Origin of the sequence: Legionella cherrii, from assembly GCF_900635815.1 — a bacterium.
Taxonomy (GTDB): Bacteria; Pseudomonadota; Gammaproteobacteria; order Legionellales; family Legionellaceae; genus Legionella; species Legionella cherrii.
In genome coordinates, this window is the sequence record NZ_LR134173.1 from 2,247,031 (window position 1) to 2,362,373 (window position 115,343).

The window sequence follows — 115,343 nt, forward strand, 5'->3', positions numbered from 1 at the left end:
AGATAATCTTTTGGAATTTGAATCAGGTCTACACCATGTACTTACAACGAATCCAGCTCCCAAAGAAAATAATTTTCAAGAGCAAATCAGCGAGGATGGAAATAGTGTGGAGTTTGTTCCTTCTGTTCCTGTCGATTTACCACCACAAAAAGAGGATGAAACCCAAAATCTGTCCTCATTAAAGAACAAAAAAGCATTAGATACACTGTTAGCTCTGGCCAGAACTTATATAGGTATGGAAGATATAGAATCTGCATTGCATTCTTTAAATGAAGTCATGGAGCACGGAAGTCAATCACAAAAGGCAGAAGCACAAAGTTTAATTGATGAGATCAAAGGGAAATCCTAATTTTGCTGTTTTCTTCCCGGGCGCAGCCTGGCATCCCCATCGGAACATCGTACTACTGCATATAAATCCTTTGCTACTCCTGGGATGACGAGGATTTACGGCTTTTTTTACAAGGCTACGCCACAAAAAAATTTTCCCCGCAACTTACCTGTTTAAAAAATAATCATTTCAAAATATGAATGGACTATAATTAAAGGATGGATGAATGATTTTTATACTTTATGGTGAGGGAATATCATGAGAGCAAAATTGCAGCAGATTGAAAGGTTCAATTTGGAGTTGCTGGACTTGCAAGAGCGGGTTAGAACCTTAAAGGGTAGCTTTTACGAGACATACACGAGAACAGAATTAGAGCCAGAAACATTTAAATTTAAACAGGAAATTGATCCCAATGCCCCTGATGAATTTAATCTTGAGCCGGATACCTGGAAGGAAGTAGAAAAACAGATATTGGTGCCTCGTAATCCGACTATAGGGGAAAAAAATCAACTTGCAGATCTGGCACAACAAATTAAAGTTAAAGAAAGGCAAATCAGTCAATTAAAAGATTCCATACAAGTAGCCAAGGTTATGGAAACTGTTTCAGATGTTATAAGTTATCTCGATCCAAAAACGCATAAAAATGACATTGCCAATTTGAAATACTTACAAGAGCAGCATTTTTCTGATTTGCACGCACTCAAAAGTCATATTTCTGGATTGTCACGAGGTCAATCTAGTGTAACACGAGAACTATATGACGCAATTCAAAGGACAAAAGGATCTGATGTTGATGACCAACTCAGTAAAGTTTCTGAGAAAATAGAGGAAAGAAACAATGTTCATAAAACTGAAAGGTCATTTAACTTTAAGTCATTTAAAGAGCAAATACCGCGTGTAAATATTGATGAGGATTCGAGTAACGAGAATAATGATAATTTTACTTTATAACAACACTAGTGATTCAATCGTATTTCGTTAACTCCGCGAATATTTTTTGAGCTAGAACCTTGGTTGTCATCCCGAGTGCAACTAGGGATCTCCCATAATAGCAACCTGCTACTGAGCGGAAATCCCTCGCTATGCTCGGGATGACGGGTGCTGCGCGAACTCGGCCTACGAAGGCCCCTGATCATTAGCATTCTATTAATCAAGATAGGTTTCGTTTAAAGAATGCATCTGTAAAAGAAGTTTTATCAATAAAAATCCCCATTATTTTTTATTAGCTATTATTTTATAAAGGGTTTTTCTACACCAAAAAGATACGTTGCGGTGACTAAAACTTCGTTTGCTCGATAAGATCCAGGATTTAAGGATTGTTCAGCCCATGTATTAACCCCATTACCCGAGGAAATAGGGCCTAAATCTTGATAAATATAACCTACTGAAAAAATAAGTTGAGGAAAAAATTGCACATCAATACCAGCACCCACGTTATATGCAAATTCACTGGTATTCGAGTCCCTAAATCCAGGACTGACTCTTGGAGTAACATCAGTAAATGCTTCTTCACGATAGTTAGAGACTCTGTTGAATGAACTTCCTATTCCTCCATTAATATACGGTGAAAATGCCCCATATCGAAACAGATTAATTTTTCCTGATGCTAATAAAAGATTTGAAGTAAAATCCAAGTTGTAGGTGTAGTTAGTAAATTCGGGTAAGGAATATTGTGTAATTTCACCTTGGATTTGAGTTTTAAAAAAATACTGCCAGAAGACACTTAATGAGTAAGAAGGAAACCAGAAATTATTATTTTGCCAACGTCGACCGGCTGATGCAGCAATAACTCCTCCATTATCATTAGTGACTGAAAATTGATCATAATCATAAGGAGAAGGAAACTCTGAACCATTATTTACTTTCATGTGAGAATGTAACTCAGGAAATTGGGCTCCTCCTCCAAGAGCTAAAAACCAATTACCTTGAGCATTGAAAATAGATTGTGGTAGTGGATTTTGTATGCTTTCAATATTCTTAGAAAAAGATTGGCTATGACAGACCAATAATAAAGCGGTGATACCTGGATAAACTAAATTCCATTTCATAATGAGTCTCAAAATTTAAATAATCGTTATAGTAAATGCAGCACAATTATTGATAATGATTAATTGCTGCATGAGAAAGTATCATAATTGAATGAAATAAATCAATAAAATGGTTGGAAGTTGATTCGATCGAAACAGGCTATGGATTGATTCGCAAGAACCATAAACAATAACATAATTATTAAAAATCAGAGTTTAGAACAAGAGAAATTACTATAATAATTAATAAACTTGTAAATCAATTATGTTAAGGTATAGACAAAACATATACTGTATTATAAATTGGCCCTTTTATCAGGAATAATCAATGCGTATTGCCTTGGTGCTTGAGTACGATGGTAGCCAGTATCATGGCTGGCAAGCACAAACAGGCTTGCATACAGTGCAACAAGCCGTAGAACATGCTTTATCTAAAGTAGCAGATAGTCCTATTTCTGTTGTTTGTGCAGGTAGGACAGATACTGGTGTACATGCTACTAATCAAGTAATTCACTTCGACTGCGATAAGGTACGTAGCATCCGAGCATGGATTCATGGTGCAAACTCTTTCCTACCTAAAGATATTTGCGTTAAGTGGGGAAAAGAGTTGTCGGAAGAGTTTCATGCAAGATATTCTGCTACTGCAAGAAGATATCGTTATGTCATTTATAATGATGCTATTCGACCTGCTTTATTCCGAAGTAATGTTACTTGGCAATACAGGCAATTAGATCACCGACAGATGCATCAGGCAGCCCAGGTTTTATTGGGAGAGAATGATTTTACTTCATTTCGTTCCGTTGAGTGTCAGTCGAATACACCTATGCGGAATATCCACAAATTACAGGTTAGCCGCATGGGTGATTTAGTAATAATTGATATTACTGCCAATGCTTTTTTACATCATATGGTTCGAAATATTGCTGGTGTATTAATTGCAGTAGGCTCAGGAAAACATCCTGTATCGTGGGTAGATGAGGTATTAAAAGCAAAAGATAGAAGATTAGGCGCTGAAACTGCCCCAGCCTATGGATTGTATTTAGTGCAAGTGACTTATCCTCAGGAATTTTCTATATTACAGAATAATCCAGGGCCTTCTTTTCTTTTGGAGAAATAATTGAATTTGGCACGTGTACGAGTCAAAATGTGTGGAATGACGCGTAGAGAAGATATCGCACATGCTATTAATCTAGGTGTTGATGCTATAGGGTTGATTTTTTATTCAAAGAGCGCTCGTTGTGTTTCTATAGAACAAGCCAAATTATTATTAAAAGATCTTCCTGCATTTGTAGACTCCGTTGCTGTTTTGGTTAATCCCGAGCAAGATTTTGTTCATCAAATACTAGAGGAATTACCCATCCAATTATTGCAGTTTCATGGTGATGAAACCCAGGAGTTTTGCCAACAATTTAAGAAACCTTTTATTAAAGCGATACATTCCGATTCAGCGGAACACATTCATCAGGCGGCTCGAAATTTTGTGTCAGCACGTGCCTTATTGTTGGATACACCTTCTGAGACAGTGAGGGGGGGGACTGGATGTGTTTTTAATTGGAATATTATTCCCCAAGAGCTTGAAAAGCCTTTTATATTGGCTGGTGGATTGGATGAGTTTAATGTACTTGAGGCAATTAAATCATGTCACCCTTATGCAGTAGATCTTTGCAGTGGTATTGAGAGGTCGCAGGGAATTAAAGATCATGGCAAAATGAGTCGATTTATGCAGAAATTATTACAGTAGCCTGGGGCTGCGAAACCTGGAAAATTAGTCCTCTGAACCCGGGTTATGCTGCACCCAAACAACACTTTTGAGAAGTTAATGAAGGTAGATTCATGAATAAAAAAGAGCTTCCTGATGAGCGCGGGCATTTTGGTCCCTATGGTGGTATTTTTGTAGCAGATACTTTGATGTATGCATTAAAGCAATTGGAAGAGGCTTATGAAAAATATCGAAAAGATCCTGATTTTTTAGCTGAGCTTGATGCTGAATTAAAAGATTATGTAGGACGGCCTAACCCCCTTTATCATGCACAACGTTTAAGCAAGGAAATAGGTGGTGCCCAAATTTACTTAAAACGAGAAGATTTGAACCATACTGGGGCACATAAAATTAATAATACGGTAGGGCAAGCGCTACTTGCCAAACGTATGGGAAAAACTCGTGTCATTGCCGAAACAGGTGCAGGTCAACATGGTGTTGCCTCAGCAACAGTAGCTGCTAAATTAGGTTTAGAATGTGTCGTATACATGGGTGCTGAAGATATAAAGCGTCAATCATCTAATGTGTATCGCATGAAATTGTTAGGTGCAGAAGTTGTTCCGGTCACCGCAGGTTCACAAACTTTAAAAGATGCATTAAATGAAGCCATGCGTGATTGGGTCAGTCATATTGATGATACTTTTTATATTATTGGAACGGTTGCTGGGCCACATCCTTACCCGCAAATGGTCCGGGATTTTCAAGCGGTCATTGGCATTGAGGCACGAGCTCAGTTTTTAGAAAAAACAGGACATTTACCCGATGCTTTGGTGGCCTGTGTCGGTGGTGGCTCCAATGCAATCGGTTTATTTTATCCTTTTCTGAATGATTCAACCGTTGCTATCTATGGTGTCGAAGCTGGAGGTAAGGGGTTAGAAAGCGGCCAACACTCTGCCTCATTAATTGCTGGAACTCCGGGCGTTTTACATGGCAATCGGACTTATTTGCTCTGTGATGAGTTCGGTCAAATTAAGGATACTCATTCTGTTTCGGCTGGCCTTGATTATCCTGGTGTAGGTCCAGAACATGCCTATTTAAAAGATACTGGTCGCGTCATTTATGAAGCAATTAATGATGATGAAGCATTGCATGCATTTCGTACCTTAACGCTGGTAGAAGGAATTATCCCAGCTCTGGAATCCAGTCATGCAATTGCTTATGCAATGAAGCTTGCTAAAACCATGTCAACGAAGCAAAGCATTATCGTGAATTTATCTGGTCGAGGTGATAAAGACATGCATACTGTGGCTCAAATTGATGGAATTACCGTATGAATCGAATTGATAAAACTTTGATGCGCCTTAAATCTCAAGGCAAAAAAATGCTTAGTCCTTATATTACAGCTGGAGATCCTTATCCAGAGGCCACGGTTAAACTGATGCATGAATTGGTAAGAGCCGGAACTGATATTATAGAATTGGGTATTCCATTTTCTGACCCCATGGCAGAAGGCCCTGTTATCCAAAGAGCAATGGAGCGTGCACTTGCTCAAGATGTGCATTGCCATACCGTATTGAACATGGTGAAAGAGTTTCGATTACAAGATCAAGAAACACCCGTTGTTCTAATGGGCTATTTAAATCCGATTGAACATTTTGGTTATGAGCTTTTTGCACAACAGGCAGCAGAAGTGGGTGTGGATGGAACCATTCTGGTAGATTTGCCTCCAGAAGAAAGTGAAGATGTAGCAAAAGTCTGGCAAAAATATGGTTTATACAGTATCTTTCTGTGTTCGCCTACGACTTCAGATGAGCGAATGGCATTAATTAATCAATATGCCAAAGGATATTTGTACTATGTTTCTTTAAAGGGTGTTACTGGATCGGATCTGGATGTTTCATCTTTAAAATCGCAATACCAACACCGAAAAACACAAACCACACTTCCTTTAATGGTGGGGTTTGGTATAAAAACACCTGAAATGGCTGCAGAGGTTGCCAGTTTTGCAGATGGTGTTATTGTGGGGGCAGCCCTCATTACGCGAATTCTGGATGCTTACAATACGAATAATGATATATTGCAAGCGGGAGCAGATTTAATTTATTCCATGCGACATGCTATGGATGATTTAAAATGATGGCTTTATGAGAAGGGCTATCATCAATTCGCCATTTTGACCAGGATAGTAGAATGGTCAACAGACCCTAATAACTGTGGTGGAAAATCTAATGACAGAAATAACTGAAAAACGAGCTCATTTTATAAGACAACTGATTACTGATGAACTGGCGAGTGGCAAACATAAGTCTGTAGTGACTCGTTTCCCTCCTGAGCCAAATGGGTATTTGCATGTAGGTCATGCTAAGTCCTATATGCTTGAATTTTGGTTTGGCGCAGGAGTTTAACGGTATTTGTTATTTACGTTTCGATGACACCAACCCCACTAAAGAGGAAGAAGAGTATGTCAATGCGATTATTGAAGACGTGCGCTGGCTAGGTTTTGAATGGTATGCAATGACGCATTCTTCAGACTATTACCATGAACTCTATGATTTTGCAGTATTATTAATTAAAAAAGACTTGGCTTATGTTGATAGCTTAAACATGGATGAAATTCGAGCTTATCGAGGAACTTTGCAAGAGCCCGGACGCGAAAGTCCTTACAGAAATAGACCAATCGAAGAAAGTTTGGATTTATTTACTCGTATGAAAGCAGGGGAGTTTCCTGATGGTACGCATGTATTAAGAGCAAAAATTGATATGCAATCAGGTAACTTAAATATGCGTGATCCTGTAATTTATCGTATTCGACATGCACATCATCAACGTACTGGTGATGAATGGTGTATTTATCCTATGTATGATTATGCTCATCCTATTTCTGATGCGCTAGAAAAAATCACTCACTCTCTATGTACATTGGAGTTTCAAGACCACCGCCCACTTTATGATTGGTGTGTTGATAATTTACCTTTACCTGCAAAGCCGATACAAACTGAGTTTGCTCGCTTAAATTTATCGCACACAGTCACTTCAAAGCGCAAATTACGTACCTTGGTTGAAAAAAAGGCTGTTTCCGGATGGGATGACCCACGTATGCCTACCATAAGAGGGATGCGTAAACGTGGTTATCCAGCTGCCGCAATTCGTCAATTTTGTGAAGTAATAGGGATATCACGTAGCGACTCCGTAATTGATATGTCCATACTGGAGGAATGTGTTCGTGCTGAATTAAACAGAACAGCGAAGCGTGCTTTGTGTGTTATGGATCCTATAAAAGTAGTTATAGAAAATTATCCTGAAGGCAAAGTAGAAATGCTACAGTCTGCATATAATCAGCAGGATCCAGATGCAGGCGTAAGGGAATTACCTTTTTCTCGAGAGGTCTTTATTGAGCGTTCAGACTTTATGGAAGAGCCACCGAAAAAATACTTCCGGCTATCTCCTGGAGCTGAGGTGCGCTTACGTCATGCCTATGTGATTAAATGTCATGAGGTTGTTCATGATGAACAAGGCAATGTCATAGAGTTACGTTGTACCTATGATGAAAAAACCTTAGGAAAAAATCCGGAAGATAGAAAAGTAAAAGGGGTCATTCATTGGGTATCATGTGCACATGCTTATCCTGTAACTGTACTGGAGTATGACCGTCTATTTAACGATCCTAATCCTGGTCGAGAAGAGGATTTCTTCCAATTTTTAAATCATGATTCATTGAACATAAAACAAGCCTATTGCGAGCCTGCTCTAGCTAATCAGCAATTAGGAGAAGTATTTCAGTTTGAGCGTTTGGGATACTATTGTGTTAATGAATCAAAAGAAGGTCGTGTTTGTGCATTTCATCGTGTCGTTGATTTGAAAGATACTTGGGCAAAATAATAGAGTCTGTTGACAAATGAAGAGTGAGTTAAATCACGATTTAGAGCCCTAAAAACCCCGGTCATCCTGAGAAGTAGGAGGGATGTGGTCGCAGCATGTTGCCATGGGATTAGGGCCCAGATCGTAGGATTGCCAACAGATTCTAAATGAAGGGGCTGATATGTTGCATTTATATAATTCTCTAACCAGAACTAAAGAACCATTTGTTTCCATTTCTCCCGGAAAAATTGGCCTCTATGTTTGTGGTATTACCGTATATGATCGTTGTCATATAGGCCATGCCCGCTCAATGGTTTCTTTTGACGTCATTGTTCGATACCTTCGCTCTCAGGGCTATGATGTTAAATACGTACGTAATATTACTGATATTGACGATAAAATAATTGCACGCGCACATGAACGTGCGATTCCAATCGATGAGTTAACCGCTCAGTATATTGCGGCAATGAATGAAGACACACAAGCTCTAAATATTTTGCCTCCGGATGTAGAGCCACGTGCCACAGAACATATCAGTAGCATTATTCAATTAATCGAACGGTTGCTTGAGAAGGGCAGTGCATACCTCAGTGATAATGGCGATGTATGTTATCAAGTTGATTCGTTTGCTGACTACGGTAAATTATCGCATAAAGATCTTGAGGGATTAGTTGCGGGAGCACGAGTAGAAATTGTTAAGGAAAAACGTTCCCCTTTAGATTTCGTTTTATGGAAAAAGGCAAAACAGGGTGAACCAAGTTGGCCCTCACCATGGGGTGAAGGACGTCCAGGTTGGCATATTGAATGTTCTGCTATGGCTATGAGTGAATTAGGTGAGCAATTTGATATTCATGGGGGAGGGTTGGATTTACAATTTCCACATCATGAAAATGAAATCGCACAAAGTGAAGCGGCTACTGAAAAACCGTTTGCAAACTATTGGCTGCATGTAGGGATGCTACAGGTTAATAATGAAAAGATGTCCAAATCATTAGGTAATTTTTTTACGATAGCTGACGTTTTAGCCAAACATCATCCAGAGGTTGTTCGCTATTTCCTTTTAAGTAGCCATTATCGCAGTTCATTAAATTATTCCGAAGAAAATTTAGTCAATGCTAAGAAAGCATTAACGCGCTTATACCAGACGATAAAAGACAGTCACAGCATCGCTGATGGTGAATTAGATAATCATTGGGTCAATGAGTTTAATCAAGCGATGAACGATGATTTTAATACGCCTGTCGCCCTTTCTGTTCTGTTTCAACTTAGCCATGAAGTGAACAAGAGTCGTTCACCTAACTTGGCTATTACATTGAAGCATTTAGCAGGGGTCATGGGGTTGTTACAAGAAGACCCTGCATCTTTTTTACAGTCTGGGTTTGCTGAAGAAGACAAGACTGAAATTGAAGAATTAATTGCTGAGCGGCTTCAGGCTCGTGCTGATCGAAATTGGGGGCGTGCTGATCAAATAAGAGCAGATTTGTTAAGTCGAGGAATTGAGTTGGAAGACGGACCGAACGGGACTACTTGGCGTAGGATGGAATAAGTAGCTTTTTTAAATCATACTTATGATATGTAGCTTGTGTTAGCGCAGCTTAACCCAAGCTACAGTGCTTTTATGGAATACCCTCATCCAATATTAATCTCTTGTCTTTGCTTGCTTGAGCCCTGCTTCTTCTAGTACGTAATAAAAAAATAACAATTAAAAGAAATAATAAAAAAAGGACCATCCAACCCATGAGATAAAAACAATCATCCAATGCCAAAGCAGTGGCTTGTCGTGTCAGATAAGCATTTAATTGAGCAGATGCGTGTTTTCCTTGAAGATGGAATAATTTTGCTCGTTCGAGAAACTGTTGTGTTTCATGGGAAAAAGCAGTCAAACGACTTCCCAAGCGAAGATGAAAAAAAACTTCCCGTCTGTGCCATAAAATTGCAAATAAAGCGACTCCTAATCCACTGCCAAGTAATCTTGAGACGTGGAAGAAACTTATAGTTTCAGCACGCTTTGTCTCAGGAAAGGCGTTTACTGTCATCTGAAAAAGTGGTGATAAAAACAATGCAAGTCCTATACCGGCTAATACTCGGGAAAAAGCTATCCGCCTAAAATCAATTTCAACATTGAAGTTGGTGGTATAGAAGCAGGATATGGCAAAAAAAAGTAAGGCGATCATTAATGGAAAAAATGGGTCATATTGTTTCTTATTGATGAGTACAGGGATCCACCCACAAAATGCCATAGTTCCAATAATTAGTGCAATCCAATCAGGAGTATAATTAACATATAGTTTCAACCATAACGACAATAAGATCACCATGCCAAAATAAAGTGCAAAAAATAAAATGATATAGATCATTGCAAGTGAAAAATAAAAATTCTTAAGCAATTTTAAGTCAATGACGGGATGTTGCGCTGAACAACTCCGTAAAATAAAAAATATAAAGCTGATGAAACCAGCAATAAGTAAAAAAGTGATTAAAGGGGAGCGAAACCAATCTAACTCCTGGCCTGTTGTTAACGCGCTTAAAATAAAAACCATGCTGATGCAATAATAAAAATATCCGAGCGTGTCAAAATATGTTTTTTTTACTGGTTCATGATATTTTCTATAGCCATAACCAACATATACAATAAAAAACAAGCAAATAGGTATATTCGAATAAAAAAGAAATCGCCAATCGTAGATGTAGGCAATCCAGGCACCATATGAAGCACCAAGTACAGGAATTATTGACAGACAAATCAACACCAAGGAAACGATAAAGACATTATCTTTATTCGTTGAAAGTAAAGGAATAAGTGTATAGGTAATAAGAAGAAACATTGGTCCTGAAGCAAATCCTTCTAAAAACCTAAATAAGATAAAAGAAAAAAAATTAGTAGCGGTAGCGCATTCCCATGAGAATAAAACAGTAAGACTAAGACATACCACATAAAGTTGAATGGGGCTTAATCGAGTCACAGCGGGTTTGCCTAACGGCACCCCGAGTAAGTTGCCAATACAAAAAAAACTGACAGTATAAGATGTCATATAGGGACTACCGCCCAGATCACTGACAATATAGAGACCTGCCATGATAGGTAAAGTCAGATTTAGAATTACTGCAGCCAATGATAAGAGTAAGATATAGAGAATCATCGCTCCGTTCCATTTAAGACAACTTGATTGATCGTCAGCGGGGCATTGGCGTATTTCTGAAGATTAGGATCTAAATTACTCTGAATAATATGTGCGATAAGATGCTCATTGCCTATTTCTTCTTTTTGGAAAATATCAGTGACGTAATGAGGTGAACCAGTAGTTGACGTGGGTACCAAAGGTCCATTCTGATTCGATAGATTTGCGGTAACTTCCAGGGAAAGACCAATTCTTAATGGATATTTTTTTAATTCGTCTTGATTTAAAGCAACACGAACAGGCAGTCTTTGTACGATTTTAATCCAATTCCCAGAGAGGTTCTCAGGAGGTAATAGTGAAAAAACATTACCTGCGCCTCCTGGTAAACCAACAATTGTACCGTGGTAAACAACATTCGATCCATAAAGATCAGAAGTAAAAGTAACTTTTTGACCGATACGCATTTTTTTGAGTTGTGTCTCCTTAAAGTTGGCATTGACCCATACTTGATCCAAAGGAATAATGGCCATGAGGGGCTCTTTGGGTGAAATCCACATACCCACTTGAATCGTCCTTTGTGCTACAAGTCCATCTACTGGGGCATAGATTTTACATCGATAGAGTTGAACCCAGGCATTACGTACCTCTTGGGCAGCGGCTTGAACCCAAGGATGTTCGGCAATGGAGGTTCCTTGTACAAAAGCGAGCGCTTTTTGGTAATTGTTTTTAGCTCTTTTTAATGCAGCAGCCGCGGCTTTAAGATCATCTTGAGCGTTTTGATAATCTTCCAAGGAAATCGCTTTCGCGCCAATGACATCATAACGATGTTTGAGGTTTTGCTGGCTTTTTAAGAGTACTGCTTTTCTCACTTCAATTTCTGCAGCTAATACAAATACATCATGAAATGCTTGGCATACATCTCGTACTGTTTTGGCAAGCTTCTTTTTTGCTTTTTCTAGAGCAATCAGAGAATCGGTTTCATTTAATGAAACGAGAAGTTGTCCTTTTTTTACCAGAAAACTATCATCGGTATAAATCCCAGTGACAAATCCTGGTTTTAATGATTTGATGTAAACCTGATTTCCTTGTACGTAAGCATCATTGGTATAGACTTCGATTCTCCATACAAAAAGCCAATACAAAAAAAGGAAAATAAATAGAACGATGACCATGATTGTAAAGTAAAAAGAAGGGGTCTTTTTTTTCATGAGTTTTTCACCAAAGGTATGGTATTTTGATAGTAACCTCCTCCCAAAGCTTTGGTTAATTTGATCGAGGCTAGGTATTGGTTATAAAGTAAAGCCACATCAACAAGTCTTTTTTGAATCACATCTTCTTGTAACAAATAAACATCAAGTACACTATCTAAACCTTTTTTCTGACGCAAATAACTTAACTCATAACGTTGTTTTGCATAGTCAACCACTTGATTTTGTTCCTTTTTTTGTTGATAAATGTCTTCAGCAAATGCGAGTACATCAAGAACTTCTTGAGTACTGTACAGAAGTAAATTATTGTATGCAGCAATTGCTGCATCAAATTGCGCTTTATTTGCTTTGATATTTGCCCGTATGGCGCCTGCAGTGAAAATAGGTAAATCGAGAGCGGGTCTAAGTGCTGCTGTGCCACTTGATATATCCAAAAATTTTCTCCATTTGGTACTTTCAAGGCCAACAAGGCCAATTAGGTTTACATTAGGATAATATTCTGCCATGGCTGCCCCTGTTTTATAGGCTAAGGCTTTGGCTCGCCAAATTTGCGCTATGAGATCCGGTCTGCGGGCTAAGAAATCTAATGGCAATATCGGAGGAATTTTTAGCGTTTTGGGTAATTGGGGAAGCGCTGAGTCAATCAATAGGGGATTATCCGGACTGCGTCCGGCTAAGGTATTAATTAAATGTTTGTTAGCAGCAAGTTCATCATTAATGCTTGATAGTAATTTTCGGGCTTCAAGCAATTGTTCTGAAGTTTCTAATGCAGGTATTTTTGAAGAAAGTCCTTTTTGTACTAGTAATTTTTGTAATGTTGCAATTTTTTGGCGTACATCGATTAACTGCGTGAATAGTTTTTTTCTTATAAGATTGGTTTTATATGCAAAATAAGCTTGAGCGATTGCAGTACTTGTTATTAATTCCACGTCTGCTGCTTCCGCTTCTTGAGCCTTTGCTTCTCCTAGCGCTGCGCGGAAAAGATTTCGGTTTTTTCCCCAAAAATCAAAATCATAATTAAATGAAAGAGAGAGATCTAAAAGTGTCGCATTCAAAGGAAATCTCCGATTGAAAGCGCGATATAATCCGTTTTGACTTATATATTGTCGGTTTTCATCTGCATCAAAAAATATTAAAGGAAATAATAGAGACCGCGTAACCCTTGCTTGCTGCTTAGCTACCGTAACTCGGCTCTTGACCTCTTGAATTGAAGGGTTATTCATTAACGCCTCTGTTATCAAAGCATTTAACTCAGGCGTATTATAAGCCAACCACCATTGCCTATTAGGCCATTTTCCTTTGGAAAAAATCGCTTTTTTTTGCAGGTTATTTTTTATCGAATGTTCCATATTTGGAACGGGTTTTATATTTTTAACTTGGCTTTGTTGTGGTAGCGAGACAGTGCAGGATGCTAATGAGCATAAACTCAAACCAATAAATCCTTTGATCCAAAGCCGCATAAGAAGTCCCTGTTTATTTGGCAGCACATCTTAAATATTTAAAACAGATCCATTAACCTGTTCTTAGTATTGAAGCCATCTATATCTTATATAGTAACCATTAGTTTTTGATTTTCATAGGAGTTTTCTATTGATAAATAGGAAACAAGCTTTTTCAGTTTATGTTATCTATTTTTCCAAAAGTGTATCAACTAACTTTGCGTTGTTACCCGAAGAATTTCGGCAAGGGAAGTGTCTCCGACGAGCACGCGTTTAAATCCATCATCGCGAATACTGGGAGTAGTCGGACGTAGGTAATTTTCCATCGTTTGTAAGTTTTCATTACGATGGATCATTCCCCTTAAGGTCTCATCAACAGGTATCAATTCATAAATCCCAGTTCTGCCTTTATAGCCTAAGTGATTGCAGAAGTCACAGCCCTTAGGTTCAAAAACGTTTGAGGTGTCCGCATCAGGTGCTAGTCCCATAAGTTCTTTTTCATCATCTCTTAATTGATGTGGGGTCTTACATTGGTGACATAATTTTCTGACCAGTCGTTGCGCGATAAGTCCAACAATACTTGAAGAGAGGAGAAAGGACTCAACACCCATATCACGTAAACGAGTTAATGCACCTAGAGCACTGTTTGTATGTAAGGTTGAAAGTACTAAGTGTCCTGTCAGACTTGCCTGAACTGCAATTTCAGCCGTTTCCAAATCACGAATTTCTCCGATCATGACCACATCTGGGTCCTGTCTGAGGATCGCTCTTAAACCTTTAGCAAAGGTCATTTGAACTTTGGTATTAACCTGAGTTTGTCCAATGCCTTCAAGATCATATTCTATGGGATCCTCAATGGTTAGAATATTACGTGAGACTTCATTTAACTCCGTCAACATGGCATATAAGGAAGTAGTCTTTCCTGAACCAGTGGGTCCGGTAACTAAAATAATGCCATGAGGCTCAGCGATCATTCGTCGCATGGCTTTTACGGTTGGTTCAGGCATACCTAACAGAGTCAAATCCAATTGGGCCGCTTGTTTATCCAGAATTCTTAAAACAACACGTTCCCCATGGTTAGAGGGAAGGGTGGAAACCCGAACATCAATATTATGACCACCAATACGTAGTGAAATACGACCATCTTGTGGAATACGTTTTTCCGCGATATCCAGTTTGGCCATAACTTTAACTCTCGAAATCACCAAAGGGGCTATGGCACGTTGAATTTCTAAAACCTCATGTAATACACCGTCAATTCGATTACGTACTAATACGCGATCTTCATAAGTTTCGATATGAATATCAGAGGCCTTTTGTTTTATTGCTTGAGTAAATAATGCATTTAATAAGCGAATTATTGGTGCATCATCTTGATTTTCCAATAAATCTTCACTCACTGGAAGTTGGCTTGCCAGTAACGAAAGATCCATATCATCCTCCATACCTCCGGCAGCCTCTAATATGGATGATTTTGATTGATAGACATGGGCTAAATGTTGCTGAAATGCAGATTCATCGACTTGTTTTAAAGTAAATTCACATTGTAATAATCGTTTTATTTCGGCAAGTGCTTGCAACGGGGTATTTGGTAAATAATAAACAAGGACATGGTTATCACTCATTTCACTGGCAACAACAATCCCATGGTTTTTTGCAAAACTGTATGGGATTTTCAGTGATTTATCTTCATGTTCCATAGTTTATTTCGTTGCTAATAAAGGTGGACGATTAAACGGTTTAGGTAATTCTGCCTTTTTCAAAGCAGGCATTACCGTCGAGTTATTACTTTGTACAAATGCATCTTGTGATCTGAGCCAATCGAGTTCGTATTGACGAACATTATTATATTTTTCACCCGTCATATGCATCGTATCGCGTTCATTACGTAAAATAATGGGTTTTATAAAGACCATAAGTACACGTTTTTCACGAGAATTAACATTACGCCTAAAAATGCGACCCACACCAGGTATATCGCCCAACACAGGTATACGATTATTGTCATTACCAAGACTGTCTTGGGTTAAACCTCCTAGAACAACGATGTCTCCACTATCCACATGAACCGAAGTAACTATGCTACTAATTCTAAATGTTGGAGTAGTTGTATTCGGAGCAACAACAGGCGGATCCAGAGTGTCATTTCCTTGATCGATTTGCATTTGAATGCCTTCGCCACGCGTAATTTGGGGCCTGACATAAAGATGTAATGCAACGTTAACCCGATCAAAGGTGGTAAATGGTACGCCATTATTTGTTGTACCTCCAGCATTGGCAGGCTGAGTGGTGGATGCAATCGAAACCTGTTTACCTACCAAAATTTTAGCTTGTCGATTATCAAGAACAACTACCGAAGGTGTTGATAAAATGTTTGCTTTATTTTCTCTTGCCAAGGCATATATTTGCGCTTGAAAATCATCAAGCCTGGTTTTACTGTTAATTATAGCAAATCCTGGCCTAAAGCTGCCTGGTTTTCCTGTTTGTTGCTGACTACCCCATTCTATTCCTAAGTCATTGACGTCTTCCTGATTTATTTCCGCTACCAACGCCTCGATAAGAATTTGTGCGGGTTTAATATCCAGTTGGTTAATTACTCTTTTCAGAATCCGTATCACAGATGCCGGCGCATTAAGAATAATGGAATTTGTATTGGGCTCAGCAATAATTTGTACCGATGGTTTTGTAGTGCCTTCATTCTGTGATGTTGCTGATGTAGTATTTCCAGTAGCCCCAGGCGATGTTAATGGGGAGGCACCTGGTGGATAAGTAGAACTAGGGCTTTGCGTATTAGAACCACTATTACTTACAAGATTGGAGGCAGGGTTAGTACTGTCTAAAGCAGGTCGAGTGACTGTGCCAATGGTTGTCCCAACATTACCGCTGAAATTTGCCTGAGCAATACCTGCAAGAATTGGCACCAGGTCTTCTGCTCTGAGATAGTTCAGGTAAACGACTTGAGTATTGCTGTTAAGGCCTGCAGAGCTTTCTTTATCTAACTTTAAGATTAACATTCTCAGGCGTATTCTATCCGTTTTGGAGCCACTGATTAATAGTGAATTAGAGCGATCATCAGCAGCTATGGTTAACTGAGTTCGAGCTCCTCCCATGCTGGGTTGGGTTTTTACTAAATCTTTTAAAGTGGCTGCAATGTCCATTGCTAAAGAGTGTTGTAAATGAACCATATCAATACCATTTGCAGACGAGTTATCTACTTGTTTGATGATGTCTGCAAGACTATGAATGTTGTTCGCTCTTCCTGACAGGATGAGCATGTTTGAGGGGGCATATGCAGAGATACTACTCCATTGAGGCATTAACGGACGCAAAACAGGTACTAACTGTTCTGCGGGAACATAATGAACAGGTACAACAGCTACCATCATGTCATCGCCTTGTGGTGGATGTTTCAGTTCGTTCAGAAGATCAGGTGATTGGGTTTTCGCATCAATATTAGGAATAATTTTAATGACTGCACCACTAGGTATGGCGGCATAGCCTGACACTTGTAAAACTGAAAGGAAAACCTGATAAAGTTCATTATTATTCATCGGTGTTGATGACACAATCGATATTTTTCCTTGAACTCGAGGATCTATCACAAAATTTTTCCCAGTAACTCGTGATACCTCAGCGATAACCGCTCGAATATCCGCATTTCTTAAATTCCATATTTGGCCATTCGGAGGTAGTGTTTCTGTTTGCTCATCAGAGCTCTGAGAGGGATTTGTTTGTATCGAAGGAGTTTGATTGTTATTTTGTTGATTTTTTTTGGCACTGAGCTGTTGGGATATTTTATTCTGCAATTCCCTCGCTGTAAGGTAATCGCTAATAGGGCCTATTTGCACAAGATAAAGCTTTTTATCGGATAGGTTCTTAATTTCTACATGTTCACTAACAAGGGCAGACAATTCCTTTTCACGTTGTTTTGCATCTTTTTCTAAATTAAACGCACCTGCTTGCAGGTAAAAAGTAGTATTCCCGTTCTTCGTTGTAGTGGAAATATTAATTTCGTTTGCGTGAGTTAACGCAGAGCAAATAAATATTAAAATTATAATTACTATCGAGCGCATTGAAAAACCGCAAAATCATAAGTGAATAACATAATAACTAAATTTATAAACTTACCATAGCTTTTTTGGCGAGTAACGGAAGGTATTTTGAAGCATTTTTCTATTTTGCTTTAAGATTATCTTAATTGTTAAGAAATTAATGAAATACGGTAAGTTACTCTTTTATTTTCCTCTGGAATAAATAAAGTTGGATTAAATATCTTATTAGTCCCGGATTGTATGACGCTATCCGGGACCTCATTTTTGCTAGGGAGTGTAATGGGTATGAGTGTGCGAATCATGGTGCTGGTGCTGGTGTTGATGATGCTGATGATGATGTTGTTGTGGGTGTTGGTAGGGATGATGTACATGGTGATGAGGGGGGAAGAAACCATTAGGGTGGTTTGCGTGTACGGGATTTGTAACAATTACTGTAGTTTGTGGTGGTTGTGTTGTGGATGGGTGATTGTGTTGGTGTGCGTTTTGCTGATGCCCGTGCGTTCTTGAATTATTCATATTTTTTCATCCTAATTAAATAAAGAATTGAATGACGCCAAAGATGATAATGAACACTTAATTGTACATTTTAAATATCATCATAACGCATTATATGCAGAGAGTTTGGTAAATGTATATGTTTTTAAAACAATTCAAACTATAAATAATATCAAAGCATTAACCTGATTTAAGGGGGCCTTCTACCTCAATTTTGGAGAAGGCTCTATCTTATTCTAGGGAAGGATTAAGGACAATAAATCGTGTCTACCACTTCTACGAGATCAGCATTGCTCTGATCCTTTAAATCAAAATTGCCATGGAGTTCTTCTCCTGATGAACTGATGTAATGTCGTTCAAAAAATCGTGATAAAACTGCGTTTTGTCTCCGAAGTAGGGGAGCTGCAGGTATTTCATCAGAATCTGGTAATTGAACTAACGGATTTTCTGATAAGTCCGCTTCATTTGTTTTTCCTCCGGTAATGAATAGCGTTCTTGTTTTTCTATCGAAAAATTTAGTCATGCGAATCTCCAGGTGAGTGAGTTGGTGATTACATACAACAATTCAGTTGAGCTGATAGGGCAGAGCAAGCTCAGTAGGGTCTGAATACAATTCTACTGTCTCGGACAATCCAGGAATTATAAACAGGCCTTAAACTTTTCTACACGAACGAGACTGTCCCGTCAACAACCTTAAATTGAATAGGTTTTTTTATGTGGCCTGTTGGTGCTAAGAATACAGTATTTCAATTGTACAATACCGCAGCCGATATTTTTTGTCTCCAAAAGTTCCAGTTCGACATCCTCTTTCTGTGGACCAAATAATGATCGACCCGAACCAAGTAAAATAGGAATCAATGTAATAGTTAATTCATCAATAAGATGCTCAGCAATGAATTTTTGAATAGTGACTCCTCCATCAATATAAAGATGTTTCATTCCTTGATTTGCTAAGCGATGAACGAGGGCAGTGGGCGATTCAGACGATGAAGAAACGTAATTTTGTAGATGCTTAGGAATAGTTACTCCCTTACTACTCATGACTACTACAGGGAGTGTTCCATATGGCCATTCATCAAATGATAATACTTGTTCAAAAGAATGCCGGCCCATGATCAATCCATCAACAGTCGCAATAAAGGATTTATAACCACCATCCTCACCTTCGGGTACAAGAGAATTAACTTTCATGAGCCAATCAATAGAGCCATCATGGCGCGAGATAAATCCATCAACACTGGTAGCAATAAATACAGAACATTTCATGGACATAATAAAAATATCCTTGTGATTATTTTTGCAAAATATACAGGAAGATGAATTCAACCTGTTTTAACTGACCAGGAAGAATATTACAAAAACAATACTCAATATAAAGAGTAAAAAATTAATTTTTTGTCGGGTTAATAGTTTTAACAGCGTATAAAGAATTATCCCTCCACCAATTCCATCTGCAATAGATGCAGTAAAGGGAATCATCATAATTGTAACCATACAGGGCGCAGTTTCACTCACATCCTGTAATTTCATATCAGTGAGGTGTTTCATCATACAACACGCTACATAAAGAAGCGCAGGGCCTACAGCAAAATTAGGGATCATTCGCGCTAAAGGGGAGAAAAAGAGCATGAGGATGAAGCCGATTGCTATGACGATTGCTGTGATACCACCACGTCCACCTGCTTCAATACCTGCCGCAGATTCAATATAGGGAGACGTACTTGCTGAACCCAGTAACCCTGCCACAGCAGAAGCGGCTGCATCCACTGTTAAACAGTTACTAAGACGTTTCGCATAATTTTTTTGTTGCTTGAATACAGACGGATTCAATAAACCGATTAATGTGCCTGTGGCATCAAATACAGCAATTAAAAAAAATGTGAATGTGGCTTTTATGGCGAGCACAGTATTGAGGCCAGAAAAATCAAGCTTTAAAAAAGTAGCTTGCATGGAAGGGGGCATGGAGATTAAACCTTGCCAGGTAGATAAACCCATTAACAAACTTAAAGCAGTAATAGTCAGTATTCCGAGGATAATCGCCCCAGGTATTTGAAAAAAATCCAGAATGAGTATCAGAAGAAAGCCCAGGAAAAATAATCCGGTTTGAGGACGATTGATTTCTCCAAGACGCATTAAATTATGATTGTCCGCGATTATTATTTGATTATTTTCTAAAGTAATTAGCGCAATTAACAGACTTATCCCTATTAAGATAGCAATTTGTAAATTGTAGGGAATGGCTTCAATTAAAAGACGTCGAAGACTCGTGAGCGACATTAAAAAAAATAAAACACCAGAAAGAAACACAATCGCCAAGGCTTGTTCCCAAGGTATGCCCATTCCTTGTACTACTGTATAGGAAAAAAAGATATTTAAAGCCATACCAGGGGCAATGCCAATGGGTGTGTTGGCAAATAGGCCGGCAAGAAGACAAGCAAAGGCAGTAATAAGGCATGTGGCCGTAAATACGGCTCCTTGATCCATCCCTGCATCATGAAGGATGCTTGGGTTAATGAACGCAATGTAAACCATTGTTAAAAAAGTGGTTATTCCCGCAAGGACTTCAGTTCTCAGGGTAGTGTCTTTCAGAAAATAGGATTTTAACCGTTCCATAATGTTTTATTCTTCTATTTTAAAATTAAATTTAAAGAATTGGGTGCTCTTTGTTTCTCATTAAACATAGCAAAAATTCAATCTAAAGTATCTAGAATTAATTGTTAATTTATAGGTATGAGGTTAATGAATCAATGTAGAGTATCTATGTGAGTCCAATAATATTAATTGCTGCTCACGCAGGCATCAATTAATAATCTTTGTTTTTGATTCATGCTACCAAGCCACTTTGGAGTTGTTTGGACACATAGAAAGTCGTATTTTTTACCCAGCTTATTTGTTATTTGGCTGTTGGCGTCAATTTTTTTATCATCCTATAGTTTATAAATGTTGTGCCACAAATTTCTTTAGTTTGTCTTGCTTCAGTAATGTAACCACGATGATCAAAAAATGGTTTCGCTGTAATGCTGACATCAGAAAAGAGTTCTCGGATGCCTAAAGCCATTGCTTTATGCTCACGAGCCTCGAGTAAGGCTTTCCCAATTCCTTGATTTTGATAGTCCTTATGCACATACCCACGATTGAGATAACCATTTTCTTCCAGGTCTGAAAATCCAACAATCCTGCCACTTTCTATATTAATTGCGACAAAGGTATAGTTTTTAGCAAGAGATTTTTGCCATTCAATCAAATTGGGATTTTTAGGGGCCCATGCATCGAGTTGTTCTTGGGTATAATCCTTGCAGTTGACATAGTGGACCGTATCATAAAAAAGCTGGTAGATTTCCGCTTCATCGCCGGGTTCAAAAGGTCTAATATAAAATTTTTGATCGGATGCTCTAAAGGCAGGATAAAATTCTAGGGGTTTTGTACCAGTCCAATGTTTTTTAATTTCAAAGAGTATGCTCTCTGCCATTTGTTTTAAATGAGGTAATAAGTTATTCGTGGATGCAACATGAATAAATGCTTGCAAACGTGATAAAACTCTTGGTCTTACCCAATTTTCTTCGGCATTCCATAATGAGTTTTCTGAAGTAGGGCCTGAAGGACCCACTCTGTCTTTTTCTAGAGTGGAATTAAGAAAAGGGAGTGTTTGTTGTAATAACCAAAAACCACAGGCTTCAGTATACGCTTTAGCATAAGCCAAATCATCTGATGCCGCAGGAATAGTTCGTTTGAGTTCTTCTCGATAAATAATCTCGAGATGGGATATGACATCTTCGGGGATCGCTTTAGCACACCAACATGTTGGCATGCTCATTCTAAGATACGTACCATCCAGTAGGGCATTGCGTACAAAGGCCCATTCAAAATCAATCAGTTGCAAATCACCTGTTTCTTCATGGTCGAAAACATTATCGGGACAAATATCCCCATGAGTTAAAACAGTAAAAGGACCTGGTTTAAGTAATGATTCAATCAGTAAGGTAGACTCATTGATGCATTCTGTTGTTAAAGTCAGATTGAGTTTTTTATTTGTTGTACGTAGTTTCTCGAGTAAATCAGTACGAGTGAAATCCAACTCTTCTTGCAGCGTTTCGGCGCTCCCATGAATTTTATTTAAAATAGCCTCGTAGCGTGCTGTTTTAGCAAAACCTGCCGCATGGAAGCTTCCTAATGCTTTCATAAAACGTCTTAATGCAAGAATCGCCCTATCTCTATACGGAAGTGTTAATGTGTCAACTAAACTTATATGCCGCTTTCCTAAATCTTCGATAAGAATAAATCGATGTTCTTTATCACCACCATAAAAATGTGGAACATTATGCATGTTTTGGTGAATTTGATTGGCAAACTCCAGTCCGGCCCAGTCGCGGGCAAAACGCGCATAGGCATCTTGGTCATCCGTCGCTGATTTCTCAGGTAATGATTGTTTGAAAATGATGCTTTTGGGGATGGTGCTCAGGTTGCTGTTCAGCATAATCCGTAACACCATATTTCGACGATCTGGTTCACTTAAAAACTGTAAAGAATCAATTTCAATTTCTGTCATAAAAAAGTGTTGAAGCATTTGGGTGACTTTTTGCAGTATTACTGGATTGATTGTTTGTTGTATACTCATATGTATCGCCCCTTAGCGTAACGTTTTCAGCAGAAGCAGATGATGTTTATCCTCACTATACTCAGTGCGCTTAAATCCCGCTTTTTCATAACAGTGAATCGCTTGGTAATTATTAATCTCAGGGTCAACGACAGCAGCACAAAAAGTATTCGCCAGGTTCTCTGTAAACCTATCTAAGATGTGTCTGCCTAATCCTTTACCGCGATGTTCATTTGATGCAATAAAGAGATCCAAGCCGACCAATTCATTCAGTTTATAGATATCAAATAAGGAATTATTAGGATGCAAAACACCTTCAGGGAAATGATCTTTGAAACAATAATATTGAATAAAGCCTATGGCTTGTTTATCTAAGTTAATTATAAAACTAGGAACATTATCTTGACCCTGAATTCTCGGTAAGTATTTCCTTTTTATTGCTTCAAGTGACCAAATTGTTCCTCGAGCGTACCATTGATTAATGATAGGTTCCTGGAACCAAGAGTAAAGACGGTTGATATCCTGTTCACATAGAGGCTTAAAATGGAGTGATTCGCGAGGATTCATAATATTCTATTTTATAAGTTTATTTCTTAATGACGCGCTTCTTTTGCGACATCGGCACTTCTAGTGTTGTAATTTTAAAGAGATGGGTCAACCATTCGCTTTCTTCCCATAGCTCTGCTGAGATGGCCAAATAGGGCTTTGCACCTGGATAGGGAATGCCTTCATCATAGTTATTGATAAATGCTTTTCCCGCATGAGTCGGTTTAACGAATAATTGATCATCGCAAACTAAAGCAATGACCTTGTTATCGCAGTAAATAGCATATTCACCAAACATCTTTTTCGCATAAACACTTCCGGCTTTTGCGGTTTGATCTATGATAAAGTCAACGGTACTTTGTCTGGAGGCCATTACTCATTCCCATGCTGATCTCGTTTTATAAGTTCTCAATAAAGCCTGAAAATCGGGATTTACTACTATTTTTTTATTTGAAAAATAAAGAAGCTGTTGATTTTAGTTTATTGGTTCTTAACCAACTAAGGGGAAGCAAATTTTACGTAACTATTTGATTTAATGGTGGCTATGGGTGGACTCGAACCACCGACCTCAGCATTATGAGTGCCGCGCTCTAACCGGCTGAGCTACATAGCCACAAGACGCGTGATTTTGTCGTTTTAATGGAAAATTGTCAATACTGTTATTCTATTTTTTTGGATTTTTTTCATATTCTCTCTAAGCTTTTATATTTTCTACCTCTACATTTCATAAATTCACTTAAGTAGAAATAATGCAATTGAATGATTATAAAACAAAAGAATAAGGAATAAATACGTGCTTAGGCCTGTTCGCTGTATCCATAATAGAGACAAGGTCATAAAAAATAGAACAAATAGAATCGGTACATTCTATATCAGCTTATTGGGCAGGAAAGATTATTTGAGGAGCACTTAGGGTGAAGTCCTGGGCTCAGCTGCGCTTCACCCAGGCTACCTTTGAGAAAGTTAGATGATGAGTAAGTACATAGCACCTGGTCCACGTAATACTTGAACCAATAACTCTTGTTTTTTCTGTTGAGCAATTTGTTGCAACGTTTTAACGTCTTTAACAGGAGCTTTGTTTGCAGAGATAATGATGTCTCCGGGTCTTAAACCAGCACGCCATCCTGCACTTGTTTCTGAAGCACCGACAACTTGGACACCAACCACGTTTCCATGAGGAGGGGTTTCTTGCTCAAAGTTTCTTAATGCCAGTCCATAAAGGAACGGATTCTCTGATTGCATTTTTTGTTCATGAGATTTAATGTCAGTGACGACTGCATCCAGAGTGATAGTCTTTCCATCACGCTGAACAACCATTTTAACATTGGAACCGACACGTAATAGACTAATGGTAGTCTTTACCTGAGTTGCCTGTGTGATTTTTGTGTTGTTAATCTGGGTAATTATATCACCTGATTTTAAACCAGCACGTTCAGCAGGGGAGTTTGGATTAACTTGTGATACCAAGGCACCTTGAAAATCTTCTGGATATCCTAATGAATGAGCAAGCTCTGGGGTTAAATGTTGAACAAATATACCCATTAAACCTCGATGAATTGAGCCAAATTTGATTATCTGTTGGGCAACATCTTTGGCCATGTTAATGGGGATCGCAAAACCAATTCCCACATTGCCACCATAAGGAGAAAGAATTGCAGTATTAATCCCAATCAATTCTCCTTTTGTGTTAACTAATGCACCACCAGAATTACCTGGGTTAATTGCCGCGTCAGTTTGAATAAAGTTTTCTACACCTTCAATATTTAAATCACTGCGTTTTAAGGCACTGACAATACCAAATGTTGCAGACTGACTGTTACCAAAACTGTTTAAACCAAAAGGATTACCAATTGCAACAACAAAATCACCCACTTGCAGCTGATCTGAATCACCTATAGGTAAGGATTTTAAATTGGTAGCATTAATTTTCAATATAGCTAAATCAGTTTCGCTATCACTGCCAATCAGTTTTGCTTTTAAACGTCGACCATCTTGCAACGTAATTGTGACAAGTTCTGCATGACGGATTACGTGATCATTCGTAATAATGATCCCGTTTTGCGCATCCACTATGACACCAGAACCTATGCTTTCAAATTTTCGTCCTTTTTCGGCATTGGGTTGCTGACGTTTTTTGTTATTTTGCGCTTCATCATCAGTGCCAGGTGGTGTTGTATTTGCAGGCAGATAGCCCTGTACTGCAACATTTACAATAGCTGGCATGATGTTTTTCAATGCTGGGGCCAAACTGGGCATGGCAGTAGGGGCTGCTTCATTGGCCGCATAAGTGAATGAGGCTGTTATAAGAAGCAGGGTACTTATAATGAACTTGATATGTTTTATCATAATTATTAGTCCTGAGGTTGATCATTAAACCAGATTAAGGTAGCTATTCTACCTGTTTGTGATGCTCTTCGATAGGAATACAACTCATTTTTTAACTCAAAAGTGCATAATTCAGACTGATACACTGCTTTTATGCCCTTTGAAGTCAAAATAATTTCAGCGATTAGAGGTAAATTAGCCAACCATTTTCCATTAACAGGCTTGAATGCTTGTTTACTTAAAGGATAAGTATCGGTAAACGTTTGGTATACTTCTTCACCCACTTCATAACATTTTTGACAAATTGATGGTCCTATCCAGGCGAGTACATCGGATGTCACGCTGTTCATCTTATCAAATGTATTTTCAATAATACCATGAGCTAATCCTTTCCAACCAGCATGAATTGCGGCAATTTCGGTACCTTGTACGTTACAAAGCATTATGGGCAGACAATCGGCGGTAAGAATTGCTAAAGGATGATTCATGGAGCGGGATACAGAGGCATCCGCGTTTCTATTGGGATCTTCTTCAGCAATAACACAAAGCGTACTATGCGTTTGATGTAACCATTGGGGTTCGCCGGGTAAGTGCAACAATTCCATAAGTTGTTGTCTGTTTTGCAACACGTGCTGTTCATTATCACCCACATTCAAACCCATATTATTGCTGTCATAGGGTGCCTGGCTATACCCGAATAGACGAGTTGTGCTTAGGGCAGTGATATTCTTTGGCGCTGGCCAATTTGCTAGGTTATTCTTCATAATGCTCGTCCAATGTGTTAAGAAGAAATTGAAAGTCATCAGGTATTGGAGCTGTAAACGTCAACTCATTTTCTGTTTTTGGATGATACAATGAGAGCGTACGCGCATGCAGTGCCTGTCGTTTAAAATCTTGGAGTACAGTTCGTAACTGTTCTGTTGCATGAGCTGGAAATCGCATTCGACCTCCATACAGCGGATCCCCGACAACAGGGTGATTGATATAGGATAAATGAACTCTAATTTGATGAGTTCGTCCGGTCATTAGCTGGACATCCAGTAAGGTAAAATCCTGATATTGTTTGTTGATTGAATAATGAGTTATTGCTTGTCTGCCTTGTTCTTGCACGGCCATTTTTAATCGATTTCGTGGATGTCGGCCAAACCCTGTATCAATGATACCCCCTGAAATAATATGGCCTTGTACTAAAGTAATATAGTGACGTTGAATCTCACGGGCTTGCATTTGACGAATCAAAGAAGTATGAGCCGGTAATGTTTTTGCTACAATTAACAGACCCGTTGTATCTTTATCTAATCGATGGATGATGCCTGCTCTAGGTAAGTGCTGTAAGGATGGGGCATGATATAACAAGGCATTCACTAAAGTATGATTTTTGTTTCCCGCTCCTGGGTGAACGACCATATTTGCAGATTTGTTGAGTACTAAAATGTCTTCGTCTTCATGAACAATATCTAAAGGAATTTTTTCCGGGGTGGAATGAGTAAAATCCTTATCCATTAAAGTGAAGTTAACATTAATTTCAATCAAATCTCCATCTAAAGTTTTGTCTTTAGGCTTACAGGATCTCTGATTGAGTGTGATTGCACCATTTTTAATCCAACTACTGATTTGTGAGCGCGAGTAATCAGGAAGTAAGTGTGCGAGTACACTGTCAATTCGTTGATTGTGGTACTCGCGAGGAACAGTTAATTGTTTATGAATATGCTCAATCATCAAATTGTTTCAATCTCAACTTCAATGAGACGCCCTCTTAATGAATTAGGTAATGCATCATTAATTTGCACATTGACGAACTGGCCTATTAAATGAGCAGGACCGTCAAAATTAACTACTCGATTGCATTCGGTCCGACCGGAAAGTTGCTGAGCATCTTTTTTAGCATGACCAGTAACTAATATTTTTTGTATACTTCCAACCATGGATTGACTGTAACGAGAAGCATTGAGCAGTAGTCTATTTTGCAATATCTGCAGTCTTTGCTTTTTCACTTCCATCGGCGTGTCATCTGGTAAATTCGCTGCAGGGGTACCCGGTCTTGGGCTATAGATGAAACTAAAAGAAGTATCAAAACCTATTTCATGAACCAAATCCATAGTGTCTTGGAAATCTTTATCTGTTTCTCCTGGGAAACCAACAATAATGTCGGTGGATAAACGAATATCGGGACGTACCTTGCGTAATTTTCTGATTTTAGATTTAAATTCCAAAGCAGTATAACCGCGTTTCATTAATCCTAAAATACGATCAGAACCACTTTGTACTGGTAGATGGAGATGATTAGCCAATTCTGGTACTTCTGCATAAGCATTAATTAAATTATCTGAGAACGCCAAAGGATGTGACGTTGTAAAACGGATTCTCCCTATCCCTTCTATAGCAGCAAGATAATGAATTAAAAGGGCCAAGTCAGCGATATCACCATTCTCCATCATGCCACGGTAATCATTAACATTTTGTCCTAATAAATTGATTTCTCTCACGCCTTGGGTTGCTAATTGATAACATTCAGCCAGCACATCATCAAAAGGACGACTAATTTCAGTACCGCGGGTATAGGGGACAACACAGAAGCTGCAGTATTTACTGCAACCCTCCATAATCGAAACAAATGCAGTTGGACCTTCAGCTCTCGGGGCGGGTAGGTGATCAAATTTTTCTATTTCGGGGAAACTGATATCAACTACTGGCTTTTTCTTTTCCATGCGCTCATTGAGCAATGCTGGAAGTCGGTGTAATGTTTGTGGGCCAAAAACGATATCGACAAAAGGAGCTCTTTTAATGATGTCTTCACCTTCTTGACTCGCAACACAGCCACCTACACCAATCACTACGTGAGGATTTTTGGCTTTATATTCACGCCATTGCCCTAATTGAGAAAAAACTTTCTCCTGTGCCTTTTCACGAATAGAGCATGTGTTGAGTAATATCACATCTGCTTCTTCAACGTGTTCCGTTTTAACCAAGCCATGTGATTGCAGCAAAACTTCTGCCATCTTAGTTGAATCGTATTCATTCATCTGGCAGCCGTTGGTTTTGATGTATAGTTTTTTAGCCATATCAAATCTACTTTAAAAATGTATCTGAGTGTAGCAAAGCAGTCTTGTATATCCTTTTCCTCATACGAGGAGAAGGGGCCCAAAAGGGCGGATGAACGAATAACTAGGATTACCCTCAATCCTAACCCTTTCCCAAAACGGGAGATGGGATTTTAAAATGAATAACAAGACTGCTTTGCTGTACCCAGGTTACTTAATTCCAGGAAGTGTCGTATTATTTCATTAATGTACACTTTGGCAATAAGTTTCTTTAATTTTTGGTAAAATAATTAAGGCAATAAGCATTCCTATGGGAAGAATAGCAAGTCCGGTATGGTACGCTTCCAATGGATATACCCGAACATTCCCATTCAGTTCACCTTTCCACATTCTATCAAGGATAAAACCAATCAGTGGTTGTGCGAGCGCAATACCTATCATATTCATCATGTTCATAAAGCTTAAGCCCGTAGCAACATATTTTTTATTGCATAATTCTTTTGCTACAGTAAATGCAGGTAAAAAACCTGCGGAAAATATACCAAATGCGAACAATAACAGTTCCATATAGATTTCGTTATTAATTGGAGCAAAAATGAAAATCGTAGAACAGATAAGTGCCCCGATGCATCCGATGTACATCGGTGGTTTGCGTAAGCCAATACGATTTGAAAAAATTCCCCATAAGGGGCTAGCAATCGCCCAACCAATAAACACTAAAGAAATATAATTTGCAGCGGTCGTCTTGGTGATCTCCATTTTAGTCATCAGGAAGGGAACACCCCATAAGCCGCAAAAAACTGGGGTTGCCATATACATGAGGCCGCCATAGCAAGCAACTAACCAAAGTTGTTTATTTTTTATTAGCGACAATAAACTGGGTATTAAAGGTTCTTCTTCAATAGGATGATGGTGAGTGATTTCATGATTCTGAGGAGTATCTTTAGCAATGACACTGAGTAGGACCGCAAGAACAAGACCAATGGTGCCCATAATAAGCATGCTTTGACGCCAACCAAAAGCATCAATTAATAATGCTAAAGGTGCTTCACCACCAATGGCTCCTAACATTCCTATGGTAACCATAAGACCTGTAAGCAAGGCAAACCGTTGTGAAGAAAACCAATTCGCAGCGAGTTTCATGGTACCTACGGCTGCAAAGGCTGACCCAAAACCTATCATCAATCGGGCGACACAGGCCATAAAAAAGTTATTGGTCATACCAAAGGCAATGGTACTTACAGCACAAACAATAGTAGCTAGGGTTAATAATCGTTGTGGACCGAAATAGTCCATTAATACACCACCAGGTAATTGCATTGCGGCATAGGAATAGAAATAGACACCCGATAGAATTCCTAATGTTTGGCTGGTAACTGCAAAATCCCTCATTAGTTCATTACTCATAACGCTGGGTGATACTTGTAAAAGACATTCGTAAAAATAAAATAAACAACCTAAGCCCCATACCATCCAAGGCATTATCGATTGAATCCCAAAATTAATTAGTGATTCGGACCGTGTATTGTATTGTTCCATGCTTTTATCACTCTCCAAATTCATTTATATGAAATTGATTTTGTATCTACTACTTCGATCATAAACTAAGAATTGAGTCTGACTTGATACTGAGGGATTCTTCAATTAAAAGAATGCTCAGCTGTAGGCTTACTCTACCTTACTTTTCTGACCATAGCGCACTCTAAAGTTTTACTTTGTGAGTATGCGAAGTATGTATTTTGAATAAAAACTGGGAATAGCTCCGTAGGTTAGATTGTTAAAACCTCGCGTCACTTCTAAATGCAGTTTTTTAAATTACAAAGTCAACCGGCAACGTTAACACACAAATACATAAATTTCACCATGTAAAATATTAACATTTTGTGCATTATTTGTCTACTGTTCGTTTGGATCATCAGGGGGTTCAATTACTACACGAGTACCTTTCATGCCATCACCGGGAAGATCAATAAACTCTTCATTAAGCCAACGTGCATCTTCAATAAACATTCTGACACAACCGTGACTTGCTCTGAAACCTGGTACATCGTAACTTCCATGCAATGCATAGCCTCTGAAAAAATGCATGCAATAGGGCATTAAAGCCCCTCCATCATTACCATCAGCTCTTCTTGGGAATACAGTGGACACGCAGTCTATATCTTGTTTGCGAATAATTCGAAATGAACCTGTGGGGGTACTGCACCCTCCTATGACACCAGGACATTTTCCTATTCCCGAAGAAATTGGCCCCCACCAGAGTAACTCTCCATCTTGATCATAGGCACCCCAAGCTAATTTTTTTTGACTCACATAAATTGCTTTTTCTCCTGTAGATTCAATATATCTTGGAAAAGGAGAAACGTCATATATTGTTAGTCGATCGATGTTTTTGGGTACAGCAATAGTCATTCCTGGACGCAATGAAGTATTCATGCGGTTAATTCGTCGTACCATATCTTGTTCTTCGGCATTGGGAAATAGTTTTTCCCAACTTTCGCCATTTTTAATTTTCATGCAGAAATAATCAGGTGAATTGCATAAAGTCTCACCATACCGCGTATAGGCAAGAGCGAGCTGACTGAATGTTAGTAAAGCGATTGAGACGGTCATTGATATCATATTCTTCATAAATGATCTCAATTAGGGTCATTGTATTCTCTATAGCGGCACTTTAAAAAATAACTTTAAAATGGGAAAGCTTCCATTTGATGCGAATAAATTAAGTAGAAAAAACTTTGGGCAAATGGACTTGGTATTATCCTGGTATTTATAAGGAGGAATATTAAGGATAATCCTAAGTGCAAAAAAGGGAAAAGTTACTTAAGATTTAAACGGCGCTGAGATGTCAGAAAAGCAGGGAGGTAATATAAAAACACAAATCCTCATAAATTCTTGAGCCAGCGAGCTGAAGCATTTTGACCTAACAATTTATATGAGGACCTGTGTTTTTAATTATTTGCTAACCTAGAAAGGGTAGAATCGCAAAGTGTCTCATGATTTCTTCTGCTCTGACTCCATATGTACCTGAAGCACCAGGAACACCTACAGTAGTTAGAGCCCCATTTGCTGTGTCAAAAACTGGAGCTGATGCTGCACCTACACCCCATGCTGTTGCAGAGGCTGTAACAGCAGCACTTGGATTTCCAGTTCCAGTGACAATAAGTGCTAAGTTAGCATAAGCAGTAGTTGGAGGCGTAAAGGTTGTAGCTGTTGCTGTTGTTGCAGGAACTGTTGTTGTGGTTACAGAGTCATAAACTACTGTTGAAACAGTTCCAATTGATGTTTTAAGTGGTGTTACTGCTACAGAGCTAATACCAGTACATGAAGTTGAGCTGTGTGTGTTTGAAGCAGACCATTTGACAGTTACAGTACCATTATAAGCAACGGTTGCAGTTGTTGAGCATGGTCCAGTACTGTCTGATACTACAACAGAAATACTTGAAGCCGTACTTCCAGCGTTGCCTGAAGTGGAGTCCACATTGCCAAGGCCATTAATTATGACGAGTTGTCCACTTGTGACCCCAGCCGCAAAAGCGGAGCTTGTTGCGAATAAGGCAACTGCAAGGGTAGATTTTAAAAATGTATGTTTTAATTGTTCCATTTAAATATTCTTCCTTTGATTAATGATTAAACAACAAAACGTGGAATATACTGCAACCACTCGTGGTAAAGTCTAGCATAAAATTGCAAATCTGTAGTAATTTTCAAAATAAAGTTTTTTCAATTATTTCAGTGAGTTGACAATTAATTGAAATGAAAACAAACACACGTTGATTGAATGTCCAATAATGGCGCTTGTTTGAAAAAAGGGTGAATAGCGCTCGTCATCCTGAGTACAGTGATGGGGTATTTCTCCATCGTAACACCATAGCTACAACACGAATAGTTCCTCGTTGTACTCGGGATGATTCCCAGCGCTTTTTCTGGCTAGATTGATTATCTGTCAAGACGGGCGTGATGAATCCGATTCTGGATGAACAGGGCTAACTTTTTGCCACGCATCATGCAATTGCGCAAGCAATGAATTAGATTGTGCTAACAATTCTTTGTCATTATTAAGATTGGCTTTTAATAACAAAAATTCGATATGTCCATATAATTGGAGTAAGTTATCTGCTATTTCCCCACCTTGATCATGGTTCAAGCTGTTTTTTAAACCTTCAATGATACTTAATGCTTTACTGATATGCTCTCCCTTTTCTTGTATTTCCTTGCGTTCGATATTACCTTGTGCTGTAGCAATATGAGTTCGGGCACCTTGTAACAACAAATTAATTAATTCATGAGGAGAAGCAGCATCAATACGAGTTTGTAGTTCAATTGTTTTATATTGATTTATAACTTGTTGATAAGGTTTTTTCATTAATCATGCTCCAATTTATTTGTTGGTATTTAATTTGGGGAGGTTCGACAAGATTTGAGTCAGCGTATTGCTGGTGTTTTGCATCTGTGAAATTAAGAGATCCACGGCGTTCCATTGTTTATAATATCTTTTTTCAAGAGTAATGCTCCGATCATTAATGCGCTCTTGCATTTCATCTAATTGTTTTGCTTGACTATTTAATCGGTCTATTCTTTCTTCAATTTCCCCATCTTCGTCCACTAAGGACTCCAAATAGCTATCAATCAACGAGGCCAAACCATCACTAATGATAATTTGACCTCTATTTCCAGCTTGTCCTGAGAGGACGTCAATCGATAAGGTACTGTAATCCCCTGTGCCATTTAGGGTAATTCCATCTGTTGAATTAGCTAAAATGCCACCTATAGTCCCTGACATACTCACTCCAGGAGTATATTCACCTAATATAACGTCATATGCTCCTGCAGCGACTTCGGTATCCATGGAATTGATTTTGATGTTTGGATCAGTGGCTGTAATTTTTTTTGCAAATAGATTACCTATTGATTGATAATTGGTATCAATAGCCTTATCCAACATTTCTGGATCGATTTCTAATAAGCCATGCTTATCCGTGGTAATCCCCAAGTCGGCAAGACTTTGGATTGGTCCAATTGCAGTTAATGGGGTGGTGGCCAAGTTATATAGGTTGGTTTTCAACTCTCTAAGTTTACTGTCGCCTTGCAGCACCCCTTTTTTTCTGTTCTCCATATCGAAACCAGTTAAGTTGGTGAGGAATTTCATAAAATCATTATATTTTTTGACGAAATCATTAATTAAACCCTTCGCATGCTCTACATCTTTTTCCAAAGTTAAAGTGATAGTCGTTGCCGGATCAGCTTGTTGTAGATCAAGAGTGACACCTGTTATAGCACCTTCAATTTGGTTGCTGCTCTCATTTAGTAATAATCCATTAATTTTGACTAGGCTATTTTGAGCTGCCATCGTTTGGGTTAAAGGAACATTATTCGTTGTAGGATCATAATTGAGCGCAGTTAAGCTGCCTGTAATTTGCATCGCGTAATTTTCACCTGTTTCTGATGAGGTCAAGGTTAATCTTGAACCCAGACTATCTTGTACAATCGATGCTGTTACACCCGAATTTGTGGCATTAATTGCATCGCAAATTGCAGTAAGACTGTCGTTTCCTGAAGTAATATTAATCGTTACTGGGGAGGCTGCAGTATTTTGTGTGAAGGTTGTATTGTTATTACTGTAAGTTCCGAAGTTAATGGTCATACTGCCACTGCCCACTGAGGTAGTGCTGTTGGTGAAATATCCACTGGCGAGGCTTTGTGCTTGAGCTAATTGTTGGACTTGTATTTGATATAATCCTTCAACTGCCTGCCCTGTACCAGTAATGGATGCTGAGACATATCCAGGTTCATTAATTAAGCAATTCATTTGATTGAATTCGCTAATAAAAGAAAGAGAATTAAGTGTAGATTGAAAGGTTGATATAGCACTTTTTAATTGTCCAAAAGCAGACAACTCGGTATTAACAGAATTTAATTTTTTATCATGTTTTAGTTGTAATGGCATGAGATCCGCTTTTACCAGGCCTTCAACCATTGATTTAATGTCTAAACCTGATCCAATACCTGGAGTTGATAGACCCATAATATTCCCTTATCTGTTGGGTAATTTCCTACGAAATTACTTTATCCATAAATTGCATCAAACATGTTTATCTATAGAACCACTAATTATCCCATCAAGCAAGTGTAGTAAATGCAAATATTCGTCTGAGGGTATTTTGCGAATTATCTTATCCGAGATTTTGTCAGTGACTATAGTTTGCAGAAGACCTGTGGCATGATCTATAGCTTGCTTCGAATCAGTATCCAAATTGAGATCCGATGTGGCACATTTGGTCACGGGCCTAATGTTCTTATCCTTTAGTTTGACTGAATCTGTCTGTAGCAATTTATTATTTGCTGGAGGAATCGATTCCATAGTCATTTTTTAACTCCTTTCCCTTGATTGGTACCATTAATCATTGGGATACAAATAAGCCGAAAGCGGCAAAAGCCGCATTTCGGTTTTTACTTCTTTTTTTACAACTATCCTAACAAGGATAGAACAGATTGTGGCATCGCATTTGCTTGAGCCAACATCGCTGTTCCAGCTTGTTGCAGGATTTGGTTCTTAGTTAAATTAGCCATTTCTGCAGCATAATCAGTATCTTGAATACGGCTACGTGCAGCAGACATATTATCGGATACGTTTTCCAGGTTATTTACTGTTGCATCAAGTCGGTTTTGCAAAGCACCTAATGAAGAACGGTTGTTGGTAATACTGTCCAAAGCTGCACCAATTCTTAATATGGCTTTTTCTGCGCCGGCTTGAGTAGTAATATCGATTATATTCACTCCATTAGTATCCAAACTAATACTTGATAAACCGATATCTGCTGTTGTTCCACCCACAGTAATGGCTTCAGGAGCACTCATAGTGATATTTCCTCGTAAAGTTGAGGCAAATGAACCACCGGTGACGCTTAATCCATTAGTACCTGCAGTGAATCCAGTACCACTTTCTGTGACGGCAATGTTTCTTCCATCTGCTGCAGTTAAAGTCATACTTGTACCATTGAGTGTGGCCACAACACCCGTTTGTTCGCTGGATGCATTGATTGCGTCCAAAAGGGCGTTGTTGCTTAATGCAGTAGATACGTCTTGGTTAATAAATATGTTAACCCCATTAATACTCAGGTTATAAGTATCCCCGGCTGCACCACCGATCGCACCAACAGTTGCGCTACCCGCTGTAGAAGCAGTTACTGTCAGTCCAGAGATGCCTGCTGCGTTCAGCGCCGCTGCTTTAGCAAATGCTGAAGTGCTGTCTTGTCCATTTGCTGCACCAACATAGTTTGCAGAAGAACCAATACTCACTGCTGCACTAGAGCCAAGAGCTATAGTAATATCACTTGCAGCACTGGCGCTTACTGTGCTTCCTGTTTGATAAGCAATATGACCTATATCTGCAGATGCAATACTGTTTATCGAAAATGTGATTGTTTCACCAGAGTTAGCACCAATTTGAAGTGAAGCATTAGTATATGATCCATTCAATATGGTTTGGCCGTTGAATTGGGTGTTGTGAGCGATATCATCCATCTCACTCAAAAGGTTGTTTACTTCGTTTTGTAATGCCTCACGGTTTGCTTGGCTATAGGTTCCGTTTGCAGATTGAAGTGCTAACTCTCTCATGCGTTGTAAGAGGTCAGTTGATTCTTGCATCGCACCTTCAGCTACCTGAGCGAGTGAAATACCGTCATTAGCATTTTTCACTGCTTGATCCATACCGCGGATTTGTGAGGTCATATTTGTTGAAATTGCCAATCCTGCAGCATCATCTTTAGCACTATTAATTTTTAGACCAGATGATAATCTTTGTATCGCAGTAGCCATAGCACTACTGGATTTAGATAAGTTACGCTGCGCAAGTAACGACGGTACGTTGGTATTAATAATTTGAGCCATAATTATAGTCTCCTCAGACCTGAATCCCTGGTTTGGGACGTTTGTTATTTGGTAAATTCCTTTTTACATGCAAATTCACCGTACGCAAAAAGGTTATCGGACACAATGCGAAAAACTTTAGGCTTATACCTGTTTTTTTTCAAAAAAATGGAAAATTTGTTGATTAAAATGAACGAGTTGTATTTTTGTTCAATTCGTTTTTGTTTCTATTATTTAGTTTTTTTGTTGTTCTGTGCGAGATATGAAGAAGTCAGTTTGATAACAGGCCACCCATCACCCATTTTTTTAAGAAAAGAAGCAGGGATACTTGATATGGATTTAAGAATATTTTTTTCTGTGTATAATATTGTGATTCTATAATATTAGGTTCCAATTATGAGTTGGTTTAAAAAATTATTGCCTTCAAGAGTGAGTACAGACTCTTCTCAAAAAAAAGGAGTTCCTGAGGGTTTATGGCTTAAATGTTCAGGTTGCAATGAAGTTCTCTATAGCACTGAATTAGAAAGAAATTTAATGGTCTGCCCATCCTGTAACTTTCATCACAGGATTTCCGCACGTGTCCGAATCCAACAATTTCTCGATGAGGGTGGCCAAGAAGAAATCGCTGCATCATTGGAACCACAAGACCGCTTAAAATTTAGGGATTCAAAAAAATATAAAGATAGAATTTCACAAGCTCAAAAAGCAACTGGTGAGAAAGAAGCTTTGATAATTGTCAAAGGAACCTTGTTGCAGCAGCCTGTAGTTGTTGGTTCTTTTGAATTCAATTTTATGGGGGGCTCCATGGGAGCTACAGTAGGGGAGAAATTTGTTCGTGCAATTCAAGTTGCAACAGCAGAACAAAGACCCTATGTTTGCTTTACTGCAAGCGGTGGCGCACGAATGCAAGAAGGACTTTTTTCTTTGATGCAAATGGCTAAAACTTCAGCAGCTCTAGCAAAATTTGCAGAGCTTGGATTGCCTTTTATTGTGGTTCTGACTGATCCAACAATGGGAGGGGTTTCTGCAAGTTTTGCAAGTCTTGGTGATGTGATCATTGCTGAACCGAATGCACTAATTGGTTTTGCTGGTCCACGGGTTATTGAGCAAACCGTAAGACAGACATTACCTGAAGGGTTTCAGCGAAGTGAGTTCTTGTTAGAACATGGACATATTGACATGATTCTTGAACGGAAAGATATCCGTCCAGTCGTTGCAGAGTTGATATCTAAATTAACGCGCAAAGGCGCAGGTGATTCAGTTGCCAAAGTTACCTCATATTAGACCCCTTATAGCGTTTCAAAAGAAATCTATCGATGAGTGGTTATATGATTTAGAAACTAGAAATACACAAGAGATACAACTCGGTTTAACACGTATTATGGAAGTTGCGCAAAAATTAAGCCTGCAACTTCCAGGTTGTCCAGTCATTACTGTTGCTGGGACTAATGGAAAAGGTTCAACGGTAACATCTCTTGAAACAATTTATCATGTTGCAGGATATAAGGTAGGTGCCTATACCTCACCTCATCTTATTCAATTTAATGAACGTATTCGTGTTAATTTAACTCCCATTTCTGATGATGATTTATGTCAGGCTTTTAGTGTTATTGAAGAAATTCGTGGAGAAACTCTTCTAACTTACTTTGAAATGACCACTTTGGCTGCATTGTGGTATTTCAAAAAAATGGACTTAGATATTGTAATTCTTGAAGTTGGATTGGGAGGGCGCTTGGATGCTACCAATATTGTTGATGCGGAATTGTCTATTATTACTACAATTGATTTTGACCATCAAGATTATTTAGGTACTACGCTTGACGCGATTGGTTATGAGAAGGCAGGGATAATTCGCACTGGTAAACCCTTTATTTATGGGGATATTAGTCCACCTACCTCAATCATTGATGTTGCGATGCAACTTACTGCACCCGCTTATTTTCTTGGACAAGAATTTTCGATTCAAGAACAAGACTCTGTCTGGAGTCTTCATTATAATGAAAAACTTAAACTTGCTTCTGTTTATGGATTGCCTAAACCTTCAATACAATTGAAGTCCGCAGCAGCTGCAATGACTGCTTGTCAGTTGCTAGCACATGATTTGCCGGTGACGCATAGCCATTTTCAAGTTGCAATGCAGCGTATTTTTATTCCTGGACGTTTGCAATTGCATAAGGACACCGTGAGTACATTATTTGATGTGTCTCATAATCCTCAATCGGTAAAATTGCTAGCAGATACTTTATGCACATTAAAAAAAGCAAAAGTACATGCGGTATTCTCAGCTTTAAAAGATAAAGATATTTTGGGTTTGATTCGACCATTAAAGGATTGCGTTGACTGGTGGTATCCTGCACAATTGGATAGCAAACGTGCTGCCAGTGCGGATTTGTTGCTTACATTTTTTAAGGATGCAGAAATTCCTGTGGATATTTGTTATAATGACCCACTTGTAGCCTTTGAAACTGCATTGAAGCAAGCTAAACCTGGTGACTTAATTGTTGTTTATGGGTCATTTTTTACTGTGAGTCATGTTATGGCTAATAGGAGATTCAATGAAATTAGTAATTGATGAGAAGCTAAAGCATCGTTTAGTTGGTGTGGCTGTTGTTTTATCATTAGGAGCAATTTTTCTTCCTGCGATGATGAAAAAGTCGAGCCAACGTCTTGAAAATAATTTTAGTGTCAATGTGCAGTTACCCCCCAAACCAACAACTCCTAATGTCGTAATGACAAATGAAAAGGAGATGTTTAAAACCATAAAAGTAGCTAAGATTGAAACTCCTGATTTGGGGCAAAAAGGCTCCGATCTTGGTAAGGACGATTTTATTCAATCCATTCAAGTGGCTGATAATGCAGCTGTGGATGCTGCTGTTCCTGTTGCTAAAGCAGCGTCAATGCCTAAGGTCGCATCGAACCCTAAAGTTGATGCAATAGCCAAACCAATTGAATTGGCATTGAGTAATGCAGCAAATAACGTAGTTAAAAAGCAAGTCAAAGCCATGCCCACTAAACCGGTTCGGCCTGTTGCACGGGTAGAAGTGAAGCGGAAAAATAAACCGAATGTAGCAAGGGCAAATACAAATACCACACGTTTAAATAAGAAAGATATTTATGCAGTTCAATTGGCTTCGTTTTCACAATTGAATAATGCCCAAGCTTTAGTTAATAAATTACGCAGCAAGGGTTATAAGGCAAATTATATCAAAACTAATGGAAGACAAGGGGCTATTTATAAAGTCTATGCAGGACATTCACCGGTTAAAAGTGATGTGATGAAATTAAAAAATCAATTAGCAAGTGCCATGCAGCTGAATGGCTTTGTGGTTCATACCGGAGTGAGCTAATGCAAGCACAATGGGTTGATATTATTTTAATAATAGTAATTGGCTTATCCACTATAACCGGTTTACTCAGGGGATTTATTAAAGAATTTATTGCCTTAGGGGTATGGGTGCTAGCTATTTGGGCAGGTTATAACTACTCAAACGCACTTAATCCCTATTTACAACCTTATATTCAAGATCCCTCAATTCGTAGCATAGCTGGTTTTGTTATTATTGTTCTTGGTGTTTTAATTACAGGTGGTATCGCTAATGCGATACTTGGCCTCTTTTTAAGGGGTAGTGGCCTGGGGGCTATGGATAAAGTTTTAGGCGGGATGTTTGGTTTTGCTCGCGGGGTTCTTATTCTTTCACTTGTCTTCGCAGTACTCAGTATGACCTCATTGCCTTATCAACAATATGTTCAAACTTCCAGGGTTTATAATCAACTTTTACCTGTTATAAACTGGATTTCTGGATATTTACCAGGACTTATAAATAAAGCGAAACAGACAGTATCGGTAAATGAATCCTTTAAGCTTATTGATATAGTCCCTGAGTCTTAATGTATTCATAGACTGCTTCAGGGAGCTTGTTTTTTACATCAGCTCCCTTTTTTATTCCTTCACGAATCGACGTGGATGAAATTTCATAGTGACCCGCATCAAATAAAAAAACTCTTCCAGCATGAGCGCTTAAAAAGTCATCTTTGTTTTTAACTTCATACTGTTCCAAAAAATTTTTCATCATTACCGGAATGGGTTGGCTGGAAAACTCAGATCGATTGATTACCAACAAGTTAGCTAAAGTAATAATTTTCTCCCATTGATACCAATTGGGTAATGAGATAAAAGCATCATAGCCAATAATTAACGTTATGGATGAGTTAGAATATTCCATCCGGAAGCTTTTCAATGTTTCAACCATATAGGATGGAGTATCTCGTTCTACTTCACGTAAATCGAGACTAAAGTAAGGCATTTTTTTTATTGCCAATTTAATCATTTCTATTCTTTGATTATTATTGGCGAGAGTAGGGGGCTTTATTGTTGGTGTTTTACAAGGAAGAAAAATATAGGAATCAAAATTAAAATACTTTTGGATAATCATGCTAGCTTGTAAATGACCATTGTGTATCGGATCAAATGTACCACCTAAAATAGCTATGCTGTGCATACGTCACCTATTAAATTTCCCAGACAGAGTGATAGAGCAGCATTTTCAAGGGAACTCCATACTAGAGTATTGAGATTTGATTTAATTCGTTCGTCTATGGAATAACAGTAGCGATGAAGTTGCTGTAACATGGTCTTATTGAGTCGATTACAACACGCTTTATAAAGATTAACGCGCTGGGGCCAAATTTTAAGTTGACTGCAAGCACTTTGAGCATCAATTTGTTGTTCCATTAAATAGGACAATTGCATGATTAAGCGTATTTCTTGACTGATGATCCACAGAACTAAAGTGGCTTCGGTCTTATTATTTGCTGCATGACGTAAAATCTGAATCGCTTTATCACTTTGACCTAGCAGACACGCCTCAACGAGTTCAAAAAGATCATGATCGCATTGATTGGACAAATGCTCTAATGCTTGTTGTGCATCTACTTTACTGTTGGGAGCACAAGATAAGGCTATTTTTTCAATAACTTGGGAACAAGCCAGCATATTTCCCTGGGTGTATTGATGAATTAACTCAGGAACCTGAGGATCATAGCTCATCGAGTTTTTCTTTAATTGTACGGCAATCCAACTTTTGATTGCCTCCGAATTCAGTGGGTAGGCTAGTGTAAGAATGGCCTGCTCATGAGAAGATAACCATTGTAATTGCTTCGCAGGTACATTGGGCGCCCTAATAACAATAAAGCAACGTGAATTTACCGAATTAAGGTATTCAGAAAGAATTTTTTTTCCAGTAGTATCTATTGATTTTTTATCATAGAAAATATTTAAGAGTACTGTTTCTGAAAATAAGGAGTAGCTGTTTGCTTCTTCCTTTACAATACTCCAATCGTCCACTGATTGGATCGATATGATTTTTTCATCATAATTATAATTTCTTTTAATTGCTGATTTTATGGTTATTAAAGAATCTTCCAGCAAGTAATTATCCTGCCCAATAATTATGTAGAGCGGTGCAATTTTTTTTTGTACTTGTTGAGCAAGCAATTGTTGTCTGATTTGCATGATAATTTAGCTTAAGCCTGTGTATGTGATATTGGATGAAGAACAGTGTGCGACTCATGGTGAGAGCATAGCCTGAAAACTTTTGCCGTCATCCTGAGAGCATCGAGGGAGCTCCATGCTATAGCAGAGTGTTACGATGGGAGATCCCTCGTTCCACTCGGGATGACGTGAATTTCCGTTCGCTGCATCCAGGCTACAATACCTCCAATATCTCCTGTGGTACTTTTCCCCTCTCCAGACTAACTTTTTTATCTGGGTGGAGGAGGGGGTAAACGACCAAGTCGATAAATAATTTGGGTCACTGCATCTTGCTTCATTTCTCCAATTAAAATACTTTCTTCATCTTTAGAGCCAAGAATTCGGTCATTATTTAATGTAAGTTCTCGAGAAATATTGATTTGGCCAGGAACCTCTACAACCTGACCCGCGCGTGTTTTCAAAGCAAATAATACGGTTAGGGTTAAAGTATATTGCCTAGGATTCGTGCTTGCTCCAACACTGATAATCTGTTGTTGCAGGTTTACTTCATTAATCATCAGCCAATATTGCGCACGAGAAGGATCCGGATTAACTTCAATTTTTGATCCCTCAAGTCGGGACTCGAGTATTGAGATAAATTGCTTGTCATTATTCTCAGAAATAATGGCTACATTGTTAAGCCAACTCGGTGTATTGCTTATGCCTCGTAGATGAAAACCACATGCTGAGAGTAATAAAACGAGTATAAAAGGCAGGGTAGTGCGCAAAGTTGAAAAGGGGCGTATTTGTTGCTTTTGATGTCCCGCAGATTGTTCCTGAAGACGATGCGGGACATTGGAAGAAGAATCAGAATAATGATGCTTCATTAGCTAACAACCAAGTTAATTAATTGTCTATGCGCTACAACAATTGCTTTTTTTACTGTTTTATCAGCAAGAAAATCTTTTGCATGTTGTTTTGCTGCAGCAATTAAAGCCTCTTCTGTCGCATCAACGCTAGCGGTAAATTGAGCTCTTAATTTTCCATTCACCTGAACGACATAATCTACTTCATCAGTTTTTAAAGCACCTTTATCTACTCTAGGCCAATTAGCGTCAATAATTGCTTTTTCAAAGCCTAATTGTTGCCAGATGTGATGTGCAATATGTGGTGTTATAGGAGCCAATAATCGCAACAGAATACTTAGACTGGAATGAATAAAGAATTTATCTTCTTCGGTTTCTATTGAGTAATTGGATATTTCATTAAACAGTTTCATACAACCTGAAACTACTGTATTGAATTGATTTCGATCATAATCATGAGTTGCTTGTGCAAGAATTTGATGCACGACATGACGTGATTTTTTTAACCGGCTTTCTGCTTGTTGCCAGTTCACATGTCCATTGCCACTCAGGATGATATCATTGACTTCAATGAACATATTTTGGTGCTGATAAGCAAAAGCCCAAATTCGTTTTAAGAAACGATGAGCGCCTTCCACAGCAGTATCTGACCATTCCAACGATTGCTCTGGCGGGGCTGCGAACATAACAAATAATCGTGCTGTATCTGCACCATAAGTATCAATCAAATGGTTTGGATCGACGACATTACCTACGGATTTAGACATTTTATGTCCGTCTTTTAAAACCATGCCTTGGGTCAGTAGGGCTTTAAATGGTTCGTCTGAATTGACTAAGCCTTCATCACGCATTAATTTATGAAAAAAGCGGGCATAGAGTAAATGCATCACAGCATGTTCAATACCACCAACATATTGATCTACAGGAGTCCAGTATTTTGCTCGATCATCAAGCATTGCGTTTTCCTGTCCTTTACATGCAAAACGGGCATAATACCAAGATGACTCAACAAAAGTATCAAAGGTATCGGTTTCACGATATGCATCCTGACCACATTTAGGGCAGCTAACATTGACGAATTCTGGGCATTGAGCTAATGGTGAACCGGTTCCCGTAAAAGTTACGTTTTCTGGAAGAACCACGGGAAGTTCTTCATCTGGAACAGGAACAGTACCGCATTGTTCACATAGAATCATGGGAATAGGTGTTCCCCAGTATCTTTGTCTCGATACACCCCAATCGCGTAATCTGTAGTTAATCGTTGCCTTACCTACATCATGTTCTTCAAGGTAACTGGTTATAGTTTCTATTGCTTGAGAAGAAGTTAAGCCATCGAACTGACCTGAATGAATCAGTGTACCTTCTCCTGTATAGGCAGATGCATTGAAATCATGTTTTGCATTATTTGCAGGTTTAATGACTTCCTTAATTGGAAGTTGGTATTTACGTGCAAATTCCCAGTCTCTTTGATCGTGTGCTGGGACTGACATTACTGCTCCCGAGCCGTATTGCATGAGTACAAAATTTGCAACCCATATAGGTAGTTCTTCACCGGTGATGGGATGGATTGCTGTCATGCCTGTAGCCACACCTCGTTTTTCCATGGTAGCAAGTTCTGCTTCAGCCATTTTGGTACCTTGGCAGCTGTCAATGAATTCTTTGACTTCTTTACGGGTACTGGCTGCTTCTTTAGCGATGGGATGATCCGTTGCTATGGCAAGATAGGTTGCACCCATTAAGGTATCAGGCCGTGTTGTGTATATTTTTAACCGTTTAGGATAATTATTGACGTTAAAATGAATTTCAGTCCCTGTGGAACGACCAATCCAATTACGTTGCATTTGTTTGACTTGAGCCGGCCATTCATCCAATGTATCCAGTGAGCTGAGTAGCTCATCAGCATAAGCCGTGATTTTTATAAACCACTGAGAAATTTCTTTTCGTTCAACAAGCGCGCCAGATCGCCAGCCGCGTCCATCAACGACTTGCTCATTTGCCAAAACAGTTTGATCAACCGGATCCCAATTTACTACAGCATTTTTTTTGTAGACTAAACCTTTTTCAAATAATCGAATGAAAAACCATTGTTCCCATCGATAATATTCAGGTGAACAAGTACAAATTTCACGTCTCCAATCATAAGCATTGCCTAGACGTAAAAATTGCTTTTTCATAGACTCTATGTTTTTTCTGGTCCATTCAGCCGGTGGAATTCCGTTTTTGATGGCTGCATTTTCAGCAGGCAAACCAAAAGCATCCCAACCTATTGGCTGAAGTACATTTTTGCCCAAAGCACGCTGATAACGAGCAATAACGTCTCCAATGGTATAGTTGCGAACATGCCCCATGTGCAATGTTCCACTCGGGTAGGGAAACATGGATAAACAATAAAATTTCTCTCTGTTTAAATCTTCTGAAACGTTAAATGATTGTTTTTTATGCCAATACTGTTGAGCTTGTTCCTCAACTTCTTGTGGTATATAGGTATTATCCATAGTCCAGTTTTTTAAGTGACTCTAAATCTGCTAAGGATAACTCCTCTTGTGTCTGCCAGCAATAGATTATTACTCGAATAAGCGACGAAGTTGAATAAAAAGTACAAAAATAATAAATATTGCACAAAATATAAGGGATGGATACTCATGCCATATAATCCACGGAGTCAAACCTTCAGCAGGGAGTATACTGCTTTGAAGGACACCAGGGCTAAATGGAGGAAGACTTTCTATTATATCTCCACCTGAGTCGATGACTGACGATAGACCATCATTATTGACGACTACTTGATATCGTCCTGTAAGCAGAGAAAGCACTTGGGCCATTTGTAGTTGTTGGTAACTGGCTAATGAATGCCCAAACCAACCATTGTCACTAATTGAAACGATCCATTGGGCTTTAGGCATTTGTTCGCGCAACAGCTTGGGATATGCAATCTCATAACAAATGAGGCTAGCTATTGGATGATTTTCAATTTGAATCAGGGATTGTTTTCTTTTTCCTGGTAATAAATTAGGTTCAGGTAAATTAAACCAATGATTGATCCTAACTAAAGGTTTTGGAATGTATTCTCCAAAAGGCACAAGTTGGCGTTTAAGTTTTTTACCTTTAGCTTGCCCAAGCGTAATGATTGCGTTGTAATAATTGGTTTCCCTATCATTTGTAGGTTGTAAAATACCTAACATAAGTGCGCTTTTTGCTTTTAATGCTTTGTTATTCAGCCTGAGTAAATATTTATCCAAATAACTTGCGGGAAGTGGTATGGCAGACTCGGGCAAAATAATTAATTGCTTTCCTAAGAGTTTATTGATGGCCTTTTCATAGTAGTCCAGCAGGTTCCAAAATAAGGTTTCATCCCATTTGTCGCGCATGGATAAATTGGCTTGAACAGCACCAATACTAATAGGCTCTTGTTTTATTTTTGACCATGAAATGTTTTTAAACAGCATTGGACTGATAAGAATCAGTACAATGGCAATTAAATAATGGTAACGCCTCGAAGAGTTTTGTGCCACAGCTAAGGTGAGTAATGCGGAAATAAGGACAGATACTAAACTAAGCCCATAAATTCCTAAAATAGGAGCAACATATTTTATTGGTGTATCAATAAGCGGTGTTCCTACTAACAACCAAGGGAAGCCAGTAAATAAAGTAGCACGGCAATATTCACTCAAACACCATAAGACACAAAATAGTACTAAAGAGAACAACTTCCGATTTTTGAGTTCAAGCACTTTATATAGATAAGCAACTAAAGCAGGGAAGAGCGAAAGATACATAATGAAAATTAATGTAACCAATCCTGCAAGGCAATAATTGAGTTGACCGTAATCATGGATACTGACTATGACCCAAGAAACCCCAAATCCGAAATAACCCATCCCGTAAAAAAATCCTAGAGAAAGGCCTTGTTTTCTGGAGCAATTTTGGAGGCTCGAATAAAGAAATGCCAAACTTAATAGTATCAGCCCTGGTATATGAAAAGGAGCAAAACCAAAGGGGGCTAGCAGACCTGCTATAAATACAAAAAAGTATTTAATAGAGCCAAGACGAATTGAGGAATTTAATGGAATAGTATTGGCTAAAGCAGTTTGCTTCATGAGTTGTAAAAAAAATATAAAAAGATAAGATAATGTAGTCCTCTGCTTAGGTCAAGGATTAGTGGAGTATTTTAGTAACAATTCACATCAGCTCACTCAAAAGCCATGCTTAGCTCATTATTTGTTCAACTTGCAATCAAATCTGGCTTTTTACCAAGATTCATAAATGCGGAAATAATCGCACATTTTATAATCCTGGCTGAATTTGCATCTCCCGCCATCCATGTTATTTTTTCAAAACATAAGTCCCCGGTGCATCACAAAGTGGTCTTATATCTTTTGCAGGATTACCGAAATCAGGCGGCTGCTTTTTGGAGCTTGAGCGATCTGCAACCCATTTTTCCCAAGCTGGCCACCAGGAATCTTTAAAATGTGGCGCTTTTTCCAACCAAACGTCAGGTGATAAATGTTTATCATCTGTCTTATGAGTTAGCATGTGATAGCTTCGTCCAGATTCACCAGGTTTATTAACAATGCCTGTATTGTGTCCTGCGTTAGTCAATACAAAGGTAATATCGCTATCAATAAAGTAATGAATTTTATAAACAGATTTCCAAGGTGCTATGTGGTCTTTTATGGTGCTAACGACAAAAGTTGGTACTCTGATATCGGCGAGATTGATAGTGTCATCAAGAATTTTAAAACGTCCTTCAACTAAATCATTATTTAAAAATAAACTACGCAAGTACTCGCTATGCATCTTGTAGGGCATTCTTGTAGTATCATAATCCCATGCCATTAAGTCACTGACCTCCTGTCTTTTACCCAATAAATAATCATAAACAATACGAGACCAAATAAGATCTATAGACCGTAACATACTGAACGCACCGGCCATTTGAGACCCGTCCAGGTAGCCTTTTTCCCACATAATGTCTTCAATGTAAGTAAGTTGGTTTTCGTCAATAAATAACTGCAGTTCACCTGCATCCTGAAAATCAGTTTGGGCTGCAAACAAAGTCATTGATTTTAATCGATCATCTTCTTTTGCCGCCATTTTTGCTGCAACCATGGTTAATAAGGTTCCTCCAATACAATAACCTACAGTATGGATTTTTTCATTTGGGATAATTTGATTAATTGTATTTAATGCATCCATCACACCATGTATTGCATAATCAGAGAAATCTAAGTCCCGATCTTCAGAAGTTGGATTTTTCCAGGAAATCATAAATACGGTATGTCCTTTATCCACTAAAAATTTAACCATGGAATTGTTAGGTGAAAGATCGAGTATGTAATACTTCATAATCCAGGCAGGGATGATTAAGATGGGTTCCGGATAGACAGTTGATGTTGTTGGCTCATATTGGATAAGCTCAATTAATCGATTTCTATAAATAACTTTTCCGGGGGTTATCGCTAAGTTTTCTCCTACTTTATAGTGTTCGCTACCTGCAGGCGGTAGATTATTTAGATCCCTGGTCACGTCATCAATAAAATTATACCATCCTTTGATAAAATTCATACCTCCTTCATTAAGTGTCGCAGTGATTACTTCAGGATTCATTCCAGGGAAATTAGAGGGAGCACAGACGTCCAAAAATTGACGTGTGACAAAATTAACAATATTTTCGTTATGCTTGGAAACCCCACGAAGATGTGTAGTGGCATCATCCCACCATTCTTCAGTTAACAAAAAAGATTGAGCATATACGTTGAATGGAAATTGAGACCATAACTCATTTTGAAAGCGATGATCTGTATGACGCACTTCGATACACGGTTTGCATTCACCTTGGCTCTGTTGTTGTATGTATAACAATAAATGTCCCAGTTTTTTGAGTGCTTCTTTATTTAAGTCGGCTCGTTTTGCTGGTGAAAAATATAAATAAATTAACCAATCTGCAAAAGACATCAAGAGCGTACCAGGTGATAACCAGTTGCTGAATTGGCTGATTGTTGCATGGAATAGTCTATCGAAACTAAGTCCTTCATAGTCGCCTTTTTCTGATTCAGAGGATGGAGGGGCTTGTAAATTTCCAACTGATTTTGGAGTCTTCTTTTTTGATTTATTCATGACAAGTCCTTTTGCCAAATCTAAAAGTATTTTAAATAAAGTATCTTAAATATAGTTTTTTTCTAACATTATGCATCAAAAATTAAAATAACTCGATTTTAAAAATAGCATTTTGGAGTTTCTTGGGTATCGATTAGAGAATACTATCCAATTCCCAATATTTTGTGTAGGATGATGGCGTTTTATAATGGAGAGGGATTAAATGTATAATGTAATGATTACTGGTGCAGGGAAAATTGGTAGCTTAATCGCTTGTTTATTATCAGACAGTGGTTCTTACCAGGTCCATCTAGTTGATATAGATTTTAATGGATCAGATGTGAAAAGGCTGTTGGAAGCAGTACCCAAAATTAAAACAGTCGCCTTAGATGTTAAAGATCAGCAATCAACTCAAGCTTATATGGAAAAGCATGATATTGTGGCTGTTATCTCAAGTCTTCCCTATTTTTTAAATACCTATGTTGCTGAGGCTGCAAAAGCTGCTAAAGCACATTATTTTGATCTTACGGAAGATACGGCAGTCACAGAAGCAGTAAAAGCGATTGCTCTTGATGCAGAAACTGCCTTCGTGCCTCAATGCGGATTAGCCCCTGGGTTTATCAGCATCGCAGCGAATAGTCTCATGCAGGAGTTTGAAGAGAGTTATCATGTGAAATTACGTGTAGGCGCGCTTCCACAAAATGCAAACAATGCACTTCAATATTCATTAACTTGGTCTACAGATGGAGTGATCAATGAATACGGTAACCCTTGTTACGCAATTAAATATGGAAAAGCGGTAACTTTAGCACCTTTGGAAGGATTAGAAACGATTCAAATTGATGGTTGTGAATATGAAGCGTTTAATACCTCTGGTGGTCTGGGAAGTTTGGCAGAGATGCATGCTGGTAAAGTTCAAACCATGAATTATAAAACAATGCGTTATCCAGGCCATTGTTCAAAGATGCGTTTATTAATGAACGACTTACGATTAAATCAAGATAGACCTACTTTAAAACGTATTTTAGAAAATGCCATTCCCAAAACTTATCAAGATCTTGTGATAGTTTATGTTTCTGTTGAAGGAATGAAACGTGGTGAGTTGACGGAAAAAAATTACGTGAAAAAGATTTATCCTGAGGAAATTTGTGGTTTGGAATGGTCCGCAATTCAAATAAGTACTGCTTCAGGTGTTTGCGCGGTGGTGGACTTGGTGTTGGGGCAATCTAATGAATATAAAGGCTTGGTATTACAAGAAAAATTCCACTTGTCTGCAGTTTTAGAAAATCGCTTTGGCCGCTATTACGCGTAACCTGAAATATCGTTGCACTGTTCCCGGGTTCACCTAGTTGTATCCGGGCTACCATGGAGATAATGAATGGATATATTAAAACGCTTGAAAATTCATGCAGTTAATCCAGGTGCCTATAGTGGCCAGGGTTGGCAAAGTGGAGTTCATGAGCATAAATTAATCTCTTATAATCCAGCAAATGGTGAAAAGCTTGCTGAAATAGCAACCTGCACTATGGATGATTATGAAGAGGTAATGACCCGTGCACAGCATGCGGCACATGAATGGAGAAAAATTCCTGCTCCAAAAAGAGGTGAAATCATACGGCAAATTGGTCAGTCATTGCGCGATCATAAAGATGCTTTAGGTAGTTTGGTTTCTTTAGAAATGGGCAAATCCAAGCAAGAAGGGGATGGTGAAGTTCAGGAAATGATTGACATTGCTGATTTTGCAGTAGGTCAGTCACGAATGCTATATGGGAATACCATGCATTCTGAACGTCCTCAACACAGAATGTATGAACAATGGCATCCGTACGGTATCGTGGGTGTTATATCAGCATTTAACTTCCCAGTCGCAGTTTGGTCATGGAATGCTTTTCTTGCAGCCATCTGTGGTAATGTAACGGTGTGGAAACCTTCAGCAAAGACACCTTTATGTGCTGTAGCTGTTCAGCATATTTGCAATGATGTGTTGACAGCTAATGGATGCCCTGAGATCTTTAGTTTGGTTATTCCGGAAGACCATGATGTAGTAGAGACTTTCGTTAATGATAAGCGGATACCTCTTATTTCATTTACAGGTTCAACGGCAGTAGGAAAGCAAGTTGCCGCAAAAGTTGCTGCCCGATTAGGTAAGACTATTTTAGAGTTAGGTGGCAATAATGCGATAATTCTTGATGAGTCAGCTGATCTTCATTTAGCAATTCCAGCGATTGTTTTTGGAGCAGTGGGTACTGCAGGACAACGATGCACTTCTACACGACGTCTGTTTGTTCATCATTCCAAATATGATTATGTTGTTGAACGGTTACGTTTTGCTTATGAGCAGATAACAATTGGCGATCCTTTAGATAAAATAAATCTTATGGGCCCTCTTATTGATAAACAAGCGGTAGACCAATTCAATAAAGCCATCGCCCGAATCAAAGAAGCAGGTGGGCGAATTATCTTTGGTGGTGAGGCCGTTCATCGACCAGGCTTTTTTGTACAGCCTACATTAGTATGTGATGTAAAAAACCATTGGGATATTGTCCAAGAAGAAACATTTGCCCCCATTTTATATGTTATGCCTTTTCAAACAATTGATGAGGCGATTGCTTTACAAAATCATGTACCACAGGGTTTATCTTCTGCCATGTTTACTCAAAATTTAAAAAATGCAGAGCATTTTTTAAGTGCTTGGGGGAGTGATTGTGGCATAGCCAATATTAACATCGGTACTTCGGGTGCCGAAATTGGCGGTGCTTTTGGTGGAGAAAAAGAAACCGGTGGTGGTCGTGAGTCGGGCTCTGATTCATGGAAAGCCTACATGCGTCGACAAACCAATACGATAAACTGGGGAAATGAACTACCTTTAGCCCAGGGCATTCGTTTTGATTTAGTTTAATAAGTAAGAACTGTGCCCGGGTGAAGCGAGGCGTAACTCGGGTAAGTTGATCTGCCATAAGAACCCGGGTTGCGCCTCGCTTCGCCCAGGCTACATTTTAATTAACGAGGAAGAAAGAAATGCATGGACCTTTTTTTATTAAAAAAGTCGCAGTTCTGGGAGCAGGTGTTATGGGGGCACAGATTGCAGCGCACTGTGTTAACGCAGGAATTGAAACCTTACTTTACGATTTAGCGGCCAAAGAAGGAAACACGAATGCACTGATTGATAAAGCAATAGCTAACTTAGGGAAATTGAAACCTGCTCCGCTTGCAACAGCTCAAACTGCAGCGTTAATGCAAGCACGAAACTACGAACAAAACCTCGCTGATTTATCTTCATGCGATTTAATTATTGAAGCCATAGCTGAACGTTTGGATTGGAAAGAGGATTTATACAAGCGAATTTCTCCATTTTTAGCAGAGCACTCTATTTTAGTGAGTAATACATCCGGTTTGAGTATTGATTCTTTATGTTCTGTTTTACCCCAAATGCATAGAAGAAATTTTTGCGGTGTTCATTTTTTTAATCCTCCGCGTTACATGCATCTTGCCGAGCTTATTCCTGCCAAAACTACTGATAAAGAATTAGTAGATAATCTTGAAACTTGGTTAACTCGTTATTTGGGTAAAGGGGTGGTGCGAGCTAAAGATACTCCGAATTTTATTGGTAATCGTATTGGTGTATTTTCACTCTTAACGACCTTGCATCATGCTTTTGCTATGGATATGGGATTAGATGAAGTGGATGCATTAACAGGTCCTTTGTTGGGAAGACCGAAGTCCGCGACTTTTCGCACCATGGATGTTGTTGGTCTAGATACCATGCAACATGTAATCCATACCATGCAACAACAGTTGCAAGATGACCCATGGCACTCTAGTTTTAAACTTCCAGAATGGCTCACTAATCTTATTAAAGAGGGGCATTTAGGACAAAAAACTGGCCAGGGTATTTATAGGAAAAATGGTAAGGTTATTGAAGTTTATGATATTAAATCGGCGACTTATCGTCCAGCTCAACCTGTGGTAAATGATGAGTTAAAAGCCATCATGATTGAGTCTGATCCTGCTGTACGCATGCAAAAACTTATTACGTCCAATAACAAGCAAGCACAATTCTTGGCAAGCTGTTTCAGAGATTTATTTCATTATTGCGCCTATCATCTTAAGGCCATTGCGGATAATGTTAGAGACGTTGATTTGGCAATACGTTGGGGTTTTGGCTGGGTGCAAGGACCATTTGAAACATGGCAATTAGCTGATTTGACTCGAATGACACAGTATATTGACCAAGCCATAAAAGATAAATCATCTCTTAGTACAGCCGAATTACCCGGATGGCTGTTTGAAATTGATGCCTTCTATACAGAAATAGGGGCTTATTCGCCACAAATGAATGATTATCAGCCTCGAAGCCAATTGCCTGTTTACCAGCGTCAATACTTTCCTGACCGCGTCATTAAGGAAACAGCATGTCCTACACCTGTGATTTATGAAAATGAGGGAGTGCGCTTATGGAATTTACAAGATGATGTCGCTGTAGTGAACTTTAAAAGCAAAGCGAACACAGTAGGGCAGTCAGTTCTTGATGGACTGGAAGCGGCGGTTGAAATTGCAGAGAAACAATGTCGTGGTTTGATTATTTATCAACACGACGCGACTAATTTCTGTTCGGGTGCTGACTTACGTGGTGTCCTAAATTTAATTAAAGACAACAAAATGCATGCTTTGGACGACATGATTGCGCAATTTCAACGTGTGGCTTTGCGTTTGAAATACAGTTCTATCCCAACTGTAGCCGCATTAAGAGGTCGTGCTCTTGGTGGTGGTTGTGAATTAATGATGCATTGTGATGCTGTTGTTGCTGCCTTTGAGGCTTATCCAGGACTCGTTGAATTTGGTGTTGGATTGATACCTGCTGGTGGTGGATGTAAGGAAATGGCAATGCGGGCTGCCCATCGGGCTCCCAAAGGGGATTTAATGACGGTACTTCAAGGTTACTACCAACAAATTGCCACTGCACAAGTTGCAGGCTCAGCAGCTGATGCAATGCAGATGGGGTATTTGCGTAGTACAGACAGCTATGTGATGCATGCTGATGAAGTACTTAACGTTGCTTTGGCCAAGATTAATTTTATGCATGCAGCGAATTATCTGGCCTCCTTTAAAGACACAATTTCAAATCGCTGGAATTGAAGGAAAAGCACGATTACAAGCAGGTTTAGTTAATTGGTTAGAAGGCGGTTTTATTTCTCAGCATGATTACTTTATTGCTACGGAATTGGCAACAGTACTTTGCGGTGGCAATCTCAATCAGAACACTTTTGTTGATGAAAACTGGATGCTTAAATTAGAGCGAGAAGTGTTTATGACTCTTGCTGCATCACCATTAACTCAAGCACGGATTAGTCATTTATTAGAAACTGGCAAGCCGTTACGTAATTAAGGGAGATTTGAAAATGACTAATGTATATATAGTTGACGCATTACGTACTCCTGTTGGTAAAGCACCTCGCGGTGTATTTAAAAATACGTTACCTGATGATTTACTCGCTCATGTGATCAAAAATTTAATGGAGCGTTATCCATCAGTGGATCATCAAGAAATAGGGGATGTTGTCATAGGTTGTGCTATGCCTGAGGCAGAACAAGGTATGAATGTGGCTCGTATCGCTGCCTTACTTGCTGACTTACCCCAATCTGTTCCTGCCATGACAATCAATCGTTTTTGTTCTTCAGGAGTGCAAAGTATTGCTACCGTTGCAGAGACTATACGCAGTGGCGACATACACTTGGCTCTAGCAGGCGGCGTTGAAAGCATGTCTATGGTCCCTTTAGGTGGAAATAAATACACAGCAAACCCTGCTATATTCAACAATGAAGATATCGCGATCGCATATGGGATGGGAATTACTGCAGAAAATGTTGCAAAACGCTGGGAAATTACTCGAGAACAACAAGATGAGTTTGCTGCTGAAAGCCATAAAAAAGCTGTAGCAGCTCAGCAGCGAGGTGATTTTAAAGCGGAAATTAGTCCCGTAGAAATTACTTTAAGACAGGCTGATTTAGCTAACTCGACAACCGTAGTGAAGAAAAAGTGGATCAATGATGATGAAGGGCCACGAGCAGATACGTCCTATGAAGTCATTTCCAAATTAAAACCTGTTTTTGCCGCTAGAGGAACAGTCACGGCAGGAAACAGTTCACAAACCAGTGATGGAGCAGGTATTGCTTTGCTGGCTAGTGAACACGCTGTGCGCCAATATAATTTAAAACCTATTGGACGATTGATGAGTTATGCCGTAGCCGGTGTTCCACCAGATATTATGGGAATTGGCCCAATAAAAGCCATTCCCGTTGCCTTAAAGCGAGCAGGTATTACTTTAGACCAGCTCGATTGGATAGAGCTTAACGAGGCTTTTGCCGCTCAGGCCCTGGCAGTAATTAAAGAACTTGATCTTCCTCGAAACAAGGTAAATCCCTTAGGGGGGGCTATTGCCTTAGGACATCCCTTGGGTGCTACTGGGGCAATCAGAACGGCTACTTTATTGCATGGTCTCAGGAGGATTAAAGGACGATATGGTATGGTAACGATGTGTATTGGAACGGGCATGGGAGCCGCTGCAATATTTGAAGCTTTGTAGAATAAGGCTGACCAGTTACTACTGAAAACTATTATCTAAGCGTAGGTTGGGCCTTGGCCCAACTTATTTTTCAATGATATTTACCTAATTTCAAATTTTATAAAGGAACAGTGTTTTTAAATGTTGGGCGAAAGCCCAACATTTGTTGTAGTCTTTTGAAGGTCCAGCCATAAACCCGACCTATAGAATACAGGTTGTGAAGAAAAGATTTTTAATTAGGAAATCGCTTAGTTTTTATCGCGGAAAATGATGCGGCCTTTAGTTAAGTCATAGGGGGTTAACTCGACTTTAACTTTATCACCAGTCAAAATTCTAATGTAATTTTTACGCATACGACCAGAAATGTGGGCAGTGATAACATGTCCATTTTCTAATTCAACACGAAACATGGTGTTGGGTAGGGTATCTATAACAGTACCAGCCATTTCTATATGATCTTCTTTTGCCATAGGTCTCTCAGTGATGTACCAAATTTATAATGTTTATTATGCATGTATACTGCACTAAAATGAAGAAAATGGCAATCCAAGCATGTCAAAATTTAACTATTATGTCATTCAATAATGACAGTTTTCATAAAAATGATTTATTAAGATAAGTTTGAGCCTAAAATTTTATTGATGTGAGTTAAATGAGGAATCATCTCAGTTATAAATACATCACCAATATAGCCCAAAAAGTGTTTTTTCTTTACTCGCCTCTGCAGGACTCGGTCTAATGAGTCCACTCAAATCAAATTTATACTCTTCTTTTTTTAGCTCGTTGATTAGCAGCTTAATTTGATCTGGGGTCGCATTGTGTTCAAATAGAGTCTCAGCCTTATTGATAAAATTTTGCATGTCTTCATCAAATTTTTTTTTTATCAAGCGCGTATTTTCTTTTTACCTCAAGTGTATCAGTGAAAGCGGGTTCTCTAGGTGGCTTAGGTACTTTTTTTCCAACCCTCACTGGTTAAACCAAATCGGATATTTTTTTACCATCTCATGCTCTTGTGAGTAATATGAAACAGTCATGAATCCTCGAAAATTATCGTCTTCCCTGATTAAAAATACGGATTTAGTTTCTTTTTTCTTGGCATCGTTGTTTTCCAAAATCTTATGTAATTGATCTTCCTTCATTTTTCCAAAAATAACAGGAACCTTTGATACAGTTTTTGATTCCATAGGAAAATACTCCAGGTTGTTTACTACATTTCATTATCATCTCATGGGGTTATAATCAGTTGAAATGAAAATGAATGATTCGCCTTGTATAATGATAGTACAGGATTGTTACTATTTGAAATATTAAGTCAAGGTGATATTCCATGAACCTTGCTTTGTAGGATGTTCTAATGATTGGTGCAGCAGATGAAGAAATTCCTTACGTTCAATAATTTTAGCGCCCAGACTTTGTAGATGATTGGTGGGAATTTGGCAATCAATAAAATCAAAATTCCATTTAGCCATAGTTTTGCATAAATAATAAAAAGCAATTTTTGATGCATCCGTTAGCTTATGGAACATGGATTCACCAAAAAAAACGTGTCCTATGCTTAGCCCATACAGCCCCCCGACCAATTCATTTTCATACCATATTTCAAAAGAATGCGCATAACCCATTGTATGCAACTGGGTATAGGCCTCAATCATTTCTTGAGTAATCCAGGTATTATTGATGCGACCAGAGCAAGTAGCACATGCCATAATGACCTCTCTAAATACAGTATCTACTGTAAAGCTAAAGGGTTTTTTTAGTGATTTTTGCAAACTACGAGATACCTTGAATTCAGTAGGAATTAATATAAGTCTTGGATTTGGGGACCACCAAAGAATAGGTGTTCCTGGTTCGTACCAGGGAAACACTCCTTGTCGATAAGCTTGAAGTATACGTTGAGGAGCTAAATCCCCCCCAATGAATAATAAACCCTGATCATCACTAGTTTCTGGATTTGGAAAGAAGTAGGTTTCATTATAACTCAATACAATCTCCTAGATTTATCTGGGATTTTTTCTCTCATAGGACCTTTTTGTATTCTACAATTATTATAAACAAGAATTGGAGGAAACAATTGGATTATTTGTATAGTTTAGGAAATATTTTAATTCTTCTTAGTCTTAGCTTTAGGAAAGTGCTTATTATTCGCACAATATTTGTGCTATCTGATTTATCTTTTTTACTTTATGGAGCATTGGCCAATGTTCCTCCCGTTGCTTTTTGGGCTATCGCATCATTAATTATTAATTTTGTGCAGATTGGCATCTTGTTAAGAGACATGATACCTAGGGATTTACCTTATGATTTGCAACAAATAAAAGATTTATTTTTTTCAGATATGCAAACGAGTGACTTTATTCGTTTGATCAAAATAAGTTATAGAGGTACTTCAAGTAACAAAAAAATATTAATGAAGGGAAGTCCCGTAGAAAATCTCATGTTGATCACAAAAGGGAAAGTTTATATCGAAGTGGAGAATGGTATTCTTGAGTTAGGTCCTTATCACTTTATTGGTGAGATGAGTTATTTTAGAGATGGAAAAGCGAACACTACAATTCATGCACGAGAACCTGTAGATTATTTATATTGGCGATATTCCGATTTACATCGCTTGCAAGAAAGAAAACCACCTTTATTTATGAAAATGGTTGAGGCTATGGGAAAAGATATTGTGTTGAAAATGCTCAAACAACAAAAAAAACCTGAGTCTTTATAAAAACCATAATCTGGATTTGGCACAGCGGAACTTCCCATCCCGAAAGAGCAGAGACTCCCTTGTAACATGGTGCTACAGCAAGGATCCCTGCGTTGCATTCGGATGACAGCAAAAGATTCCGATAAGGCCTCAGAGGATCTAATTTTTTCCTAAATTCAAATCTAAATATTGTTCTGCATCAAGGGCGGCCATACAACCAAAACCAGCCGAGGTAATCGCTTGTCGATATACATGGTCTGCCACATCGCCACAGGCAAATACACCAGGAATTGAGGTGCTGGTCGCCATTCCTTCCAGTCCTGATTTAATAACAATATAACCATTATTCATGAGAAGCTGGTCTTTAAATAAATCGGTATTAGGTGTATGTCCTATCGCAATGAATACGCCATCGACATTTAATAATTCTTTGGTATCATTTTGTACATTTCGGATTAAAGCGCCAGTTACTTTTTTATCATCACCAATCACTTCATCAAGAGTAGAATTCCAGATTATTTTGATGTTGCCGTTGCGGGTTTTTTCAAAAAGTTTATCCTGGAGAATTTTCTCAGCTCGCAGACTGTCTCGTCGATGCACTAAAGTAACGCTTGATGCAAGGTTTGATAAATAAAGTGCTTCTTCCACAGCAGTATTTCCGCCACCAATAACACAAACTGCTTTATTGCGGTAAAAAAAGCCATCGCAGGTGGCACAGGCCGAAACCCCTCGACCTTGATAAGCTGATTCGGATTCTAATCCCAGATAACGTGCAGAAGCTCCTGTTGCAATGATTAGTGCGTCACAAGTGTAGGTATCGCTATCACCATGAAGAGTAAAAGGTGCTTGTGTTAAATTCGCTTTAACAATATGATCAAAAATAATTTGAGTGTCAAAGCGTTCTGCATGCTTTTGCATACGTTCCATCAGGGCAGGGCCTTGTAATCCCTCTATATCACCGGGCCAATTATCTACATCAGTAGTGGTCGTTAGCTGACCTCCTGGTTGCATTCCAGTAATTAAAACTGGATGAAGATTGGCTCTTGCGGCATAGACTGCAGCAGTATAACCTGCTGGTCCTGAACCGAGTATAATTAAGCGATGATGATTGCTGGAGCTCATTGTCTCTGCCTTCCTTAATATTTTAATATTTTGTGTTAAGATGGCGAATATTATGACAAAAACAAAGATATGAAAATACCTATGGAAAAACAACAGTCAGGAAAAAAATCAAGCGGTTCAAAAAATCATATGCCTAGCTATGTTGTAAAACGGCTTAGCGAGGGTAGTTTTATATTAATTCTAACAAGTGCTCTTTTTGTGCTCTTGTCATTACTCACTTATAAAATCAGTGATCCTGGATTGTCACATGTTTCTCGAGCTGGAACTGTTGTTGCGAATTCGGGTGGGCAAGTAGGTGCTTATATTGCGGATGCACTTTATTTTGTATTCGGATATTTTGCTTATTTGGTACCGATTGCTTTTGTTTATATTTCCTGGGCTCTGTTACACGATTTACGCGCTCTAAATCGTCTAGATAAACGTGTCTTAGTACTTCGTTCCGTTGGCTTAATGCTCATGTTCGCGGGAGGTTGTGGCTTATTAAGCCTTGAGGCAGAAATGAATCAATTGGATTCCATTCATGGTGCAGGGGGATTTATAGGTCAAGCTGTTGGTGGTGGTTGGTACCAAATGCTCAATTTGCATGGAGCAAGTTTAGTTCTACTCGCTATGCTTTTGGTAGGAACTACCTGGTTGACAGGCTTGTCTTGGATAAAAGCAGTGGAGTTGATTGGTTTTTATACTTTATTCGTTATGAATTATATTTCTAAAACAACACACAAGGCACTATCTGTTATTAAATCACGAGTTGAACAATCCAAATCAAACGTGATCCCTAAAGCACCCAAGATACCTCGTGAAAAGCCTGCTCCTAAATTATTTAAGCCCAAAGCAGAAAAAGAGGATCGTGCCGTTGCTCCTCCGCCTGTATTAATTACTCAGGAAGTTAAGCCTGAAATTGTCAAACCCGTCAAAGAAGTAAAAGAAATCCGTATTCCCAAAGTAAGCACCTCAGGTGATTTACCGTCTTTAAGTTTGCTGGATAAAGGCCAACCTGGTAAACCTATGGGTGGATATACTCACCAAGAACTGGAGAATTTATCGCGGGAGGTTGAGCAGCACTTACTCGATTTTGGTATTCAAGCGGGTGTAGTGGCGGTGCATCCGGGGCCAGTCGTAACTCGTTTTGAATTGCAATTAGCTGCAGGTGTCAAAGTGAGCAAACTGACTGCTTTGGCTAAAGATCTTGCGCGCTCTTTATCCGTAGTTTCAGTTCGTGTTGTTGAAGTCATTCCAGGTAAAACGGTAGTGGGTTTGGAGTTACCGAATCATTCACGAGAGACTGTGCGACTATCGGATGTTTTATTGGCGGATGTATACCAGCAGGCCCATTCGCCAATTACTTTGGCTTTAGGCGTGGATATTGCAGGCCACCCTGTAGTTGTTGATTTAGCTAAAATGCCTCATTTGTTGGTCGCCGGGACCACAGGATCTGGTAAGTCAGTTGGTATTAATGCCATGATTTTAAGTATCTTATTTAAGGCAACTCCAGACCAGGTGCGTCTGATTATGGTTGATCCTAAAATGTTGGAGTTATCAGTTTATGATGGCATACCCCATTTATTAACTCCTGTTGTTACCGATATGAAAGAGGCCGCTAGTGCTTTGCGCTGGTGTGTTGAAGAAATGGAGCGTCGTTATCGGTTGATGGCTGCTTTGGGTGTAAGAAATTTGGCTGGTTTTAATACTAAAATCGCAGAAGGCATTGCTAATGGTCAACCTATCGCTAATCCTTTATGGAAACCTGTTGATTCAATGGATGAAACAGCGCCAGAATTAGAACCTTTACCTCATATTGTCGTCGTAATTGATGAGCTTGCTGATATGATGATGGTCGTGGGCAAGAAAGTGGAGCAGTTAATTGCTCGTATTGCTCAAAAAGCTCGCGCTGCCGGAATCCATATGATTCTTGCGACTCAAAGACCTTCTGTAGATGTTTTAACCGGGTTAATTAAATCAAATATTCCAACTCGAATGTCATTCCAAGTTTCATCAAAAATTGATTCTCGTACTATATTAGATCAACAGGGTGCTGAACAATTACTAGGACATGGGGATATGCTCTATTTAGCACCCGGAAGTGGGGCGCCTTTACGAGTTCATGGTGCTTTTGTTGATGATAAAGAAGTACATCGCATTGCGGATGATTGGCGTGCTCGTGGGGAGCCTGACTATATTGATGATATTTTGAAATTAACAGGTGATGGTAATGAGGGCGGTTCTGATGAGGACGGCCAATCTGCCGAGGATGATGATCCTCTTTATGATCAAGCGGTAGAATTCGTTATCCAAACACGGAAGGCCAGTATTTCTGCAGTACAGCGACGACTAAAAATAGGCTATAACCGGGCAGCTCGTATGGTTGAAGAAATGGAGCGAACAGGAATTGTTGGGCCATTAGATGGTGGTTATCGAGATGTCTTAGTATCATCCGTGACGGAGGATTAATTATGAAAAAAATATTAACCGTATTACTTTTAAGTATTTCAACTGCGGTATTTAGTGAAACGCCTGATGTATTGCTGCAGACTAAATTAAATGGAATTCGCTCAATGACTGCCGTGTTTAAACAAGCAGTGAAAGCAAAACAGCGAGTAGTCTCTCGTTCATCAGGAACAATGGCATTACAAAGGCCCGGTCGATTTCGTTGGCAAACGGTGCAACCTATGGCGCAATTAATGGTTGCTGATGGTCAGAAAATTTGGGTATATGATAAAGATTTGGAGCAAGTAACGGTCAAAACGCAACGAAAAGGTTTAGGGGGTACTGCTGCTTTATTCTTAAGTGGTTATGATAATACGGTTACTCGAGATTTTAATGTGACTCAAAGTAATGTGGGCAACGACTTGGTTTTTGATCTAAAATCAAAATCACCTAAAGCTAATTTTCAACGAATCAAACTGGTGTTTCGTCAAAATAACCTAACTGGTTTGGAGTTATATGATCAATTGGGCCAAGTGACTACGGTTCAATTATCACAAATTAAAACAAACCCTAAGTTGGCAGCTAGCTTATTCCAATTCAAAACGCCTAAAGGGGTTGATGTGGTTCAGCAATGAGTTTGTTTAAAACAATGCCTCAACCACCACTAGCAGAGCTTTTAAGACCAAAAAATCTCGACGAAGTGATCGGACAAAGTCATTTATTGGGTGAAGGTAAATCATTGCGACTTAGTTTTGCGAGTAAAAAACTTCACTCAATGATTTTATGGGGACCGCCAGGAGTTGGTAAAACAACAATTGCTCGTATTGCTGCTGAAGCGTTTGATAGTGAATGGATAGCGCTTTCTGCGGTGTTTTCGGGTGTTAAGGATATTCGTGCCGCAGTTGAGAAAGCGCAGGAAAATCTAACTCATGGTAAACACACCACACTGTTCATCGATGAAATTCATCGCTTTAACAAAGCGCAACAAGATGCTCTATTACCTTACACGGAATCGGGTTTAGTCACTTTTATAGGGGCTACAACGGAAAATCCTTCTTTTGAAGTGAATTCTGCTCTGTTGTCACGTGCTCAGGTTTATGTTTTAAAATCTTTGACTGATGACGAATTGAGACAACTGTTTCACAAAGCAAATCAAGTATTTTCATCTCCTATTCAATTCGATGATGATGCGCTGGAAATGCTTATTGGCTTTGCTGATGGTGATGCCCGACGATTATTGAATAGTCTTGAACAATTACATGCCGCATGTACCGCAATGAATAATGTGCATGTCACAAAAGAATTTGTGATGAATGTTTTGGCAGAACAAGTCAGACGTTTTGATAAAGGTGGAGAAAATTTTTACGATCAAATTTCTGCATTACACAAATCAGTACGTGGTTCTAATCCTGATGCTGCTCTTTATTGGCTCTGCCGTATGTTAGATGGGGGTGTGGATCCCCTTTATTTAGCGCGACGTATTGTACGAATGGCTTGGGAAGATATTGGTTTAGCTGATCCTCGAGCGCTCCAAATAGCAAACGATGCTGCTGCAACGTATGAACGATTAGGTTCTCCGGAAGGAGAGCTTGCACTAGGACAGGCTGTCATTTATTTGTCAATCGCTGCAAAAAGTAATGCAGGATATGTTGCTTTTAATCAGGCTATGGATTTTGTAAAACATGATAAATCACGAGAAGTGCCTGTTCATTTGCGAAATGCACCTACACGGTTAATGAAAAAACTAGGGTATGGAAAAAAGTATCGTTATGCCCATGATGAACCGCATGCATATGCCGCCGGAGAAGATTATTTACCTGAAGGAATGGAGGAGCCCGGTTGGTATAAACCGGTACCGCGTGGTTTAGAAATTAAAATTGCAGAGAAACTTGCATTTCTAAAATCGTTGGACGAGAACAATTCAGAGTCATAATCTAGGTGTTGGTTGTTCAGGTACCGCATAGCGAAACCTGACTTTAATAAATCAAAGTCTCTATGTTGTACGAATTTAAACTCAACCAAGTTATTTGTTTCTGCAAAAAATATGGCATTTTACAGTTTAGCTCCAGTCCAATTTACTCCTGAAAAATCAGCACCAACTGATTTTGCTCTATTTAGATTTGCATTGGTTAAGTTGGTATTCTGGAGATAGGCATGGGTCAAATTAGCACCTATCAGTATCGCCGAAGTTAAATTAGTTCCAGAAAGGCCTGTTTTAACTAAATTTTAATAAACTCATTTTTTTATTTACCATTTGTCTTGATGTTATATTTTTTCATATGAATTGCAAAAAATGATTTAATTTTCATCAATAAAAAGAAGAAATATTGCTTGATTAATTGCATGATTTTAAATGTATTTTCATTTTAACTTAAATTTGTTACAGTCTTCTTATTAATTATAATAATTTCATCCAGCATGCATTATTCTAATTACCAAACATGTGCAGTAAGACCACACATACCTCTTTCTGAGTGGGATATTTTATCCAGCCTCCCTACGGCTTTGGTAATTATTAATTCTCAGGGGCGTATCGTATGGCTAAATCCACCAGCTGAGGCAATGCTAGGATATGGATTACTTGATTCTTTATGGTTGGATGTGATTTTACGTGCTTTTGTTCCTCGCGCTGATGACGGCCATGAAGTTTCTCTTGCCGATGGTCGCCGTGTGCATGTAGCCATAGCAACTTTGGACAGTTTACCTGGCATATTAGTGAGTTTAACGGATATAACTGCTACAAGAGATTACGAGAAGGCCAAAGAAAATGAAAAGCGTCTGGTCTCAATTGGTACGATGACTGCGCAGCTCGCACATCAAATCAGGACTCCCTTGGCTTCAGCAATGTTATATACAGAACATTTGAATAATCTTCCTGATTTGGATGTTCGTACCCAAAATTGGATACATCGATTGCAAGAATGCCATACCAGTATTGAGCAGCAAATTCAGGACTTATTATTATTTGCACGAGGCACTACGATCGAGCCAACGCGTATGGATATGAATTATTGGTGTTCGTTACTCGTACAACGCGCTCAACCTTATGTATTGGCGCGTAATGTAACATTCAATGTGAATAATCAGTTAGTTAGTCTCGAATCATTAATCCATGCAGAGTCATTAATTGGTGCTGTTTTAAACTTGGTGATCAATTCATTGCAATCTGATGCAACAGAAATTAATTTAACACTTGCATCTATGGATGATTCAGGTATACAAATATCAGTAGAGGATAATGGTAAGGGAATGACAGAAGAGGTTAAGAGTCAGGCTTTTTCGCCATTTTATACTACGAAAGCTCAAGGAAATGGATTGGGTTTAGCGGTCGTTTATGCAGTAGTAAAAGCACACGGCGGTCGAGTTAGCCTTGAGTCTACAGAAGGAGTCGGTACACAAGTTAATTTGTTTTTGCCGTAATATGTTGAGTCGTCATCCTGAGTATGGTGAGGCGCCCCTGAGTCGATTTTGATTACGATTCAGGGAGCACTTTTTCGCCCCGGGATGATATCCTTTTTATAACACTAGAAAAAGGACTTTTTTATGAGTCATGTTTTAATCGTTGAAGATGATCCAGTATTAAGGGAAGCGCTGGCTGAAACAATGACTATTGCTGGCCATACATATATTACTGCTAAAGATGGCAAGGAAGCTCTAGCACTTCTTGAAATCCATAATCCATCGGTTGTGTTGACGGATATTCGCATGGATGAACTTGACGGAAATCAGCTACTCGCAGAGATTCAAAAAAGAAGACTTGGATTGCCTGTGATTTTAATGACCGCTTATGGATCCGTACAAGATGCAGTGAATGCGCTTCATCATGGGGCAGTAGATTATTTACAAAAGCCATTTAGTGCTCAGCTATTAACTGAAAAAATCAATCAATACATTAAAGTTGAGTTTGATGAGGATACTGGAGAACCCATTGCCAAAGATCCTAAAAGCCAGGCTTTGCTGACTATGGCATTAAAAGTAGCTCAATCGGATGTTGGTGTGATGATTAGTGGAGAAAGTGGGACAGGGAAAGAGGTTTTAGCTCATTTTATTCATGATCATTCACCGCGAAAAAAACAACCCTTTATTGCTATTAATTGTGCTGCAATTCCCGAGCAAATGCTCGAGGCTACTTTATTTGGTTACGAAAAGGGTTCATTTACTGGAGCTTATAAATCAACTCCTGGAAAGTTTGAACAGGCGCAGGGAGGGACCTTGCTTCTTGATGAGGTGAGCGAAATGCCCTTAAGCTTACAAGCGAAACTCCTTCGTGTTTTGCAAGAGAAAGAGGTGGAACGTATCGGTGCCAATAAAACAATTAGTTTGGATGTACGCATACTGGCTACAACCAATAGACAACTAAAGGATGAGGTCAAAGCTGGGCGTTTTAGAGAGGATTTGTTTTATCGTCTGAATGTTTTTCCTTTGCAGTGGCACCCTTTACGTGAAAGAAAAAATGATATTATTCCCTTAGCGAACTATTTAATTCGCAAGCATTGTCATCATAAGCAGCCGGTAGTCCCGGTGATCTGTCCCGCGGCTCAGAAACTGATGTTGGCTTATCCTTGGCCAGGAAATGCGAGAGAATTGGATAACGTAATTCAACGGGCATTAGTATTACAAACCCAAGGTATTATTGAGGCAGAGCATTTACAATTGTCATTGACCACTACCTTGATCCCTGAAACTAGCCCGGCTGCTCAGAGTAAAAATTTACAAATTCATGAGTTTGAATTGATTGAAAAAACTTTATTGGAGAATGAAGGGAACAGACAAAAAGTAGCTGCTTTATTAGGGGTGAGTGAGCGAACATTACGTTATAAACTAGCAAAAATGCGCGAAGAAGGGTATACAGTATAAAAAGTTTTACAGTTTGTAGTCTGGGTGAAGGCACAGCTGGAACTCGGGCTACACAGCAACAGTCTACATGGATAATTAGTAAATAATTATGAGGTATATAGGGATATGAGTGATATTAATACAGTTAACCTGCTAAACCAAATAAAGACAATGTCTGCTAAGGCCGAGGGTGGGATTATTGAAGCGGAGAGTAACCCGCCTTTTGGTACAGTATTTCAAAATGCCTTAAATCAAGTCAACGATTTAAACCAAACTGCAGATGGGTTAAAAACTCGCTTTGAAATGGGTGATCCTAATGTCAGTTTGGGGGATGTAATGATAGCAACCCAAAAGTCCAACTTGGGGCTTGAGGCTACTGTTCGAGTTCGTAACAAAGTGGTGCAAGCATATCAAGACATAATGAATATGCCAGTATAATTAGGAGCTTGATATGGCATTGGCTGATAGTGCATCAACGGTAGCAGCAAAATTTGCAAATCTATCTATTGCCCGACAAATTGGTTTATTAGTAGGTATTGCTGCAAGCATAGCAATTGGTTTAGGGGTAGTGTTATGGTCTCGCGATCCAAATTATGTGCCTTTATACACCCAAATGAATGCGCGTGATGCAGCTGAGGTGGTATCTGCACTGGAACGCAATGGTATTGATTTTAAGATTGACGGAAACAACAGTATGGTTATGGTTGCAGCAGATAACCTGCAAAATGTGCGTCTTAAATTGGCAATGGAAGGATTACCTCGAGAGCCGGTAGGTTCAGAAGAGCTTTTTTCAAGTTCAAACGCGTTTAATAGCAGCCAATTTATGGAAAATGCACGTTATAAACAAGCCTTGGAAGCAGAGTTGGCACGTACTATAAGTAAATTTAATGACATTAAATCAGCCCGAGTCCATCTCGCAATTCCACGTGAGTCTGCTTTTGTCCGTGATGCTCATGAACCCAGTGCTTCTGTATTTCTTGATGTTTATTCTGGCTTGGAGCTTAAAAAACATACAATTGCCGCTATTGTGAATTTAGTTGCATCCAGTATCCCCAATTTATCTGCTAGTCGGGTTACCGTGGTTGATCAAGATGGGCAGTTATTGAATGAAGGCGGTGGACAAACTCTTTTTTCAGATACCGAGCGCTTTTTAGATTACAGACAAAATTTGGAACATCAATATGCGCAAAAGATTCAAGATATTCTAACGCCAATACTGGGTTATGGTCGTGTTAGAGCAAAAGTTTCTGCTGATGTCGACTTTACTAGTTACGAGCAAACACAAGAATTGTTTAATCCCGAACAGCCTTCTTTACGTAGTGAGCAGACTATGGAAGAAAAGCGTAGTTCCTCAAATGATGCGGTAGGTGTCCCAGGGACTTTATCGAATATACCGCAAAATAATCCAGCTCTTGCTCCCAAGAATGCGTCCCCTAAAAATGGACCACCACAAGCGCAAGCAGCATCTGATTCAAATCAATCCACTGATTTACGTACGCAAAGTACCAAAAATTTCGAGTTGGATAAAACAGTGAGTCATACTAAAAATCAGCCAGGAACAATTAAACGACTCTCTGTAGCCGTTTTGGTTGACAATCGAGCAGTCATGGATGAAAAGACTAAAAAGATGACGAAAACACCTTTGACCGCAAAGGAAATAAATCAAATTAAATTACTGGTTGCTGATGCAATTGGGTTAAATGCTCAACGTGGGGACAGTTTGAATGTAATCAATTCTGATTTTGTTAAACCCGATCCCATAGCAGCTATTCCTGAGGAGCGTTTTTGGCAGAAAGAGATTTTCTGGTCCATAGTGAAGCAAGCGGCAGCAGCTGTATTTGTTTTAGCACTAATTTTTGGTGTGTTAAGACCCATGCTGAAGACATTAGCAAGTAACCGAAACGTTGTGAGTGTTGCGAGTGATGAACAGCCTATAGGTGATTTAACCTATGATGGGACAATCTCAATCAAAGATGCAAATGATTATGAATCACAATTAAATTTATTACGTCAAGTTGTTGATAAGGAACCCAAACGGGTAGCACAGGTTGTTAAAAATTGGGTTGATCGGGGGTAGTTATGGATGGAATAGAGCGTGCAGCCATTTTGTTATTAAGTATGGGTGAAAAAAATGCTGCAGAAGTATTAAGACACCTAGAGCCGAGGCAAGTACAAAAGGTTGGTGTCGCAATGACGACACTCAGTAATGTGACTAAGGCTAAAATGGAAAATGTTTTGGTCGAATTTACCAGTGCGATTGGGGAACAGACAAGCTTAACAGTAGATACAGAGCATTATTTACGTACAGTACTCATTGAGGCATTGGGATTAGAAAAAGCGACTCCATTTATCGATCGAATACTTGTATCTGATAAAGACAGTGGACTTAATCGCTTAAAGTGGTTGGATGGCCGGTTAATTGCTGATGTGATTCGTAACGAACACCCGCAGATTATAGCAACCATATTGATTCACTTAGATAGTGAACAAGCAGCTGAAGTAGTACGCTATTTTAGTGTGGAAAAAAGATCAGAAGTTTTATTACGCATGTGCAATATCGATACGGTTAAGCCCGAGGCTATCTCAGAGCTAGGACAAGTCATTGAAAAGCAACTCAGCGGTCAAAAGATCAGTAAAACTGCCTCGGTAGGAGGCATTAAGAGTGTTGCGGATGTGATCAACTATTTCGATGGTGCAATGGAAGAAGAAGTGCTTAATAAAATTAAAGATTGGGACGAGGAGCTTAGCGAAAAAATCCGCGATAAAATGTTCGTATTTGAGAATTTGGTCGATATGGATGATCGAAGTATGCAAACTTTATTGCGTGATGTGACCCCTGAACAATTAAAATTGGCTTTAAAAGGGACTACTGAACTCACTAAAGAAAAAATATTTTCTAATATGTCCAAACGTGCTGCTGACTTATTGCGTGAAGACATTGAGTTACAAGGTCCGGTTAAGGTTGTTGATGTAGAACGTGCTCAACGTGATATATTAGCGATAGCAAAAAGTCTTTCCGAAGAAGGTAAGATTGCACTGGGTTCTAAAGGTGGCGATGAGATGATTTAGTTGTAGCTTGCGAGTCCCTACGTCATCTTGAATGAAGCGAGGGATCTTCATGCTGTGGACGGTGTTAGGAGTGGCCGATCTCTGGTTCACTCAGGATGACGGCACGTTATTGTATGATTTCAGGATGATAAGTATATGTCAGATGAATTTGAACCCTTCTTAAAGAAAAAAGGGAGTGATCAAGGGTTTAGTGCTTGGGAATATGAATCGATTCTCAATAATGAAGCGAAAGTAGAAGTCAATGAGGAAGAGCGTTTTCTCGCTGAATGCGAACGATTAAAAAATGAAGCTATGGAAAAAGGTTATGCCGAGGGAATGCAACGGGCACAGGCTGAAATAGATGAGAAGAGAAAACAGTTTGTGCGTTGGTTTGATATATTAAAAAATCCGGTAAAACTTCTAGATGAACAAGTAACACAAGAAATAATTCAAACAGTAATTTGGTTAAGCAAGCATTGTATTGGGGTTGAGTTATCTGCACATCCTGATCAATTAAAAAATTTACTTCATAACATCAAATCCGAATTACCCTCCGTAAAAGCCTACAAAGTACTTGCCATGCATCCTGAAGATGTGAACTGGGTTCAAAATCAGTTTGGTGTAAAGGACATCGACGGATTACATGAAATTTTAGTAGCAGATCCCGTATTAAGTCGAGGTGATTTTTATCTAAAGGGTGATTATAGTGAATTAGATGGTCGGATACATACTCGTTTAACGACCTTATTTGCCAAATATATAACTGAAGATAATCCTATTGCACCTATTAAAGATCAGGATTGATCGATGAAAATTTACGAGTCTCGTTTGGTTAAAATACTGTCTGAAATTCGCGAAAAAGAGCAATTAGGATTATTGCATTGTGGTCGAATAAGTCGAGCTGTAGGACTCACTCTAGAAGCCAACGGTTTTAATCAGCCTGTTGGCGCACGTTGTTTTATTACTATCGATGAATCACATAGTATTGAGGCGGAAGTAGTTGGCTTTGGAAATGATCGTGTTTATTTGATGTCCATAGGTGCTATCCAGGGTCTCGCTCCAGGTATGATTATTACGCCAACTGGACGTGTTGCTCAAGTTGAAGTAGGAAATCAACTATTAGGACGAGTTGTCAATGGTTCGGGAGTACTTATAGATGGCGGCCCTCATCTTGAGTTAAATGAAACATATCCTTTAATCAGCCCCGCCATTAATCCTTTAAAAAGAGCTGTTATTGATACCCCTTTAGATGTGGGCATACGTGCAATTAATGGATTACTTACGGTAGGACGTGGTCAGCGAATAGGGCTATTTGCCGGATCGGGTGTAGGAAAATCTGTGTTGTTAGGAATGATGACTCGTTTTACCAAAGCAGATGTAATCGTTGTTGGATTGATTGGTGAGCGAGGTAGAGAAGTCAAAGAATTTATTGAAGTAAATTTAGGTCCTGAAGGCTTAAAACGCGCAGTTGTCGTAGCTGCTCCTGCAGATGAAAGTCCTCTGATGCGATTACATGGTGCTAAAGTCGCTACTAGCATTGCGGAGTATTTTCGTGATCAAGGCAAACACGTCTTACTCCTCATGGATTCTTTAACCCGTTTTGCGCAAGCACAAAGGGAAATTGCTCTTTCAATAGGTGAAGCACCGGCAACCAAAGGTTATCCACCATCAGTATTTGCCCAATTACCCAAGCTCGTTGAGCGTGCAGGTAATGGAGAACCAGGAAGTGGTTCGATTACAGCATTTTATACCGTGTTAACTGAAGGGGATGATTTACAAGATCCTATTGCGGATGCCGCGCGCGCTATTTTGGATGGGCATATCGTTTTAAGTCGATCTATTGCTGAAGAAGGACAATATCCTGCAATTGATTTGGAAGCTTCTATTAGTCGAGTAATGCAAGCTATAGTATCTGAGCAGCAGATGGCTGATATGTTATTATTTAAAAAGAACTTATCACTTTATGAAAAGAATAAAGATTTCATTTTGCTTGGTGCTTATACCAAAGGAAGTGATCCAAATCTTGATAAGGCCATTCAAGCCAGAGATAAAATTCGAGAATATATGGAACAAGGCATAAATGAGCGCTTTGATTTCAAGGAAAGTATCGATATGTTATCCCATTTAGCCTCCTCTTTTGGAGTTAAAGGATGAGTCAGCGACTAGAGCGGTTAAAACAACTTCTGCAAATTAAAAAGGACGCAACTCATGCAGCCTACCAGGATCTTTTAAAAGCCCAAGAACAATTTAAACAGAATAAAATGAAACATGAGCAACTAGTGAATTATCGACAGGATTATTTAAAGCAAGTTGAGAAAATTGGTGAACAAGGAACGGTGATTGCTCGACTACGTAATCGCATCGATTTTATTAGCCATTTGGATACAGCTTTAATACAATTGAATGCGCATTTAGCTTATTTAGGAAAGGTTCGGGCTAAGGCTGAACTGAATTATAAACAAGCGAAAATTTCTGAAGAAGGAGTCAGTCACTTGGTAGAGCGGGTTAATAAGAGCGAACAGATTAAATTACAGCGCATTGAGCAAAAAGAAAATGATGAGTATGCTCAAAAGCAATGGTATAGTAAAAACATCAATGAGTAATCGAACACGTACCGTGAACAAAGTACTTAAAAGAATTTGGATGTTTATAGCTGTCCTCATTATTTTTATGGCTGTATTATCCAGTATATTCCGTTCTCTAACGCCCTGGGCAAAAGAATATAAAAGGGATGTAGAACATCATTTATCCATTTTAATAGGACAACCTGTAACCATTCAAACAATGGAAACAGGATGGTACTGGTTCCAACCCGTGCTTAAATTGAATCAGGTCACTTTGGGTGACGATTCCTCACATAATTTTCGTATCAATAAATTGCTAGTAGGAATTAACTTATTTAAATCCTTATGGAGTTGGCAGATACAACCTGGGGTTCTTTATATTGATGATATGCATCTCAATTTGAGAGAAATAGATCATCATTGGTCTATCGATGGTGTGACTACAGACTCAATCAATAGCAGTGATATGACTCCAGAGAAAACCAAACAAATTTTAATCTGGCTATCACAGCAAGAACATTTAATTATCAGACGTGTTTCCGCTTATTTTCATTTTAGTGACGGGGGATTGATTCCGGTTAATGGTTTAAACATATCAGTAGCAAATAGTAGTGGACATTATAAGTTTAAGGGTGAGGCACGACTTGAACAAACAAGCAGCACTGATTTTCAACTCTTAGGTGATGGATACTTCGACCCTGAGCACTTTGAGGATATTGAAGGACAGTTTTATTTTTCTGCCAAAAATATAGTACCTGCTCAGTGGCAAAGTCTATTTCCGAAAGCCACACAACATTTAGAAGGAGGTAAGGGCAATATTAATTTATGGCTTGATGTGCATCATGGTGCAGTTTCTTCAATACAAGCACAGGTATCCTTTAAGCGACTTGCTTGGAGGCTTTTGAATAATCAACAAAGCCAGCTTATTCAATCATTCTTTGCTAATCTCTCTTGGAAACCTGATAATGCGGGTTGGCAGCTTCATATTGATCCAATCAAATTACGTATTGGTGGCGTGACTTGGCCGGAGAATCAATTATTAGTTAAATACAATAGGGAACAACAAAGTTATCTATTTTATGTAAAATCACTCATTATTGAATCATTGTTGTCCAATGCCATTAACTGGCCGAAAAGCATCCAGAGTTTACTGGACATGAAACCACAGGGAGTCTTAAAAGATACTCAGGTCCTCATAACATTAAATGATAATGTTTCAGTTATTCCGCCTATTCCATTTTTTAGTACGGTTGCAAATGAGCACTCACAATCAGAATCCTCAACCTCTCAGGCTGCAAATCAAAATAATATTAATATAATGCAAAAAAGCAAAAGCATGTTTTCCATTAATGACTATTCAATGAATTATTTTTTAACACGATTTGAGAAGATAGGATGGGATGCTAAAGACAATATTCCCCAAGTAAAAAATCTTTCGGGAGTAATTAATTGGCAACCTGATCAGGGACGTTTAGAGCTTGATTCCGAAAACACATCAATTAAAGTTAAGGGGTATCCTGAGCAAACATTGACCATACTCAATGGCGCCCTTGACTGGAAAGAATTAAGTGATGGCATACGAATTAGTATGGAACGATTTGTAATCAACCAACCTGAGTTGACATTAAGTATGCAAGGCGCCGTCGATCAAGTGACTCGCCATTCTGTCGGTCATATTCGTTTTGGTGCGGAGTTTGCTGGCAAAAATTGGCAGCAATGGACCGTGTTTCTACCTAAAAAATACATGAAACCCAAATTGTATCTCTGGCTCAAAAATGATGTGAAACGCATTGCAAATGCTAGTGGAAAAGTGAGAGTTAATGGTTTAGCAAAAGATTTTCCCTTTGATGACAATACAGGCGAATTCGTGATAGAGAGCTATGCGAGCGGGGGGAGATTGCAATTAACTCCCAATGGAAGGTTGTAAAAGAGATTGATGGATATATTCATTTAAGAAATCGTAACCTAAATATTGATATAGTCCATGCTAATTTTCAGGGGGTACCTACAAAAGATATGCACTTACGCATTGCTGATATAGGTAAGAATAAAGAAAATTTATTGGTAAATGGCACAATTGATTCATCAGTTCAAAAGATGATGAATTATGTTTTAGCTTCCCCACTGAAGCACAAGTTATCTCTTTTAAAAATGCTTTCGATCAAAGGTTCAGCCTTACTTAATTTAAGTGTACTCGTTCCTTTATATCCAGAAAATGATGAGGTGCTTGCTAAGGGAAATGTAACATTTAAAAAAAATACGATAATGGTCAATTATGAGTTAGCTCAATTTGCTGTACGAAATTTATCGGGTCATTTGATGTTTAATGAAACTGGAGTAACGGATAGTTACTTGTTCGCTGATATCTTGGGGCACCCAATGAATATCAAAATACAATCAGTTAAACTGCCCAATCCTGCGACAACGATTGCTATTAATGGAAAGTGTTCTGTTGACTCCTTAAAAAGTCAATTTAAATTGCCCTTATTCGATTTAGTGGCTGGTTCCTTCGATGCGAATGCTTTATTAAAGTTAAGTGATAAACCTACAGAGGCGGATAGTATTAGTTTTACTAGTTCTTTGGAGGGACTCGATGTTAACTTACCCGCACCTTTAGGTAAAAAATCAGATGCAAAAGTACCCTTAGAGTTAAACCTTGAACTCAAGGCGAAAAAATTAATTCGTGTTCGCGGTCATTATGAAAAACGTTTAAGTTCTGATTTATTGTTTAAAAATTCCAAGGAAGGTTATGCATTTGATTCTGGGCAATTGCGATTAGGTAGTGAAAATGCTGTAAATCAGAATTTACCTGGACTTTCTGTTGTAGGTACTTTACAAGGATTTGATTTAGAAGAATGGAAAGAAGTATACAATCAATTTTCTTCAACAAAAAACAACAGCTCTATCTTATCTAATTTGCGAATTATCAATGTAACTATAGAGAAATTCGGTTTTTTGAAGCAACAATTTAATAATATGGTTGTTAAAGCAAAAATATTACCTAATAATGATTGGTCTTTTAATTTACAACAAAAAAATATTGCAGCGGATTTAATTTATCATCCACCGGCAAATGAATTAAGCGGCCATGTTCGTTATTTACATTTGGATAAAATTGATACTGCAGGTGATGATCGTGCTGAAGCGACCGAACTTCATCCGAATCAAATACCAAACCTTAATTTACGCATTGACAATTTATCTGTGGGGAAAGTGCAAGTTGGTGATTTAACTTTAAAAAGCCAATCGACAGCTGAAAAATGGAAAATGGAATATTGTCAAATAAATTCTCCGGTATATCAGTTAAATGCTCAGGGTGAATGGACTCAAAAAGAGAATTTAAATCAGACTAATCTTGATATAAAACTGAATATTACTAATTTAGCTAAAACTTTAGAACGTTGGAATGTAACACCAGCTGTGCATGCCAAAAAAGGATATATGGAGTTTCATGGTGGTTGGAAAAATAGTTTGTATCAATTTTCTCTTGCTTCTCTAAAAGGAACTATGTATTTACAACTTAAAAATGGAAGAATTACTCATTTAAGCAAGGAGACCGAAGAAAAATTAGATTTGGGTAAATTACTAAGTATCCTCAGCTTGCAGACTATACCCCGTCGCTTGCAACTGGATTTTAGTGATTTAGCTCATCAGGGATATAGTTTTGATATTTTTCAAGGAACTTTCGTTGTGGATAAAGGAATTATGGGGACACAAGACAGCTATCTTGATGGTCCTGTTGCTTATGCAGGCATGAAAGGAGATCTTGATTTGGTCAAACATACTTATGATCTGAATTTGAAAATATCGCCACACATCACCGCAAGCTTGCCTGTTGTGGCGACTATTGCGGGTGGTCCAGTAGCAGGTGTTGCTGCTTGGGTGGCGAATAAAATTATTAATCAAGGTATGCAAAAAATTTCTGGATACAGTTATAAAATTTCAGGGCCATGGAATGAGCCTGTTGTGCAACAACTTAATATTGTAAAGAAATTAATAAAAAAGGAAGAGCAGAGCTGAGAAACCGTAGCCCGGATTAGCGCAGTGTTATCCAGGTTTATATGCAAAGCCCCGAATTACGCTGCGTTAATCCTACGAAGAAGAATTAAATGTTACATCTTATATTTGATCGTTATTGGGATATTTGCTTATTAAAAGATAGCCCAGAAAATACCCCTTACTCTGTTACTCGAATGATTTTGAGTGGCGTTTTGTTGGCATTACTTATGACGCTCGAATGGAATTATTCTTATTTCAACTCTTCTGAAGATATGGTAAATAATCTATTTATTTCTGTATGCTTAGTCATTTCTTATATTATCTATACTTATCTCATTTTGTATTTTAAAGGATTGACTTCACGACTCATACAAACAGTCACCTCATTATATTGTATCAATATCATCATCCATATACTGGTTATTCCTTTATTGATCCTTGCACCTTATTTATCGCTTATTCATTTAAGAAATCCTTTATTTTTATTTATGGGTATTGTCTATTTATTCTTAAGTCTAGGCTTGTCTGTCTGGCAATTTGTTATTACAGCACATATTTATAAGTTCGCATTAAGCACAACAGCGATTCAATCGGTATTAGCTGCTTTTGGTTTAATTGCGGTTAATATTTTAACAGTTTCTTTTTTACAATGAGATTAGGATTATCATGCACATACATATTTTAGGTATAAGTGGAACTTTTATGAGCGCCCTTGCTTTACTGGCGCGTGATGCCGGATATAAGGTTACTGGAAGTGATGCAAACTGTTATCCCCCGGTAAGTGATTTGCTTGCAGCAAAAGGAATAGACTGGACTGAAGGCTACGATGATACTACCTTAGCTTTGCAAGCAGATTTGATTATTGTAGGTAATGCAATAAAAAGAGGTATGCCTGTACTTGAAGCAGTTATTGAATCAGGCAAACCATACACTTCTGGACCACAATGGCTTGCTGAAAATATTTTACCCAGATATCAAGTAATAGCAGTTTCTGGTACCCATGGGAAAACGACGACCACTTCAATGATAGCCTGGATTCTCCATCAAGCAGGTCTTAATCCCGGCTTTTTAATTGGTGGGGTATCCTCCGATTTTAAAACGAGCGCATGTCTAGGCTCAGGCAAATGGTTTGTGATTGAAGCAGATGAATACGATAGCGCTTTTTTTGATAAACGTCCCAAGTTTATGCATTATCGTCCCAGGATTGCTATTTTAAATAATCTCGAATTTGACCATGCCGATATTTATCCTGATTTGGCAGCAATCCAATTGCAATTTCATTATCTATTACGAACAATCCCTGCGAGTGGCGTTGCAATTAAACCTCGAGATGATAAAGCACTGAATGAGGTGATCGCTCGTGGTCAATATTCACGCGTTGAAGAACTGGCTTTGGATAGCAATGCTCAATGGTCAGCTCAATTGATCGAAGAGAACGGTTCAGCATTTAAAGTCCTGCATCAAGGTGAAGAGGTTGCGGAAGTTAGATGGCCTTTAATAGGGCGTTTTAATGTGGAAAACGGTTTAGCCGCTCTTGCCGCAAGTGTTAATGCAGGAGTCAGTCCCAAAATTGCTGCTGAGGCGTTAGAACGTTTTACTCCAGTAAAACGTCGTTTGGAGATTCGATCGAATAAGCATGGCATCACTGTTTATGATGATTTTGCACATCATCCTACGGCAATTATGCGAACAGTTGATGCTTTACAACGAAGTAACCGGCATCAACGCATATTTGCAGTATTGGAATTTGCATCGTATACCATGCGTACTGGTGTTCATGCTGATGAAATGGCACAGGCATTGAAACCTGTTCACGGTGCCTATGTTTTAGAGCCACATGATTTTAATCTGTACGAAACGCTTAGCAACTGGACTTGCCCGTATAAGATATGTAAAAACCACGATGAAATAATTAATGAGGTAACGAACATCGTGAAAGAGGGGGATGCTGTTTTAGTTATGAGTAATCGGGGGTTTAATGGGATTCATCAAGGCTTAATTAATGCAATAGATGAACGGTTTTCAAGATAAATTGGTGTGGTGCTGTCGGAGTCTGGAGCACTGTGGCTCGGAGTAGTGCAGCGTAATTTGGGTATCGACCCGAGTGCAATGAGGGAGCTCCCATAGTAAACACTGTGCTGCTGCGTGGAGATCCCTGGTTGCACTCGGGATGATTGGGGACTGAATTATCCTCGAACGCATTGGACATAAAAAATTAGAAAAGAAACTTTTAATTCTTTTTATGTTCAAATAGTTAAATTAATAGTTGCAATATTTTTTATAGGTTGCTATAAAAAATGGAGGCGTTTACATTTTTGGACAAATGACGCGTTGCAGTTATTGCGGGTCACTATTTGCAGGAGGGACGCAATGACAAAGTTTGCCGAATTTCAGCAAAATGCAAAACAAATAGCGACGTGTTTAGCAAGAACTCATGGACAACATGTGGGGTGTTTAGGTTTTTTTTCATTACTCATTTCTAGCCATGCTGCCATGAACGATGCAGCTACAATAAGTATGCTGGCTGACAGTTTAGATGAAACCTATGAATTAATCCCATATGCTAAACTCGTCAAAAAAGATCCACAGTTAACCCTAGATGATTTCAATGAATTTAGAAGAAAGGTTATTATCGGAATATATTTGGTAAAGTGGTTTCAATGTAATTCCTCGGTTAACAAGTATCTTCATCATTCTTTAATTGAATTATTTCGAAGTCATCTAGGAGTTCAATCCATTGAGGAGATAGATCGGGATTTTTATGATTCATGTCTGAGCGATCTCAGTTATTATTGCACTTTTGTATATGAGCGGCGCGAAGAAAAAACATATTCTGATCTAAACAAGCAATTAGGAGCAACAATTCAAAAAGACATTCATGAGGCAAAATATTTTTTATTGGACAGAAATTCTTCATCGTTGTATCAGTTTTGTAGAGGAATCATGGATTCTTGAGGAAAGAATATGTATTAAGGAGGATGTATGACTTTTATCCCACCAGCATTTGAAACATTTAAAATCAGTACCCTAAATCTGAAACCTAAATACTCTCTTTTATTGGAAAGATATAACATAATGGATGGTACTATTAGTGGCGGATCAACATCTTGCCTTGAGGTACTAATCGCCAGAACAAATGATGTAATAACATGTAAAACGGATAGAGAGTCACAAGTTGAGGTATTCAATTTATTAATTAATGAGCTCCGTCAAATTCCCAAAGAAGATGAGAAACAAATCGAACAAGGTGCTTTATTTTTGTTGGGCGCATTACTTCATCGCTATTTTCGCTTAATTAAAGAATATGATGATTTTAATAGTTATGCGTCCTGGACCATCTTTGGCAAATGTGAAGTAACCAGTTGTCGGTTATTCTTAGCTATAAGGAAAGCCTTGCATTTTAAAGAGATAGAGGTTGTTAAAAAGAGATTTAGAGAAGAAGATTTAAAAATTCTTGATGCGGTCACCGCAGTAGAGGCGTTGGAAACATTCCGCGACAATATGCTGATGGAGAATAAAGAGAAAGTTCCTCAATTTATGAAATATCCCCATTTTGCAAAAGATGAAAATTTTAAACAGTATTTAGGGGACATGATCAAAGAACAGACCAAACGTGGTGAAGCATGCTTGCGCCGGTTTAAAGCAATCCATTTTGTTCAATCTCTAGCACTGCAAATCGAAGAAGAACGTAAAGAGGTTGAAAAAGATATAGAAAAATGGAGTAAGGCTATTGCAAAGGATTATAAAGATTTTAATGCATTTCGACTTTTAAATGATGTAGCTATTCTTGAAAGTATCATGAAGCATGTCAAATCAGAGAGATCAAGAAACATAATATTCAAATTATTTTATACTCCTTTTATCCAAGACAATTTAGCAGCTACGGATCACAGTACGTTCCAAACAAAAATGAAAGAATGCCATAATTTTACTTGCAGCTTTATGCTTTTTGGCGGCTATGCTTTATTACTGCAACAGCCCAATTTGCTTGACTCAGACTTGTTATTTACCATTCAACAGGCTTTAGGATTGGAGAAATCTCTTGATGAGTTGACTAGTGAAGATATGCGTGATGGCGTGAAATTTCTTAGAGAGTATCTAGAAACGGAACCTGCTGTTTCGAATGATGGATTAGATTATGAGTTTTTTGGAGGGAAAGAGAAGTTGAAGGGCGCTATTACAAGAGCGGAAAAAGAATTGACCTTACCTAAGGCTTCCCAAAAAGAGAGCACTGAAATAGTCTTCACCTATTAATTGATTATAAGGTAGTCTGGAAAAGCCTTAAAGAGTAATACGCTATTGAATTCAGTATGCTCGTCCAGACTACATATTATAATTTGACTGGGCCTTCGCCTTAAAAAAAGAGTTACTGTCGAGTATGTCTCTGTTTAAAAACTTATTCTCTTGCTCTACATAATCAAGATCGAAACGAAATAAATTAAATTTTGTTTTTTTATCATAAATGTCAATTTGTTCTATTCTTTTTAATTTATTAACCAAATTTATAGACAGAGGAAGTCCGCATAACTCCATAAATACTTTAATAAACCACATGGTCAAGATCATGGTCATCAACACGGAATCAGGTATTGATTTATAAAATGCAATCGTTGTAAAAATCATACTATCCAGACCTGATGCCAAAAATGAGGAAAGAAAAAATCGACCTGCCATATATCGTCCCTGAACTCTAATTTTAGTTTTGGCCATAAGGTATGAATTAAACGATTCTGAAAGAAGGTAACTGATGAAAGAAGCCAAGATAATTCTAAAGTTAGTGGCTAACAGTGTATCAAAAAGAGCATTATTTGTTGCAAAATTGGGGTTGGGCATATGGATTACGAGTTGGCCGTATAAAAAGAAAAACACATTAAATATAAATCCACACCAAATAGTACGACGTGCGTATTTATAGCCATATACCTCGGTGATAAGATCAGAAAGTAAAAACGACAGTGGAAAGATTAAGGTTCCAGCGTCTGTTGTTAACCCCCAAATACTAATTAGGCGTGGATCAAACCAATTAGCCAAAACGATGATCATGGAATAGGTTAAGGTTAAATACCATAAATAATTTGAATGAATAATAACGGGGCCATTTCTGGAGGTAGTGTGTATTGCCGTATCCATTATCACAGCGCTAATGAGAATGGGTTGAAATTCGTTTTCACGTCATAATGATCGATATTATCTTTTCGTTTTAAATAGTTTGAAACGTGATACGTAATCGGTAAAGCACATACTTCATACAAAACTTTGAATAAATACATCGTGCCGATGATTTGCCAAATTCCTGCGTAAGGTATTATGAATAAAAAGGCAATATGAGTAAAAATCAGGGTATCAATACCAACGCCAATAACGGTACTTGTAATTGCACGAAGCCAAAGTCGCTCTCCGGATGTCAGCACTTTCAGTTTGGCCAAAATTATTGAATTGGTAAATTCACCGAAAAAGTAACTGATGATTGAAGCTAAGAAAACCCTTAATGTACCATGGTATATCGTCGCATATGCTTCTTGGTAAGGCCAATAGGGTGATGGGGTCAAATAAATGGTAAGCCAGGTACCTAAAAATACGATAGTATTTGCGAGTAGTGCCATCCAAATAATTCGTCTGCTTACTTTGAATCCGTACACTTCGGTTAAAATGTCATCAAAGACATAAGTTAACGGAAAAAAAACTAAACCAGCAGCAAAACTGATTGAGCCAAAAGCTGCGATTTTAAAAGCAGCTAAATTCGATAAGATTAAAAAAGTTGTAAACAGTATTCCTACACTGATGACACTGGATTTGTTTGCTGCACTTTGCTTTGGAAATTTTTTAATTAAATCGAGATTATTGGTTTGTTCTGCAGAATACAAAGCTGCAATATGTGCGACATCTTCATGCGAAAAATTATCCAGCCATTTTTTTTGATACAATTCACTCACAGGCTTATCAAAAGTTTCTGCTTTACCGGTTACTTGGACTTTAACATAAACCTTCTGGGTATTTTGATAGTTGTCATCAATTCCAATAATCCGATATGCATTAGAAATAATTTTATCGGCTGGTACTTGAAACAGTTGTTTAATTTGATGAAATAATTTATTGATCATGGTTTTATATGAGGAACAATAATGTCTGACCTATATATTATGCCTAAGAATAACACAAAAGTCAGTACACTTGTGCCCGAAACGCTTATTGGTACTTCAATTCAAATGGAGCCCCTAGCCATAAAGCATTATGAATTTTTGCGTTCTCCTGCTGATGATCCGCGCATTTGGACTTATATGCCAAATAAAGCGAATGGTGGGTTTTATGAATCTTGGTTTCAAGACTGTTTGATGAAGCAGATTCAAGGCATACAACTCACATATGTAATAAGACGAATTAAAGATAATGCATTAATTGGAAGTCGTGCCTATTATGAGATAGAGCCACAGCATAAAAAGTTGGAAGTTGGTTACGGTTGGTTTACTCCATCAGTATGGGGTAAGCGATATAATCATGAATCTTTGTTATTATTATTTCAGAATGCGTTTGAAGCATGGAACATGAATCGAGTCCAAATCGCAACAGATCCATGTAACGTCAAAAACTATAATACCTTAAAAAAATTAGGTGCAACGAAAGAAGGTATTCTACGCCAGCACATGATCCATCATAATGGTCACATAACCGATACGGCTTTATTCAGCATACTTGCTGAGGAATGGCCTGGTGTGAAAAAGAGGTTGGTGGAGCGATTAGAACATATAAGGGGGCGATGATAGAGAGACCACCTACTCGATTTGCTGGTTACACATATTAACTAAAAAGTACAGGAAATAAATAAATTATATAAAAAAAAGCTTTTATATTGTTGTAATAAACAAAAAGACTTATAATTGAGCACTTTTTTATGGGCGCACCACTATGTCTAAAATAATTGCAACACCTAAGAACTCTTTTTTTAATGATTTACTAATAAAGCAACATTTTTTAACTCAACCTAATGCTCCTTTTAATTGGGATGAGATGATTGCTAAAAAAGAAAATATAAAAAAAATAAAACGCGATCAAGACGGCGATGCCCTCTATGCTTACCTTGAATGTCGGTTCGCTCATGCCCATGCCAAACTCTTTAATGCTAAATTAAGGGAAAGAATTGCAAGCGCGAATGATATGGAACACTTGGAAGTTCGAAAAATCTTAGCATATTTCATTAGCGAGGATATAAGTAAGCACTCTTCTCCGAGCTCCCAAATTAATTCTTTTCGGCGATGGCTAGATACAGCGCTTATCTTGAGGAAAATGCATAATTATGAAGGATATTTTTTGGTGCGTGACACTTTAATGGAAATCGATAGAGAGTATCAATTAACTCAAAATAAGATGTTTAAACCCTATCTTAAAAAGTACCACCAATTGGTACAAATTGATGCCACACTGATTGATGAGCAGTTAAGAGCTGATTACAGCAGAATTTCATTACACGATTTTGCAAACCCAGACGGTTTTGCCAAGAGAGGGAAGGCGAGTCCGGAGCTTAAAACATTTTTTGAGGGGAGAGAGTACATAGAGTCTTGTATTAAAAGAGAGATAAAGGAAGCTCAGGAAGAATGTCAAATTAAGCATTTTTGTCACTGGATTGACATAGCGATTAGTCTAAGAAAAAAACATAATTATGAGGGATATTTTTTAGTGATTAGCAATTTACAATTGCAAGATAAGATCATTCAAGGCGACTTTCCTAAGCCTTATCTCAAAAAGTACAATCAACTCCTTGAGCATGCTAGTCCTTTCGGCAATTTTGCAAACCTTAGAAAATTATGGGATGAAGATAATTCTCCTAATAAATTAAGAGCTACGTTCTACTGGTCCAAAGAGTTAGCTAATCTTAACGAAAAAATGGATCAGCAAGAAGGTAATGGGGGAGTTCTCGCCTCAATGCATCAAGAAAAAAATAGAAAACTTGCTCTTATCAACCAAGAACAGCAAAGTTTTGCTGATCACGCTGTAAGTTATTCAACGACCATACCGAAGCATTTAGATTCAAAGTTTGCCACGGTCGAGGAACAATACAAAAACAGTAAAGATGAAGTCAGTGTAGCCAATCCATAGATCCAGGAGGGGAGTAAAAGTTTAGAGGAGTACCAAGTGAAAAGGATTTGTCTCCCAAAGGTACTTTGAGAGACAAATCCTTGCAACTAGCGACTCTTAAACTGCATCTCACCATCTTTATAAGTTACTTTAATCGTTTCACCTGCTTTAAATTTCCCTGTCAATATATCTTGAGCCAAAGGATTTTCCATTTGTTGCTGAATGGTACGTTTTAAAGGTCTTGCACCATATACGGGATCGAAACCTGCTTCTGCTAAATGCGTTAAAGCTTCCTGAGTTACATCAAGATGAATATCCTGATGCTTCAGGCGTTTTTGCAAATAGGCAATTTGGATCGCAGCAATTTTTGCAATTTGCTCCTTTTCAAGTGAATGGAAGACCACAGTATCATCAATACGATTAATAAATTCAGGACGAAAATGCTGTCGAACCATTTCCATTACTGCATCTTTAATTTGTTCGTATTTGAATTTATTACCCATTTCTTGGATTAGGTTGGATCCAAGATTTGAGGTCATAACAATAATGGTATTGCGGAAATCTACGGTACGCCCCTGGCCATCTGTCAAACGACCATCGTCCATGACTTGTAACAGTATATTGAACACATCGGCATGCGCCTTTTCTACTTCATCAAGTAAAATCACAGAATAAGGTCTACGACGAACTGCCTCTGTTAAATATCCTCCTTCTTCATAACCTACATATCCTGGTGGTGCTCCAATCAGACGAGCAACAGAATGTTTTTCCATAAATTCGGACATGTCGATACGCACCATGGCTTCTTCAGTATCAAAGAGGAACGAAGCTAATGCCTTACATAGTTCTGTTTTACCTACACCAGTTGGGCCAAGGAATAAAAATGAGCCAATGGGGCGATTAGGATCGGATAAACCAGCACGTGAACGGCGAATCGCATTGGACACAGCATCTATGGCTTCATTTTGGCCTATAAGACGATTATGCAATACTTCCTCCATACGCAGTAATTTTTCCTTTTCGCCCTCCATCATTTTGGCAACAGGTATCCCCGTCCATTTAGAGACGACTTCTGCAACCTCATCTTCTGTCACTTTGTTACGTACTAATTTATTCTCATGAGATTCTACTTCAGCTACCTGGGCTAGGCGCTTTTCAAGTTCTGGGATACGACCATATTGTAATTCAGACATACGACTCAGATCCCCAGCTCGGCGTGCAGTTTCCATTTCAAGCTTTGCCTGTTCCAGTGACTCTTTAATTTGTGTGGCTCCTTGCATGGTTGCTTTTTCAGCTTTCCATACTTCTTCCAAATCAGAATAGTTATGTTCCAACTCGTCAATGGTATGTTGCAAATCTTCAAGTCGCTTTTTAGATGCTTCATCATGTTCTTTTTTGAGGGCTTCACGTTCAATTTTCAGTTGAATCAAACGTCGCTCTAATTTATCCATACTTTCTGGTTTTGAATCGATTTCCATACGAATCAAACTTCCTGCCTCATCGATTAAATCAATCGCTTTATCCGGTAATTGTCTGTCGGTAATATAACGATGTGATAAGGTAGCCGCTGCGACTATAGCTGGATCAGTAATTTCAACTCCATGATGTACTTCATAACGCTCTTTTAAACCGCGAAGAATAGCAATTGTGTCTTCAACACTGGGCTCATCAACCAAAACTTTCTGGAAGCGTCGTTCTAAAGCGGCATCTTTTTCGATGTATTGACGATATTCATCTAAGGTGGTTGCACCGATGCAATGAAGTTCGCCGCGTGCTAAAGCTGGTTTCAACATGTTACCTGCATCCATTGCGCCTTCAGCTTTTCCAGCGCCAACCATGGTATGAATTTCATCGATAAAGAGAATAATCTGACCTTCTTGTTTGGCTAAATCATTAAGAACAGCCTTAAGTCGTTCTTCGAATTCACCGCGATATTTTGCTCCAGCGATTAGGGCGCCCATGTCTAAAGAGAGTAAGCGTTTGTTCTTTAAACCTTCAGGAACCTCGCCATTAATAATGCGCTGAGCCAATCCTTCAACAATCGCGGTTTTTCCTACACCGGGTTCACCGATTAAAACCGGATTGTTTTTAGTGCGTCTTTGCAAGACTTGGATGGTTCTACGAATTTCATCATCACGGCCAATTACAGGATCTAATTTACCTTGTTCCGCACGAGCGGTTAAGTCAAGCGTATATTTTTCTAAAGCCTGACGTTGCTCCTCGGCGTTAGGATCGTTAATCGTTTCACCACCTCGTAGTTCTTTAATTGCGCTTTCGATGGCTTTAACTTCGCCACCAGCTTGTTTCATGATCCGAGAAAGACTACCTTCTTCGCTAATTGCTGCTAAAACAAAAAGCTCACTGGAGATAAAATTGTCTTTCTTTTGTTGGGCTAGCTTATCCGTAAGATTTAATAACCGGTTTAATCCATTGGAAATGTGGATATCACCGCCAGTTCCAGATACTTTAGGTAGTTTATCCAATGCTTGATCTAATAGTGTTCTTAATAGAGGGATATTAACTCCAGCTTTATTAAGCAAAGGCCTGCAACTCCCTCCTTGCTGATCGAGAAGCGCCTTCATTAGATGTTCTGGCTCTATAAAGCCATTATCTCTTCCTAGAGCCAATGATTGGGCATCTGCTAAGGCTATTTGAAATTTTGATGTTAGTTTATCCATTCTCATAATATATAACCTTTTAATAGGTGTTAATTTTCTGCAAATGTTCACCACGTTTCATCTTGAGCGATCTTAATTCAAAAAAATACCTGGATACGAATGAGCACTGCGTATTTTTCATGGTTGAGATTGTACAACCCGCTCTCAAATACAGCTTTTTCCCACAGTATTCAAAATGTGGCGAATACTTACAATTTTCTTGTATCTACCGTAAAATGAGGTTTAATTTAATTATTTCAAGTGACTCATTATGACAAATGACCATTCTTCTAATTCTACTCCGGATTCGCAAGCTTTGCTGAACCAAATTATCATTGATTATATGAAAGAGGCAAAGAGGAAACGCAGATGGAAATGGATAATGCGTGTTATTTATTTGTTAATTATTTTATTTATTGTCTATCGCGTGTCATTAAGTACTAATGAAGACTCAGGCCTCAATGTCAAAGATCATGTCGGTGTAATAGATATAACCGGTGAAATGGCTGAAGCGAAAGCCAACGCAGATGATTTCGCCAAGGGATTGGATTCAGCTTATAAAAATTCGGGGTTAAAGGCATTAATTATTCGCATCAATAGCCCTGGAGGCAGTCCGGTTCAGGCTGAGTACATGTATAACATGATAAAGTTTTATCAAAAAAAATATCCGGATATAAAAATATATTCAGTGTGTGTGGATGCGTGTGCGTCTGCTGCATATTATGTTGCTGTTGCAACGGATATGATTTATGCAAGCCCTGCAAGCATGGTGGGGTCTATAGGTGTTTTGTATAATGGTTTTGGTTTTGTTGATCTGATCAATAAAATTGGTATTTCTCGTAGATTACAAACATCTGGTGTAAATAAGTCATTTTTGGATCCTTTCTCTCCTGAAACCGATTTTGCAAAACAAAAATTGCAAGTGATGCTGGATCAGGTTCATCAACAATTTATTAATAGAGTAAAAGAAGGGAGGGGAAGTCGTTTACATATTGATGATGAAACATTTTCTGGACTGTTTTGGACTGGTGAACAAGCTTTAACTATGGGGTTAATTGATGGTTTTGCGAGCAGCGGACAGTTAGCTCGTGACGTGATTAAAATTCCTGAGGTTATTGACTACACACATAAGCAAAATCTGTTTGATCGCGTAACTAGAAATCTGGGAACTGCTTTGGCTGACGAGCTTCCTTTAAGTTTTGGAGCCAAACAAGGGTTTCAATAAATTTGTAGTTTGGATATTTTGTAGCCCGGATTAGCGTAGCATAATCCGGGCTACAGTCCTGAAAAGGGAAACTCCCTAACTCGTTCAAAGAGGGGGGATAGGGTTCACAATAATTTTTTTATTTCAAAACAGGTGAAATCGTTTGTAATAATGATTTAAATACTTTAGGAGTTCCTGCAACAATGTCTCCGTGCTTAAGAAACTCATCACCTCCTTGCAAATCACTAATTAATCCGCCTGCTTCTCTAATTAATAATGATCCTGCCGCAATATCCCAAGGACGCAAGCCTAATTCCCAAAAACCATCAAGTCGCCCACTTGCCACATAGGCCAAATCAAGCGCTGCTGAGCCAGTTCTTCTAATCCCAGCACATTTACCCAATAAAGCTTCGAAAGTAGGTAAGTATTTTTGTGCAATACTGATATCACGCGATGGGAAGCCAGTTCCTAGAAGTGAAGATATAAGTTGTGTCTGTTTGGAAACACGTATTCTACGATCATTCAATCGTGCTCCGCGCCCTCGGCTTGCAGCAAAACATTCATGTCTTAATGGATCGTATATAACCCCATGTTCTATCCTTCCTTTCACTTTCAATGCTATAGAAACGGAGAAGAATGGAAAGCCGTGTAGATAATTGGATGTGCCATCGAGTGGATCAATAATCCAGATTGATTCTCCATCTCCTTCCTGCAAGCCACTTTCTTCGGCAAGAATACCATGCTCTGGATAGGCCTTATGGATTGTATGGATAATTGCTTGTTCGGCTTTGATGTCTACTTCACTAAAATATTCATGGTTATTTTTAGCGGTAATTTTAAGACGATCCACTTGCTCCATATGTCGAATAATAATTTCACCGGCTTGTCGTGCTGCGTTAACTGCTATATTTAAAAGTGGTTCCATGAATATACTCTTTAATCTACAAAACCGGTGATTCTAACATATTTTTTTTGAACAAAGAGAGTGAAATATGAAAAAAGCAAAAATCGTAAAAAAGGGTGTTCAATGATATGATATAGTGATCTTAATGTCTGAATAAAAAGTTTTTATGAATTTAAGTTCTATCCGTATAATTTTAGTAGCAACATCTCATCCAGGTAATATAGGCTCAACAGCCAGAGCAATGAAAACAATGGGATTAAGTTCACTTTATTTAGTACAGCCAAAATCTTTTCCTGATTATAAGGCAAAAGAAATGGCGGCTGGTGCCGATGATCTATTAGAGCATGCCATTGTTACTGAAACTTTGGACGAAGCCTTGATTGGATGCCAGCTTATTCTGGGAACCAGTGCACGGCCAAGAGGTATTTCCTTACCCGGCTTAGTCCCCGCTTCTTGTGCGGACTTAATTAGTCAACACGCGGACAATACTCAAATTGCGATTGTATTTGGAAGAGAGCATGCAGGTCTTACCAACGAAGAACTGCTAAAATGTCATTATCACATTAATATTCCAAGCAATCCCGAGTACAGCTCGCTCAATTTAGCCCAGGCAGTGCAGATTATTGCTTATGAATTGCGAATGAAATTATTAGCACCTAAGGCTGAAGTGGCATTGCGGCAGGATGAGTATGCTACAGCAGATGAAATCGAGCAATTTTACGAACATCTAAGGGAAGTTTTTATTGAGATTCAATTTTTAAAAACTTCAAATCCACGACGATTAATGCAGCGGGTACGACGTTTATTTAATCGTGTAAACTTAGAAAAAATGGAAGTTAATCTGTTACGAGGAATGTTAAGTCAGGTACAAAAATCATTAGAATGGGCTAGGAAAAGAGGCTTAAGTGAACGGGATAATTAAAATACCAATCTATTTTGATTATATGGCAACAACGCCTGTTGATCCGCGTGTCGTGGAGCGCATGATCCATTATCTGGGACCAGAAGGGGATTTTGGTAATCCTTCTTCTATAACCCATGAATATGGACGAATTGCAGCTCTTGCTGTAGATCACGCTCGTGCACAAGTTGCCAATTCAATTCATGCATCGGCACAAGATATAGTATTTACCTCGGGAGCCACAGAAGCTAATAATTTGGCAATAATCGGCGCAGCACATTTTTACAAGAATAAAGGGAAGCATGTAGTTACTATGAGTACAGAGCATAAAGCGGTGCTCGATAGTTTTAACCGGTTGGAAAAAGATGGATTCGAGGTCACTTACCTTCATCCTGAACCCAATGGATTACTCGATCTGGAACAATTAGCTCAAGTATTAAGACCCGATACTATTTTGGTTTCCATCATGCATGTAAACAATGAAATCGGTGTGATTCAGGATATTGAGTCCATTGGTGCTTTATTACGTAATAAAGGAATCCTGTTTCATGTGGATGCAGCACAGAGTGCAGGAAAAATTCCGATCGATTTGACGCGTCTTTCTGTCGATTTAATGGCACTTTCAGCGCATAAAAATTACGGTCCGAAAGGTGTTGGTGCCCTTTATGTCAGGCACAAACCCCGAATTCGTCTCCAACCACAAAGTTTTGGGGGCGGCCATGAAGGTGGGTTACGTTCGGGAACCTTGGCTACCCATCAAATTGTTGGTATGGGGGAGGCGTTCGAGTTAGCTGAACGGGTCCGAGAAGAGGAACAATCACGATTTTTAAAATATCGCCAGCACTTATGGGAGGGGATTAAACATTTGCCTGGTATTCAGCTCAATGGAGACAAACAAAAACGGATTGCAGGTAATCTGAATTTCAGTTTTGCTGGTTTAGATGGGGATTCCTTGTTGTTAGCCTTGAATGAGTTAGCAGTATCCACTACTTCAGCCTGCAGTTCTGCCAGTATTCAACCCTCCTATGTACTGAGAGAAATAGGGCTAAGCGATGATTTAGCACAAAGTACTATAAGATTGTCCATAGGACGTTTTACTAAGGAAGAAGAAGTGGAGCACGCGATTCATGTTATTTGTACGCAAGTAACTCGATTGCGCGAAATGTCGCCATCATGATATATAATAAAATAGTACAAGATTGTTTTTTTTCACCTAGACATGTGGGCGTTATTGATTTAAGTGAGCGTTTTACAGTCGTTGTTAAAAACAACCAAAAAGGCCAAGGACTTATTGAACTTTACATGCAGTGTAATTCAGATGGTACAATTGTACGAGCTTGCTTTAGAACGAATGGTAACCCTTATATTATTGCAAGTTTGGAATGGTTATGCAGGCAGCTGGAAGGGCATACTACTCATACTGTCCCGCAAATTGATTACCAGCTCATTGTTAAAGAATTAGATATCCCTGTTGCTCAGTACCCTATAGCATTAAGAATTATGGATGTTTTTAAAGAAGCATTGCTTTTAATAAAAGATAAATCGAATTGAGAGGTAATATAAAATGAGTGTCGTCATGCATCATGTAGAAAGTGCAGTACCTGAAATCAGTTTTACTGACGCAGCGATAAAACATGTAGTGTCTTATTTGCAGAAAAACCCTGAATATACGGGAATCCGTTTATCAGTAAAAAAAACGGGTTGTTCTGGTTTATCTTATGTCGTGGATTATGTACTAGCTCCCCAAGATAGCGATTTGAAACTTGCTTTGACTGAAAATTATGTTGTATGCATTGATAAGTCCAGTTATCCCTTTTTAAAAAACATGAGTGTTGATTATGTAAAACAGGGCTTAAATTATAAATTCATTTTCAACAATCCGAATCAGACAGGTCAATGCGGATGCGGGGAAAGTTTTACAGTGGATTAGAATAATTCCTATAGCCGCAATCAAACAACCCGCCATCCCGAGCCCAGCGAGGTCTCTCCACGCTGTAGCATGTATTATGATAAGAGAAAGTTCACTGTGTTCGAGAGGGCATGGATCTATTGTTATAGAGAAAAACGGAAACTCGCTTGATGCTCTTTAATTTGTTTTCGGCTTAACTGTTGCTTATTTGAAAAAAAGCCTAAAAATCGATTCAACTCCATTTTGGCTGAGGCTCCGAAAATCGATTCATCATCAGTACCGGGTACAATGGGATCACTAACATCTTGATAAATCGAGGTCACCGGATGAGGCTCTTTTTCGAGATGCCAATTCAACTTGCTGTGGCAGCTCGGACAAACCTCTATCGGAAGACCCAATTTGTTAATCCGTTCTTTTTGCAATTGAGTTAGGTAAATACAATGGCCTAACCGTACCTTTCCATGTAGGGGATTTTTGTCTTGCACTGGTTGTTGCAATTTCCATTCCTCTAAAGCAGTTAAGATTGCGTCTGTGTCCTTTCGTTCTTGTTCACTATCAGACTCACCTGCATGAATAGCAATGGCGATATCATTTTTTAAAGCCAATAGAATCACTTGAGCTAACTCGTCTCCTGCAAGCGTTCTCTTGGCTACAGGGTTTCCAGAAATGTCCAAACCGACTAATAGATGATTTGGGCTTTTTAATATGTGTTCAATAAAGTCATTTGCATCTGCCAAAGTGTGTAAGGTTCTATCTAAACTTAATAATCCCACCGCTTTTTTATGCGGTATTTGTTCACGCGCTTGCAATAGGCCAGAAACAAACGCATCTATATATTTATCACGCGACTCATTTCCCATTTCTTTGGGGGTTGTTCTTATTTCAAGATATTTCGCTTCAGAGCATTGCACTACATCCACGACTCCCTCAGAAATATCCTCAAGATCTTGGATTATTTTGTGGATCAGGCCAAATTGTTTCCAAATAATGTCGATTAACTCTTTAGTATAACCATTTTCTGGTTGTTGGTTTGTATTTTGGAGGTATTCAGTCCGTATGTGTATTAACGCATAGTAGAGTTCGAGGCAATTATGTTTTTTGGCTATTTTTTTTAAAAACTTCAAACTAAAACTTCCATTTAAATGACAATGCAGGTCGCTTGTATGTTTTTTGGTCATATTCATCCTTAAAAAAATTAATTGAATCAGTTTATTAAGAATATTTTTAAAATAAATAGGCGCTTCTGATTTTTTTTTATGAAGAAAATAAAAAGTGCAAAATTTCTTATTAATATCTGACACTTGATAAAAATTGATAAAGAGGGATGAATTAATTAATAAATTCGCCTTGTCCACTTTACATGTAAAGTGGTAAAATTTTTTTTCCTTAATATTTCCTTAAGAAATGAATATCATTAAAACAATATTTACACTCTTTGAGATGTTTGATACTATATAGGCCATAGTGTTCGGTGAGTGTATGTACTGGGCATAATTTTGTTTAATTTATTTGTACTAGGAGACTTAAATGAGCACAGATACAATGGTGCAAAGCAGCGAAGCACTTTCACATCAAGTAATTCATGCTGTTAAAGGTTATTTAACCAGTGTTAGTAATAAAGATGCTAACTTGAATTTGTATCAATTAATTGTTGAAGAAGTTGAAGCGCCTTTATTCCGCACTGTTATGGAATTAACTCGCTATAATCAATCAAAAGCTGCACGTGTTCTTGGCGTAAGCCGTGGTACCTTGCGTACTAAATTAAAGCGTTATTTCGATGACGAATTTATTGGAACTCGTGATTTCTAAGTGATTAAAACAACCTGTTTTTATTGGTTTTTTCTTATTAAATTTACTAATATTGTGGTCTTTAGCTAGGCACTCTGCTACTATTGATATCAGAGTTGGTCAGACAATCGCTCTTTGCTTTGCAAAGGGAGGAAAGTCCGGGCTCCCGAGGGTAGAGTGCCAGGTAATTCCTGGGAGGTGTGAACCTACGGAAAGTGCCACAGAAAATATACCGCCTCTTTGAGGTAAGGGTGAAATGGTGCGGTAAGAGCGCACCGCGCGGCTGGTAACAGGCGTGGCAGGGAAAACCCCACTCGGAGCAAGACCAAATAGGAGTCCATTTGACTGAAAGGTCATTACGTGTGACCCGCACGGGACTCGGGTAGGTTGCTTGAGGCATGTGGTGACACATGTCCCAGATGAATGATTGTCCGCGACAGAACCCGGCTTATCGACCGACTCTTTCTACTTATAATCCAATTATTTCCGCTGATTTAAAACCACATAACCTTAAATTACAAGAATTCCAAACTGTAGATGTTCCATACCGTTTCCCTCAAATCGTGACCAAACAGCTTTATCTATTAAAGAAGCTCTTATTCATTTTAACTTGATTAACCCGGAAATTATTTTAGAACAAGAAATATTAATCTCGATATATGGGTATAATAAATTCAAGAAAATCAAATTATGAACAAAAAATTGAATTGATGTGTTATAATATGACCATATTTGTTTTTAATCTGTCAAATGAAATGAGTCTTGAACAACTACGAGCGATTTATACTGCCCCCAAAATAATCTCAGACCAAGCTCCTCTGGAACAAGTTAAGGAGTTAGCCGAAATAGGGTTTGATGAAGATCTTAGAAAATTTGTTGAATCAAATAAGTCGTATTTCACGATGTCTACCGAATTTAGTTCCGCAAAAGACGGTTGGAAATTTCTGGAGTTTCTAGATAATTTGATTCAAGTATTGGCCTCAGTAAAAAAAGAAAAAATCAAAACTGAAGTAATTCGCCATCAATATGGTTATTATCAATTTCTATCAAATCAACCGGCTAGCAGGCAGCGATTTGGTCAAATGCCAAAAGTTAATGATGACTCGAATCTTCCTGATAATGTTATCATGCGATTGCATGCATTTATTGAAAAGTTAAAGGACTTGCAGAGTGAACATCAAGCTAAGAATTTGGTGAGAGAAACAAAAGAAGAAGCCGAAATTGATAAAAACCGGAATATCTTGTTATCCCAACAAAGCACTTATCTTAATTTGCTTTCAAGTTCTCTAACTAGCCTTAAATCATGGGATGGGTTTGAGCGCAGCCTTAATCTGCTCTCGGTTGAGACATTTCTCCCCAAACTACAACGGCTTGCTAAAAGAATATTCATATTGAGTGAAATCATGAAGGATTGTGAATCCTCTACTGTTGAAGAAAAGGTAAGTGAGGAGTTATCTGAGCTAAATGAGCTTAAAATCAACCTTGAATCAATCATGGAGCAAGCCACAGATTTAAAAAATTTAACGGCATTGTTCAAGAAAATCAAGGCCGTTGAAGACACTGTAATAAAAAAAGCAGATGAATTATCCATGCCTAAAGATGCTCATCATCTTGCAGAATTCATACAATTTGTTGAAGGCAAAAAAATCGAGATACAGCAAATCAAAGAAAAAATTAATGGTATCTCAGGTATACATCAAAGAACGAGACAGGCTATTGAGAAAATTGAAGAATCAATACAACAAAAAATGGAAGAAGCTGAATTAGAAGCCCTTCGACAAGCGAAGTCTCTAGTAAAACAAACCAAAGAGTTGGTCGAGGCAAGTCAGGAAAATTTGTCATCCATACAAAGTGTTTGCCTCGAGTTGCTTTCAAGTTCAGAAACCACCCAGAAATCATGTGATGAGCTTAACGGAAGTCTTGTTCTTCTGTCTGATGAGAACCTTTCTTCCCAATTACGATTATTTGACAAGAGAAAAATAATAATGGATGCACTCATGGAGGATTGTAAGGAAATCTCTGTGGGTGAATTGATGAGTGAGGAACAATCTGAGCTTATTAGGCAAATAGAGAACTTTAAATCCATTATGGAACAAGCTGCGGATTTAAAAAAAATATCCGCACTCTTTAAGCAAATAAAAATTATTGAAGAAGCAGTAACATGTAAAACAGATGAGCTATTGCATGAGGATGCTAAAAAACTTGAACAATTCATCCAATTTATTGAAGATAAAGAACGTGAATTACACAGTATCAAAAAAGGGATTGAGAGTACCTCAGACACACATCAACAATTGTTTCAGGCTATTGAAAAGATTGAAATCGCTATTCAACAAAAAAAGTTAAAAGCCGTATCATTGTTACAACAAATTGGAAATGCAAGCCGTGAATCCCTACAAAAAGAAGAGCTTCCAGATCAAGTTTCTACTCCAAAAAAAATTAGTCCAGTTGTTGTAGAAATTGAAGAAATGCATCAACCAACAACCCCACCTATTGAGAAAACTAAACAAGCCATTCCGCAAGGAACGAAACAAGATGTATCGTTGTTACCGCAAAATGACCAAAAAAAAGAGGAGCTCTCAGATCGTGATTCTCTTAATTCTACTTCAAACGGCGAGCAGCCTCCCATGCAAAGCGACCAATTAAGTGAAAAAGCGCTCGAAGATAAGAGAAAGCGACTGGAAGAGGCAATCTCATTAATAAGTATGTATAAAGGAACATTAGAATACGAAAAAAAACATTCGGTAAAATTTTTCCACAAATCACGAAATCAAGCCAAGATCGACTATTGCTTGTCATTAGAAAAGAACCTTAGAAAGCAAATGGAGAGTTTAAATTCTACAAGCAACTTACTTGATATTATTAATGAGGCTCATAACAGCTTAACCCAAGGTTCTATTGATGACCTCACCAAAGGCGGTAGTTATTTCGGTACGAGCCGCATGCTCAGTCTGCAACGACTTTTGGGTGTTAATGAAGCTTGGGCAATGAAAGGACACTCCAAATTTCTTGGATTTTCAACAAGCTTTGATTTTCATGGGCTTAAAGCTTCGGGTATGGTTGGTAAGCACGCACAAATCATTGTGAATAATTTCTATAATGAAACAGTGGAAAGCTATGGCGACTACCAGACACTTAAAAAACAGGTATTTCCAGAAGAAGCCGTTAATAAATCTAAATTCAATCCATAAAGTCGCTTTATTTGACTCAGTCTTCGTGAGTGTAGCAAAAGTATTCCCATCGACATAGGGTACTACAGTAGGAGATCCCTCGCTACGCTCGGGATGACGTCAATCATATAAAAATATCACTATCCGTATCCCGGATTACGCTGGGCTAATCCAGGCACGATAGGATTATTATTTATCTAGAATTACTGACTTCCCCCTAAATGTTTCTTTAGGAGCATGTTGATTTGCTCGGGATTTGCCTTACCTTTCGTTTGCTTCATGATTTGTCCTACAAAGAAAGCCAATAGTTTTTCTTTTCCTGCTCTGTAATCTGCGGCTTGTTCAGGATGCTGTTGAATTAATTGAATAATCATTTCTTCCCAAGCAGCTGTATCTTCTACTTGTTGATAACCTTCGCGTGCGATAATCGCTTCAATATCCTCTTCTCCAGCCCAGAGCAAAGTAAAAATGGCTCGGGCATTGTTTAAAGAAATAGTACCACCATGTAGTCTATCAAGAAGATTTGCCATAAGCTTTGCTGAGATACGCGGCGTATCAAAAGTTAAATTCTCTTCATTTAAAGCGGCAGCGTATTGACCTTTTAACCAATTAATAATCATTTTTTCCGGAGCCTGGGATTGGTTTTTAATTGATTTAAAAAATTGGTACGCGCTGGGCGAAGAAAGAATAAAATTAATGTCTTCTTCATTGAGCGACGGCGTATTTTTTAATTCAGTATGAATTTTATCAGGTAAGTCCGGTAAATTATTCTTAACTTCAGCAATAAGGAAACGGGTGATTTGTATTGGCAGTAAATCAGGATCAGGAAAATATCGGTAATCATTCTCATTTTCTTTACTGCGCATTGCATGCGTCGTATGAGTATCTGGATTATAAAGACGAGTTTCTTGAATGATTTGTTGTCCACTTTCCAATATATCTTGATGTCGTGACTGTTCATAGGCAATCGCTTTTTCAATGAAGCGGAATGAATTCAAATTCTTCAATTCAGTTCGTGTTCCTAAGACAGAACTCCCTTTGGGTTTTAAGGATAGATTCACATCACATCGGAAACTTCCTTCTTGCATATTACCATCACAGATACCTAAAAACTGGACTAGTTGATGCAGTTTTTTAAGATAACTCACGGCCTCATGGCCTGAAAACAAGCAGGGGGCAGTTACTATCTCTAATAAGGGAGTTCCTGCTCGATTCAGATCAATACCGCTATAACCAGAATGTACCCCATGCAATGATTTACCCGCATCCTCTTCTAGATGGGCACGGACAATCAAAACCTCTTTTACACGGCCGTCATTCAGAGTAATTGCTAATTTACCATTGCTGACTATGGGTTTTTGAAATTGACTGATTTGATAGCCTTTGGGTAAATCAGGATAAAAATAATTTTTGCGCTCAAAGACAGATTGATCGTTAATGTCTGCTTGAATAGCTAATCCAAACTGAATTGCCATAATGACGGCTTCCTGGTTCAATACAGGCAAAACTCCCGGATACCCTGCATCGATAAAGCAGGTTTGAGAATTAGGGGCAGAACCAAAAGCAGTAGATGCGCCAGAGAAAAGTTTCGATTTTGTTTTGAGCTGAATATGTACTTCAAGGCCAATGACTGTATCCCATTCCATAATTCACCTTTATTGGTTTGGACTAGCTAAATGCCAGTTGGTATTTTGTTGATAATGATGAGCAATCTGGAGTAATTGGCTTTCACCAAAATGTTTTCCCATGAGTTGCAAACCTATAGGGAGCCCCTGAGCAAAGCCTGAGGGGATGGAAATTGCGGGGAGACCAGCAAGATTAGCTGCTACTGTGAATACGTCAGCAAGGTAATTTTGAATCGGATCTGCAATTTTTTCACCAAGTTTAAAGGCGCATGTTGGGGTTGTTGGTCCGAGAATAACATCAACAGATTTAAGGGTTGTGACCAGTTCTTCCTGGATAAGACGACGAATTTTTTGAGCTTGCAGGTAATATGCGTCAAAATAGCCTGATGAAAGTACATGTGTTCCAGTTAGGATCCGACGTTTTACTTCTATTCCAAACCCTTCACTACGCGTATTGCGGATAAGTTCAGTTAATGTTGATGCATTGTCACTGCAATAGCCAAATCGTAACCCATCATAACGTGATAAATTAGAAGAGGCTTCAGCACAAGCCACTACGTAGTAACACGGTACCCATAAAGGTTGAAGTTCCAAATTTAAAGAAACAATTTCGGCTCCTGTACTTTCAAAAACCTTCACTGCATCAAGAATCGCCTGTTGTATTGCTTGGTCTACTTGTGGCTGAAAAAAGCAGGATGGTAAACCTATTTTTAGTTTAGATACGGGTTTATTAAGAGCAGCACAATAATCAGGAATTGCTGAATCAACTGAAGTTGAGTCCTTAGGATCAAATCCAGCCATCGCTTGAAGAACCCATGCTAAGTCTTCCGCACTTCGCGCTAAAGGACCCGCCTGATCCAAGCTGGAGGCGTAAGCAATCATACCGTAGCGAGAAATAAGACCATAAGTGGGTTTAATCCCACTGATTCCACATAAAGCAGCGGGTTGTCGTATTGAACCTCCTGTATCAGAACCTATAGCGAAAGGGACCAAGCCAGCTGCTACAGCTGCTGCTGAACCTCCAGAGGAACCACCAGGAACACGTTCCTTGTCCCAAGGATTTTTTACAGCACCAAAGTAACTGTTTTCATTGGACGAGCCCATAGCAAATTCGTCCATATTCGTTTTACCAATCAAAATAGAACCTTGAGCGAGCAACTTACTGACTAAAGTTGCTTCATAAGGTGATTGAAAATCGGCAAGCATTTTTGAAGCACAGGTTGTTGGCATGCGCAGGGTACAAAATAAATCTTTTAATGCCATAGGTATACCGATAAGCATTTTACCATGACCTTTTTTTAATTCTTGATCCGCTTTTTGAGCTTCAAGAATCGCGTGTTCCTCATCTAAACTGATAAAAGCATTTAATTCTTTATGCTTTTTAATTTGCGTGAGGTAGTGCTGAGTTAATTCAACACTAGAGAGTTTCCTCTGTTGTAATGCTTGAGATAGCTGTTTTAAGGATAAATGTTCCATGATTATTTACTCTGGTCAATAACTTGAGGGACTAAATAAAGATCTTGTTCAAATCGTGGGGCCAGGGCTTCTAAATCGGAAAGACAATTTTCTTCGGTCACCACATCGGATCTTAATCGTTGATTTAATGCAAGAGGATGAAAAAGAGGTTCTACTTTTTGAGTATCAATAGAACGGAGTTGGTCGACAAAACTCATGATTGCATTAATGTCTTCGATAAGTTTAGGTGAATGCTCTATGTCTGTATCCAGATAAGCGAGCTGGGAAATTTTGTCTAATTCTTTTGCCGAGATAGTCATAAAATATAGTACCTTACAGAGTTAATATCTCATTATAGGGCTTGGGTTGAAAAAATAGTTTGGAAGGGTGCGTTAATTCCCAAACTCCATTTTTGTCACTCCCGCGAGGGCGGGATTCCATTCTTAAATGAGAGATAATGCCAGTTTCACATACGATAGTTTTCAACAAAGCTCATTATAACGAGGATGTTATAACTTAAAAATATAAAGTGTAATATTAGTAGCGATATTCTATTCCAACGATAACACGCCGAATAGAAACTTTCTTTACACTCAATTCTCAGGGTGAAAAATCATTATTACTCTGATCTTGTGACGGTTTTGGATAATCAGGCTGTTTTATAAAAAAATGATTCACCAATGCTCTAATCTTCTCCGTAGAGGGCTTAGAAGATCCCTGGATAGGCAAAATTCCCTTTTCAACCATTCTTAACTCCTGATCATCGATTTTCATAGCACCCAAAAGAAACAATTTATTTTGGCTGTCTACATAAAGAGTATGATGATCTGCTGCATCAAAATACTTCACATCAGAAGCGATTTTCATGAATCCTTTAAATTCTTTAATTGGACCCAATTGTCCTTTAGTATTTGAACCACTTGCAAGTAATAAATTATCATGAGTCAGTATAAAGCAACCTAAAGCCGTGGTCTTAATTTGTTTTGCCTTAACATCTGGCAACTTAGTCCAAGTATTAACGAGCACGTTTTCTGGATTTAATCCTAATAATCCTGATTCATTATTCCCGTACACATAGACTTCACCATTCGTAGTTAGCAAAAGTGCACATTGTTGTTGATTATTCACAGCAATATCAGCCACTTCTAAGTCAGAAGAGGGAGTGGCAAGCCAATCGGATAAAAAAACTTTAATATGTTTCAATACATAAGCTTTTAATGGGTTACCGATTATTTTAAACGCCTTATCAGGGGAGTCGCCTGTGAAAATTAAAGCGCTTGTATGATCTTGGGCAAAAACATTTTTTACTGTTGCTTGTACTTCTATAGGGGTAGGTACGTAAATGCTTAGAGCATCAGAGTCAGGGGCTATCTGCTTTTCTTCATTTCTTCCCAGGCCATAGACCTTACCTGATTCACCTAAAAAAATTGCATGTGTAAATCCCGTTGCAATATGAGTCACACGCTCTCTAAGCGCAGTGATTTCGGTTAATTCAGAAACTTGTTTTATATCTTGACCGAGTCCAAGTTGTCCTCGTAAATTACTTCCTATAGCTAAAACTCGTCCATGGTTTAAAAGAATCAACGTAAAATCTTGGCCGCAATGCACCTCTTTAATTTTTAATTCCTCAAATAAATAATCTGAGGCCAATTTTTTAATGGCTTTTGACACTTTTTTTAGTTTTATTATTTCCGTTATTGTGAGGTTATCGAGAACTTGAAATAAGACTTCCTCAGGAAGAGTGGTGAGTTGTTGTAAATCTACCTCTAAACGGGATTCACCCATAAAAAAAAATCTCCTGGCCTTTTGTTACGGGTATGCCTAACTCAAGGCGTAACTTGTTTATTATTTTCACTATCTGCAGAAAATGTATGTTCCTCTTTTTGGGGCAAAAGATCAACTACTTTTCGCAAATGGCTTACGTCCATTTTGCTGATTTTCTCATTAGTAGAAATCGCCTCATGTTTGCTAAGATATTTGTTCCAAAAGGGTTTAGATTTCTCAAATGCAGGTAATAAAGTGGATAATGTCTCATCACTTATATTGGATGAAGCAATATTCCACCTGAAATTATTGTTTCCAGTTTTTTCAATGGATCGTGCTAGAACCGCTTGAGCGGCTACCTTGAGCGCCACTCCAGGGTCGGTATCACCCGCTATTACCTCTCTTTTTAATACATTAAGTAACTCGAGCTTTAAACCATGTTTGGAGGATGTGTTTATGTAGTTTTTCAAATCTTCCAAAAAGTTGACCGCAATTTGTTGTTTAAAATCAAGTTTTTGAGAAAAGAAACTACCACCGGAAACAACAGATACTTTTGCCAAATGCTCCCGAAAAGACTGACTCGAAATTGCTGTTTCTTCAGATTGGAGTTCTTCTACCTCTGGTTCCTGAGAGTCATAGCAAGTAACCAATTGGGATGTCATCTGGGGAAATGGGTAATTACTCGTCAGAAATGCACCATAACCTTCCTTAGTATGTCCCATAACAACCGCCCATGGATCGACAATAATCGATTGAGATAGATTGGTCAGATCCTGAGAGTTATGATTAAGAAGAAGATAAGTATGGGAGTATCTACCTCTTTTATGACTTACCATTTTAATGTCCATCTGAGGTAATTCGCCAGTATCCATTTTTTTTAATAAATGATCAGCAGCGAGCAGAGCGAATGAATGACAAGCTCCCAACCCTGATTCTCTTACTTTTTCAGCTGTTTCGGCAATTGCAGATCGTTTATAAGTGGCTTGGGCTCCTCCCAGTCCCATAATGAGTTTTTTAGGGGGTTGTTTTGCTTTCGCCAGAACAGACTCTCTTGCCGAAGGCGGAATTAAATCTTCAAATGCACCGGCGTCCATTGAACCATATTGCGAGAGGTTTAATTGATATAATTGAGCTGTTAACGGTGTATAGACAAATGACTTTGGGTCATGTACACGATTAATTGAAGCTAACTGGTTGAATGCGGGATTATTTATTGTGACCTCAAGTACCTGTAATTCAAAAATAGAAAGCTTTCCGTTATTATCGTTAATGTATTTTTGTGGATTCTTTAAAAAAGATTCCAACTTTTCATCTGTGTCTATTATTTTTAAAAAATCTGGGAGTGTGCTTGCTAATGAAGAAAATCTAAATTTGTCCCCTGCGATAATATTTCTAACCTCAGTAACAAAAGATAAATCATCTAATTTTTGCCTCTTCTCTAACAGCTTAAACATCTTTTCCTGAGCATTTTCGCTAAGATTGTCATAAACATCTTCAATAAGTTTTGCTAGTTTACTTTGATCATATTTGTTCCCAATGTAGCACTCTTTGTTTATTTGCTGAAAAAGGGTTTCATGATAATCATTCCACTCTTTTTCTCTCATTGCAGAAAATTCGCTGGTTAATTTCAAAATTCTTGCATTGGAGCTTACCTTTGGATTCGCACTTGTTTTAGCAGTCGGAAGTTTTTCTGATTTGTATTTCATAGTAGGTTATCAACGAATAATTGATTCATGAGATAAATATAGAATTTATTTCTTAAGGAAAAATTACTTATTTATTAAGGATTTATTAACAATAATGAGAAAAATAATAAATACAATAACTTATGATAAATATACAAATTGAAAAAATATTAATCGAATTAATGCTGTAATTTTTTAATCTCAAGAATAGTGCTGGAGAGCTCATTGAAAAAATTGCATCCGCCTGGAGATCGCTCGTTGCACTGGGAATGACTGGATAAAACAATAATATAAGGTCGCTATTATCATCTATCCTGGGTTTGGCGAAGCCTTACCCGGGATTTAGGGAATGAACAAACCACTTTATACAGTTGAGCCTAGGTTAGTATTCTGGATTTTTACTTTTTCAGGTAAGGAAACTCATCATGAAGCAGCTGAATGACTCGATTTAATTGTTCTTTACTTTTTAGGATAAGAAGCACGGTATCGTCACCAGCAATCGTTCCTAATATTCCTGAATCCTGAAGGGCTTGAGGTGAAAAAGATACGAATTTTCGATCAATAAAAAAGGCCAAACTGTTTGCATTTCCAGGGTGAGTATGGAGTACTATAAGACCATAATCGGACACTTGCATATTCAAGACTAAAGGCAGGTTAGGTAGATTAAAGTCGACTACTTGATAAGTCCCACCTATTTTTGCAATTTTTAATTTTTTAAGCCTTCGTGATAAGGTTGCCTGAGGGATCGTATAACCTCGTGCTTTCAAGCTGTTTTGCAAATCAATTTGCTCAGCAATTTTTTCGGTTTGCACAATATTTAATATATGTCCATCAAGGGCAGCGTCTTGGCTCATTCAATTTTCCTCTTCATTGGTGATTTGTGAATATAAAATCATTTTAATGAAATTATATTCAAAATAGCTTGACAGGGCAAGTCAAGATTGTTACATTTGAAAAACGCATAAAAACTGGATTTATATTCAAATGAAACAATTATTTTTTGTCATTTTAATAGGTTTTGCTTTGCTTGTTTCTTTTTGTTACGCGAGAATCCCTAAGGAGAGCATTCAATATATTCATTTTGCTGTGGCCGCAGAATATCCACCATTTGAATACAATGACCATGGGGAAATCAAAGGTTTTGATATTGATCTTGCTCGTTTGATTGCAAAAAAATTAGGTAAGGAAGCATTTTTTGATAGCATGCAATTCAGCAGCATCTTGCCAGCCCTAAGCTCTGGTCAGGTTGATGCAGCCATTTCTACAATTACGATTACAGAGCAGCGAAAAAAGAATTTTGATTTTAGTGAGCCTTATTATTTCGAGAGTATGGCGGCTGTTTTTCCTGAAAACAAACCAATTAAAAACGTACAACAATTAGCTGGCAAAAAAATAGCAGTTCAATTGGGTAGTACCATGGAAATTTGGTTGAAGCAGAACGTTCCCAATGCCAATCTTTTGGTGATGGATAATAACAATCAAACCATTGCAGCCTTAAAAGCAAGCCATGCTGATTTAGTTCTATTGGATGGCGTACAAGGTGCCGTATTTAGTCAGAAAAATCCTGGACTGTCTTTTGCTGTGATTGCTCAATCAGATGATGGCTACGGCTTGGCTTTAAAAAAGAATTCTGAGTTGACGCAAAAAATAAATCAGGTTTTACATGAAATCGAACAAACGGGTGAGCTGAGTGCGCTCAAGAAAAAATGGCTGGAGAATACACAATGGAAGAGTTAACACAAAACATTCTCTATATTGGTGATGGAACTCTCGTTACCTTAATCTTGTTAATGGGTGGTTTACTCATAGGGACTCTATTAGGAACCGTACTTGCTTTATTGCGATACCAAGGAATTATGAAACCACTAATCAATGGATTTATTTCGGTGATGAGAGGGACCCCGGTTATTTTACAGCTTAGTTTTGTTTATTTCGCACTACCGGCATTGATCGGTATTAAAACGAATATTCTGATGGCGGGGCTTTTAACATTTGGTCTAAACAGTTCAGCATACATTGCCGAAATTCTCCGATCAGGAATAGAACATTTGCCCAAAGGTCAGTTTGAAGCAGCAAAAACGTTACAAATACCTAATTTTTATTTATGGAAAGATATTGTTCTACCCCAGGTTGTGAAAAATATATTTCCTGCATTCATTAATGAAATGATTGCGCTACTGAAAGAAACCGCACTCATTGCGACTATAGGTGGAATGGACTTGATGCGTAGGGCTCAATCAGTTGCTGCAGAACAATTTACCTACTTTGTTCCTTTATGTATTGCCGGTTGCTTTTACTACGGTATGGTTCTCTTGATTGAATTCATGGGTAAAAAAATTGAAGAAAGGGGGCTTTATGTTAGTCATTAACCAAGCATCTAAATATTTTGGTTGTCTACCCGTATTAAATAACATTAACTTAGAATTACAGGCTCATACTGTGCTCGGTTTGGCAGGACCATCAGGGAGCGGTAAATCCACATTACTACGTTGCATACAACAATTAGCAACTCTGGACTCTGGTACGATCACGGTAAAGGGACAAAGTGGTTTTATGTTTCAGGATTTTCAGCTTTTTCCTCATATGACCGTGATGCAGAACTTGGTTTATGCTCCTCGCTTACAAAACAAAACATTAAATCATGAAGAGCAAGCACATTCTTTGCTGCAGAGTTTGGGGCTAACTGATAAAGCATCTTCTTATCCACATCAGTTGTCTGGGGGACAAAAGCAACGCGTTGCTTTAGCTCGAAGCTTAATGATGAACCCCAGTTTATTGCTTTGTGATGAACCGACTTCGGGTCTTGATCTGGCGACAATTGATGAGGTGATTAACTTATTAAATTCAGTGAAGTCCTTAGGCGTTACGATGGTCATTGCTTCTCACGATCTCGATTTTCTCAGCAAAATGTCCGATCGATTGATTGTTCTGAAAGGTGGCCAAATAGTCGCTGATGTGGTCCCTAAAGAATTGGCTGAACCTATTTTGCATTTAAAACAATACTACCAGGAGTAAATCCATGAATGAATCGATTAAAAAAGTTGTCCTTGCTTATTCCGGGGGATTGGATACTTCCGTAATGATTCCATGGCTTAAAGAGCATTACCAACAGGCTGAAATCATCGCTATGGTGTGTGATTTAGGACAAAATGAAGACTTGACAGCGATTAAGGAAAAAGCGATAAAAAGCGGCGCCTCAAAAGCCTATGTAATGAATGTTCAAGATGAATTTGTTAGCGACTATCTGTGGCGATTAGTCAAAGCGGGAGCGCTTTATGAAAATCAATATATTTTAGGGACCATTTCACGGCCATTGATTGCAAAAAAAATGGTTGAAATTGCACTGGAAGAAAATGCAGAAGCTGTTGCTCATGGAGCAACTGGAAAAGGTAATGATCAGGTTCGTTTTGAATATACGGTCAAAGCATTGGCTCCAGAACTTAAAATTATTGCTCCATGGAGAACATGGAAGATTAAATCAAGACAACAGGCAATTGAGTATGCCAAATCACATGGGATAGAAGTACCCGTTACCCCAAAATCACCTTATTCACGCGATCATAATCTTTGGTATATTTCCCATGAGGGCGGTGTATTGGAAGATCCGGGACAACCTAAACCCGATGATTTATTATTAATGACAGCCTCTTTGGAACAAACACCTGATAATCCAGAGTTAGTGAGTATTGAGTTTGAAAAAGGGGTGCCTGTGGCATTGAATGCTACAAAAATGTCCTCAGTCGAATTGCTTAGACAATTAAATCAAATTGCTGGTTCTCATGGAATTGGAGTGGCTGATCTAGTTGAAAATCGTTTAGTGGGCATGAAAATCAGAGGAATATATGAAGCACCTGCAGCTGCAGTTCTATACAAGGCACATCAAATGCTCGAAAGTTTATGTCTTGACCGTTCCACTTTACATTTAAAACAGTCTTTACAACAAACATATGCCAATCTTGTTTATGAAGGACGATGGTTTTCTCAGGCCAAGCATGCGTTGGATGCATTGATTGATGTGACGCAACAACATATGACTGGAACTGTAACTGTGCAGTTATTTAAAGGGAACATAATTCCTTATGGAATGTATTCACCATTTAGTTTACATGATCCTGCCTTAGCGACATTCGAAGAAGATGGTGTTTATAATCAACAGGATGCTGAAGGATTTATTAATTTATTTTCTTTGTCGGCACAAGTTTATGGCAAGGTTCATAAAGGAGGTCAATGATGGTCCATAAAACTTGGGGAGGGCGATTCAAGAAGGAGCTCGATCCTAAAGTCATGCATTTTAATGCTTCTTTGGCTTTTGATAAGGTGCTTTATCTCCATGATATTGTCGGCAGTCAAGCACATGCAAAAATGTTAGCACGTCAAGGACTCATTTCGGAGAATGAGGCAGATTTGATCTGCAGTGGACTTGAAGAAATAAGTGAGGAAATAGAACAAGGGACTCATGAATTTGATGAGTCCTGTGAAGACATTCATATGTTTGTGGAACAATTGCTCATTGCCAAAATTGGTGACGTAGGAAAAAAACTTCACACAGGTCGCAGTCGTAATGATCAGGTTGCTCTGGATTTAAGGCTTTATTCTCGTGATGCCGGGTTGCACATTAATACTCTTTTGCACAATTTAAATCAGGCTTTGGATAAATTGGTGACTACCCATGCCAATGATAAAATTCCAGGTTATACCCATTTACAACAAGCTCAACCCATTTACTTGGGACAGTTTTTTGCTGCGTACCGGGCAATGTTTCAACGAGACTTAGAGCGCTTGCGTGATTGGCATACGCGAATGAATTTTTCTCCTTTAGGCGCCGGTGCTTTAGCAGGAAGTACTTTACCTTTGGACCGCATTTGGGTGGCACAAACTTTGGGTTTCAGCGGGGTAATTGAGAATACACTGGATGCAGTGAGCGATCGAGATTTTATCATTGAATTTTGTTCTGTTGCCTCAATTATGATGATGCATTTATCACGTCTTGCTGAAGATTTAATTCTTTGGGCGACTCAAGAATTTGGTTTTATAACCCTGGATGACGCTTTTGCTACGGGTTCCTCTTTAATGCCTAATAAGAAAAATCCAGATGTTTTGGAGTTAATTAGAGGTAAAAGCGGCCGAGTGTTCGGACATTTAATGGGAATTCTAACTGTAATGAAGGGGTTGCCCCTGGCGTATAACAAGGACATGCAAGAAGATAAAGAATGCTTGTTTGATACAGTCAATACATTGGGGGCTTGTTTGGAAATCATCACCCCTTTTCTGCATAGCGTTCAATTCAATACAAAACTAATGGCACAAAAAGCCAATGGTGGATATCTCAATGCGACAGCAATATTAGAATCTTTAGTGTTGAAAGGAGTCCCTTTTAGGGACGCTCATCATCAGGTGGGTTTGTGGGTTCAGGCGGCCATCGATAATAATTGTTCGCTTGAAGAGATTATGAACAAGGAATCTTAGAAATAGGTCTGGGCGATAGGTGTAAATTTCCCCTCTCCCACAAGTGAGGAGGGGTAGGGATGAGGAACCCTCATTCGCCCTGGCGGGCACTTTCTTCCCTGGCGGAGAAGGGAAGTATAATGGCTACATCTCGTCCAGGCTACGCGCTTCTTGCAGAAGCTTATTTTTAAAGTAGAATGAGGGGCACACCATAATTTTTCTATTGAGTTAGTCATTCATGTTGCAACATTATAAAACCCAAGGGGGTGTAGAGTTAGAGTGTTTTCAGACGCCACTGGATTATCAGCAAGGTATAGACAATCTGCTTGAACATTTGGATTCACAAAGAGGCGCCTTATTTGCGTCAAGTTTTGAATACCCCGGACGTTATACCTGTTGGGATATAGGTTTTTATAATCCACCGTTGGCTTTTATTTGCAGGCAGAATTTAATTCAAATTGATGCACTGAACCAACGCGGTAAGATGCTGTTAACCTTCATTATCCCATTATTGGAACATGAAAAAAGTTTAGAAATTGTGTCACACAGTCATACTTTGCTGCAAATTAAAATTAAAACTTCCGAAGAAGTATTCAGCGAGGAGGAACGAAGTCAGCAACCTTCTGTATTTACTGTTATTCGTCTCATTCTGGCTTTTTTTAAAGTGGAAAATGAACCTTATTTGGGACTATATGGTGCTTTTGGTTTCGATTTGATTTTTCAATTTGAAGAGTTACAGAAACATAAAAAAAGAGAGCTTTCACAAAGAGATATGGTGCTCTATTTGCCCGATGAAATTTATGTAGTGAACCATCGTAAAGAAGAAGCCTTTATTCGACGCTATGATTTTCAATTTAAAGGTCAATCTACAAAGTCCTTGGCGAGAGAAGGGGTTTCAATAACATACCAGTCACCGAATAAACCTGATAAGGCGTGTGATCATATGCCAGGCGAGTATGCACAGGTTGTAGCTAAAGCCAAGGAGCGTTTTGCTTGTGGTGATTTGTTTGAAGTAGTGCCAAGCCAAACATTTTATACCCATTATCAGGATCAACCTTCTTTTCTATTCAAACAAATGCGCCGATTGAACCCTTCGCCATATGGTTTTTTTATTAATTTGGGTGATGACGAATATCTGGTTGGCGCATCTCCAGAGATGTATGTCCGAGTTCAGGGAAAAAGGGTAGAGACATGTCCAATTTCTGGAACCATTAAACGGGGTGGGGATGCTATAGAGGATGCAGAAAACATTCAGATCTTACTCGAATCAAAAAAAGAAGAATCTGAATTAACTATGTGTACCGATGTAGATAGAAACGATAAATCACGTATTTGTGAAGCAGGTTCTGTGAAAGTAATCGGCCGCAGACAAATTGAAATGTATTCGCGAGTGATTCATACCGTAGATCATGTTGAAGGCATTCTAAGAGAAAACTTTGATGCCGTTGACGCTTTTTTAACTCATATGTGGGTTGTTACAGTAACTGGTGCTCCTAAAATTTGGGCTCTTAATTTTATTGAAGAGCATGAAAAATCACCCCGCAAGTGGTATGCCGGTGCGGTAGGTTGGTTTGGCTTTAATGGAAATTTAAATACGGGGTTGGTTTTGAGAACCGTGCGTATTGAAAAAGGAGTTGCTGAAATTCGTGTAGGTGCTACCTTGCTTTATGATTCAGTACCCGAATCAGAAGAGCAGGAGACCCGCTTAAAAGCATCTGCTTTTTTAGATATGTTACAAAAACGAGGACCCCACATTGAAAGCAAGTTAACGCATTTGCCTCTAACAGGAAAAGGGAAACACGTTTTACTTATCGATCATCAGGATTCCTTTGTACATACATTGGCAAATTATCTTCGTCAAACCGGGGCTGAAGTCAGTACAATTCGTTTTGATAAGGCCTTGCATTATTTGCAGAATCAAAAATATGACCTTGTGGTTTTATCTCCAGGGCCAGGTAAACCAAGTGATTTTAATCTATCTCAAACAATTGCTATGGCTATTTCCAAGGGTATCCCCTTATTCGGAGTGTGCTTGGGGTTACAAGGGATTGTTGAGTATTTTGGTGGTGTTTTGGATGTTCTAAAATATCCTATGCACGGTAAACCTTCACTCATAAAAGTAGTTGGCGAACCTGAATTGTTTTCAAACCTAGGGGATAGTTTCAAAGCTGGAAGGTATCATTCACTGTATGCGCGTTTGAATGCAGTACCTAAAGAATTGAAGATTACAGCGATGAGTGATGATGGCGTGGTGATGGCTATTTCACATCAACAATTACCCATTCATGCTGTTCAATTTCATCCTGAAACCATATTGTCTTTAGTGAATCAGGCTGGATTAAAAATTATTACTAATTTAATGGGGATGGTTTAAGACCATGCGCAGTAAGATATTGATGCTCTATGCGGTATCTTTTGTCCTAGGAATTGTCGTAGGTCTTGTTGGTTCTACATTTCGATTGTCAATCGATGTATTAAGTAATTTATTCGATAACTTTTTTCATTTTCTTAGTATCCATGGATGGCCTGCTGGTTTTATTTCGGGATTGGTATCGATGGTTCTGGTTTATGCTGCGTATTTTGCTGTAAAGCAGTATGCTCCTCAAGCATCAGGAAGTGGTGTTCCAGAGATTGAGGGTACCTTGCTTCATTTAAAAACCATCCTTTGGCGGCGGTTATTACCTGTAAAGTTCTTTTTTGGAATTTTGGTACTTTCAGCAAAGATGATCTTGGGCCGGGAAGGACCTACGATTCATATAGGTGGTAGTTTAGGGGAAATGCTGGGCAGCTTATTTAATTTGACTCGACGAAGAAAGGATAGCTTGATTGCTGCGGGCGCTGCTGCAGGTTTAGCTGTAGCTTTTAATGCTCCTTTAGCGGGTGTTATTTTTGTTATGGAAGAGATGCGTAACCAATTCAACTATTCTTTTACCAGCTTCAGTATGGTAGTGATCTGTTGCATTACAGCTACGGTCATTCTTGATTTGATAATAGGGCCCCAGCCAACGATTCCAATGAATGTCTTTGAATTCCCTCATCTTGATTCATTATGGTTATTTGCTTTGTTTGGCATTGTGGTAGGGTTTGTAGGACTTTTATTTAATCTTTCTTTAATTAGTACTCTAACACTCTTGGATAAATTGAGTTCAAGACAAAAATCATATTACGTTCTGACGGTAGGATTTTTGATTGGCTTCTTAGCAGTATATCATCCTGAGTCAGTTGGTGGAGGTATGAATATTATTCACCAAGCATTAACCATGTCCCCTGGGTTTGGTTTCTTGTGTTTTCTTTTAGTGGCACGATTTATAGGAACTATGGTGTGCTATGGAACAGCTGTTCCTGGAGGAATTTTTGCTCCTATCCTTTCTTTAGGTACGATTCTAGGTTTAGCGATATTCCATATTTTAGAATGGTTACATATGGATTTTTTAACCCAACCCGGCATGTTTGCTGTTGCAGGAATGGCTGCTCTTTTTGCGTCATCCACGCGTTCTCCAATAACTGGAGCAGTGTTGGTGGTAGAAATGACTCATAATTATTATTTAATTTTCCCTGTGATGATGGCCTGCATTACCGCAACGATTGTGCTGCAACTTACTCCGAACGGACCTATTTATGAACAATTATTAAATCGTTCTCTTCGGTTGGATGCTAAGAGGATTGCATCCAAGTAGATTTATCTCTACGTGAACGCGCGCGGGCATGCATACGTTCACTTAGAAGGTTGGGATTTATACATAAGTTAAAGCGATTGCAATCAATCTACATGAACAACAATTTTCCCAAAATGCACTCCTGATTGCATGTGTTGGTGTGCCTCTTCAATTTGTTCCAGTTTAAATTCTGAATCAATGATAGGGGTTAGTTTTTTTGTTCTCAGATGGTTTGCCCATGCTTTATGAACCTCAGTCCATAATTTACTTTTTTCCGCAATTGATTGAGAACGAAGAACAAAGCCAATAATTTGTAATCTTTTTCGCATAATCAGTGCCAGGTTGCATTCTACGCTACTTCCTTTAAGGCAGGCGATCTGGATAAGTTTACTTTTAGGCTTTAATAAGTGTAAGTGTTTATTAAAATAATCACCGCCTATAAAATCAACAATCAAATCAACGCTGTGATCTTCAATTAAATCCTCGAAATCCTGTTTTTGATAATTGATGACTTGATCCGCACCAAGTTTCATTGCCTTATCCAATTTGTTATCAGTTCCTACCGTCGTAATGACGTGTGCGCCAATCAATTTTGCCATTTGAATTGCTAATGAGGCGATACCACTTCCAGCACCATGAATAAGCAACGTTTGCCCTGATTCCAACATCCCTAAATCAAATAAAGTAGCATACACAGTCATCAATCCCTCAGGAAGTGCTGCAGCAAGTGTATAATCCCAAGTTTCCGGGATGTGCTGAGCTAATGAGGCTTCGACAGGGCAGAACTCTGCATAAGCGCCACTACCAACCAATCCATAAACTTTATCACCTGGTTTAAATTGGGTAACCTTTGCGCCCACTTCAATTATTTCTCCAGCAACTTCCAAACCCAGAATATCAGACTCTCCGGCTGGTGGAGGGTATTTACCATAACGCTGCATGATGTCTGCCCGATTTATAGCAGTTGATTTTACACGCACTAAAATTTGTGAGTCGCTGTATTCAGGGATTGGGCCTTTTTCGAGAACTAATCGATTGTGAGGACCGGGGTTTTCTATGTGTACGTAGCGCAAAATTTTTTCCTTAAATTAAATAATTAATAAGCCTGGGTGAAGCAAAGCAGACCAGTCATCAACGAGGGATCTCCATGCTGTACCACATCATTACAATAGGAGATCCCTCGTAGCACTCGGGATGACGGCTAAAGCGCAGATACCTTACGTTGCAGCAGGCTACATATCACCCAAGCCACTGTTTACCACTTTACTTAAACAACCAGAGCTATATAATGCTTATACAGACCCTCTTTTATGTTGGGCAATGGCTAAATTTAATCATCAACGTCTTTATGCTTGGCTTTTTATCGTTCCTCAGCTAATTGTTACACTGATGTTTTTTATTTGGCCCGCATGTAACGCTTTATTGCAATCTTTTTTTTATACAGATGCCTTTGGCCTACATAAAAAATTTGCAGGACTTTCCAATTTTTTGGATCTTTTTTTTGATCCAAGCTACAGCAAAGCAATTGGAGTTACCTTCATTATTGCTTTTAGCGTAACGTTTTTCACCATGAGTTTAGGTCTCCTTATGGCCATATTAGTGAATAATAGAGGCCGGACGCAAGGGGTCTATAAATCTTTATTAATTTGGCCTTATGCAGTTGCTCCAGCAGTAGCAGCAATTTTATGGCGTTTTTTATGTCATCCAACGTTAGGATGGCTGACGCATTTTTTGCAGTCGCTTGGAATTAATTTTGATTATGTAAATAATGTAAAACAAGCATTTGCTGTGGTGATCTTTACCGCAACTTGGCAGCAATTCAGCTATAATTTTCTATTTTATCTTGCAGCACTAAAAGCAATTCCTTCATCATTAATTGATGCGGCAATCATCGATGGGGCTTCTGGGTGGCAACGTTTTTGGCAAATCATTGTTCCACTTTTATCGCCAACTACTTTTTTCTTGATGATTATGAACTTGATGTATGGGTTTTTTGATACTTTTGGCATTATTCAAGTAATGACCCATGGCGGTCCAGGCAATAGTACAACCAATTTGATTTATAAAGTATATCAGGATGGATTTGAAGGAATGGATTTGGGAAGTTCATCGGCACAATCGGTACTCTTAATGATTATTGTTATTATTGTTTCTTTAGTGCAATTTAAATACCTCGAAAAAAAGGTCCATTACGCATGAAATCATATTTCGCTCGTATTTTATCACATGGATTTTTATGTTTTTTTGTTATTTTGATGATGTTACCTGTTTATTTGGCACTAGTTGCTGCCAGTAATGAAGGCAGTGTCATGATGCAATCTCATATTCCTATGGTTCCTGGTGCTTTATTATTTAAAAATTTGAAGGCAGTAATGACGGAGGGCTTAGCAGTTACTGGAGGTGAGCCCATTACTTCCATGTTGTTGAACAGTTTTTTTATGGCGATGGCCATTGCATTAGGTAAGATTATTTTTGCATTAGGTTCTGCGTTTGCTTTGGTTTATTTTGATTTTCCATTTAAAAAATTATGTTTTGCCATGATTTTCACAACGATGATGTTGCCAATAGAGGTCAGGATTGTGCCTACCTTTCAGGTTGTTGCTTCTTTTGGACTACTCAATTCATTTACAGGATTGACTTTACCTTTATTTGTGTCCGCTACAGGAACTTTTTTATTTCGCCAGTTTTTTAAAACGATTCCCTCCGAACTTGTTGATGCGGCAAAATTAGATGGAGCGGGAGCTGTACGCTTCTTTTTTGATATCGTTTTGCCATTATCAAAAACTCAAATTGCCTCTTTATTTGTTATTTTATTTGTATATGGCTGGAA

General features: G+C 38.5%; 95 protein-coding genes, 1 tRNA gene, 1 other RNA gene and 4 pseudogenes (2 of these 101 only partly in view). 52 read left to right on the forward strand and 49 right to left on the reverse strand.

What is annotated here, in order from left to right; translation table 11 throughout:
- Both EL022_RS09470 and EL022_RS09475 read left to right on the forward strand, forming a co-directional pair.
- Positions 1-349, forward strand: partial view of a FimV/HubP family polar landmark protein gene (locus EL022_RS09470; RefSeq protein ID WP_197718058.1) — the 3' end only. It extends 2,111 nt beyond the left edge of the window; 349 of the gene's 2,460 nt are visible here — the last part of the coding sequence; its start codon lies off the left edge, out of view; the stop codon is at positions 347-349.
- 237 nt (positions 350-586) lie between these two features.
- The gene (locus EL022_RS09475) at positions 587-1,279 is read left to right on the forward strand and encodes a hypothetical protein (RefSeq protein WP_028381910.1); all 693 of its coding nucleotides are present in this window, start codon (positions 587-589) and stop codon (positions 1,277-1,279) included.
- 278 nt (positions 1,280-1,557) lie between these two features.
- On the opposite strand, the gene EL022_RS09480 is transcribed toward EL022_RS09475, so the two are convergent.
- The gene (locus EL022_RS09480) at positions 1,558-2,376 is read right to left on the reverse strand and encodes an outer membrane protein (RefSeq protein WP_028381909.1); all 819 of its coding nucleotides are present in this window, start codon (positions 2,374-2,376) and stop codon (positions 1,558-1,560) included.
- Positions 2,377-2,683: 307 nt separating this feature from the next.
- Between EL022_RS09480 and truA the strand changes: the two genes are divergently transcribed.
- From truA to cysS, 6 genes and pseudogenes are all read left to right on the forward strand, one after another.
- The gene (gene truA / locus EL022_RS09485) at positions 2,684-3,472 is read left to right on the forward strand and encodes a tRNA pseudouridine(38-40) synthase TruA (protein WP_028381908.1); all 789 of its coding nucleotides are present in this window, start codon (positions 2,684-2,686) and stop codon (positions 3,470-3,472) included.
- The gene (locus EL022_RS09490) at positions 3,473-4,096 is read left to right on the forward strand and encodes a phosphoribosylanthranilate isomerase (protein ID WP_028381907.1); all 624 of its coding nucleotides are present in this window, start codon (positions 3,473-3,475) and stop codon (positions 4,094-4,096) included. It begins immediately after the preceding gene.
- A gap of 92 nt (positions 4,097-4,188) precedes the next feature.
- The gene (gene trpB / locus EL022_RS09495; protein WP_028381906.1) at positions 4,189-5,388 is read left to right on the forward strand and encodes a tryptophan synthase subunit beta; all 1,200 of its coding nucleotides are present in this window, start codon (positions 4,189-4,191) and stop codon (positions 5,386-5,388) included.
- Complete coding sequence (gene trpA, locus EL022_RS09500; RefSeq protein WP_028381905.1) at positions 5,385-6,191, forward strand: tryptophan synthase subunit alpha; 807 nt, start codon at positions 5,385-5,387, stop codon at positions 6,189-6,191. The genes trpB and trpA overlap by 4 nt, the downstream gene beginning before the upstream one ends.
- Before the next feature lie 91 nt (positions 6,192-6,282).
- Positions 6,283-7,933 (forward strand): annotated as a pseudogene (locus EL022_RS09505) (glutamine--tRNA ligase/YqeY domain fusion protein).
- 160 nt (positions 7,934-8,093) lie between these two features.
- Positions 8,094-9,458, forward strand: coding sequence for a cysteine--tRNA ligase (gene cysS / locus EL022_RS09510; RefSeq protein ID WP_028381903.1), 1,365 nt, complete (start codon positions 8,094-8,096; stop codon positions 9,456-9,458).
- A gap of 70 nt (positions 9,459-9,528) precedes the next feature.
- On the opposite strand, the gene EL022_RS09515 is transcribed toward cysS, so the two are convergent.
- The 24 genes from EL022_RS09515 to EL022_RS09630 all read right to left on the reverse strand — a co-directional run bounded on the left by EL022_RS09515 (position 9,529) and on the right by EL022_RS09630 (position 36,621).
- Positions 9,529-11,052 carry an MFS transporter gene (locus EL022_RS09515; protein ID WP_028381902.1) on the reverse strand — a complete coding sequence of 508 codons (1,524 nt, stop codon included), beginning with the start codon at positions 11,050-11,052 and terminating at the stop codon, positions 9,529-9,531.
- On the reverse strand, positions 11,049-12,239 hold the full coding sequence (locus tag EL022_RS09520) for an HlyD/EmrA/EmrK family protein (protein WP_028381901.1): 1,191 nt from the start codon (positions 12,237-12,239) through the stop codon (positions 11,049-11,051). The genes EL022_RS09515 and EL022_RS09520 overlap by 4 nt, the downstream gene beginning before the upstream one ends.
- Entirely contained in the window at positions 12,236-13,699 is a 1,464-nt protein-coding gene (locus EL022_RS09525) for an efflux transporter outer membrane subunit (protein WP_028381900.1), read from the reverse strand. The genes EL022_RS09520 and EL022_RS09525 overlap by 4 nt, the downstream gene beginning before the upstream one ends.
- A 191-nt stretch (positions 13,700-13,890) precedes the next feature.
- Positions 13,891-15,378 carry a GspE family T2SS ATPase variant LspE gene (gene lspE / locus EL022_RS09530; RefSeq protein WP_028381899.1) on the reverse strand — a complete coding sequence of 496 codons (1,488 nt, stop codon included), beginning with the start codon at positions 15,376-15,378 and terminating at the stop codon, positions 13,891-13,893.
- 3 nt (positions 15,379-15,381) lie between these two features.
- Positions 15,382-17,751 (reverse strand): GspD family T2SS secretin variant LspD, encoded by a 2,370-nt coding sequence (lspD, locus tag EL022_RS09535; protein WP_028381898.1) that lies wholly within the window; start codon positions 17,749-17,751, stop codon positions 15,382-15,384.
- Between the two features lie 246 nt (positions 17,752-17,997).
- Positions 17,998-18,246, reverse strand: a complete 249-nt coding sequence (locus EL022_RS09540; protein WP_081776906.1) for a hypothetical protein — start codon at positions 18,244-18,246, stop codon at positions 17,998-18,000.
- A 226-nt stretch (positions 18,247-18,472) separates the two neighbouring features.
- Positions 18,473-18,748: a hypothetical protein gene (locus tag EL022_RS09545; protein ID WP_028381897.1), complete on the reverse strand. Its 276-nt coding sequence runs from the start codon at positions 18,746-18,748 to the stop codon at positions 18,473-18,475.
- A 170-nt stretch (positions 18,749-18,918) separates the two neighbouring features.
- On the reverse strand, positions 18,919-19,497 hold the full coding sequence (locus tag EL022_RS09550) for a dihydrofolate reductase family protein (RefSeq protein WP_028381896.1): 579 nt from the start codon (positions 19,495-19,497) through the stop codon (positions 18,919-18,921).
- Positions 19,498-19,557: 60 nt separating this feature from the next.
- On the reverse strand, positions 19,558-20,838 hold the full coding sequence (locus EL022_RS09555) for an NCS2 family permease (protein ID WP_028381895.1): 1,281 nt from the start codon (positions 20,836-20,838) through the stop codon (positions 19,558-19,560).
- A gap of 280 nt (positions 20,839-21,118) precedes the next feature.
- Positions 21,119-22,840, reverse strand: coding sequence for a GNAT family N-acetyltransferase (locus tag EL022_RS09560; protein WP_241972154.1), 1,722 nt, complete (start codon positions 22,838-22,840; stop codon positions 21,119-21,121).
- Positions 22,841-22,852: 12 nt separating this feature from the next.
- Positions 22,853-23,386, reverse strand: coding sequence for a GNAT family N-acetyltransferase (locus tag EL022_RS09565; RefSeq protein ID WP_028381894.1), 534 nt, complete (start codon positions 23,384-23,386; stop codon positions 22,853-22,855).
- 19 nt (positions 23,387-23,405) lie between these two features.
- Positions 23,406-23,738 (reverse strand): TfoX/Sxy family protein, encoded by a 333-nt coding sequence (locus tag EL022_RS09570; protein ID WP_028381893.1) that lies wholly within the window; start codon positions 23,736-23,738, stop codon positions 23,406-23,408.
- 163 nt (positions 23,739-23,901) lie between these two features.
- A tRNA-Met gene (locus EL022_RS09575) sits at positions 23,902-23,978 on the reverse strand.
- 350 nt (positions 23,979-24,328) lie between these two features.
- A complete protein-coding gene (locus EL022_RS09580) occupies positions 24,329-25,711 on the reverse strand; it encodes a Do family serine endopeptidase (RefSeq protein ID WP_028381892.1) in 1,383 nt (460 codons plus the stop codon).
- Positions 25,712-25,716: 5 nt separating this feature from the next.
- Positions 25,717-26,454, reverse strand: a complete 738-nt coding sequence (pgeF, locus tag EL022_RS09585) for a peptidoglycan editing factor PgeF (RefSeq protein ID WP_028381891.1) — start codon at positions 26,452-26,454, stop codon at positions 25,717-25,719.
- Positions 26,444-27,409, reverse strand: a complete 966-nt coding sequence (rluD, locus tag EL022_RS09590) for a 23S rRNA pseudouridine(1911/1915/1917) synthase RluD (protein ID WP_028381890.1) — start codon at positions 27,407-27,409, stop codon at positions 26,444-26,446. The genes pgeF and rluD overlap by 11 nt, the downstream gene beginning before the upstream one ends.
- Positions 27,409-28,752: a tRNA (N6-isopentenyl adenosine(37)-C2)-methylthiotransferase MiaB gene (gene miaB / locus EL022_RS09595; protein WP_028381889.1), complete on the reverse strand. Its 1,344-nt coding sequence runs from the start codon at positions 28,750-28,752 to the stop codon at positions 27,409-27,411. Before miaB ends, rluD begins: the two co-directional genes overlap by 1 nt.
- Positions 28,753-28,974: 222 nt before the next feature.
- Entirely contained in the window at positions 28,975-30,270 is a 1,296-nt protein-coding gene (locus EL022_RS09600; protein WP_028381888.1) for an MFS transporter, read from the reverse strand.
- A gap of 357 nt (positions 30,271-30,627) precedes the next feature.
- Entirely contained in the window at positions 30,628-31,362 is a 735-nt protein-coding gene (locus tag EL022_RS09605) for a L,D-transpeptidase (protein WP_028381887.1), read from the reverse strand.
- 331 nt (positions 31,363-31,693) lie between these two features.
- Positions 31,694-32,335 carry a hypothetical protein gene (locus tag EL022_RS09610; RefSeq protein WP_028381886.1) on the reverse strand — a complete coding sequence of 214 codons (642 nt, stop codon included), beginning with the start codon at positions 32,333-32,335 and terminating at the stop codon, positions 31,694-31,696.
- Between the two features lie 342 nt (positions 32,336-32,677).
- Entirely contained in the window at positions 32,678-33,097 is a 420-nt protein-coding gene (gene fliS / locus EL022_RS09615; protein WP_028381885.1) for a flagellar export chaperone FliS, read from the reverse strand.
- A gap of 15 nt (positions 33,098-33,112) precedes the next feature.
- Positions 33,113-34,756 carry a flagellar filament capping protein FliD gene (fliD, locus tag EL022_RS09620; RefSeq protein WP_028381884.1) on the reverse strand — a complete coding sequence of 548 codons (1,644 nt, stop codon included), beginning with the start codon at positions 34,754-34,756 and terminating at the stop codon, positions 33,113-33,115.
- Positions 34,757-34,813: 57 nt separating this feature from the next.
- Positions 34,814-35,098, reverse strand: coding sequence for a flagellar protein FlaG (locus tag EL022_RS09625; RefSeq protein WP_028381883.1), 285 nt, complete (start codon positions 35,096-35,098; stop codon positions 34,814-34,816).
- Between the two features lie 101 nt (positions 35,099-35,199).
- Positions 35,200-36,621 carry a flagellin N-terminal helical domain-containing protein gene (locus EL022_RS09630; protein ID WP_028381882.1) on the reverse strand — a complete coding sequence of 474 codons (1,422 nt, stop codon included), beginning with the start codon at positions 36,619-36,621 and terminating at the stop codon, positions 35,200-35,202.
- 375 nt (positions 36,622-36,996) lie between these two features.
- Between EL022_RS09630 and accD the strand changes: the two genes are divergently transcribed.
- From accD to EL022_RS09650, 4 genes are read left to right on the forward strand one after another with little or no spacing between them, the layout of a single operon-like run.
- A complete protein-coding gene (accD, locus tag EL022_RS09635; RefSeq protein ID WP_028381880.1) occupies positions 36,997-37,884 on the forward strand; it encodes an acetyl-CoA carboxylase, carboxyltransferase subunit beta in 888 nt (295 codons plus the stop codon).
- Positions 37,862-39,172, forward strand: a complete 1,311-nt coding sequence (gene folC, locus EL022_RS09640; protein ID WP_241972156.1) for a bifunctional tetrahydrofolate synthase/dihydrofolate synthase — start codon at positions 37,862-37,864, stop codon at positions 39,170-39,172. Before accD ends, folC begins: the two co-directional genes overlap by 23 nt.
- Positions 39,156-39,947 carry an SPOR domain-containing protein gene (locus EL022_RS09645; RefSeq protein WP_028381878.1) on the forward strand — a complete coding sequence of 264 codons (792 nt, stop codon included), beginning with the start codon at positions 39,156-39,158 and terminating at the stop codon, positions 39,945-39,947. The genes folC and EL022_RS09645 overlap by 17 nt, the downstream gene beginning before the upstream one ends.
- On the forward strand, positions 39,947-40,489 hold the full coding sequence (locus tag EL022_RS09650) for a CvpA family protein (RefSeq protein ID WP_028381877.1): 543 nt from the start codon (positions 39,947-39,949) through the stop codon (positions 40,487-40,489). The genes EL022_RS09645 and EL022_RS09650 overlap by 1 nt, the downstream gene beginning before the upstream one ends.
- Here the strand turns inward: EL022_RS09650 and nadD are convergent.
- The 6 genes from nadD to EL022_RS09680 all read right to left on the reverse strand — a co-directional run bounded on the left by nadD (position 40,464) and on the right by EL022_RS09680 (position 49,053).
- The gene (gene nadD / locus EL022_RS09655) at positions 40,464-41,099 is read right to left on the reverse strand and encodes a nicotinate-nucleotide adenylyltransferase (protein WP_028381876.1); all 636 of its coding nucleotides are present in this window, start codon (positions 41,097-41,099) and stop codon (positions 40,464-40,466) included. The genes EL022_RS09650 and nadD overlap by 26 nt on opposite strands.
- Positions 41,087-42,112 carry a DNA polymerase III subunit delta gene (gene holA, locus EL022_RS09660; RefSeq protein ID WP_028381875.1) on the reverse strand — a complete coding sequence of 342 codons (1,026 nt, stop codon included), beginning with the start codon at positions 42,110-42,112 and terminating at the stop codon, positions 41,087-41,089. The genes nadD and holA overlap by 13 nt, the downstream gene beginning before the upstream one ends.
- Before the next feature lie 248 nt (positions 42,113-42,360).
- Complete coding sequence (locus EL022_RS09665; RefSeq protein ID WP_035901165.1) at positions 42,361-42,957, reverse strand: LPS-assembly lipoprotein LptE; 597 nt, start codon at positions 42,955-42,957, stop codon at positions 42,361-42,363.
- Positions 42,957-45,431 carry a leucine--tRNA ligase gene (gene leuS, locus EL022_RS09670; protein WP_028381873.1) on the reverse strand — a complete coding sequence of 825 codons (2,475 nt, stop codon included), beginning with the start codon at positions 45,429-45,431 and terminating at the stop codon, positions 42,957-42,959. The genes EL022_RS09665 and leuS overlap by 1 nt, the downstream gene beginning before the upstream one ends.
- A 69-nt stretch (positions 45,432-45,500) precedes the next feature.
- Positions 45,501-47,033 carry an apolipoprotein N-acyltransferase gene (gene lnt, locus EL022_RS09675; RefSeq protein WP_028381872.1) on the reverse strand — a complete coding sequence of 511 codons (1,533 nt, stop codon included), beginning with the start codon at positions 47,031-47,033 and terminating at the stop codon, positions 45,501-45,503.
- Positions 47,034-47,259: 226 nt separating this feature from the next.
- The gene (locus EL022_RS09680; protein ID WP_028381871.1) at positions 47,260-49,053 is read right to left on the reverse strand and encodes a PHA/PHB synthase family protein; all 1,794 of its coding nucleotides are present in this window, start codon (positions 49,051-49,053) and stop codon (positions 47,260-47,262) included.
- Positions 49,054-49,255: 202 nt separating this feature from the next.
- Between EL022_RS09680 and EL022_RS09685 the strand changes: the two genes are divergently transcribed.
- From EL022_RS09685 to EL022_RS09700, 4 genes and pseudogenes are all read left to right on the forward strand, one after another.
- Positions 49,256-50,344, forward strand: coding sequence for a saccharopine dehydrogenase family protein (locus EL022_RS09685; RefSeq protein ID WP_028381870.1), 1,089 nt, complete (start codon positions 49,256-49,258; stop codon positions 50,342-50,344).
- Between the two features lie 66 nt (positions 50,345-50,410).
- A complete protein-coding gene (gene amaB / locus EL022_RS09690; RefSeq protein WP_028381869.1) occupies positions 50,411-51,931 on the forward strand; it encodes an L-piperidine-6-carboxylate dehydrogenase in 1,521 nt (506 codons plus the stop codon).
- A 119-nt stretch (positions 51,932-52,050) separates the two neighbouring features.
- A pseudogene (locus EL022_RS09695) lies at positions 52,051-54,418 on the forward strand (3-hydroxyacyl-CoA dehydrogenase/enoyl-CoA hydratase family protein).
- A gap of 13 nt (positions 54,419-54,431) precedes the next feature.
- Positions 54,432-55,616, forward strand: coding sequence for an acetyl-CoA C-acyltransferase (locus EL022_RS09700; protein WP_028381867.1), 1,185 nt, complete (start codon positions 54,432-54,434; stop codon positions 55,614-55,616).
- 227 nt (positions 55,617-55,843) lie between these two features.
- On the opposite strand, the gene infA is transcribed toward EL022_RS09700, so the two are convergent.
- The 4 genes from infA to aat all read right to left on the reverse strand — a co-directional run bounded on the left by infA (position 55,844) and on the right by aat (position 57,577).
- A complete protein-coding gene (infA, locus tag EL022_RS09705; RefSeq protein WP_019233117.1) occupies positions 55,844-56,065 on the reverse strand; it encodes a translation initiation factor IF-1 in 222 nt (73 codons plus the stop codon).
- A gap of 210 nt (positions 56,066-56,275) precedes the next feature.
- Positions 56,276-56,482, reverse strand: a complete 207-nt coding sequence (locus EL022_RS16380) for a hypothetical protein (protein WP_241972159.1) — start codon at positions 56,480-56,482, stop codon at positions 56,276-56,278.
- A gap of 78 nt (positions 56,483-56,560) precedes the next feature.
- Positions 56,561-56,779, reverse strand: a complete 219-nt coding sequence (locus EL022_RS16385; RefSeq protein ID WP_241972160.1) for a hypothetical protein — start codon at positions 56,777-56,779, stop codon at positions 56,561-56,563.
- Positions 56,780-56,902: 123 nt separating this feature from the next.
- Positions 56,903-57,577 (reverse strand): leucyl/phenylalanyl-tRNA--protein transferase, encoded by a 675-nt coding sequence (gene aat, locus EL022_RS09715; protein WP_028381865.1) that lies wholly within the window; start codon positions 57,575-57,577, stop codon positions 56,903-56,905.
- An 89-nt stretch (positions 57,578-57,666) separates the two neighbouring features.
- On the opposite strand from aat, the gene EL022_RS09720 reads away from it, so the two are divergent.
- On the forward strand, positions 57,667-58,308 hold the full coding sequence (locus EL022_RS09720; RefSeq protein WP_028381864.1) for a cyclic nucleotide-binding domain-containing protein: 642 nt from the start codon (positions 57,667-57,669) through the stop codon (positions 58,306-58,308).
- 138 nt (positions 58,309-58,446) lie between these two features.
- Here the strand turns inward: EL022_RS09720 and trxB are convergent, their stop codons facing one another.
- On the reverse strand, positions 58,447-59,409 hold the full coding sequence (trxB, locus tag EL022_RS09725) for a thioredoxin-disulfide reductase (RefSeq protein WP_028381863.1): 963 nt from the start codon (positions 59,407-59,409) through the stop codon (positions 58,447-58,449).
- An 81-nt stretch (positions 59,410-59,490) separates the two neighbouring features.
- On the opposite strand from trxB, the gene EL022_RS09730 reads away from it, so the two are divergent.
- Genes EL022_RS09730 through EL022_RS09740 form a run of 3 tightly spaced genes read left to right on the forward strand, consistent with a single transcriptional unit; the run spans position 59,491 to position 63,766 of the window.
- Positions 59,491-61,857 carry a DNA translocase FtsK gene (locus EL022_RS09730; RefSeq protein WP_028381862.1) on the forward strand — a complete coding sequence of 789 codons (2,367 nt, stop codon included), beginning with the start codon at positions 59,491-59,493 and terminating at the stop codon, positions 61,855-61,857.
- A gap of 2 nt (positions 61,858-61,859) precedes the next feature.
- On the forward strand, positions 61,860-62,468 hold the full coding sequence (gene lolA, locus EL022_RS09735) for an outer membrane lipoprotein periplasmic chaperone LolA (RefSeq protein WP_028381861.1): 609 nt from the start codon (positions 61,860-61,862) through the stop codon (positions 62,466-62,468).
- Entirely contained in the window at positions 62,465-63,766 is a 1,302-nt protein-coding gene (locus tag EL022_RS09740; RefSeq protein ID WP_028381860.1) for a replication-associated recombination protein A, read from the forward strand. Before lolA ends, EL022_RS09740 begins: the two co-directional genes overlap by 4 nt.
- 119 nt (positions 63,767-63,885) lie before the next feature.
- Here the strand turns inward: EL022_RS09740 and EL022_RS16775 are convergent.
- Positions 63,886-64,029 (reverse strand): annotated as a pseudogene (locus EL022_RS16775) (pentapeptide repeat-containing protein); the annotation flags it as partial.
- Positions 64,030-64,251: 222 nt separating this feature from the next.
- Between EL022_RS16775 and EL022_RS09750 the strand changes: the two are divergent.
- The 13 genes and pseudogenes from EL022_RS09750 (at position 64,252) to EL022_RS09810 (ending at position 80,534) form a co-directional block, all read left to right on the forward strand.
- The gene (locus EL022_RS09750; protein WP_028381859.1) at positions 64,252-65,253 is read left to right on the forward strand and encodes a sensor histidine kinase; all 1,002 of its coding nucleotides are present in this window, start codon (positions 64,252-64,254) and stop codon (positions 65,251-65,253) included.
- A gap of 123 nt (positions 65,254-65,376) precedes the next feature.
- On the forward strand, positions 65,377-66,690 hold the full coding sequence (locus tag EL022_RS09755) for a sigma-54-dependent transcriptional regulator (protein WP_028381858.1): 1,314 nt from the start codon (positions 65,377-65,379) through the stop codon (positions 66,688-66,690).
- A gap of 105 nt (positions 66,691-66,795) precedes the next feature.
- Positions 66,796-67,107 carry a flagellar hook-basal body complex protein FliE gene (gene fliE / locus EL022_RS09760; RefSeq protein ID WP_028381857.1) on the forward strand — a complete coding sequence of 104 codons (312 nt, stop codon included), beginning with the start codon at positions 66,796-66,798 and terminating at the stop codon, positions 67,105-67,107.
- Between the two features lie 13 nt (positions 67,108-67,120).
- Positions 67,121-68,746, forward strand: a complete 1,626-nt coding sequence (gene fliF, locus EL022_RS09765; RefSeq protein ID WP_028381856.1) for a flagellar basal-body MS-ring/collar protein FliF — start codon at positions 67,121-67,123, stop codon at positions 68,744-68,746.
- Between the two features lie 2 nt (positions 68,747-68,748).
- Positions 68,749-69,738, forward strand: coding sequence for a flagellar motor switch protein FliG (gene fliG, locus EL022_RS09770; protein WP_028381855.1), 990 nt, complete (start codon positions 68,749-68,751; stop codon positions 69,736-69,738).
- Positions 69,739-69,873: 135 nt separating this feature from the next.
- Positions 69,874-70,521 (forward strand): flagellar assembly protein FliH, encoded by a 648-nt coding sequence (locus tag EL022_RS09775; protein ID WP_028381854.1) that lies wholly within the window; start codon positions 69,874-69,876, stop codon positions 70,519-70,521.
- A 3-nt stretch (positions 70,522-70,524) separates the two neighbouring features.
- A complete protein-coding gene (fliI, locus tag EL022_RS09780) occupies positions 70,525-71,871 on the forward strand; it encodes a flagellar protein export ATPase FliI (protein WP_028381853.1) in 1,347 nt (448 codons plus the stop codon).
- Positions 71,868-72,320 carry a flagellar export protein FliJ gene (fliJ, locus tag EL022_RS09785; RefSeq protein WP_028381852.1) on the forward strand — a complete coding sequence of 151 codons (453 nt, stop codon included), beginning with the start codon at positions 71,868-71,870 and terminating at the stop codon, positions 72,318-72,320. The genes fliI and fliJ overlap by 4 nt, the downstream gene beginning before the upstream one ends.
- Positions 72,313-76,301: pseudogene (locus tag EL022_RS16705) on the forward strand (YhdP family protein). The gene fliJ and the pseudogene EL022_RS16705 overlap by 8 nt, the downstream one beginning before the upstream one ends.
- Positions 76,302-76,390: 89 nt before the next feature.
- The gene (locus tag EL022_RS09795) at positions 76,391-76,933 is read left to right on the forward strand and encodes a hypothetical protein (RefSeq protein WP_028381850.1); all 543 of its coding nucleotides are present in this window, start codon (positions 76,391-76,393) and stop codon (positions 76,931-76,933) included.
- A gap of 13 nt (positions 76,934-76,946) precedes the next feature.
- Complete coding sequence (gene mpl / locus EL022_RS09800; RefSeq protein ID WP_028381849.1) at positions 76,947-78,311, forward strand: UDP-N-acetylmuramate:L-alanyl-gamma-D-glutamyl-meso-diaminopimelate ligase; 1,365 nt, start codon at positions 76,947-76,949, stop codon at positions 78,309-78,311.
- 339 nt (positions 78,312-78,650) lie between these two features.
- Entirely contained in the window at positions 78,651-79,235 is a 585-nt protein-coding gene (locus EL022_RS09805; RefSeq protein WP_028381848.1) for a hypothetical protein, read from the forward strand.
- Between the two features lie 27 nt (positions 79,236-79,262).
- Entirely contained in the window at positions 79,263-80,534 is a 1,272-nt protein-coding gene (locus EL022_RS09810) for a hypothetical protein (RefSeq protein WP_028381847.1), read from the forward strand.
- A gap of 69 nt (positions 80,535-80,603) precedes the next feature.
- Here EL022_RS09810 and EL022_RS09815 read toward each other — a convergent pair whose 3' ends face one another.
- Positions 80,604-81,410 carry a queuosine precursor transporter gene (locus EL022_RS09815; protein ID WP_051544495.1) on the reverse strand — a complete coding sequence of 269 codons (807 nt, stop codon included), beginning with the start codon at positions 81,408-81,410 and terminating at the stop codon, positions 80,604-80,606.
- Between the two features lie 2 nt (positions 81,411-81,412).
- Positions 81,413-82,381: a queuosine precursor transporter gene (locus tag EL022_RS09820; protein WP_028381846.1), complete on the reverse strand. Its 969-nt coding sequence runs from the start codon at positions 82,379-82,381 to the stop codon at positions 81,413-81,415.
- Positions 82,382-82,402: 21 nt separating this feature from the next.
- On the opposite strand from EL022_RS09820, the gene EL022_RS09825 reads away from it, so the two are divergent.
- Complete coding sequence (locus EL022_RS09825) at positions 82,403-83,038, forward strand: GNAT family N-acetyltransferase (RefSeq protein ID WP_035901164.1); 636 nt, start codon at positions 82,403-82,405, stop codon at positions 83,036-83,038.
- A 145-nt stretch (positions 83,039-83,183) separates the two neighbouring features.
- Entirely contained in the window at positions 83,184-84,371 is a 1,188-nt protein-coding gene (locus tag EL022_RS09830) for a RasGEF domain-containing protein (protein ID WP_028381844.1), read from the forward strand.
- Between the two features lie 86 nt (positions 84,372-84,457).
- On the opposite strand, the gene clpB is transcribed toward EL022_RS09830, so the two are convergent.
- Positions 84,458-87,034 (reverse strand): ATP-dependent chaperone ClpB, encoded by a 2,577-nt coding sequence (gene clpB / locus EL022_RS09835; RefSeq protein WP_028381843.1) that lies wholly within the window; start codon positions 87,032-87,034, stop codon positions 84,458-84,460.
- Between the two features lie 244 nt (positions 87,035-87,278).
- Here clpB and EL022_RS09840 point away from each other — a divergent pair, with 244 nt between their 5' ends.
- Positions 87,279-88,232, forward strand: coding sequence for a S49 family peptidase (locus EL022_RS09840; protein WP_028381842.1), 954 nt, complete (start codon positions 87,279-87,281; stop codon positions 88,230-88,232).
- 118 nt (positions 88,233-88,350) lie between these two features.
- On the opposite strand, the gene EL022_RS09845 is transcribed toward EL022_RS09840, so the two are convergent.
- The gene (locus EL022_RS09845) at positions 88,351-89,136 is read right to left on the reverse strand and encodes an inositol monophosphatase family protein (RefSeq protein WP_028381841.1); all 786 of its coding nucleotides are present in this window, start codon (positions 89,134-89,136) and stop codon (positions 88,351-88,353) included.
- A 145-nt stretch (positions 89,137-89,281) separates the two neighbouring features.
- Here EL022_RS09845 and trmJ point away from each other — a divergent pair, with 145 nt between their 5' ends.
- From trmJ to EL022_RS09865, 4 genes are read left to right on the forward strand one after another with little or no spacing between them, the layout of a single operon-like run.
- Positions 89,282-90,037: a tRNA (cytosine(32)/uridine(32)-2'-O)-methyltransferase TrmJ gene (trmJ, locus tag EL022_RS09850; protein ID WP_028381840.1), complete on the forward strand. Its 756-nt coding sequence runs from the start codon at positions 89,282-89,284 to the stop codon at positions 90,035-90,037.
- On the forward strand, positions 90,021-91,193 hold the full coding sequence (locus tag EL022_RS09855) for an IscS subfamily cysteine desulfurase (RefSeq protein WP_035901162.1): 1,173 nt from the start codon (positions 90,021-90,023) through the stop codon (positions 91,191-91,193). The genes trmJ and EL022_RS09855 overlap by 17 nt, the downstream gene beginning before the upstream one ends.
- A complete protein-coding gene (locus tag EL022_RS09860; protein WP_028381838.1) occupies positions 91,190-91,567 on the forward strand; it encodes an iron-sulfur cluster assembly scaffold protein in 378 nt (125 codons plus the stop codon). Before EL022_RS09855 ends, EL022_RS09860 begins: the two co-directional genes overlap by 4 nt.
- A 13-nt stretch (positions 91,568-91,580) precedes the next feature.
- Positions 91,581-91,946: a HesB/IscA family protein gene (locus tag EL022_RS09865; RefSeq protein ID WP_028381837.1), complete on the forward strand. Its 366-nt coding sequence runs from the start codon at positions 91,581-91,583 to the stop codon at positions 91,944-91,946.
- A gap of 122 nt (positions 91,947-92,068) precedes the next feature.
- Here EL022_RS09865 and EL022_RS09870 read toward each other — a convergent pair whose 3' ends face one another.
- Positions 92,069-93,103, reverse strand: a complete 1,035-nt coding sequence (locus tag EL022_RS09870; RefSeq protein ID WP_162151247.1) for an amidohydrolase family protein — start codon at positions 93,101-93,103, stop codon at positions 92,069-92,071.
- Between the two features lie 349 nt (positions 93,104-93,452).
- On the opposite strand from EL022_RS09870, the gene EL022_RS09875 reads away from it, so the two are divergent.
- The 3 genes from EL022_RS09875 to EL022_RS09885 all read left to right on the forward strand — a co-directional run bounded on the left by EL022_RS09875 (position 93,453) and on the right by EL022_RS09885 (position 96,904).
- On the forward strand, positions 93,453-93,734 hold the full coding sequence (locus EL022_RS09875; protein ID WP_028381835.1) for a helix-turn-helix domain-containing protein: 282 nt from the start codon (positions 93,453-93,455) through the stop codon (positions 93,732-93,734).
- Positions 93,735-93,825: 91 nt separating this feature from the next.
- An RNA gene (rnpB, locus tag EL022_RS09880) (RNase P RNA component class A) lies at positions 93,826-94,180 on the forward strand.
- A gap of 255 nt (positions 94,181-94,435) precedes the next feature.
- Positions 94,436-96,904 carry a coiled-coil domain-containing protein gene (locus tag EL022_RS09885; RefSeq protein ID WP_126325174.1) on the forward strand — a complete coding sequence of 823 codons (2,469 nt, stop codon included), beginning with the start codon at positions 94,436-94,438 and terminating at the stop codon, positions 96,902-96,904.
- A gap of 182 nt (positions 96,905-97,086) precedes the next feature.
- Here the strand turns inward: EL022_RS09885 and gatB are convergent, their stop codons facing one another.
- The 6 genes from gatB to EL022_RS09915 all read right to left on the reverse strand — a co-directional run bounded on the left by gatB (position 97,087) and on the right by EL022_RS09915 (position 104,266).
- Positions 97,087-98,529, reverse strand: coding sequence for an Asp-tRNA(Asn)/Glu-tRNA(Gln) amidotransferase subunit GatB (gene gatB / locus EL022_RS09890; RefSeq protein WP_028381833.1), 1,443 nt, complete (start codon positions 98,527-98,529; stop codon positions 97,087-97,089).
- 9 nt (positions 98,530-98,538) lie between these two features.
- Positions 98,539-99,984 (reverse strand): Asp-tRNA(Asn)/Glu-tRNA(Gln) amidotransferase subunit GatA, encoded by a 1,446-nt coding sequence (gatA, locus tag EL022_RS09895; RefSeq protein WP_028381832.1) that lies wholly within the window; start codon positions 99,982-99,984, stop codon positions 98,539-98,541.
- 2 nt (positions 99,985-99,986) lie between these two features.
- Positions 99,987-100,283 (reverse strand): Asp-tRNA(Asn)/Glu-tRNA(Gln) amidotransferase subunit GatC, encoded by a 297-nt coding sequence (gene gatC, locus EL022_RS09900; protein WP_028381831.1) that lies wholly within the window; start codon positions 100,281-100,283, stop codon positions 99,987-99,989.
- A gap of 280 nt (positions 100,284-100,563) precedes the next feature.
- The gene (locus tag EL022_RS09905) at positions 100,564-101,748 is read right to left on the reverse strand and encodes an F-box-like domain-containing protein (RefSeq protein WP_126325176.1); all 1,185 of its coding nucleotides are present in this window, start codon (positions 101,746-101,748) and stop codon (positions 100,564-100,566) included.
- A gap of 41 nt (positions 101,749-101,789) precedes the next feature.
- Positions 101,790-103,433, reverse strand: coding sequence for a hypothetical protein (locus tag EL022_RS09910; protein ID WP_051544494.1), 1,644 nt, complete (start codon positions 103,431-103,433; stop codon positions 101,790-101,792).
- 377 nt (positions 103,434-103,810) lie between these two features.
- Complete coding sequence (locus EL022_RS09915; protein WP_028381829.1) at positions 103,811-104,266, reverse strand: arginine repressor; 456 nt, start codon at positions 104,264-104,266, stop codon at positions 103,811-103,813.
- 130 nt (positions 104,267-104,396) lie between these two features.
- On the opposite strand from EL022_RS09915, the gene EL022_RS09920 reads away from it, so the two are divergent.
- The 7 genes from EL022_RS09920 (at position 104,397) to clcA (ending at position 112,534) form a co-directional block, all read left to right on the forward strand.
- Complete coding sequence (locus EL022_RS09920) at positions 104,397-105,149, forward strand: substrate-binding periplasmic protein (protein WP_028381828.1); 753 nt, start codon at positions 104,397-104,399, stop codon at positions 105,147-105,149.
- Complete coding sequence (locus EL022_RS09925) at positions 105,137-105,781, forward strand: amino acid ABC transporter permease (RefSeq protein ID WP_028381827.1); 645 nt, start codon at positions 105,137-105,139, stop codon at positions 105,779-105,781. Before EL022_RS09920 ends, EL022_RS09925 begins: the two co-directional genes overlap by 13 nt.
- Positions 105,768-106,427 carry an amino acid ABC transporter ATP-binding protein gene (locus EL022_RS09930; protein WP_028381826.1) on the forward strand — a complete coding sequence of 220 codons (660 nt, stop codon included), beginning with the start codon at positions 105,768-105,770 and terminating at the stop codon, positions 106,425-106,427. The genes EL022_RS09925 and EL022_RS09930 overlap by 14 nt, the downstream gene beginning before the upstream one ends.
- Before the next feature lie 4 nt (positions 106,428-106,431).
- On the forward strand, positions 106,432-107,643 hold the full coding sequence (locus EL022_RS09935) for an argininosuccinate synthase (RefSeq protein ID WP_028381825.1): 1,212 nt from the start codon (positions 106,432-106,434) through the stop codon (positions 107,641-107,643).
- A complete protein-coding gene (gene argH / locus EL022_RS09940) occupies positions 107,643-108,878 on the forward strand; it encodes an argininosuccinate lyase (protein WP_028381824.1) in 1,236 nt (411 codons plus the stop codon). The genes EL022_RS09935 and argH overlap by 1 nt, the downstream gene beginning before the upstream one ends.
- Positions 108,879-109,095: 217 nt before the next feature.
- Positions 109,096-111,231, forward strand: coding sequence for an anthranilate synthase component I (locus EL022_RS09945; protein WP_028381823.1), 2,136 nt, complete (start codon positions 109,096-109,098; stop codon positions 111,229-111,231).
- A gap of 4 nt (positions 111,232-111,235) precedes the next feature.
- Positions 111,236-112,534, forward strand: a complete 1,299-nt coding sequence (gene clcA, locus EL022_RS09950; protein WP_028381822.1) for a H(+)/Cl(-) exchange transporter ClcA — start codon at positions 111,236-111,238, stop codon at positions 112,532-112,534.
- 83 nt (positions 112,535-112,617) lie between these two features.
- Here the strand turns inward: clcA and EL022_RS09955 are convergent, their stop codons facing one another.
- The gene (locus tag EL022_RS09955; protein WP_028381821.1) at positions 112,618-113,586 is read right to left on the reverse strand and encodes an NAD(P)H-quinone oxidoreductase; all 969 of its coding nucleotides are present in this window, start codon (positions 113,584-113,586) and stop codon (positions 112,618-112,620) included.
- A 247-nt stretch (positions 113,587-113,833) separates the two neighbouring features.
- On the opposite strand from EL022_RS09955, the gene EL022_RS09960 reads away from it, so the two are divergent.
- Together EL022_RS09960 and ugpE are read left to right on the forward strand one after the other, a co-directional pair.
- Positions 113,834-114,712: an ABC transporter permease subunit gene (locus EL022_RS09960; RefSeq protein ID WP_028381820.1), complete on the forward strand. Its 879-nt coding sequence runs from the start codon at positions 113,834-113,836 to the stop codon at positions 114,710-114,712.
- Positions 114,709-115,343, forward strand: the 5' portion of a protein-coding gene (gene ugpE, locus EL022_RS09965; protein ID WP_028381819.1) for a sn-glycerol-3-phosphate ABC transporter permease UgpE. 196 nt of this gene lie beyond the right edge of the window; the window shows 635 of its 831 coding nt (coding positions 1-635); the start codon lies at positions 114,709-114,711; its stop codon lies off the right edge, out of view. The genes EL022_RS09960 and ugpE overlap by 4 nt, the downstream gene beginning before the upstream one ends.

Bases quoted from the DNA above. Each gene is read 5' to 3' on its own strand.
- EL022_RS09475 (WP_028381910.1), top strand. From the start codon at position 587: ATGAGAGCAAAATTGCAGCAGATTGAAAGGTTCAATTTGGAGTTGCTG.
- EL022_RS09480 (WP_028381909.1), bottom strand. From the start codon at position 2,376: ATGAAATGGAATTTAGTTTATCCAGGTATCACCGCTTTATTATTGGTC.
- truA (WP_028381908.1), top strand. From the start codon at position 2,684: ATGCGTATTGCCTTGGTGCTTGAGTACGATGGTAGCCAGTATCATGGC.
- trpB (WP_028381906.1), top strand. From the start codon at position 4,189: ATGAATAAAAAAGAGCTTCCTGATGAGCGCGGGCATTTTGGTCCCTAT.
- trpA (WP_028381905.1), top strand. From the start codon at position 5,385: ATGAATCGAATTGATAAAACTTTGATGCGCCTTAAATCTCAAGGCAAA.
- cysS (WP_028381903.1), top strand. From the start codon at position 8,094: ATGTTGCATTTATATAATTCTCTAACCAGAACTAAAGAACCATTTGTT.
- EL022_RS09515 (WP_028381902.1), bottom strand. From the start codon at position 11,052: ATGATTCTCTATATCTTACTCTTATCATTGGCTGCAGTAATTCTAAAT.
- EL022_RS09520 (WP_028381901.1), bottom strand. From the start codon at position 12,239: ATGAAAAAAAAGACCCCTTCTTTTTACTTTACAATCATGGTCATCGTT.
- EL022_RS09525 (WP_028381900.1), bottom strand. From the start codon at position 13,699: ATGCGGCTTTGGATCAAAGGATTTATTGGTTTGAGTTTATGCTCATTA.
- lspE (WP_028381899.1), bottom strand. From the start codon at position 15,378: ATGGAACATGAAGATAAATCACTGAAAATCCCATACAGTTTTGCAAAA.
- lspD (WP_028381898.1), bottom strand. From the start codon at position 17,751: ATGCGCTCGATAGTAATTATAATTTTAATATTTATTTGCTCTGCGTTA.
- EL022_RS09540 (WP_081776906.1), bottom strand. From the start codon at position 18,246: ATGAATAATTCAAGAACGCACGGGCATCAGCAAAACGCACACCAACAC.
- EL022_RS09545 (WP_028381897.1), bottom strand. From the start codon at position 18,748: ATGACTAAATTTTTCGATAGAAAAACAAGAACGCTATTCATTACCGGA.
- EL022_RS09550 (WP_028381896.1), bottom strand. From the start codon at position 19,497: ATGTCCATGAAATGTTCTGTATTTATTGCTACCAGTGTTGATGGATTT.
- EL022_RS09555 (WP_028381895.1), bottom strand. From the start codon at position 20,838: ATGGAACGGTTAAAATCCTATTTTCTGAAAGACACTACCCTGAGAACT.
- EL022_RS09560 (WP_241972154.1), bottom strand. From the start codon at position 22,840: ATGAGTATACAACAAACAATCAATCCAGTAATACTGCAAAAAGTCACC.
- EL022_RS09565 (WP_028381894.1), bottom strand. From the start codon at position 23,386: ATGAATCCTCGCGAATCACTCCATTTTAAGCCTCTATGTGAACAGGAT.
- EL022_RS09570 (WP_028381893.1), bottom strand. From the start codon at position 23,738: ATGGCCTCCAGACAAAGTACCGTTGACTTTATCATAGATCAAACCGCA.
- EL022_RS09580 (WP_028381892.1), bottom strand. From the start codon at position 25,711: ATGATAAAACATATCAAGTTCATTATAAGTACCCTGCTTCTTATAACA.
- pgeF (WP_028381891.1), bottom strand. From the start codon at position 26,454: ATGAAGAATAACCTAGCAAATTGGCCAGCGCCAAAGAATATCACTGCC.
- rluD (WP_028381890.1), bottom strand. From the start codon at position 27,409: ATGATTGAGCATATTCATAAACAATTAACTGTTCCTCGCGAGTACCAC.
- miaB (WP_028381889.1), bottom strand. From the start codon at position 28,752: ATGGCTAAAAAACTATACATCAAAACCAACGGCTGCCAGATGAATGAA.
- EL022_RS09600 (WP_028381888.1), bottom strand. From the start codon at position 30,270: ATGGAACAATACAATACACGGTCCGAATCACTAATTAATTTTGGGATT.
- EL022_RS09605 (WP_028381887.1), bottom strand. From the start codon at position 31,362: ATGAAGAATATGATATCAATGACCGTCTCAATCGCTTTACTAACATTC.
- EL022_RS09610 (WP_028381886.1), bottom strand. From the start codon at position 32,335: ATGGAACAATTAAAACATACATTTTTAAAATCTACCCTTGCAGTTGCC.
- fliS (WP_028381885.1), bottom strand. From the start codon at position 33,097: ATGAAAAAACCTTATCAACAAGTTATAAATCAATATAAAACAATTGAA.
- fliD (WP_028381884.1), bottom strand. From the start codon at position 34,756: ATGGGTCTATCAACTCCAGGTATTGGATCAGGTTTAGACATTAAATCA.
- EL022_RS09625 (WP_028381883.1), bottom strand. From the start codon at position 35,098: ATGACTATGGAATCGATTCCTCCAGCAAATAATAAATTGCTACAGACA.
- EL022_RS09630 (WP_028381882.1), bottom strand. From the start codon at position 36,621: ATGGCTCAAATTATTAATACCAACGTACCGTCGTTACTTGCGCAGCGT.
- accD (WP_028381880.1), top strand. From the start codon at position 36,997: ATGAGTTGGTTTAAAAAATTATTGCCTTCAAGAGTGAGTACAGACTCT.
- EL022_RS09645 (WP_028381878.1), top strand. From the start codon at position 39,156: ATGAAATTAGTAATTGATGAGAAGCTAAAGCATCGTTTAGTTGGTGTG.
- EL022_RS09650 (WP_028381877.1), top strand. From the start codon at position 39,947: ATGCAAGCACAATGGGTTGATATTATTTTAATAATAGTAATTGGCTTA.
- nadD (WP_028381876.1), bottom strand. From the start codon at position 41,099: ATGCACAGCATAGCTATTTTAGGTGGTACATTTGATCCGATACACAAT.
- holA (WP_028381875.1), bottom strand. From the start codon at position 42,112: ATGCAAATCAGACAACAATTGCTTGCTCAACAAGTACAAAAAAAAATT.
- EL022_RS09665 (WP_035901165.1), bottom strand. From the start codon at position 42,957: ATGAAGCATCATTATTCTGATTCTTCTTCCAATGTCCCGCATCGTCTT.
- leuS (WP_028381873.1), bottom strand. From the start codon at position 45,431: ATGGATAATACCTATATACCACAAGAAGTTGAGGAACAAGCTCAACAG.
- lnt (WP_028381872.1), bottom strand. From the start codon at position 47,033: ATGAAGCAAACTGCTTTAGCCAATACTATTCCATTAAATTCCTCAATT.
- EL022_RS09680 (WP_028381871.1), bottom strand. From the start codon at position 49,053: ATGAATAAATCAAAAAAGAAGACTCCAAAATCAGTTGGAAATTTACAA.
- EL022_RS09685 (WP_028381870.1), top strand. From the start codon at position 49,256: ATGTATAATGTAATGATTACTGGTGCAGGGAAAATTGGTAGCTTAATC.
- amaB (WP_028381869.1), top strand. From the start codon at position 50,411: ATGGATATATTAAAACGCTTGAAAATTCATGCAGTTAATCCAGGTGCC.
- EL022_RS09700 (WP_028381867.1), top strand. From the start codon at position 54,432: ATGACTAATGTATATATAGTTGACGCATTACGTACTCCTGTTGGTAAA.
- infA (WP_019233117.1), bottom strand. From the start codon at position 56,065: ATGGCAAAAGAAGATCATATAGAAATGGCTGGTACTGTTATAGATACC.
- EL022_RS16385 (WP_241972160.1), bottom strand. From the start codon at position 56,779: ATGGAATCAAAAACTGTATCAAAGGTTCCTGTTATTTTTGGAAAAATG.
- trxB (WP_028381863.1), bottom strand. From the start codon at position 59,409: ATGAGCTCCAGCAATCATCATCGCTTAATTATACTCGGTTCAGGACCA.
- EL022_RS09730 (WP_028381862.1), top strand. From the start codon at position 59,491: ATGGAAAAACAACAGTCAGGAAAAAAATCAAGCGGTTCAAAAAATCAT.
- lolA (WP_028381861.1), top strand. From the start codon at position 61,860: ATGAAAAAAATATTAACCGTATTACTTTTAAGTATTTCAACTGCGGTA.
- EL022_RS09740 (WP_028381860.1), top strand. From the start codon at position 62,465: ATGAGTTTGTTTAAAACAATGCCTCAACCACCACTAGCAGAGCTTTTA.
- EL022_RS09750 (WP_028381859.1), top strand. From the start codon at position 64,252: ATGCATTATTCTAATTACCAAACATGTGCAGTAAGACCACACATACCT.
- EL022_RS09755 (WP_028381858.1), top strand. From the start codon at position 65,377: ATGAGTCATGTTTTAATCGTTGAAGATGATCCAGTATTAAGGGAAGCG.
- fliE (WP_028381857.1), top strand. From the start codon at position 66,796: ATGAGTGATATTAATACAGTTAACCTGCTAAACCAAATAAAGACAATG.
- fliF (WP_028381856.1), top strand. From the start codon at position 67,121: ATGGCATTGGCTGATAGTGCATCAACGGTAGCAGCAAAATTTGCAAAT.
- fliG (WP_028381855.1), top strand. From the start codon at position 68,749: ATGGATGGAATAGAGCGTGCAGCCATTTTGTTATTAAGTATGGGTGAA.
- EL022_RS09775 (WP_028381854.1), top strand. From the start codon at position 69,874: ATGTCAGATGAATTTGAACCCTTCTTAAAGAAAAAAGGGAGTGATCAA.
- fliI (WP_028381853.1), top strand. From the start codon at position 70,525: ATGAAAATTTACGAGTCTCGTTTGGTTAAAATACTGTCTGAAATTCGC.
- fliJ (WP_028381852.1), top strand. From the start codon at position 71,868: ATGAGTCAGCGACTAGAGCGGTTAAAACAACTTCTGCAAATTAAAAAG.
- EL022_RS09795 (WP_028381850.1), top strand. From the start codon at position 76,391: ATGTTACATCTTATATTTGATCGTTATTGGGATATTTGCTTATTAAAA.
- mpl (WP_028381849.1), top strand. From the start codon at position 76,947: ATGCACATACATATTTTAGGTATAAGTGGAACTTTTATGAGCGCCCTT.
- EL022_RS09805 (WP_028381848.1), top strand. From the start codon at position 78,651: ATGACAAAGTTTGCCGAATTTCAGCAAAATGCAAAACAAATAGCGACG.
- EL022_RS09810 (WP_028381847.1), top strand. From the start codon at position 79,263: ATGACTTTTATCCCACCAGCATTTGAAACATTTAAAATCAGTACCCTA.
- EL022_RS09815 (WP_051544495.1), bottom strand. From the start codon at position 81,410: ATGGATACGGCAATACACACTACCTCCAGAAATGGCCCCGTTATTATT.
- EL022_RS09820 (WP_028381846.1), bottom strand. From the start codon at position 82,381: ATGATCAATAAATTATTTCATCAAATTAAACAACTGTTTCAAGTACCA.
- EL022_RS09825 (WP_035901164.1), top strand. From the start codon at position 82,403: ATGTCTGACCTATATATTATGCCTAAGAATAACACAAAAGTCAGTACA.
- EL022_RS09830 (WP_028381844.1), top strand. From the start codon at position 83,184: ATGTCTAAAATAATTGCAACACCTAAGAACTCTTTTTTTAATGATTTA.
- clpB (WP_028381843.1), bottom strand. From the start codon at position 87,034: ATGAGAATGGATAAACTAACATCAAAATTTCAAATAGCCTTAGCAGAT.
- EL022_RS09840 (WP_028381842.1), top strand. From the start codon at position 87,279: ATGACAAATGACCATTCTTCTAATTCTACTCCGGATTCGCAAGCTTTG.
- EL022_RS09845 (WP_028381841.1), bottom strand. From the start codon at position 89,136: ATGGAACCACTTTTAAATATAGCAGTTAACGCAGCACGACAAGCCGGT.
- trmJ (WP_028381840.1), top strand. From the start codon at position 89,282: ATGAATTTAAGTTCTATCCGTATAATTTTAGTAGCAACATCTCATCCA.
- EL022_RS09860 (WP_028381838.1), top strand. From the start codon at position 91,190: ATGATATATAATAAAATAGTACAAGATTGTTTTTTTTCACCTAGACAT.
- EL022_RS09865 (WP_028381837.1), top strand. From the start codon at position 91,581: ATGAGTGTCGTCATGCATCATGTAGAAAGTGCAGTACCTGAAATCAGT.
- EL022_RS09870 (WP_162151247.1), bottom strand. From the start codon at position 93,103: ATGACCAAAAAACATACAAGCGACCTGCATTGTCATTTAAATGGAAGT.
- EL022_RS09875 (WP_028381835.1), top strand. From the start codon at position 93,453: ATGAGCACAGATACAATGGTGCAAAGCAGCGAAGCACTTTCACATCAA.
- EL022_RS09885 (WP_126325174.1), top strand. From the start codon at position 94,436: ATGACCATATTTGTTTTTAATCTGTCAAATGAAATGAGTCTTGAACAA.
- gatB (WP_028381833.1), bottom strand. From the start codon at position 98,529: ATGGAATGGGATACAGTCATTGGCCTTGAAGTACATATTCAGCTCAAA.
- gatA (WP_028381832.1), bottom strand. From the start codon at position 99,984: ATGGAACATTTATCCTTAAAACAGCTATCTCAAGCATTACAACAGAGG.
- gatC (WP_028381831.1), bottom strand. From the start codon at position 100,283: ATGACTATCTCGGCAAAAGAATTAGACAAAATTTCCCAGCTCGCTTAT.
- EL022_RS09905 (WP_126325176.1), bottom strand. From the start codon at position 101,748: ATGGGTGAATCCCGTTTAGAGGTAGATTTACAACAACTCACCACTCTT.
- EL022_RS09910 (WP_051544494.1), bottom strand. From the start codon at position 103,433: ATGAAATACAAATCAGAAAAACTTCCGACTGCTAAAACAAGTGCGAAT.
- EL022_RS09915 (WP_028381829.1), bottom strand. From the start codon at position 104,266: ATGAGCCAAGACGCTGCCCTTGATGGACATATATTAAATATTGTGCAA.
- EL022_RS09920 (WP_028381828.1), top strand. From the start codon at position 104,397: ATGAAACAATTATTTTTTGTCATTTTAATAGGTTTTGCTTTGCTTGTT.
- EL022_RS09925 (WP_028381827.1), top strand. From the start codon at position 105,137: ATGGAAGAGTTAACACAAAACATTCTCTATATTGGTGATGGAACTCTC.
- EL022_RS09930 (WP_028381826.1), top strand. From the start codon at position 105,768: ATGTTAGTCATTAACCAAGCATCTAAATATTTTGGTTGTCTACCCGTA.
- EL022_RS09935 (WP_028381825.1), top strand. From the start codon at position 106,432: ATGAATGAATCGATTAAAAAAGTTGTCCTTGCTTATTCCGGGGGATTG.
- argH (WP_028381824.1), top strand. From the start codon at position 107,643: ATGGTCCATAAAACTTGGGGAGGGCGATTCAAGAAGGAGCTCGATCCT.
- EL022_RS09945 (WP_028381823.1), top strand. From the start codon at position 109,096: ATGTTGCAACATTATAAAACCCAAGGGGGTGTAGAGTTAGAGTGTTTT.
- clcA (WP_028381822.1), top strand. From the start codon at position 111,236: ATGCGCAGTAAGATATTGATGCTCTATGCGGTATCTTTTGTCCTAGGA.
- EL022_RS09960 (WP_028381820.1), top strand. From the start codon at position 113,834: ATGGCTAAATTTAATCATCAACGTCTTTATGCTTGGCTTTTTATCGTT.